The 110,328-nt window shown below is 71.6% G+C and carries 118 protein-coding genes, 2 pseudogenes and 2 riboswitches (2 of these 122 only partly in view); of the genes and pseudogenes, 51 read left to right on the top strand and 69 right to left on the bottom strand.

The window, feature by feature from the left end:
• Positions 1–480: the 3' portion of a hypothetical protein gene (locus OHA21_RS14340; RefSeq protein ID WP_328474128.1), read on the top strand. The gene continues 411 nt to the left of window position 1, outside the view; only the last 480 of its 891 coding nucleotides appear in the window; its start codon lies beyond the left edge, outside the window; its stop codon occupies positions 478–480.
• Position 481: 1 nt separating this feature from the next.
• On the opposite strand, the gene OHA21_RS14335 is transcribed toward OHA21_RS14340, so the two are convergent.
• Positions 482–1,168, bottom strand: a complete 687-nt coding sequence (locus OHA21_RS14335; protein ID WP_328474126.1) for an SDR family NAD(P)-dependent oxidoreductase — start codon at positions 1,166–1,168, stop codon at positions 482–484.
• 106 nt (positions 1,169–1,274) lie between these two features.
• Here OHA21_RS14335 and OHA21_RS14330 point away from each other — a divergent pair, with 106 nt between their 5' ends.
• Complete coding sequence (locus tag OHA21_RS14330) at positions 1,275–1,901, top strand: TetR/AcrR family transcriptional regulator (protein ID WP_328474124.1); 627 nt, start codon at positions 1,275–1,277, stop codon at positions 1,899–1,901.
• A 23-nt stretch (positions 1,902–1,924) separates the two neighbouring features.
• Here the strand turns inward: OHA21_RS14330 and OHA21_RS14325 are convergent, their stop codons facing one another.
• The 5 genes from OHA21_RS14325 to OHA21_RS14305 are packed head-to-tail and all read right to left on the bottom strand — an operon-like array spanning position 1,925 to position 7,505.
• Positions 1,925–2,302, bottom strand: a complete 378-nt coding sequence (locus OHA21_RS14325) for a hypothetical protein (RefSeq protein ID WP_328474122.1) — start codon at positions 2,300–2,302, stop codon at positions 1,925–1,927.
• 32 nt (positions 2,303–2,334) lie between these two features.
• Positions 2,335–2,997: a nucleotidyltransferase domain-containing protein gene (locus OHA21_RS14320; RefSeq protein ID WP_328474120.1), complete on the bottom strand. Its 663-nt coding sequence runs from the start codon at positions 2,995–2,997 to the stop codon at positions 2,335–2,337.
• On the bottom strand, positions 2,997–3,986 hold the full coding sequence (gene mgrA, locus OHA21_RS14315) for an L-glyceraldehyde 3-phosphate reductase (protein ID WP_328474118.1): 990 nt from the start codon (positions 3,984–3,986) through the stop codon (positions 2,997–2,999). Before mgrA ends, OHA21_RS14320 begins: the two co-directional genes overlap by 1 nt.
• A 25-nt stretch (positions 3,987–4,011) precedes the next feature.
• Positions 4,012–4,776: a polyphosphate kinase 2 gene (gene ppk2, locus OHA21_RS14310; RefSeq protein WP_328474116.1), complete on the bottom strand. Its 765-nt coding sequence runs from the start codon at positions 4,774–4,776 to the stop codon at positions 4,012–4,014.
• Entirely contained in the window at positions 4,773–7,505 is a 2,733-nt protein-coding gene (locus OHA21_RS14305) for a cation-translocating P-type ATPase (protein WP_328474114.1), read from the bottom strand. Before OHA21_RS14305 ends, ppk2 (OHA21_RS14310) begins: the two co-directional genes overlap by 4 nt.
• A 165-nt stretch (positions 7,506–7,670) precedes the next feature.
• A riboswitch (glycine riboswitch) is annotated at positions 7,671–7,761 on the top strand.
• A gap of 75 nt (positions 7,762–7,836) precedes the next feature.
• Between OHA21_RS14305 and gcvP the strand changes: the two genes are divergently transcribed.
• Positions 7,837–10,644, top strand: a complete 2,808-nt coding sequence (gene gcvP, locus OHA21_RS14300; protein ID WP_328474112.1) for an aminomethyl-transferring glycine dehydrogenase — start codon at positions 7,837–7,839, stop codon at positions 10,642–10,644.
• A gap of 112 nt (positions 10,645–10,756) precedes the next feature.
• Here gcvP and OHA21_RS14295 read toward each other — a convergent pair whose 3' ends face one another.
• Entirely contained in the window at positions 10,757–10,957 is a 201-nt protein-coding gene (locus tag OHA21_RS14295; RefSeq protein ID WP_328474110.1) for a DUF5999 family protein, read from the bottom strand.
• Between the two features lie 121 nt (positions 10,958–11,078).
• Between OHA21_RS14295 and OHA21_RS14290 the strand changes: the two genes are divergently transcribed.
• The 8 genes from OHA21_RS14290 to OHA21_RS14255 all read left to right on the top strand — a co-directional run bounded on the left by OHA21_RS14290 (position 11,079) and on the right by OHA21_RS14255 (position 16,953).
• Positions 11,079–12,284 carry a chorismate-binding protein gene (locus tag OHA21_RS14290; protein WP_442875097.1) on the top strand — a complete coding sequence of 402 codons (1,206 nt, stop codon included), beginning with the start codon at positions 11,079–11,081 and terminating at the stop codon, positions 12,282–12,284.
• A gap of 123 nt (positions 12,285–12,407) precedes the next feature.
• The gene (locus OHA21_RS14285; RefSeq protein ID WP_328474108.1) at positions 12,408–12,899 is read left to right on the top strand and encodes a sigma-70 family RNA polymerase sigma factor; all 492 of its coding nucleotides are present in this window, start codon (positions 12,408–12,410) and stop codon (positions 12,897–12,899) included.
• A gap of 31 nt (positions 12,900–12,930) precedes the next feature.
• The gene (def, locus tag OHA21_RS14280) at positions 12,931–13,419 is read left to right on the top strand and encodes a peptide deformylase (protein ID WP_328474106.1); all 489 of its coding nucleotides are present in this window, start codon (positions 12,931–12,933) and stop codon (positions 13,417–13,419) included.
• Positions 13,416–14,042, top strand: coding sequence for a class I SAM-dependent methyltransferase (locus OHA21_RS14275; RefSeq protein WP_328474104.1), 627 nt, complete (start codon positions 13,416–13,418; stop codon positions 14,040–14,042). The genes def and OHA21_RS14275 overlap by 4 nt, the downstream gene beginning before the upstream one ends.
• A gap of 117 nt (positions 14,043–14,159) precedes the next feature.
• A complete protein-coding gene (locus OHA21_RS14270) occupies positions 14,160–14,810 on the top strand; it encodes a DUF2306 domain-containing protein (RefSeq protein WP_328474102.1) in 651 nt (216 codons plus the stop codon).
• Positions 14,811–14,836: 26 nt separating this feature from the next.
• Positions 14,837–15,832: a hypothetical protein gene (locus tag OHA21_RS14265; protein WP_328474100.1), complete on the top strand. Its 996-nt coding sequence runs from the start codon at positions 14,837–14,839 to the stop codon at positions 15,830–15,832.
• A gap of 3 nt (positions 15,833–15,835) precedes the next feature.
• Positions 15,836–16,297: a GNAT family N-acetyltransferase gene (locus tag OHA21_RS14260; RefSeq protein ID WP_328474098.1), complete on the top strand. Its 462-nt coding sequence runs from the start codon at positions 15,836–15,838 to the stop codon at positions 16,295–16,297.
• Between the two features lie 14 nt (positions 16,298–16,311).
• A complete protein-coding gene (locus OHA21_RS14255; RefSeq protein WP_328474096.1) occupies positions 16,312–16,953 on the top strand; it encodes a hypothetical protein in 642 nt (213 codons plus the stop codon).
• Here the strand turns inward: OHA21_RS14255 and OHA21_RS14250 are convergent.
• Together OHA21_RS14250 and OHA21_RS14245 are read right to left on the bottom strand one after the other, a co-directional pair.
• On the bottom strand, positions 16,874–17,503 hold the full coding sequence (locus tag OHA21_RS14250) for a DUF6518 family protein (RefSeq protein WP_328474094.1): 630 nt from the start codon (positions 17,501–17,503) through the stop codon (positions 16,874–16,876). The two genes, OHA21_RS14255 and OHA21_RS14250, sit on opposite strands and share 80 nt — an antisense overlap.
• Positions 17,500–18,120 (bottom strand): LysE family translocator, encoded by a 621-nt coding sequence (locus tag OHA21_RS14245; protein WP_328474092.1) that lies wholly within the window; start codon positions 18,118–18,120, stop codon positions 17,500–17,502. The genes OHA21_RS14250 and OHA21_RS14245 overlap by 4 nt, the downstream gene beginning before the upstream one ends.
• 359 nt (positions 18,121–18,479) lie before the next feature.
• Here OHA21_RS14245 and OHA21_RS14240 point away from each other — a divergent pair, with 359 nt between their 5' ends.
• Entirely contained in the window at positions 18,480–19,526 is a 1,047-nt protein-coding gene (locus OHA21_RS14240) for a hypothetical protein (protein ID WP_328474090.1), read from the top strand.
• Positions 19,527–19,939: 413 nt separating this feature from the next.
• The gene (locus tag OHA21_RS14235; protein WP_328474088.1) at positions 19,940–20,347 is read left to right on the top strand and encodes a hypothetical protein; all 408 of its coding nucleotides are present in this window, start codon (positions 19,940–19,942) and stop codon (positions 20,345–20,347) included.
• A gap of 7 nt (positions 20,348–20,354) precedes the next feature.
• Here OHA21_RS14235 and OHA21_RS14230 read toward each other — a convergent pair whose 3' ends face one another.
• From OHA21_RS14230 to OHA21_RS14215, 4 genes are all read right to left on the bottom strand, one after another.
• The gene (locus OHA21_RS14230) at positions 20,355–21,491 is read right to left on the bottom strand and encodes an alanine racemase (RefSeq protein WP_328474086.1); all 1,137 of its coding nucleotides are present in this window, start codon (positions 21,489–21,491) and stop codon (positions 20,355–20,357) included.
• Entirely contained in the window at positions 21,484–23,037 is a 1,554-nt protein-coding gene (locus OHA21_RS14225) for an IucA/IucC family protein (RefSeq protein WP_328474085.1), read from the bottom strand. The genes OHA21_RS14230 and OHA21_RS14225 overlap by 8 nt, the downstream gene beginning before the upstream one ends.
• Before the next feature lie 22 nt (positions 23,038–23,059).
• Positions 23,060–24,517, bottom strand: a complete 1,458-nt coding sequence (locus tag OHA21_RS14220) for an IucA/IucC family siderophore biosynthesis protein (RefSeq protein ID WP_328474084.1) — start codon at positions 24,515–24,517, stop codon at positions 23,060–23,062.
• A 72-nt stretch (positions 24,518–24,589) separates the two neighbouring features.
• A complete protein-coding gene (locus OHA21_RS14215) occupies positions 24,590–25,177 on the bottom strand; it encodes a DNA alkylation repair protein (protein WP_328474083.1) in 588 nt (195 codons plus the stop codon).
• A gap of 84 nt (positions 25,178–25,261) precedes the next feature.
• Between OHA21_RS14215 and OHA21_RS14210 the strand changes: the two genes are divergently transcribed.
• Positions 25,262–26,932, top strand: a complete 1,671-nt coding sequence (locus OHA21_RS14210; protein ID WP_328474081.1) for an FAD-binding dehydrogenase — start codon at positions 25,262–25,264, stop codon at positions 26,930–26,932.
• A gap of 83 nt (positions 26,933–27,015) precedes the next feature.
• Positions 27,016–27,504 (top strand): hypothetical protein, encoded by a 489-nt coding sequence (locus OHA21_RS14205; protein WP_328474079.1) that lies wholly within the window; start codon positions 27,016–27,018, stop codon positions 27,502–27,504.
• Between the two features lie 652 nt (positions 27,505–28,156).
• On the opposite strand, the gene OHA21_RS14200 is transcribed toward OHA21_RS14205, so the two are convergent.
• Together OHA21_RS14200 and OHA21_RS14195 are read right to left on the bottom strand one after the other, a co-directional pair.
• Entirely contained in the window at positions 28,157–29,185 is a 1,029-nt protein-coding gene (locus OHA21_RS14200; protein WP_328474078.1) for a hypothetical protein, read from the bottom strand.
• A 247-nt stretch (positions 29,186–29,432) separates the two neighbouring features.
• Entirely contained in the window at positions 29,433–30,029 is a 597-nt protein-coding gene (locus tag OHA21_RS14195; protein WP_328474077.1) for a CGNR zinc finger domain-containing protein, read from the bottom strand.
• Positions 30,030–30,119: 90 nt separating this feature from the next.
• Between OHA21_RS14195 and OHA21_RS14190 the strand changes: the two genes are divergently transcribed.
• Entirely contained in the window at positions 30,120–30,314 is a 195-nt protein-coding gene (locus OHA21_RS14190) for a hypothetical protein (protein ID WP_328474076.1), read from the top strand.
• A 48-nt stretch (positions 30,315–30,362) separates the two neighbouring features.
• Here OHA21_RS14190 and OHA21_RS14185 read toward each other — a convergent pair whose 3' ends face one another.
• The 3 genes from OHA21_RS14185 to OHA21_RS14175 form a co-directional block, all read right to left on the bottom strand.
• Complete coding sequence (locus OHA21_RS14185; RefSeq protein ID WP_328474075.1) at positions 30,363–31,613, bottom strand: polyamine ABC transporter substrate-binding protein; 1,251 nt, start codon at positions 31,611–31,613, stop codon at positions 30,363–30,365.
• Positions 31,614–32,284: 671 nt separating this feature from the next.
• Positions 32,285–33,253 carry an NAD-dependent epimerase/dehydratase family protein gene (locus OHA21_RS14180; protein WP_328474073.1) on the bottom strand — a complete coding sequence of 323 codons (969 nt, stop codon included), beginning with the start codon at positions 33,251–33,253 and terminating at the stop codon, positions 32,285–32,287.
• Between the two features lie 49 nt (positions 33,254–33,302).
• Positions 33,303–33,956: an aminoglycoside phosphotransferase family protein gene (locus OHA21_RS14175; protein WP_328474071.1), complete on the bottom strand. Its 654-nt coding sequence runs from the start codon at positions 33,954–33,956 to the stop codon at positions 33,303–33,305.
• Between the two features lie 30 nt (positions 33,957–33,986).
• Between OHA21_RS14175 and OHA21_RS14170 the strand changes: the two genes are divergently transcribed.
• Entirely contained in the window at positions 33,987–34,871 is an 885-nt protein-coding gene (locus tag OHA21_RS14170) for a MarR family winged helix-turn-helix transcriptional regulator (RefSeq protein ID WP_328474069.1), read from the top strand.
• Positions 34,872–35,090: 219 nt separating this feature from the next.
• On the opposite strand, the gene OHA21_RS14165 is transcribed toward OHA21_RS14170, so the two are convergent.
• Positions 35,091–35,855: a lysophospholipid acyltransferase family protein gene (locus tag OHA21_RS14165; RefSeq protein ID WP_328474067.1), complete on the bottom strand. Its 765-nt coding sequence runs from the start codon at positions 35,853–35,855 to the stop codon at positions 35,091–35,093.
• Between the two features lie 130 nt (positions 35,856–35,985).
• The gene (locus OHA21_RS14160) at positions 35,986–36,387 is read right to left on the bottom strand and encodes a DUF6069 family protein (protein WP_328474065.1); all 402 of its coding nucleotides are present in this window, start codon (positions 36,385–36,387) and stop codon (positions 35,986–35,988) included.
• A 108-nt stretch (positions 36,388–36,495) separates the two neighbouring features.
• Here OHA21_RS14160 and OHA21_RS14155 point away from each other — a divergent pair, with 108 nt between their 5' ends.
• The 5 genes from OHA21_RS14155 to OHA21_RS14135 all read left to right on the top strand — a co-directional run bounded on the left by OHA21_RS14155 (position 36,496) and on the right by OHA21_RS14135 (position 39,981).
• Positions 36,496–37,644, top strand: a complete 1,149-nt coding sequence (locus OHA21_RS14155) for a sensor histidine kinase (RefSeq protein ID WP_328474063.1) — start codon at positions 36,496–36,498, stop codon at positions 37,642–37,644.
• Complete coding sequence (locus OHA21_RS14150; RefSeq protein WP_442875164.1) at positions 37,641–38,291, top strand: response regulator; 651 nt, start codon at positions 37,641–37,643, stop codon at positions 38,289–38,291. The genes OHA21_RS14155 and OHA21_RS14150 overlap by 4 nt, the downstream gene beginning before the upstream one ends.
• An 8-nt stretch (positions 38,292–38,299) precedes the next feature.
• Positions 38,300–38,599, top strand: a complete 300-nt coding sequence (locus OHA21_RS14145) for an NIPSNAP family protein (RefSeq protein WP_328474059.1) — start codon at positions 38,300–38,302, stop codon at positions 38,597–38,599.
• A 192-nt stretch (positions 38,600–38,791) separates the two neighbouring features.
• Positions 38,792–38,862, top strand: a riboswitch (guanidine-III (ykkC-III) riboswitch).
• A gap of 13 nt (positions 38,863–38,875) precedes the next feature.
• Positions 38,876–39,190 (top strand): DMT family transporter, encoded by a 315-nt coding sequence (locus OHA21_RS14140; RefSeq protein ID WP_328474057.1) that lies wholly within the window; start codon positions 38,876–38,878, stop codon positions 39,188–39,190.
• 116 nt (positions 39,191–39,306) lie between these two features.
• Complete coding sequence (locus tag OHA21_RS14135; protein WP_328474055.1) at positions 39,307–39,981, top strand: hypothetical protein; 675 nt, start codon at positions 39,307–39,309, stop codon at positions 39,979–39,981.
• On the opposite strand, the gene OHA21_RS14130 is transcribed toward OHA21_RS14135, so the two are convergent.
• The 5 genes from OHA21_RS14130 to OHA21_RS14110 all read right to left on the bottom strand — a co-directional run bounded on the left by OHA21_RS14130 (position 39,906) and on the right by OHA21_RS14110 (position 43,300).
• Positions 39,906–40,388, bottom strand: coding sequence for a hypothetical protein (locus OHA21_RS14130; RefSeq protein WP_328474053.1), 483 nt, complete (start codon positions 40,386–40,388; stop codon positions 39,906–39,908). The two genes, OHA21_RS14135 and OHA21_RS14130, sit on opposite strands and share 76 nt — an antisense overlap.
• A gap of 56 nt (positions 40,389–40,444) precedes the next feature.
• Entirely contained in the window at positions 40,445–41,209 is a 765-nt protein-coding gene (locus OHA21_RS14125; protein WP_328474051.1) for a hypothetical protein, read from the bottom strand.
• Between the two features lie 85 nt (positions 41,210–41,294).
• Positions 41,295–42,008, bottom strand: a complete 714-nt coding sequence (locus OHA21_RS14120; RefSeq protein WP_328474049.1) for a VOC family protein — start codon at positions 42,006–42,008, stop codon at positions 41,295–41,297.
• Positions 42,005–42,748 carry a metallophosphoesterase family protein gene (locus tag OHA21_RS14115; RefSeq protein ID WP_328474047.1) on the bottom strand — a complete coding sequence of 248 codons (744 nt, stop codon included), beginning with the start codon at positions 42,746–42,748 and terminating at the stop codon, positions 42,005–42,007. Before OHA21_RS14115 ends, OHA21_RS14120 begins: the two co-directional genes overlap by 4 nt.
• A 12-nt stretch (positions 42,749–42,760) precedes the next feature.
• The gene (locus OHA21_RS14110) at positions 42,761–43,300 is read right to left on the bottom strand and encodes an HD domain-containing protein (RefSeq protein WP_328474045.1); all 540 of its coding nucleotides are present in this window, start codon (positions 43,298–43,300) and stop codon (positions 42,761–42,763) included.
• Between the two features lie 55 nt (positions 43,301–43,355).
• Between OHA21_RS14110 and OHA21_RS14105 the strand changes: the two genes are divergently transcribed.
• Complete coding sequence (locus tag OHA21_RS14105; protein ID WP_328474043.1) at positions 43,356–43,811, top strand: GNAT family N-acetyltransferase; 456 nt, start codon at positions 43,356–43,358, stop codon at positions 43,809–43,811.
• Here OHA21_RS14105 and OHA21_RS14100 read toward each other — a convergent pair.
• Together OHA21_RS14100 and OHA21_RS14095 are read right to left on the bottom strand one after the other, a co-directional pair.
• Positions 43,808–44,629, bottom strand: coding sequence for an alpha/beta fold hydrolase (locus OHA21_RS14100; RefSeq protein ID WP_328474041.1), 822 nt, complete (start codon positions 44,627–44,629; stop codon positions 43,808–43,810). The two genes, OHA21_RS14105 and OHA21_RS14100, sit on opposite strands and share 4 nt — an antisense overlap.
• The gene (locus OHA21_RS14095; protein WP_328474039.1) at positions 44,622–45,071 is read right to left on the bottom strand and encodes a MarR family transcriptional regulator; all 450 of its coding nucleotides are present in this window, start codon (positions 45,069–45,071) and stop codon (positions 44,622–44,624) included. Before OHA21_RS14095 ends, OHA21_RS14100 begins: the two co-directional genes overlap by 8 nt.
• Before the next feature lie 59 nt (positions 45,072–45,130).
• Here OHA21_RS14095 and OHA21_RS14090 point away from each other — a divergent pair, with 59 nt between their 5' ends.
• Positions 45,131–45,508, top strand: a complete 378-nt coding sequence (locus OHA21_RS14090) for a hypothetical protein (protein ID WP_328474037.1) — start codon at positions 45,131–45,133, stop codon at positions 45,506–45,508.
• Here the strand turns inward: OHA21_RS14090 and OHA21_RS14085 are convergent.
• Positions 45,495–46,313: a metallophosphoesterase gene (locus tag OHA21_RS14085; RefSeq protein WP_328474035.1), complete on the bottom strand. Its 819-nt coding sequence runs from the start codon at positions 46,311–46,313 to the stop codon at positions 45,495–45,497. The two genes, OHA21_RS14090 and OHA21_RS14085, sit on opposite strands and share 14 nt — an antisense overlap.
• A gap of 30 nt (positions 46,314–46,343) precedes the next feature.
• Between OHA21_RS14085 and OHA21_RS14080 the strand changes: the two genes are divergently transcribed.
• Together OHA21_RS14080 and OHA21_RS14075 are read left to right on the top strand one after the other, a co-directional pair.
• Positions 46,344–47,312 (top strand): hypothetical protein, encoded by a 969-nt coding sequence (locus tag OHA21_RS14080; RefSeq protein WP_328474033.1) that lies wholly within the window; start codon positions 46,344–46,346, stop codon positions 47,310–47,312.
• Between the two features lie 748 nt (positions 47,313–48,060).
• Positions 48,061–49,008: a tyrosine-type recombinase/integrase gene (locus tag OHA21_RS14075; RefSeq protein WP_328474031.1), complete on the top strand. Its 948-nt coding sequence runs from the start codon at positions 48,061–48,063 to the stop codon at positions 49,006–49,008.
• 5 nt (positions 49,009–49,013) lie between these two features.
• Here OHA21_RS14075 and OHA21_RS14070 read toward each other — a convergent pair whose 3' ends face one another.
• From OHA21_RS14070 to OHA21_RS14050, 5 genes are all read right to left on the bottom strand, one after another.
• Entirely contained in the window at positions 49,014–50,327 is a 1,314-nt protein-coding gene (locus OHA21_RS14070) for a hypothetical protein (protein WP_328474029.1), read from the bottom strand.
• Between the two features lie 163 nt (positions 50,328–50,490).
• A complete protein-coding gene (locus OHA21_RS14065) occupies positions 50,491–50,820 on the bottom strand; it encodes an STAS domain-containing protein (RefSeq protein ID WP_328474027.1) in 330 nt (109 codons plus the stop codon).
• A gap of 58 nt (positions 50,821–50,878) precedes the next feature.
• Positions 50,879–53,098 carry an ATP-binding protein gene (locus OHA21_RS14060; RefSeq protein ID WP_328474025.1) on the bottom strand — a complete coding sequence of 740 codons (2,220 nt, stop codon included), beginning with the start codon at positions 53,096–53,098 and terminating at the stop codon, positions 50,879–50,881.
• 59 nt (positions 53,099–53,157) lie between these two features.
• Positions 53,158–53,577 (bottom strand): organic hydroperoxide resistance protein, encoded by a 420-nt coding sequence (locus OHA21_RS14055; RefSeq protein ID WP_328474023.1) that lies wholly within the window; start codon positions 53,575–53,577, stop codon positions 53,158–53,160.
• Positions 53,574–54,008 (bottom strand): MarR family winged helix-turn-helix transcriptional regulator, encoded by a 435-nt coding sequence (locus tag OHA21_RS14050; RefSeq protein WP_328474021.1) that lies wholly within the window; start codon positions 54,006–54,008, stop codon positions 53,574–53,576. The genes OHA21_RS14055 and OHA21_RS14050 overlap by 4 nt, the downstream gene beginning before the upstream one ends.
• Before the next feature lie 77 nt (positions 54,009–54,085).
• Here OHA21_RS14050 and OHA21_RS14045 point away from each other — a divergent pair, with 77 nt between their 5' ends.
• Complete coding sequence (locus OHA21_RS14045; protein ID WP_328474019.1) at positions 54,086–54,604, top strand: GNAT family N-acetyltransferase; 519 nt, start codon at positions 54,086–54,088, stop codon at positions 54,602–54,604.
• On the opposite strand, the gene OHA21_RS14040 is transcribed toward OHA21_RS14045, so the two are convergent.
• Complete coding sequence (locus OHA21_RS14040; protein WP_328474017.1) at positions 54,568–55,344, bottom strand: endonuclease/exonuclease/phosphatase family protein; 777 nt, start codon at positions 55,342–55,344, stop codon at positions 54,568–54,570. The genes OHA21_RS14045 and OHA21_RS14040 overlap by 37 nt on opposite strands.
• Positions 55,345–55,463: 119 nt before the next feature.
• On the opposite strand from OHA21_RS14040, the gene OHA21_RS14035 reads away from it, so the two are divergent.
• Both OHA21_RS14035 and OHA21_RS14030 read left to right on the top strand, forming a co-directional pair.
• On the top strand, positions 55,464–56,225 hold the full coding sequence (locus OHA21_RS14035) for a sulfite exporter TauE/SafE family protein (RefSeq protein ID WP_328474015.1): 762 nt from the start codon (positions 55,464–55,466) through the stop codon (positions 56,223–56,225).
• 17 nt (positions 56,226–56,242) lie between these two features.
• Positions 56,243–56,716: a heme-degrading domain-containing protein gene (locus tag OHA21_RS14030; protein WP_328474013.1), complete on the top strand. Its 474-nt coding sequence runs from the start codon at positions 56,243–56,245 to the stop codon at positions 56,714–56,716.
• On the opposite strand, the gene OHA21_RS14025 is transcribed toward OHA21_RS14030, so the two are convergent.
• Positions 56,640–57,368, bottom strand: coding sequence for a hypothetical protein (locus tag OHA21_RS14025; RefSeq protein WP_328474011.1), 729 nt, complete (start codon positions 57,366–57,368; stop codon positions 56,640–56,642). The two genes, OHA21_RS14030 and OHA21_RS14025, sit on opposite strands and share 77 nt — an antisense overlap.
• 86 nt (positions 57,369–57,454) lie before the next feature.
• Between OHA21_RS14025 and OHA21_RS14020 the strand changes: the two genes are divergently transcribed.
• Positions 57,455–57,904: a hypothetical protein gene (locus tag OHA21_RS14020; protein ID WP_328474009.1), complete on the top strand. Its 450-nt coding sequence runs from the start codon at positions 57,455–57,457 to the stop codon at positions 57,902–57,904.
• Between the two features lie 80 nt (positions 57,905–57,984).
• On the opposite strand, the gene OHA21_RS14015 is transcribed toward OHA21_RS14020, so the two are convergent.
• From OHA21_RS14015 to OHA21_RS14005, 3 genes are read right to left on the bottom strand one after another with little or no spacing between them, the layout of a single operon-like run.
• Positions 57,985–58,788 carry an aldo/keto reductase gene (locus tag OHA21_RS14015; protein ID WP_328474007.1) on the bottom strand — a complete coding sequence of 268 codons (804 nt, stop codon included), beginning with the start codon at positions 58,786–58,788 and terminating at the stop codon, positions 57,985–57,987.
• Positions 58,785–59,318, bottom strand: a complete 534-nt coding sequence (locus OHA21_RS14010; protein WP_328474005.1) for a LuxR family transcriptional regulator — start codon at positions 59,316–59,318, stop codon at positions 58,785–58,787. Before OHA21_RS14010 ends, OHA21_RS14015 begins: the two co-directional genes overlap by 4 nt.
• Complete coding sequence (locus OHA21_RS14005; RefSeq protein WP_328474003.1) at positions 59,315–62,113, bottom strand: LuxR C-terminal-related transcriptional regulator; 2,799 nt, start codon at positions 62,111–62,113, stop codon at positions 59,315–59,317. The genes OHA21_RS14010 and OHA21_RS14005 overlap by 4 nt, the downstream gene beginning before the upstream one ends.
• Before the next feature lie 222 nt (positions 62,114–62,335).
• Between OHA21_RS14005 and OHA21_RS14000 the strand changes: the two genes are divergently transcribed.
• From OHA21_RS14000 to ppk2 (OHA21_RS13970), 7 genes are all read left to right on the top strand, one after another.
• Positions 62,336–63,805 (top strand): dynamin family protein, encoded by a 1,470-nt coding sequence (locus OHA21_RS14000; RefSeq protein WP_328474001.1) that lies wholly within the window; start codon positions 62,336–62,338, stop codon positions 63,803–63,805.
• On the top strand, positions 63,802–65,595 hold the full coding sequence (locus OHA21_RS13995; RefSeq protein ID WP_328473999.1) for a dynamin family protein: 1,794 nt from the start codon (positions 63,802–63,804) through the stop codon (positions 65,593–65,595). Before OHA21_RS14000 ends, OHA21_RS13995 begins: the two co-directional genes overlap by 4 nt.
• Positions 65,592–66,041, top strand: a complete 450-nt coding sequence (locus tag OHA21_RS13990; protein WP_328473997.1) for a hypothetical protein — start codon at positions 65,592–65,594, stop codon at positions 66,039–66,041. Before OHA21_RS13995 ends, OHA21_RS13990 begins: the two co-directional genes overlap by 4 nt.
• Positions 66,042–66,112: 71 nt before the next feature.
• Positions 66,113–67,489: an MFS transporter gene (locus OHA21_RS13985; RefSeq protein ID WP_328473994.1), complete on the top strand. Its 1,377-nt coding sequence runs from the start codon at positions 66,113–66,115 to the stop codon at positions 67,487–67,489.
• On the top strand, positions 67,489–67,851 hold the full coding sequence (locus tag OHA21_RS13980; protein ID WP_328473992.1) for a GntR family transcriptional regulator: 363 nt from the start codon (positions 67,489–67,491) through the stop codon (positions 67,849–67,851). The genes OHA21_RS13985 and OHA21_RS13980 overlap by 1 nt, the downstream gene beginning before the upstream one ends.
• Complete coding sequence (locus tag OHA21_RS13975; protein WP_328473990.1) at positions 67,848–68,291, top strand: hypothetical protein; 444 nt, start codon at positions 67,848–67,850, stop codon at positions 68,289–68,291. The genes OHA21_RS13980 and OHA21_RS13975 overlap by 4 nt, the downstream gene beginning before the upstream one ends.
• A 553-nt stretch (positions 68,292–68,844) precedes the next feature.
• The gene (gene ppk2 / locus OHA21_RS13970; RefSeq protein WP_328473988.1) at positions 68,845–69,633 is read left to right on the top strand and encodes a polyphosphate kinase 2; all 789 of its coding nucleotides are present in this window, start codon (positions 68,845–68,847) and stop codon (positions 69,631–69,633) included.
• Here the strand turns inward: ppk2 (OHA21_RS13970) and OHA21_RS13965 are convergent, their stop codons facing one another.
• Positions 69,634–69,858, bottom strand: a complete 225-nt coding sequence (locus OHA21_RS13965; RefSeq protein ID WP_328473986.1) for a hypothetical protein — start codon at positions 69,856–69,858, stop codon at positions 69,634–69,636.
• A gap of 63 nt (positions 69,859–69,921) precedes the next feature.
• Here OHA21_RS13965 and OHA21_RS13960 point away from each other — a divergent pair, with 63 nt between their 5' ends.
• Positions 69,922–70,449: an RBBP9/YdeN family alpha/beta hydrolase gene (locus tag OHA21_RS13960; protein WP_328473984.1), complete on the top strand. Its 528-nt coding sequence runs from the start codon at positions 69,922–69,924 to the stop codon at positions 70,447–70,449.
• Here OHA21_RS13960 and sigJ read toward each other — a convergent pair.
• From sigJ to OHA21_RS13920, 8 genes are all read right to left on the bottom strand, one after another.
• Positions 70,424–71,329: an RNA polymerase sigma factor SigJ gene (gene sigJ / locus OHA21_RS13955; RefSeq protein ID WP_328473983.1), complete on the bottom strand. Its 906-nt coding sequence runs from the start codon at positions 71,327–71,329 to the stop codon at positions 70,424–70,426. The two genes, OHA21_RS13960 and sigJ, sit on opposite strands and share 26 nt — an antisense overlap.
• A gap of 64 nt (positions 71,330–71,393) precedes the next feature.
• Positions 71,394–71,867, bottom strand: a complete 474-nt coding sequence (locus OHA21_RS13950; protein ID WP_328473981.1) for a carboxymuconolactone decarboxylase family protein — start codon at positions 71,865–71,867, stop codon at positions 71,394–71,396.
• Between the two features lie 97 nt (positions 71,868–71,964).
• Positions 71,965–72,360: an NUDIX hydrolase gene (locus OHA21_RS13945; protein ID WP_328473979.1), complete on the bottom strand. Its 396-nt coding sequence runs from the start codon at positions 72,358–72,360 to the stop codon at positions 71,965–71,967.
• A complete protein-coding gene (locus OHA21_RS13940; RefSeq protein ID WP_328473977.1) occupies positions 72,350–72,928 on the bottom strand; it encodes a DUF3626 domain-containing protein in 579 nt (192 codons plus the stop codon). Before OHA21_RS13940 ends, OHA21_RS13945 begins: the two co-directional genes overlap by 11 nt.
• A gap of 77 nt (positions 72,929–73,005) precedes the next feature.
• A complete protein-coding gene (locus tag OHA21_RS13935) occupies positions 73,006–73,842 on the bottom strand; it encodes an undecaprenyl-diphosphate phosphatase (protein WP_328473975.1) in 837 nt (278 codons plus the stop codon).
• Between the two features lie 56 nt (positions 73,843–73,898).
• On the bottom strand, positions 73,899–74,840 hold the full coding sequence (locus OHA21_RS13930; protein WP_328473973.1) for a tyrosine-type recombinase/integrase: 942 nt from the start codon (positions 74,838–74,840) through the stop codon (positions 73,899–73,901).
• 12 nt (positions 74,841–74,852) lie between these two features.
• Positions 74,853–76,475: an ABC-F family ATP-binding cassette domain-containing protein gene (locus tag OHA21_RS13925; RefSeq protein WP_328473971.1), complete on the bottom strand. Its 1,623-nt coding sequence runs from the start codon at positions 76,473–76,475 to the stop codon at positions 74,853–74,855.
• A gap of 150 nt (positions 76,476–76,625) precedes the next feature.
• Positions 76,626–80,117, bottom strand: a complete 3,492-nt coding sequence (locus OHA21_RS13920; RefSeq protein ID WP_328473969.1) for a P-loop NTPase fold protein — start codon at positions 80,115–80,117, stop codon at positions 76,626–76,628.
• A gap of 250 nt (positions 80,118–80,367) precedes the next feature.
• Here OHA21_RS13920 and OHA21_RS13915 point away from each other — a divergent pair, with 250 nt between their 5' ends.
• From OHA21_RS13915 to OHA21_RS13900, 4 genes are read left to right on the top strand one after another with little or no spacing between them, the layout of a single operon-like run.
• On the top strand, positions 80,368–81,312 hold the full coding sequence (locus OHA21_RS13915; RefSeq protein WP_328473967.1) for a hypothetical protein: 945 nt from the start codon (positions 80,368–80,370) through the stop codon (positions 81,310–81,312).
• Entirely contained in the window at positions 81,312–81,662 is a 351-nt protein-coding gene (locus tag OHA21_RS13910) for a PadR family transcriptional regulator (RefSeq protein WP_328473965.1), read from the top strand. The genes OHA21_RS13915 and OHA21_RS13910 overlap by 1 nt, the downstream gene beginning before the upstream one ends.
• The gene (locus tag OHA21_RS13905; protein WP_328473963.1) at positions 81,662–82,729 is read left to right on the top strand and encodes a hypothetical protein; all 1,068 of its coding nucleotides are present in this window, start codon (positions 81,662–81,664) and stop codon (positions 82,727–82,729) included. The genes OHA21_RS13910 and OHA21_RS13905 overlap by 1 nt, the downstream gene beginning before the upstream one ends.
• Before the next feature lie 12 nt (positions 82,730–82,741).
• Entirely contained in the window at positions 82,742–83,065 is a 324-nt protein-coding gene (locus OHA21_RS13900) for a PadR family transcriptional regulator (protein ID WP_328473961.1), read from the top strand.
• 142 nt (positions 83,066–83,207) lie between these two features.
• Here the strand turns inward: OHA21_RS13900 and OHA21_RS13895 are convergent, their stop codons facing one another.
• From OHA21_RS13895 to OHA21_RS13875, 5 genes are all read right to left on the bottom strand, one after another.
• On the bottom strand, positions 83,208–84,068 hold the full coding sequence (locus tag OHA21_RS13895) for a sigma-70 family RNA polymerase sigma factor (RefSeq protein WP_328473959.1): 861 nt from the start codon (positions 84,066–84,068) through the stop codon (positions 83,208–83,210).
• Positions 84,069–84,182: 114 nt separating this feature from the next.
• A complete protein-coding gene (locus tag OHA21_RS13890) occupies positions 84,183–84,794 on the bottom strand; it encodes a response regulator transcription factor (RefSeq protein WP_328473957.1) in 612 nt (203 codons plus the stop codon).
• Entirely contained in the window at positions 84,791–85,891 is a 1,101-nt protein-coding gene (locus tag OHA21_RS13885) for a sensor histidine kinase (RefSeq protein ID WP_328473955.1), read from the bottom strand. The genes OHA21_RS13890 and OHA21_RS13885 overlap by 4 nt, the downstream gene beginning before the upstream one ends.
• A gap of 7 nt (positions 85,892–85,898) precedes the next feature.
• Entirely contained in the window at positions 85,899–86,648 is a 750-nt protein-coding gene (locus tag OHA21_RS13880; protein ID WP_328473953.1) for an ABC transporter permease, read from the bottom strand.
• A complete protein-coding gene (locus OHA21_RS13875; protein WP_328473951.1) occupies positions 86,645–87,562 on the bottom strand; it encodes an ABC transporter ATP-binding protein in 918 nt (305 codons plus the stop codon). Before OHA21_RS13875 ends, OHA21_RS13880 begins: the two co-directional genes overlap by 4 nt.
• An 87-nt stretch (positions 87,563–87,649) precedes the next feature.
• Between OHA21_RS13875 and OHA21_RS13870 the strand changes: the two genes are divergently transcribed.
• Positions 87,650–88,168 carry a 2'-5' RNA ligase family protein gene (locus OHA21_RS13870; protein ID WP_328473949.1) on the top strand — a complete coding sequence of 173 codons (519 nt, stop codon included), beginning with the start codon at positions 87,650–87,652 and terminating at the stop codon, positions 88,166–88,168.
• 138 nt (positions 88,169–88,306) lie between these two features.
• Here the strand turns inward: OHA21_RS13870 and OHA21_RS13865 are convergent, their stop codons facing one another.
• The 8 genes from OHA21_RS13865 to OHA21_RS13830 are packed head-to-tail and all read right to left on the bottom strand — an operon-like array spanning position 88,307 to position 93,715.
• Complete coding sequence (locus OHA21_RS13865) at positions 88,307–88,909, bottom strand: MerR family transcriptional regulator (RefSeq protein WP_328473947.1); 603 nt, start codon at positions 88,907–88,909, stop codon at positions 88,307–88,309.
• 34 nt (positions 88,910–88,943) lie between these two features.
• Complete coding sequence (locus OHA21_RS13860) at positions 88,944–89,633, bottom strand: Clp protease N-terminal domain-containing protein (RefSeq protein WP_328473945.1); 690 nt, start codon at positions 89,631–89,633, stop codon at positions 88,944–88,946.
• 54 nt (positions 89,634–89,687) lie between these two features.
• Complete coding sequence (locus OHA21_RS13855; protein ID WP_328473943.1) at positions 89,688–90,038, bottom strand: DUF6204 family protein; 351 nt, start codon at positions 90,036–90,038, stop codon at positions 89,688–89,690.
• Positions 90,031–90,888: a sugar nucleotide-binding protein gene (locus tag OHA21_RS13850; RefSeq protein WP_328473941.1), complete on the bottom strand. Its 858-nt coding sequence runs from the start codon at positions 90,886–90,888 to the stop codon at positions 90,031–90,033. The genes OHA21_RS13855 and OHA21_RS13850 overlap by 8 nt, the downstream gene beginning before the upstream one ends.
• Before the next feature lie 9 nt (positions 90,889–90,897).
• Entirely contained in the window at positions 90,898–91,590 is a 693-nt protein-coding gene (locus OHA21_RS13845; RefSeq protein WP_328473939.1) for a hypothetical protein, read from the bottom strand.
• Positions 91,587–92,462, bottom strand: coding sequence for an ABC transporter ATP-binding protein (locus OHA21_RS13840; RefSeq protein WP_328473937.1), 876 nt, complete (start codon positions 92,460–92,462; stop codon positions 91,587–91,589). The genes OHA21_RS13845 and OHA21_RS13840 overlap by 4 nt, the downstream gene beginning before the upstream one ends.
• Complete coding sequence (locus tag OHA21_RS13835; RefSeq protein ID WP_328473935.1) at positions 92,459–92,830, bottom strand: GntR family transcriptional regulator; 372 nt, start codon at positions 92,828–92,830, stop codon at positions 92,459–92,461. Before OHA21_RS13835 ends, OHA21_RS13840 begins: the two co-directional genes overlap by 4 nt.
• Before the next feature lie 24 nt (positions 92,831–92,854).
• Positions 92,855–93,715 (bottom strand): dihydrodipicolinate synthase family protein, encoded by an 861-nt coding sequence (locus tag OHA21_RS13830; protein WP_328473933.1) that lies wholly within the window; start codon positions 93,713–93,715, stop codon positions 92,855–92,857.
• Positions 93,716–93,876: 161 nt separating this feature from the next.
• On the opposite strand from OHA21_RS13830, the gene OHA21_RS13825 reads away from it, so the two are divergent.
• Together OHA21_RS13825 and OHA21_RS13820 are read left to right on the top strand one after the other, a co-directional pair.
• Positions 93,877–94,773, top strand: a complete 897-nt coding sequence (locus tag OHA21_RS13825) for a LysR family transcriptional regulator (protein WP_328473931.1) — start codon at positions 93,877–93,879, stop codon at positions 94,771–94,773.
• A 247-nt stretch (positions 94,774–95,020) separates the two neighbouring features.
• Positions 95,021–95,596 (top strand): DUF4839 domain-containing protein, encoded by a 576-nt coding sequence (locus OHA21_RS13820; protein WP_328473929.1) that lies wholly within the window; start codon positions 95,021–95,023, stop codon positions 95,594–95,596.
• A gap of 926 nt (positions 95,597–96,522) precedes the next feature.
• Here the strand turns inward: OHA21_RS13820 and OHA21_RS13815 are convergent.
• The 3 genes from OHA21_RS13815 to OHA21_RS13805 form a co-directional block, all read right to left on the bottom strand.
• On the bottom strand, positions 96,523–97,269 hold the full coding sequence (locus tag OHA21_RS13815; RefSeq protein ID WP_328473927.1) for a hypothetical protein: 747 nt from the start codon (positions 97,267–97,269) through the stop codon (positions 96,523–96,525).
• A gap of 36 nt (positions 97,270–97,305) precedes the next feature.
• Positions 97,306–98,358: a ComEC/Rec2 family competence protein gene (locus tag OHA21_RS13810; protein WP_328473925.1), complete on the bottom strand. Its 1,053-nt coding sequence runs from the start codon at positions 98,356–98,358 to the stop codon at positions 97,306–97,308.
• A gap of 269 nt (positions 98,359–98,627) precedes the next feature.
• Positions 98,628–98,990, bottom strand: a complete 363-nt coding sequence (locus OHA21_RS13805; protein WP_328473922.1) for a hypothetical protein — start codon at positions 98,988–98,990, stop codon at positions 98,628–98,630.
• Between OHA21_RS13805 and OHA21_RS52710 the strand changes: the two are divergent.
• The 4 genes and pseudogenes from OHA21_RS52710 to OHA21_RS13790 form a co-directional block, all read left to right on the top strand.
• Positions 98,980–99,315: pseudogene (locus OHA21_RS52710) on the top strand (helix-turn-helix domain-containing protein); the annotation flags it as partial. The gene OHA21_RS13805 and the pseudogene OHA21_RS52710 sit on opposite strands and share 11 nt — an antisense overlap.
• Positions 99,316–99,328: 13 nt before the next feature.
• Positions 99,329–99,916, top strand: a pseudogene (locus OHA21_RS13800) (LysR substrate-binding domain-containing protein); the annotation flags it as partial.
• Positions 99,913–101,505: a methyl-accepting chemotaxis protein gene (locus OHA21_RS13795; RefSeq protein ID WP_328473920.1), complete on the top strand. Its 1,593-nt coding sequence runs from the start codon at positions 99,913–99,915 to the stop codon at positions 101,503–101,505. The pseudogene OHA21_RS13800 and the gene OHA21_RS13795, both read left to right, overlap by 4 nt.
• Before the next feature lie 82 nt (positions 101,506–101,587).
• A complete protein-coding gene (locus tag OHA21_RS13790; protein ID WP_328473918.1) occupies positions 101,588–102,526 on the top strand; it encodes a hypothetical protein in 939 nt (312 codons plus the stop codon).
• Here OHA21_RS13790 and OHA21_RS13785 read toward each other — a convergent pair.
• From OHA21_RS13785 to OHA21_RS13775, 3 genes are read right to left on the bottom strand one after another with little or no spacing between them, the layout of a single operon-like run.
• Entirely contained in the window at positions 102,510–103,388 is an 879-nt protein-coding gene (locus OHA21_RS13785; protein ID WP_328473916.1) for a hypothetical protein, read from the bottom strand. The genes OHA21_RS13790 and OHA21_RS13785 overlap by 17 nt on opposite strands.
• Before the next feature lie 36 nt (positions 103,389–103,424).
• Positions 103,425–104,060 (bottom strand): dihydrofolate reductase family protein, encoded by a 636-nt coding sequence (locus OHA21_RS13780; protein ID WP_328473914.1) that lies wholly within the window; start codon positions 104,058–104,060, stop codon positions 103,425–103,427.
• 7 nt (positions 104,061–104,067) lie between these two features.
• Entirely contained in the window at positions 104,068–104,787 is a 720-nt protein-coding gene (locus OHA21_RS13775; protein WP_328473912.1) for an AAA family ATPase, read from the bottom strand.
• 14 nt (positions 104,788–104,801) lie between these two features.
• Between OHA21_RS13775 and pip the strand changes: the two genes are divergently transcribed.
• On the top strand, positions 104,802–105,674 hold the full coding sequence (gene pip, locus OHA21_RS13770; RefSeq protein ID WP_328473910.1) for a prolyl aminopeptidase: 873 nt from the start codon (positions 104,802–104,804) through the stop codon (positions 105,672–105,674).
• Here the strand turns inward: pip and OHA21_RS13765 are convergent.
• A complete protein-coding gene (locus tag OHA21_RS13765; RefSeq protein ID WP_328473908.1) occupies positions 105,671–106,606 on the bottom strand; it encodes a formylglycine-generating enzyme family protein in 936 nt (311 codons plus the stop codon). The genes pip and OHA21_RS13765 overlap by 4 nt on opposite strands.
• A 98-nt stretch (positions 106,607–106,704) precedes the next feature.
• Between OHA21_RS13765 and OHA21_RS13760 the strand changes: the two genes are divergently transcribed.
• A complete protein-coding gene (locus OHA21_RS13760; RefSeq protein WP_328473906.1) occupies positions 106,705–109,065 on the top strand; it encodes an arylsulfatase in 2,361 nt (786 codons plus the stop codon).
• A gap of 1 nt (position 109,066) precedes the next feature.
• On the opposite strand, the gene OHA21_RS13755 is transcribed toward OHA21_RS13760, so the two are convergent.
• Together OHA21_RS13755 and OHA21_RS13750 are read right to left on the bottom strand one after the other, a co-directional pair.
• Positions 109,067–109,657 carry a dihydrofolate reductase family protein gene (locus tag OHA21_RS13755; protein ID WP_328473904.1) on the bottom strand — a complete coding sequence of 197 codons (591 nt, stop codon included), beginning with the start codon at positions 109,655–109,657 and terminating at the stop codon, positions 109,067–109,069.
• A gap of 150 nt (positions 109,658–109,807) precedes the next feature.
• Positions 109,808–110,328: the 3' portion of a DUF808 domain-containing protein gene (locus OHA21_RS13750; protein WP_328473902.1), read on the bottom strand. It continues 766 nt past the right edge of the window; 521 of the gene's 1,287 nt are visible here — the last part of the coding sequence; the start codon falls outside the window, past its right edge; it ends in the stop codon at positions 109,808–109,810.

The raw sequence follows: 110,328 nt of genomic DNA, 5'->3' as shown, positions 1-110,328 counted from the left end.
GTACCCCTGAGGGTTGTTGCTGCCCGGCTGACCACCGCGGCGGTGCTGACGACGCGTGGCGAAGCCACGGTGCCGGCGTGGGAGTTCACGCTGAAGGGCACGGCTGTGCGGATCACCCACCCGGCCGTTGCCGCCGGGTTGAAGGTGACGCCGCCGTCGTGGGATCCGTACGACGCGCCCGGCGGCCTCGCGATCGACGGGGCCAGGACGACGGTCGGCAGCCGCGAGCTCACCGTCTCGTTCACCGGCTCGGTGGGCCCGGCGTCGGAGCCGTGCGGGGCCGACTACACCGGGCGGGCCGTCGAGTCCGAGTTCGCCGTGGTCGTCATCGTCGTGGCCCGCCCGCACGCCGCCGGCGAGGCCTGCCGGGCGATCGGCGCACCCCGCACCGCCACGGTCACCTTGGACCAGCCGCTCGGCGAGCGCGCCGTCCTCGAAGTGATGCAGGGCCTGCCGGTCCCGGTGCGGATCACCGCTTGACCTACCAGTTCAGCGCCCCGAGGTCGTCCTGCAGCGTCCCGGTCGGGCCGTCCGGGCCGAGCGTGGCCAGGCGCACGACGGTCCGGGCGCTCTCCGATACCGGCCGTCCGATGCCGAAGGCCGCGGTCATGTCGGTGGCGGTGGTGCCTGGCTCGACCGCGTTGAACTTGATGCCCGGGTGGGCCTTGGCGTACTGAACGGTGAGCATGGTGGCCGCCGCTTTGGACGCGGCATAGAGCGCCAGCGGCATGGCGTACTCCGGCCGCTCGGGATTGGTCACCGCCCAGAACGATCCCATGCTGCTCGAAACGGTCACCACCGTCGGGTTCGACGACCTGCGCAGCAGCGGCAGCGCCGCCTCGGTGACCCGGACGATGCCCACCGCGTTGGTGTCGAACGCCCGCAGCGCCGCCGGCCCGTCGACGGCCCCGTCCGCGAGGATGCCCGCGTTGTGCACCAGCACGTCGAGTCGCCCCTCGGCCGCCTCGACGGTCGCCAGCGCGTGGCTCACCGAATCGTCGTCGGTGACGTCGAGCTGCACGGATCGCGCGCCGAGTTCGGCCGCGGCCTTCTCGCCGCGCTCGACGTCGCGGGCGCCGATCCAGACGTCGTGCCCCAGGCCGATGAGCTGCCTGGCGGTCTCGAACCCGATGCCCTTGTTCGCCCCGGTGATCAGTGTGACGGTCATGTGCTTCCCCTTTTTGTACCGCTCGGTTGGTGCAACCCTAGCAAGTTTTGTACCGATCGGTTGGTGGGCCGGGTCACGATTTGTACCGAGCGGTAGGCTGGGGCTCATGAGCGTTATCGGGCGACCGCGGGCCTTCGACGAGGGAACCGTCCTCGAGCGCGCCGCCGAGGTCTTCTGGCGGCACGGCTACGAGGGCACGTCACTGTCCGCCCTGACCGGGGCGATGGGCATCAACCGGCCGAGCCTGTACGCGACGTTCGGCAGCAAGCAGGAGCTGTTCCAGCGCGCTTTCGCCCGCTATCACGAGGCCCAGGTGGCTGCCGCGCGGGCCGCGTTGGAACAGCCCACCGCGTACGCCGCTGTCGAAGCGTTCCTGCGCGCCAGCGCCGACGGCCTCACCGCCGACAGCCACCCGCCCGGCTGCCTGTCCGTGCAGGGCGGCCTGGCCTGCTCACCCGAGAACGCCGCCATCGCCGAGATCCTGGCCGCCGGCCGCGCCGCCACCGAGTCCGCCCTGCTGGAACGCCTGACCCGCGCCGTAGCGGAAGGCGAGCTCCCGCCCGGCATGGATGCGCGGGCGACAGCCCGTTTCGTGATGGCCCTGAGCGAGGGCCACGCCGTCCACGCCGCAGCCGGCGCCAGCCGCGAAGACCTCCAGGCCTCCGTCGACATCGCCCTTCGAGCCTTCCTCCCGCCTGCTGCTCGGCCCAGCCCAGGAACGGACCGCTCGTAGACTCTCGCGGGGATTGCGCGTCCTCAGCGAGCCGGCTCGCGGAACAGGATCGCCGCCTGGCTCACCGCGAACCCACCCACCTCGACAGCGACGGCCACCAGCAGCAGGCTGACCAGTGCGTCCCAGGGCCGCACCGCGGCGACCACACCGATCGCGCCGGCCGCGACCACGTTGGCGGAGAACACCCCGACGAGCCAACGCCGCAGCCCGTGCCGCCCGGCCGCGAGATGCAGCGCGAGCGCCCAGAGCCCGATCGCCGCCGCAACCCCGTAGATCACCGCGGCCGGCAGTCCGAGCCGTTCCGCCGCCGGCCCGGCGAACACCGCCAGCAGCACCGCGCCGGCCGCGCAGTAGGCAGCGTCAAGACGAAGATTGCGTACGGCAGCACGTCGTTCCCGCATCCCCCGACCCTAGACAGCCGGCCCGCTTGCCGTCAGGGGTGCAGGTTGCGTTCGCGGATGTCGTGCAGCAGGGCGTTGATGCGGGCCCGGTCCGGCAGCTCGGGCAGGTCGGTCGTGGCGGCGGCCGATGCGAGGTCGGCCTGCAGGCCGGCGGCCCAGGCGACGACCTGCTCCCACGGCAGTTCGCCACGCCGGACCGCGAGCAGCCGGTCCCGCAGATGGCCGACGCCGACCAGCACCTCGCCCGTACGCAGCACGTGTGCCCCGGCCAGCAGCAACCGGACCATGTGCATGGCCTGCTTGTGGTTGGTCTCGCCGGTGGTTTGCCGGCGGGCCGCGACCCGGTTGAGCTGGTCGCGGGCATACCCGCCGTAGCTCTCCGCGATCCGCTGCGACAGGAACGCCGGCCGGGCGGCGAGCAGGGCCTTGCCGTCCGCGGTGATCGTCTCGACCAGCGGCGACCACAGCACTTCCAGAACGGTCGGGTTGGCCTGCAGAGCGAGCGTGCAGAACCGTTCGACCTCCCAGGAGAACTGCTCGTCGAGCGGCCCGTCCCGGTGGGTGGGCGGCTTGTCGAGGCTCCAGAAGGCACGGGTGGGCGGCACGAAGACGCCGCGCCGGTCGTGGTCGGAGCCCGGACCTTCCAGTCCGTAGGCGCGGGAGCCGACCACGACCCCGAGGATCAGGTCGTCCACTACAGCACGGTGGCGTCGATGTCGTCGAGCTCGCCGTCGCTGAGCGACGGGGCGTTGACCGCGGCGATGTTGTTCTCCAGCTGTTCGACGCTGCTGGCGCCGATGATCAGGCTGGTCATCCGCGGGTCGCGCAGCGCCCAGGACAGGGCCAGCTGGGCCAGGGACTGGCCGCGCCGCTTGGCGATGTCGTTGAGGGCGTGCAGCCGCTGCATGGTCTGCGAGTCCAGGGCGCTCTCGTTGAGGAAGACGCTGGTGCGGATCCGCGAGTCGTCCGGGATGCCGGTCAGGTACCGGTCGGTGAGCAGGCCCTGCTGCAGCGGGCTGAATGCGATGCAGCCGGCGCCGGCCTCCTCCAGGGTGTCCAGCAGGCGGTCCTGTTCGATCCAGCGGTTCAGGATCGAGTACGACGGCTGGTGGATGAGCAGCGGCGTGCCGAGTTCGCGCAGGATGCGGGCGGCCTCGGCGGCCTGGGCGCTCTTGTAGTTGCTGATGCCGACGTACAGCGCCTTGCCGGAGCGGACCACGGCGTCCAGCGCGGTCATCGTCTCCTCGAGCGGGGTGTCGGGGTCCGGCCGGTGGTGGTAGAAGATGTCGACGTAGTCGAGGCCGAGCCGCTGCAGGGACTGGTCGAGCGAGGAGACCAGGTACTTGCGGGAGCCCCAGTCGCCGTACGGGCCGTCCCACATGGTGTAGCCGGCCTTGGTGGAGACGATGATCTCGTCGCGGTGGGCCTTGAGGTCGGTGGCGAGCAGCCGGCCGAAGTTCGACTCGGCGCTGCCGGGCGGCGGGCCGTAGTTGTTGGCCAGGTCGAAGTGGGTGACGCCGAGGTCGAAGGCGCGGCGCACGATGGCGCGTTGCCGGTCCAGCGGCCGGGTGTCGCCGAAGTTGTGCCACAGCCCGAGCGACAGGGCGGGCAGTCGCAGCCCGCTCCGTCCGGCGCGGCGGTAGGTCATGCTGTCGTAGCGGTCGCCCGCGGGGGTGTACGTCACCTCCCTATCTTGCCCGCTGCCAAGATCAGTACGGCTCCGGGATGTGCTGGACCTTCACGGCCGTCTGCTCGTCGTCGCTGATCCTGCGTTTCGGCAGCTTGACCTCACGGTGCGGAACCGGGGTGTACGGGACGTTGTCGAGCAGGTGGGTGACGATGTTGAGCCGGCCGCTCTTCTTGTCGTCGGTGTTCGCCACATACCAGGGCGCCCACTCGGTGTCGGTGGTCGCGAACATGTCGTCGCGGGCCTGGGAGTAGGCGTGCCACCGCCGGTAGGACTTGAGGTCCATGTCCGACAGCTTCCAGATCTTGCGGGGGTCGTTGATCCGGCTCTGCAGGCGCCGGGTCTGCTCCTGCGGGCTGACCTCGAGCCAGTACTTGAGCAGGATCACCCCGGAGTCGACGATGGCCCGCTCGACCTCCGGCACGTTCTGCAGGAAGGTGCGGGTCTGCTCCTCGGTGCAGAAGCCCATGACCCGTTCCACGCCGGCCCGGTTGTACCAGCTGCGGTCGAAGATGACGACCTCGCCGGCGGCGGGCAGGTGCGGGATGTAGCGCTGCAGGTACATCTGCGACTTCTCGCGGTCGGTGGGCGCCGGCAGGGCGATCACCCGGAACACCCGGGGGCTGACCCGTTCGGTGATCGCCTTGATGGTGCCGCCCTTGCCGGCGGTGTCGCGTCCCTCGAAGACGACGCACACCTTGGCGCCGGTGGCCTTGACCCACTCCTGCATGGCGACCAGCTCGCCGTGCAGGGGGCGCAGCTTGCGCTGATATTCCTTGTTCTTCATGAGCGCTCTCCCAGGTAGGCGCGGGCGGGGGCGACGGCGGTGCGTGCTTCGATGACCGGGCGCGGCGAACGGGCCCGGCGGATCGCCTTGACCACTTCGACGACCAGGGGGAGCGCGCAGGCCAGGGCGATGCAGGCCAGCCATTGCGGGCCGGTCAGCGGCTGGGTGAGAAGGCTGCTCTGCAGGAAGTCGACGCGGGTGGCGAGCAGCACCAGGGCGGCCGGGATCAGCCCGATGGCCAGGGCCTTGAGCACCGGCGCCCGCAGGCCGCTCGCCGGGTCCCGCCGGTTGGTCAGCGCGTTGCCGACGGTGCCCAGGCCCATCACGACGAACGCCATGGTCATCGAGGCGCTCGGCGCGTCCGGGCGGGGTTCGTCCGGACCGGCCACCAGGGGCACGAGCGCCGCGCCGAACAGCACTGCGGCGTACAGCAGCCAGAACAGCACGGCGGTGCGGTTGGTGATCGGCACCTTCGGGTCGCGCGGTGGCCGGTCCATCACGTGCGGGTCGCCCGGGTCGACGGCGATGATGATCACGCCGAGGGCGGTGGCGAACAGGAACAGGTAGAGCACCATCGTCGGGGTCAGCGCCACCCCCTGGTTGATGTTGAAGGCGGTGGCCGCCACGAACAGCATCACCAGCGACAGCAACTGGGTCATCTGGTAGCGGACGTACGCGACGATCTTCTCGTACACCCGGCGGCCGATCTCGATGGCCCGGACCAGGGTGCCGAAGTTGTCGTCGGTCAGGATCATCCGGGCGGCCTGCTTGGTGACCTCGCTGCCGCTGCCCATCGCGACCCCGATGTCGGCCTGCTTGAGCGCCGCGGCGTCGTTGACGGCGTCGCCGGTCATCGCGACGATCAGCCCCTGCTGCTGCATCTGCCGGGCCAGGCGCAGCTTGTCCTCCGGCGTGACCCGCCCGAAGACGTGCAGCTCGGGCAGCTTGCGATTGAGTTCGTCGTCGCTGAGCGCCTGCAGTTCCCGGCCGCTGATCGCGCCCGGTCCGAGCCCGAGGGTCTCGCCGATGGCCTGCGCGGTGACCGCGTGGTCGCCGGTGATCATCCGGACGTCGATGCCGGCCCGCAGGGCGGTCTGCACGGCGTCGCGGGCCGTCGGGCGCAGCGGGTCGATGATGCCGGCCAGGCCGACGAAGCCGAGCTCGTGAGTCAGCGACATCGGGTCGGCGGTCATCGCCGCCTCGTCGCCGGGCTCGATCAGCCGGGCCGCGAACGCGAGGACCCGCAGGCCCTTCTCGCCCATCCGCCGGTTGGCCTGCTCGATGCCGGCCCGGGCCTGGTCGATCGGAGTCCGGGTGGTCATCGGGCCACCCGCGTACGAGCAGCGGTCCAGCACCACGTCCGGCGCCCCCTTGACCAGCTCGATGACGCGTTCCACCCCGTCGACGGTGAAGTGGTGGTAGGTGGCCATGAACTTGTAGTCCGAGTCGAACGGCACCTCGGCCAGCCGTGGATAGGCGCGCCGGGTCTCCTCGGCGTCGACGCCCAGTTTGGCGGCGAGCACCACCAGGGCGGCCTCGGTCGGGTCGCCGACCACGGCGCCGTCGTCGGCGACCGTGGCGTCGCTGGCCAGCACGAGGCCGAGCGCGAGGCGGGTGAAGTCGGGCACCGGGGCGCCGGCGACCGAGCGGATCGCCCCGGACTTGCGGTAGCCCTCGCCCTCGACGGTGAACCAGGTGCCGCCGGCGTACAGGGCCGAGACCATCATCTGGTTCAGCGTCAGGGTGCCGGTCTTGTCGGTGTTGACGGCGCTGGTCGCACCCAGGGTCTCGACGTCGGTCAGGTTCTTCACGATGGCCTTGGCCTGGGCCAGGTTGCGGGCGCCGACCGAGAGCAGCCCGGCGACGAAGGCGGGCAGGCCGGTCGGGATCGCCGAGATCGCCATCGCGGTGCCGAGCATCAGCAGTGCGTCGAGTTCCATGCCGCGCAGCCAGCCGACGACGATGATGAACACCACCGCGGTCCAGGCGATCACGCCGAGCACCTTGGTGAGGGTGTCGAGTTCGCGCTGCAGCGGGGAGCGGGTCCGTTCGACCTTGGTCAGCATGGTCGCGATCCGGCCCATCTCGGTGTCCATGCCGGTCGCGACGACCAGCATGGTGGCCGTGCCGCGGGTCACCGAGGTGTTCTGGAACAGCATGTTGGTGCGCTCCGCGAGCGGCACCTCGCCGGGCGGCAGCTCCTTGCTGTCCTTGGCGACCGGGGCGCTCTCGCCGGTCAGCGCCGCCTCCTGGGCCTCGCAGGTGGCCGAGCGCAGGATCCGCCCGTCAGCGGGCACCAGATCACCGGCCTCCAGGTGCACGATGTCGCCGGGCACCAGGTCGACGGCCGGCACCTGGACCAGGTCGCCGCCGCGGATCACCCGGGCCTCCGGGACCTGCATCTTGGCCAGCGCGTCGACGCTGGCCCGTGCGGTCAGCTCCTGCCGGGCGCCGAGCACCACGTTGAGCAGCACGAGCAGCGCCACGATCAGGGCGGTGGACCATTCGGCGATCAGCAGGCTGACCACGACCACGGCGATCAGCATGATGTTCATCGGGTCGCGCAACTGTTTGGCGGCGACGGTCAGCGCGGAGGGCGGTTTCTCGGCGGCGATGGCGTTCGGCCCGTACCGGGACAGCCTGGCCGCCGCCTCGGTGAGCGACAGGCCCTGGGTGGCGTCGGTGTCCAGGGCCGCGGTCTGCGGCCGTTCGACGGTGGGGTTGGTCATGGCGTACCCCCGGGGGTCAGGTGCCGGCCGGTACACCGTCGCGCCGCAACCCCGCGGATCCATCACCCGGTGGGGATGAATTCACCGGCGGGACGGGCGTTGGTCACAACTGCGGTGCGCCCGGCGACCGGCGCCGGATCCGCTGGTAGGTTGAGTGCTGCCGGCTACACCCGCGCGGGAGAGACCACCGAAAAGGTGGCGCCGAAGGGGCAAATCCTCCCCGGAACCTCTCAGGCAAAAGGACCGCGAGGGCAGGCAACTCTGGAGTGCCTGCTGGGTATGACAGAGGGGGAGGGTTGCGTGTCGACCTTCTCGAGCCCTGGAGTCGCCCATGACCTCGCCGTTCGTTCCCCGTCACATCGGTCCGGACCCGGACGAGCAGACCCACATGCTCAAGGCGATCGGGTACAACTCGGTCGGCGAGCTGATGGACGCCGCGATCCCCGAGGTGATCCGCTGGCACGGTGACCTGGACCTGCCGGCCGGGATCTCCGAGGAGGAGGCGATCGCCGAGCTGCGCGCGATCGCCGGGCGCAACACCGTCGCCACCTCGATGATCGGGCTGGGCTACTACGGCACCCACACGCCCGCGGTGATCAAGCGGAACGTGCTGGAGAACCCGGCGTGGTACACGGCGTACACCCCGTACCAGCCGGAGATCAGCCAGGGCCGGCTCGAGGCGCTGCTGAACTTCCAGACCGTGGTCACCGACCTGACCGGGCTGACCACGGCGAACGCCTCGATGCTGGACGAGGCCACCGCGGTGGCCGAGGCCATGACCCTCGCGCGGCGGGCCTCCAAGGTCAAGAGCAATGTGTACGCGGTGGACGCCGACACGTTCCCGCAGACCCTGGCCGTCCTGCGGACCCGCGCCGAACCGCTCGGCATCGAGGTGCGCCTGGTCGACGTCGAGACCGGCGAGCTGCCGGCCGAGTTCTTCGGCCTGCACCTGCAGTACCCGGGCGCGTCCGGCGCGGTCCGCGACCACGCCGCGCTCGTCGAGGCCGCCCACGCCAAGGGCGCCCTGGTCACGGTCGCCGCCGACCTGCTTGCGCTGACCCTGCTGCGGGCGCCGGGCGAGATCGGCGTGGACATCGCCGCGGGAACGACGCAGCGGTTCGGCGTACCCCTCGGTTTCGGTGGCCCGCACGCCGGCTACCTGGCCGTGCGTGCCGGCCTGGAGCGGTCGCTGCCCGGGCGCCTGGTCGGTGTCTCGAAGGACGCCGACGGCGCCCCGGCCTACCGGCTCGCGCTGCAGACCCGCGAGCAGCACATCCGCCGGGAGAAGGCGACCAGCAACATCTGTACCGCCCAGGTGCTCCTGGCCGTGATGGCCAGCATGTATGCGGTCTACCACGGCCCGGCCGGGCTGAGGGCGATCGCGCAGCGCACCCACGAGCACGCCCTCGCGCTCGCCGGTGGCCTGAGCGCGGCCGGCGTCGAGGTGGCGCACACCGCGTTCTTCGACACGGTGACCGCGGTCGTGCCGGGCCGGGCCGCCGACGTCGTGGCCGCCGCCGCCAGTGCCGGCATCGACCTGCGGCTCGTCGACGCCGACCGGGTGTCGGTGTCCTGCGACGAGACCACCACCGCCGCGCACGTGGCGAGCGTGCTGCAGGCGTTCGGCGCGGCCCCGGCCACGCCCGCCGCGTCCGCCGTCAAGGCCCTGGCACGCACCTCGGAGTACCTGGCCCACCCGGTGTTCAACACCCACCACTCCGAGACGAACATGCTGCGCTACCTGCGCAAACTGTCCGACCGCGACTACGCGCTGGACCGCGGCATGATCCCGCTGGGCTCGTGCACGATGAAGCTGAACGCCACCACCGAGATGGAGGCGGTCACCTGGCCGGAGTTCGCGAACATCCACCCGTTCGCGCCGGCCGACCAGACCGAGGGCTACGAGGCCCTGGTGGCCCAGCTGGAGGGCTGGCTCGCCGAGATCACCGGGTACGACGCGGTCAGCGTGCAGCCCAACGCCGGCTCGCAGGGTGAGCTCGCCGGCCTGCTCGCGATCCGCGGCTACCACCGCGCGCGCGGCGAGGAGCACCGCGACGTCTGCCTGATCCCGTCCTCGGCGCACGGCACCAACGCGGCCAGCGCGGTGATGGCCGGCATGCGGGTCGTCGTGGTGGCCTGCGACGCCGACGGCAACATCGACCTGGCCGACCTGGACGCCAAGATCGAGAAGCACCGGGACGCCCTGTCGGCGATCATGGTGACCTACCCGTCGACCCACGGCGTCTACGAGACGTCGATCGCCGAGCTGTGCGCCAAGGTGCACGAGGCCGGCGGGCAGGTGTACGTCGACGGTGCCAACCTCAACGCGCTGGTCGGGTTCGCCAAGCCGGGCAAGTTCGGCGCCGACGTGTCGCACCTGAACCTGCACAAGACGTTCTGCATCCCGCACGGCGGCGGCGGCCCCGGTGTCGGCCCGGTCGCGGTCCGGCAGCACCTGGCCGAGTTCCTGCCCGGCAACCCCCTCGAAGAGGGCGATCACCACGCCGTCTCGGCGGCCGCGCACGGGTCGGCCGGCATCCTGCCGATCTCCTGGGCGTACGTGCGGATGATGGGCCCGGACGGCCTGGCCGCGGCGACCGCCACGGCGGTGCTGGCCGCCAACTACGTGGCGGCGCGGCTGCGCGAGCACTACCCGGTGCTGTACGCGGGCAACAACGGCCTGGTCGCCCACGAGTGCATCCTCGACCTGCGGCCGATCACGAAGGCCACCGGCGTCTCGGTGGACGACGTGGCGAAGCGGCTGATCGACTACGGCTTCCACGCGCCGACGATGTCGTTCCCGGTGGCCGGCACGCTGATGGTGGAGCCGACCGAGAGCGAGGACCTGGCCGAGCTGGACCGGTTCGTGGCCGCGATGATCGCCATCAAGGGCGAGATCGACCACGTGGCGGCGGGCGTGTGGCCCAAGGACGACAGCCCGCTGTCCAACGCCCCGCACACCGCTTCAGCAGTGTCGGCCGACGAGTGGGACCACGCGTACCCGCGGTCCGTGGCGGGTTTCCCGGAGGGCGTGGACCGGACGGCGAAGTACTGGCCGCCGGTGCGCCGCATCGACGGGGCGTACGGCGACCGGAACCTGGTCTGCTCGTGCCCGTCGCCGGAGGCGTTCGAGGACTGAGCGGGTAGCAACGGGGTCGCGCAGGTCGTGGTCTTCACTGATCGCGGCCTGCGCCGTCGTTGGTGCCCTGGGCGGCTCCCGCTGCCGCCGTTTCGTTACGCTGCGTAGTGTGTCAGGCAGCGAGGCAGTGCACGGCCGGGCCGCGGTGCGGCTCGATCATCGTGCCGTCCGGCAGCAGTTCGCCGGTGTCCTCGAAGACGATGACGCCGTTGCAGAGAAGGCTCCAGCCCTGCTCCCGGAAGGTCGCGATGATCCGGGCGGCCTCACGGTCGATGGCCTCGGCTGGTGGGCATGGAATCAGGTGCTGACACATCTTGTGTTTCTCCGTTTGGGGGCTGTGTGAAGGTTCACAAGAACGGTGACGGACGTTACCTCAGATCGAACGACAACGGTTCATCACGGTGACGGGATCCCCGCGGCGAACCGCCTCTGCCATGGTCCACGGGACGGAGATCAACGACCACTCTCCGCGACCTCCTCTCGGTGTCCCGCCGGGTGCGCCGGCGGCCTGCCAAGCCCGTCACCACGCGTTAGATGTCTTCCGATGGCACCAGGGTGATCCCGGTGACCCTGGTGAGCTTCTGTCCGACTTCCTCTCCGCCAACGGACTACCGGTGCGAAATCTCGGCCGAACGGATGACAAAAAGAGGACGTTCGGCGATAGCACTATTTGCGGAGCAGCACTGTACGTGTCCGCGGATGCCGGATCTGTAATGGCTGGTGGGACCGTCGGCGCACCCACCCCGGTGCCGGTGATCCCGGACGTCTACGCCGTCGTCTACGGCCACACCCGCCGGCCCGGACCCCGCCCGGCCGGCGGCGGCTGGACCCTCGGACCGTGGCAGGAGAGCTGGACCCGCGCCGAGCACGCGGACGCCGTGCAGCAGGTCCGGGCCGCCATCGGCCGCGGCGACGTCTACCAGGTCAACGTCGTCGGGCACGGGTCGGCCGCGTACACCGGCGACCCCGGTCCGGCGCTGCGCCGCGTCGCCGGGCTGCCCGGCGCCCGCTACGGCGGTGTGCTGGCCGGCGACGGCTGGGCGCTGGCGACCGCCTCCCCGGAGACCCTGGTCGAGGTCCGCGACGGGCGGGTCATCACCCGGCCGATCAAGGGCACCCGGCCGGCCACCGAGCAGGGCCGGCGCGAACTGCTCGCCTCGGCCAAGGAACGCGCCGAACACGTCATGATCGTCGACCTGGAACGCAACGACCTGGCCCGGCTGCCGGGAACCGGACCGGTCACGGTTGATGAGCTGTTCGCCGTACGCCGCTGGTGTGGTCTCTGGCAGGCCGAGTCCGTGGTGTCGGCGACCCTCGATGCCGAGGTCGGCCTCGCCGAGCTGCTCCGGGCGGTCTGCCCGGGCGGCAGCGTGACCGGCGCGCCCAAGCTGGCCGCCCTGGAACGCATCGCCGCCCTCGAACCGGTCGGCCGCGGTGTCAGCATGGGCGCGCTCGGCTGGCTCGGCCCCGGGCACCTGGATCTCGGGCTGAGCATCCGCACCGTCGCCGTCGACGGGCACCGCGTGCACACCTGGGCTGGCGGTGGGATCACCGCCGACAGCGACCCGGTCGCCGAGGTCGACGAGGCCGCCGCCAAAGTCGGCCCGATCCGCGCCGCACTGGCCACAGGCAGCGCATAGCGCGCTCCGAGCTGTCTCTACCGAATGCGTGCCACTGTCTTGCCCGACCGTCCCCGAGGGCGGCGTGGGAGCGCGTACGTTGACGCACGCCCACGGTGGCCGGCAGAAAAAGGCGACATCGCTGTGCTTGAACTACTGGAAAGACGGGACTTCACGCGCTTCGCGCATTCGTCCACGGCGCGGCTGCACAGCAGCGCGTTCCAGCTGTGCCACGACTGGCATCTGGCCCAGGACCTCACCCAGGCCACGCTGACCAAGCTCTATCTGAGCTGGCACCGGGCCGCAGACCCGTCGGCGTACGCCCACAAGATCCTGCTTCGTGTCTTCCTGGACCACCAGCGCCGCCGCAGCAGCGGTGAAGCGCTGACCGGGATGCTGCGCGAACCCGCGTACACGGTGAGCCCGGAACTGCGGCTCGCCATGATCGACGCGCTGAACCGGCTGCCGGCCCGGGACCGGGCGATCGTGCTGCTGCGCTACTTCGCCGACCACAGCGTGGAGCAGGTCGCCGAGGAGCTGGACGTGCCGGTGACCGTGGTGAAGAGCCAGACCCGGCGCTCGCTGATCAAGCTGCGGCAGATGCTGCGCGCCGACCGTGCGGCCCTGTTCTCCTGATCCTGCGTAATGACCGGATAGCCTGCTCGGCATGACAGTGCGGCCCATCAGAATCTACGGCGATCCGGTGCTGCGCACCCCCGCCGACCCGGTCACCGACTTCGACGCGGCACTGCGGTCGCTGGTCCGCGATCTCGAGGACACCGTGCGCGAACCCGGCCGCGCCGGGGTGGCCGGACCGCAGATCGGGGTCAGCCTGCGAGTGTTCTCGTACAACGTGGCCGGCCAGGTCGGGCACATGGTCAACCCGGTGCTGTCCGGCTTCGAGGGCGAGCAGGTCGACGACGAGGGCTGCCTGTCGGTGCCCGGCCTCGCCTACGCCACCACCCGGGCCGCGAAGGTCACCGCCACCGGCTTCGACCAGCACGGCGAGCCCCTCGTCATCCACGGCACCGGCTTCCTGGCGCGGGCCCTGCAGCACGAGACCGACCACCTCGACGGGCGGCTCTACATCGACACGCTCACCGGAGACGTACGCCGGCAGGCGCTGCGCGAGCTGCGCCGGGTGATGCCGCGGTGACCGCGGACTACCGGCAGATCGCCGCCGAAGGCACGCCGACCGGCTGGTTCGAGACCCTGTACGCCGAAGCCGGCGCCGGCCGCGCCGAAGTGCCATGGGACATCCCCGAGGCCACCGCCCACCTGCGCGAGTTCCCGCTGCCACCGGGCGAGGGCCGGCGCGCGCTGGTCGTCGGCTGCGGCAACGGCCGCGACGCCGAACATCTGGCGGCAGCCGGCTATGCGACTACCGCATTCGACATCGCGCCGACCGCGATCGAACTGGCCCGCAGCCGCCACCCCGGCTCGCCGGTCGACTATGTGGTCGCCGACCTGCTGGACCCGCCGGCGGCGTGGCGGCAGGCCTTCGACCTGGTGCTGGAGAGCAACAACGTGCAGGCCCTGCCGACGGCTCTGCGCGCCCGGGCGATCCCCACGGTCGGCACGTTCGTCGCCCCGGGCGGCACCCTGCTCGTGCTGGCCGCCGCCGCGGTGGCCCGGCCGGGTGACGGGCCACCATGGCCGCTGACCCGCGCCGAGATGGACGCCTTCGCGTCGGACGGGCTGCGGCCGCTCGCGGTCGAGCACGTCGAGGCCCCGGACACCACGTTCCCGGGCCGCTGGCGGGCCGTCTTCACCCGCTGATGGGGCCATCGGGGCGCTGTCGGCGAGGGTTGAGCTTTAGGCGTACGCAGATTTGCGTAGTTGCACGGCCGCCTGGTGGGGGATGGCCGGGCCCGGGGGATTGCGCACGCTGGGCGCATGCCCAAGCGTGCTGTTCCGCTGATGCTTGCCGTCGCTGTTGTGGTGAGCCTTGTCCTGGTTGCGCCGTATCTGAGCCTTGATGTCGCGGACAGCCGGCTCGAGGTGGGCGGCGGGCTGCACTACGGCGTGCTGGTGGGGCACATCTTCACCGCGGCGGTCGCGCTGGTGCTCGGGCCGCTCCAGTTCCTGGCGCGGGTGCGGGCTCGCCGGCGGCTGCACCGTGTGATCGGCCGGGTCTACCTGCTCGGCGGGGTGGTGCCGTCGGCGGTCACGGCGATCCCGGTGGCGTTGTGGTCGGGGCGGCCGCTGACCCAGGTCGGGCTCACCGTGGCGGCGGTGTTGTGGCTGGTCAGTGCGGGGCTGGCGTACCGGGCTGTCCGGCGGCGGGACTTCGCCGCCCACCGCGAGTGGATGATGCGCAACTACGCGCTGACGTTCCTGGCCGTCACGGCCCGGATCGTGGTGCCGGTGATGCTGCTCGCGCTCGTGCTGGTCCGAGGGATCGACGCGGACCGGATCGAGGAGACCGTGGCCGGCCTGATCCCGCTCGGGCAGAGCCTCGGCTGGATGATCAACCTGGCCGTCGCGGAGGTGCTCATCCGCCGCAAACCCGCTCGCGCCGTCTTGATCAAGGGATCTACTGTGTGATCCGCCCACAACCTGGACGGAGATTCATGCGCGCGAAGCGTTACCTGGCCGGCGTCGCCGCCCTGGCCCTTGCCGGTGGCTGCGCCGCGCAGCAGGTCGGGGCCCTGGAGCCGAAGCTGGAACTGCGCGATGCGGCACTGCAGCTCGCCGAGGCCCAGCAGGCCGGCTTCACCCTCAAGGTCACCGGCAGCCCGGACGATCTGGTCGCCGCGGCCAAGCTGGAGCCGGACTTCCAGCAGCCCTCCGCGGACGATCTGGCGATGCTGCGGCAGCTGTTCAACTCGTCGGTCACGGTTGCCTATGACAAGGCCGGCGAGGGTACGGCGGACGACCGCTCGAGCCTGTCCGCGTCCGTCGACGGGCTGACCGGCACGGAGATCCGCTTCGTCGACGGCGTCGTGTACGCGAAAGCGCCGGTGACCGAGCTGGCCGCCAAGTTCGGGGCCGGCAAGCGGGAGGTCGAGCAGCTCGCGGCCGGGGCGGTGCCCGGTCTGGACGCGTTCTTCGACGGCAAGTGGGTGTCGGTCGACGCCGCGGACGCCGTCGCCGGGACGCTCGGCCTGGAGACCGGGCCGCATCAGCAGGAGAAGGCCCTGGCTGAGCTGGCGACCAGCGCCACCAACCTGCTGGACGGCGCCGAGGTGGTCCGCGACGGGGCCGACAGCTCGCACCTGATCGTCACCTCGTCGACGACGAAGGCGTATACCGAGGCGAAGCGCTTCGTCACCGCGGTGGAGGAGACCCTCGGCAACGATCTCGGCGCGGCGCCGAAGGACCGGCCGATCGTGCTCGACCTGTGGGTCGACGATGGCAAGCTGACCGCTGCTGAGATCAACCTGCTGCAGTTCATCGACGGCGCTGCCGGACGGGTCGCGGCGCGCATCGAACTGACCACCGGGGCGCCGATCACCGCGCCGGACGGCGCCACCAAGATCGACGTGGCGGAGGGAATGCCGTATCTGATGGCCCCGGAGACGTCGGGCCTGCTCGGCCCCGACGACATCGGCGTTCCGGGAAGCTGAGCGATGCGCACGATCGTGATCGACGACCTGAGTGGGCCGCGGATCGCCGCCCTGCTGCAGGAGCACGTGGACGAGATGCGTGCGATCACGCCGCCGGAGAGCAAGCACGCCCTCGACCTGGACGGGCTGCGGCAGCCCGACGTGACGTTCTGGTCGGTCTACGACGGGGACGAGCTCGTCGGCTGCGGCGCCCTGAAGGAACTGGACGCCGCCACCGCCGAGGTCAAGTCGATGCGTACCGCCGCGGCCGCCCAGCGCCGCGGCGTCGCCTCCGCGGTGCTCGCCCACCTGGTCGCCGCAGGCCGGGACCGCGGCTACACCCGGCTCTACCTGGAGACCGGTTCGGCGGCGTTCTTCGCACCGGCCCGCGCCCTGTACGAGAAGTTCGGCTTCACCTACTGCGAGCCGTTCGCCGGCTACCGGCCGGACCCGAACAGCGTACACATGATCTTGCACTTGACCTGATAGCGTCGCCCGCCGTGACGAACCGCTGGATCCTGCCGTTCGGGTTGCTGTCGGCCGCAGTGGCCGGGGGCGCCGCGTTCGGCTGGCGGTGGCCGACATTGATCGCCGCCGTTCTGGCGCTGGGCGTGGTCGCGCTGCTGCCGGTCGGTTCGGTGACCGCGCGGGCCGCGCTGGTCGTGGTGGCCGCCGCGATCGTCGTCGAGGTCTCCGGCTGGCGGGACCTGACCGCCGAGACCGACCTGCTGGCGCTGATCACGGACACCGGCCTGCGGCGGCAACAGACCATCCGGGAGTCGACCGTCGCGGCCCTGCTGGTCGTCGCGTGTGTGCTGTTCGCAGCGGCTCTGGCACGCTCGGCCGCCGCCGGGATGCCGCAGGCGGTGGTGGCGCCGCTCGTGATCGGCGGTGTGCTGCTCGGGACCCGAACCTGGCTGGCGGTGGACTCCGTCGCCGGAATCGTCGCGGAGCCGCCACCGCTTCCGGCCCCCGAGGAGACGATCACCGTCTCCTCGGAGGCCTACTCGTCCTCGCTCGCGGTGTCGGTCGCCGAGGGCCCGGACCTGCTCTACGCGCTGATCATGCTGGCGTCTCTGGGCGGGGCGGCGCTGCTGGGCTACGCGTGCGCCCGCCTGAACCGGCGAGAACCGGCCGCCTGACCAGCACCAGCACGGCGGCCACCGCGGCGCCCGCCCAGACCAGCCACATCACCGGCTGTGCGACCAGGCTCTCCGCGGGCGGCGGGAGCACCACCATGTTGAGCGCCGCGCCGGCCGGCACGACCAGGGCGGCCACGGTGCCAACCGGTCCCGGCCGGCGGATCGCGGCGCCCACCAGACCCAGCACCGGGCCCAGCACGAGGCCGCCGACCAGCCAGAACGTCTGCAGATAGCCGCCGCCGGACAGCAGGTCCTCCCAGCCGCTGTACACCAGCGTCGCGGTGAGCAGCGTGACGACACCGGACACGGCCGCCACCAGCCACGGCCGGGCGCGGTCGCTGACCAGCCAGCCCGCCGCCACCGCGGCCGCCGCCCACGCCCAGCCGGAGTCGAGGATCAGGCTGGCGAACTCGGCGATCTGCGACCAGAGACCACGCTCGGACCGGGCCTCACCGCCCTCGCCCAGCGCTATCGGCACGTGGTTGACCAGGGCGGCAGCGGTGGCCAGCGCCGCACCGACGGCCGGCGCGGCCAGCCACCAGCGCCTCACCGCTCCACCGCGATCCGGGCGCCGAACGCGACCATCGCCGTACCGGTCAGCCCGTCCAGCGTGCGGCGCACCCGCCGCCGGGTCAGCACCCGCCGGGCCCGGTGCAGGAACGCGGAGAGCACGAGCAGGTAGCTCAGGGAGAGCAGGGCGTGGCTCAGCGCGTACCCCATCATCTCCGGCGCCTTGGCGCCCGGCGTGAGGAACTGGGGGAGCACCGCCAGATAGAAGACCAGCACCTTCGGGTTGGTGATGTTGGACAGGAAGCCCTGCCGCCAGCCGCGGACCGCCGCGCCCCGGCCGCCCTCGGCGGCCGCCATCGGATACTGTCCGCGCCACGCCGACCGCAGCGCCCGCACCCCGAGATAGATCAGGTAGGCGGCGCCGGCCCACTTGATCGCCTGGAACACCGGCTGTGCGCTCACGATCAGTGCACCCAGGCCGACGACCGCCGCGGTGCCCTGCACCGCGTTCGAGGTGGCGACGCCGGCGGCGCACCACATGCCGCGGGCCCGGCCGCCGGAGATCGTGTTGCCGGTGACGACCGCGAAGTCCGGTCCGGGAATGAGCACGACGACAATCGCCAGCCCGAGGAACGCTGCGTAGGAAGCCCAATCCATGCCTTCATCCTAGGATGCCGTAGGGGAGGTGCGGCGAGGCACACCCCGAAGATCAAACGACGGTGGTACGCCTACGTGCTCGCGGGTTTTGCGGACCGCGAGCAGCTGCCTGGTCGCGGCCTCAGCGCGGCCGCCGGGAAGAGTCCTCACGCCGGGTACCTGTCCGGCAGGGCGGTTGCTGTTTCCGCCGTGTCCGCTTTTTCCGGCCGGCGGCCGCTGGTTGCGCGTACGCGAAACGGGAGGTGCGGGTCGCAACCGTGAGGATCCCGGCTGCCGGGCTCGCGCACGGCCGGGGTTGGGGATCAGAATGGCTGGCCCGGCCCCCTGCCGGGCCGGATGAGCCACCTGGAGCGGGAGCCTTGACCGACGATCGTGAGCCGCTCCTGCCGGTGCAGCGGGCGCGGGAGGCGCCGGCCGGTGCGGACCCGGCGGAGGCGATGGCGCAGTGGGCGCTCGGGCACTGGTCGCTGCCGGACTTCCTGTTCCGCGGCCGGCTGCTCATCGTCGGCGGCCGGGGAGTGATGATCGCGGCCGGCGGGTCGGTCCGCGAACTCGAGCGCCGTTTCGAGGCGCTGCTGCTGTCGTCGCACCGGTTCGTCAACGAGCGCGGCCGGGCCTTGGAGATCGATCCGGGCGCCCTGGTGTGGTCCGGCCTGCTGATCGCCGACGACCTGCCGGCCGGCTTCGACCAGGCGCCCGCGACCGGGAACCTGCCGCTGCTCTACCTGCTGCGCAGCGACTGGGAGTTCCTGCTGCACGAGCTGCGCTCGGCCTCGGCAGTGGTGCGCTACCTGGACTGGTGCCGGGAGCCCGGGCCGGCGACCGACGTCTCCGCCCACCACGCGTGGCTGATGCTCGCCTCGTCACGGCATCCCCGGCAGCCGGCGGCCCCGGACGTCCCGCTGCCCCCGAAGCCGCTGCTGCGTGACGACCTGCCCGGTCATGCGGTGATCGGGCAGCTCCTGGAGTACGTGGCGACCGCGCCGCTGCCGGAGTCCCTCGGTGAGACGGTCCGGCACCGGCTGTTGTCGTTGGTGGACGAGTTCCCGGTGGAGGCGCGTGCCGAGCTGGGGCGCTGGGTGGCCGAGGCGGTGCGGTCGCCGGGGTCGCGGATGCGGACGTTCCGGTTCTCCGGCGGGACCCCGCAGTACGTCCTCGCGATGCTGCCTCAGCCAGGGGAGAGCCCGGCCTTCGACGATGCCGTGCAGGTGCGGCATCACCGGGGCCGGGAGGTGGCGGTGGAGCCGAGTTCGCTGGTGACGTTCGGGTTCGTGCTGGCGCTGGATGAGACCCGGTCCCTGGTGGTTGCTCAGTTCACGTGCGTGCAGGGGCCGGTCTCGTTGAATGCTGCGTCGCTGGCCGCGGCTGAAGAAGTCTGGCCCACTATTCATCCTAGGATGCCTTAGAGGTAGTGCGGCAAGCCGCACCCAGTCAAAACCCAAAGGACGGCTTCGCCGACACCCACGAATTCGATTTGTCCGGCATTCCCCGCGGGTCGCGGATCTTCTGCGCCGTGCTTGGCGGGGGTCTTCTGGCGTGCTGCGGCTCGGTGGTCGACCGGTCGGCAGCACTGCGACTCGAGCCGTGCACACGGGGTACCGCTGCCAGCCGACAGGGTCGCCTTGGAAAGCGGTCGGCTGTGCATTCCCGGCTGACGCCGAGCGTCGTTTCCCGCTCGCTGAAGCAGCGCTACAGGTCAGCCGAGGGGTTTCGGCTGACGCCCAGAGCTGCATCGACGGGGCGAAGCGGCTGGCTGACCCCCGTTTGCGCCTGGTGGAGGAGCGGTGGGTGACGCCGAGTTGGCAGTGTTCGAGGTGGGGTGCGGCGGCCGCATGCGGGCGGTGAGTTCGGCTGCGGCGCGTTTTTCGGCGTCGGCTCAGAGTTCGCGTTCGGCGCGCATCGCCTTCGCCAGCTCGTCGTGGGCGGATCTGGCGCGGGCTTCGGCGGCGAGACGGGCCTGTTCGCTGTGGTGGCGTTCGATGGCGAGGGCTGCGGTGCCGGCGAAGAGGCGGGCCAGGGCGAGGTCGGCGTCCTGGGGATGCGGGGCGAAGTCCGTGGCCGAGGTGGTGAAGAACGCGGGGTTCGCCGCTTCTACCCGGTGCTGCTCGCGGAGCTGGAGCGGCTCCCGGCCGGCGTGATCCCGGAGGCCGCCCGCGCCGAGGTCCGCCGGCTCGCGGCGATGGTGCAGGACGGCCAGCACCTGTGTCTGTGGTTCTGCGGTGACTGACCTGCGGCTACAGGATGAGGAAGTCGGGTGGGTCGTGGCGCAGGAAGTCGTGGTGGGAGATGTCCCAGCCGTAGGCGCCGGCGCGGGCGAAGACCAGCAGGTCGCCGACGCGTAGGTGGGTTACCGGGTGGCCGCGGGTGAGGACGTCGCGGGGGGTGCAGAGTTCGCCGACGGCGTCTACTTCGGCGTCGGTTACTGCGGGGCGGGGGTACGGGCGGTCCCAGGTGTCGACGGGCAGGACGGTGAAGGGGTGGCTGTAGCCCCAGGCGGCGGGGAGCCGGAAGTGGTGGGTGCCGCCGCGCAGGACGGCGAAGACGCGGCCGTGGGTGGTTTTCAGGTCGAGGACTTCGGCGGCGTACCAGCCGGCGTCGGCGGCCAGGTAGCGGCCGGGTTCGAGCAAAAGTTCGAGGCCGTCGGGGACGGTGACGGCGGCCAGCGGGGTGAGGTCGATGGAGTCGCCGGATTCGTAGTCGATGCCGAAGCCGCCGCCGGCGTTGATCACGCGCAGGCCGATGCCGTGTTTCTGGGCGGTGCCGATGGACCAGGTGATGGCGTCGGTGAGGAAGGCGGCGTGGGCGGCGCCGTCGAGGTTGTTGGAGACGGCGTGCAGGTGGAAGCCGATGACGTTCAGGCCGGGTGGGATGTCGGCGAGCAGGGCGGGTAGCTGGGTTTCGTCGACGCCGAACGGGGTGGCGATGCCGGTCATGGTGTGGCTGCCGGTCAGGCCGGTGCCGGTGCGGTTGACCCGGATGCAGATGTCGGTTTGCAGGCCGAGGCCGGCGAGGCGGTGCAGTTCGTGGGTGCTTTCGACGTTGAGCAGGGCGCCGGCGGTGACGGCGGCGGCGAGTTCGGCGTCGGTTTTGCCGGGGCCGGCGAAGGCGATGCGGCGGGCGCCGGCGTCGGTGGCGAGCCGGAGTTCGCCGAGGGAGGCGACTTCGAGTCCGTCGCATACCTGGGCGAGGGTGCGGACGACGTCGGGGTGACCGTTGGCTTTCACCGCGTACAGGAATCGGGTGTTGTCAGGAAGCGCGGCCCGCAGCGTGGCTGCACGGTCGCGCAGGGCCTGGGTGTCGTAGAGGTAGGCGCAGGCCGGTGCCGGCAGGCGCCGCAGCGCAGCGGTGACGTGGTTGGGGAGTTCAGCCATGGAGTGGGTTCTTGACCGGGATGTAGATGTCGCCCTGGCCGGCGAGGCGCATCCGGACGAGGGCTTTGTGGCCGATGGTCGGTGCGGTGAAGTAGGCGTGGTCTTCGGTGGAGAAGGTCTCGTCGTAGGTTTCGTCGACGATGTCGCGCACGATGCGCCAGGCGTGGTCCTCGGGCAGGCCGTGGGTTTCCGCCAGGCGGATGACGAGTTCGCCGAGGTGGGCCTGCAGGGCGGTGTAGCCGAGTTTGGCGCGCATCAGGTCGAGGTCGTCGGTGCCGACGACGCTGCCGGGCCACAGGTCGAGGGTGTGCCCGGCGGCGGCGAGGCGGCCGGGGTGCAGGCGCAGGCCGGCGAAGTCGCGCAGGGCGAGGCGGTGGGGCCGGCCGTCGCGGAAGGTGGGCAGGCAGTTCTGCAGGTGGGCTTCGAGGGCGACGCCGCGGGTGGCCAGGCGCAGCAGGGGTGGCAGCAGCAGGCGGGTGTACGCGGTGAGCCAGCCGGCGGCGCCGAGGCCGGAGGTGTCGACGAGCCCGGCGAGGACGGTGGTGCCGGTGGCCGGGTCGTGGGCGGGTAGGGCGCTGCCGGGTACGGCGTGTTCGCCGTCTTCGAGCAGTCCGGTGAGGCCGGTGCGGGTGATGGCGGACAGGTCGCGGCCGGTGCCGGCGGCGGGTACGGCGGCGCCGCCGGTTTCGGCCATCAGCAGCAGGCGGGGTTCGTCTTCGGCGAGGCGGTGCAGCAGGGCGGACAGGGCGGGTCCGTTGCGGGTGCTGGCGACGCTGATGCTGCGGCGGGTGGAGGTGACCTGGATGTCGAGGGACACCTTGAGGTAGGTGCCGGTGGCGGGCAGGTAGAGGGTGCGGATGGCGGCGGTGGGGATGGCGTCGAGGTGGCCGTCGAGGTGTTGCAGGGTGCCGTCGGCGAACAGTTCGGGGTAGCGGCTGGTGACGAGGTCGCGTTGCCAGGGGTGGACGGGCTGGGCGCGGTAGCCGGCCGGGGCGCCCGGGAAGCCGAGGTCGTCGCCGAGGTGGTGGTCGTCGCGGACGGCGAGGAAGCCGAGGCGGGTGTGGCCGGCTTCCAGGTCGTGGGCGAGCACGTCGAAGGTGTCCCAGCCGAGGCGGGTGCGGCCGCAGGGGTGCAGGTTGTGCCCGGCGACGGCGAGCCGTTCCAGCCGGATCGCATTCTCATCCGCGTTCTGGGACGTTTTGCCGGGTTTGAAGCGGGCCATGGCGATCGCCAGGTTCAGCACGGCGTTGCGGATCTCCCCGGCGAAGGTGCCGTTGTCGATGCCGGCGAGCAGGTCCACCGGGTCGTTGACCCCGGCCGTCGGATATTCCACCCGGTTGAACGCGTGCACCCGGCCCCGGGCGAACGCCGGGGTGAGCTCCTCACGGACCAGGGCGGCACGTAGCCGCCGGCCGACGGTGTCGGCAGCGTGCGGCAGGTTGGCGACGAAGCCGTGGACCAGGTCGGGGGCGTGGACGGCGAGAGCGGCTTCGACGTGGGCGGCGGCCGCGGCGAGCCGCCCGGTGCTGACACTGCGGATGATCATGTGGGGTCCTTCCGCGGGTGGCTCATGCCGCCATCGGGTTGGGCAGGTGGGTCCACTGGTCGGCGAGCGGGTCGGTGGCGAGCCGCATGGCGGTGGTGGCTTTGATCGGCAGGGGGTCGGTGAGCAGGGGCCCGGTGTCGTGCAGGGCTTCGGCGAGGATGCGCCACAGCTTGCCGGGTTCGGCGCCGCGGTGCCGGGCGAGCGCGGTGATCAGTTGCAGGGCGGTGGCGCCGAGGGCGGCGGCGGCGAGTTTGGTGCGCAGCTCGGCGGGGTCGTCGGTGGGCAGGTCGCCGATCAGGCCGAGGTCGCGGTGGCGGGTGGCGTCGACGCGTACGCCGCCGAGGTCGCGGTAGAGGGACCGGACCGGCCGGCCTTCGGCCAGCACGATCAGGGTGTTCTGGCCGTGCGCCTCCAGCGCGACGCCGCGGTCGAGCACGCGCGCCAGCGGCGCGAACAGCACAGAGCCGAGCAGACCCATGAAGGTGTACGGGTCATCGACCGTTTTCTGCAGCACCGGGGCGGTGGCGAGCACGCCGAGGGGGATGGCGGTCTCGCCGGGGCCGAGGCGGGGTGCCTGCCGGGTGAGGAACGCCAGGCGCCGGTCGGGTCCGTGCTCGGTGATCACCGCCCCGGCCGCGGTTTCGGTGAGCACATCCAGCGGCAGGTCGGCGGTCAGCCGGGTGAGCAGGGCGGAGAGGCGGGGGCCGTTGTGGACGGCGGCGGGGGAGACGGTGCGCACGGCGGAGGTCATCTGGATGTCGACGGCGGTTTTGATGTGCGGGCCGCCGCTGACGGGGGCGACGGTGCGCAGTGACATCAGGGGGCGTACCGGGCGGGTGACGCCGGCGCTGGTGAGCCACGGGTAGCGGGCTTGCAGGCGGGGCGCCTGCCACGGGTGGGCGTACAGGACGGGCTGGGCGGTGCCGTGCCACTTCTCGGCGGGGACCCGTAGCCGGCGCAGCCGGATGACCGGGCGGTGTTCGGGGGCGTAGGCGAGCACGTCGGCGACGCTCATGCCGGTGCGGGTGCGGCAGCAGGGGTGCAGCGGGTGCCCGTCGACGAGCATCTGTTCGATCTTGCCGAGGCTGTCGGGGTCGCCGGGCGCCGGCAGGTCCGGTGGGGTGGCGGCGGCGCGGGCCAGGGCCAGGTTGGCGACGCTCTCGGCGATCTCGTCGACGAGCTTGCTTGCCGGCCACAGCCGCGCAGTCAACGCGATCGGGTCCCCGGTTTCGGTTTCGTGCGCGAAGGGCTCCCCGGCGGTCGTGGGGAAGTCGACCGTTTCTCCGTTGCCGAACGCCACCGACGTCCGTCCAGCTTTTCGGGATTTGTCCGCTATTCCGGGCAGGGGTTCGCGTTCGAGTGCTCCGTAGAGCCGGGTCAGGACCGCTGACTGGGCGCCGGGCAGGGCGGCGTCGTAACGGGAGACCAGGTCGGGGCGCAGCACGACCAGCTCGGCGCGGGTCGCAGCGGGATCGGGCACGCCTTCATTGTCAGGGTGGGGGTGCGCAGTGTCTGTGCGGGGCGTTACGGGGCGAGCGAGACCACAGCGGCGTTACGGCGTGTCGTACTTGGCGAGTTCCCGGCGGGCGATGCCCACCGATTTGCGGACCAGCGGGGCCGGGTCCTTGGCCAGCAGGTCGGCGAGTTTGCGGGCATCGTCGTACTGGTGGTTCCAGATCAGGAAGAACGTGGCGGTGATGGCGGTGCGCCGGCGCCACTGATCCGCCGACGCGGCCAGCTCGTAGAGCGGCTCGCGGGACTTGTCGAGCAGGTACCAGCCGACGACGCGGGGTGCGGCCCGGTCGACCAGGTCCCAGTTGTCGATGCGGTCGTGGTTGTCCATGTACACCCGGTACAGCGCGTGGCGTTGCTCGTCGCTGGTGTTCACCGGGCGGGCCTTGAAGTCCAGGATGCTGACCGCGCCCATCCGGGCCTCGTAGTACGGGTTCTGCAGGAGCTGTTCGACCTGGTCCAGGGGCATGCGCTGGGAGGCCTTCGCGGTGGCGAACAGGGTCTTCATGCGCACCCCGATGACCAGGGTCTCGGGGCCGGTGTGCAGGTAGCGCTGCTTCTTGGCGCGTTCGGTTTCGTCGGCTTCGGCGTGCAGGGCGTCGAGGAAGGCGGCCGCGGTCAGCTCCATCGCCAGCATGTTAGCCGTTTCCCCCGGGCGGCTAATCCGATAAATTCTCGTATCTCATTGAGCTGCAAGAGGGGTGTGTGAGCCGTGGACGCGGACGTCATCGTCGTGGGTGCCGGGCTGGCCGGACTGGCCGCCGCGCACGAGCTCACCGCCGCCGGCAAGAAGGTGGCGCTGCTCGACCAGGAGAACGCCAACAACCTGGGCGGGCAGGCGTGGTGGTCGTTCGGCGGGCTGTTCTTCGTCAACAGCCCGGAGCAGCGGCGCGCCCGCATCACCGACAGCGTCGAACTGGCCTGGTCGGACTGGCAGAACAGCGCCGGCTTCGACCGGGTCGCCGACGAGGACTCGCACGCGGTCAAGTGGGCGCGGGCGTACGTGGAGTTCGCCGCCGGGGAGAAGCGGGCCTGGCTGTCGTCGCTGGGGATGAGCTGGGTGACGTTCGCCGGCTGGGCCGAACGCGGTGACCTGCGCGCCGGCGGGCACGGCAACTCGGTGCCGCGCTTCCACATCACCTGGGGGACCGGCACCGGGGTGGTCGAGCCGTTCGCGAACTCGGCCCTGGCCGCCCGCGCTGCGAAGCTGCTGACCTTCCACCACCGGCACCGGGTCGACGAGCTGATCGTCGAAGCGGGTGCGGTGGTCGGCGTACGCGGAACCCTGCTCGCCCCCGACGACGCGGCCCGCGGCGTGCCGTCGAACCGGACCCCGTCCGGCGAGTTCGAGCTGCGCGCCCAGGCCGTCGTCGTCACGACCGGCGGGATCGGCGCCAACCACGACCTGGTCCGCGAGTTCTGGCCGCAGCGGCTCGGCACCGCCCCGCAGAACATGGTGACCGGGGTGCCCGCGTACGTGGACGGCCGGATGCTCGGCATCGCCGAGAACGCCGGGGTGCGGCTGGTCAACCGGGACCGGATGTGGCACTACGTGGAAGGCGTGCACAACTGGAACCCGGTGTGGCCCGGCCACGGCATCCGGATCCTGTCCGCGCCGTCGCCGATGTGGTTCGACGCGCTGGGCCGCCGGCTGCCGGCGCCGTACTTCCCCAGCTACGACACCCTCGGCACGCTGCAGTACCTGCGCACCACCCCGGAGATCGCCGGCTACGACCACTCCTGGTTCCTGCTCACCCAGCGCATGATCGAGAAGGAGTTCGCGCTGTCCGGCTCCGAGCAGAACCCGGACCTGACCGCCAAGGACAAGCGGGCGTTCATCAAGGAGCGGCTGTTCGGCAAGGGCGCGCCGGCCCCGGTCGAGGCGTTCAAGCAGCACGGCGCGGACTTCGTCGTCGCCGACACCCTGGAAGACCTGGTCGTGGCGATGAACAAGCTGACCGACACGCCGCTGCTGGACGCGGCCACCGTCCGGGCCCAGGTCGAGGCGCGCGACCGGCAGATCGCCAACAAGGTCACCAAGGACGCGCAGATCCAGGGCATCCACAACTCGCGGCGCTACATCGGGGACAAGATCGGGCGTACGTCGGTGCCGCACCGCATCCTCGACAAGGCGGCCGGCCCGCTGATCGGGGTGAAGCTGCACGTGCTCACCCGCAAAACCCTCGGCGGCATCCAGACCGACCTCGACTCGCGGGCGCTGAACCTGGCCGGCGAGCCGATCCCCGGCCTGTACGCGGCCGGCGAGGTAGCCGGCTTCGGCGGCGGTGGCGTGCACGGCTACAACGCCCTGGAGGGCACCTTCCTCGGCGGCTGCCTGTTCTCCGGCCGCGCCGCCGGCCGGCACGCCGCCCGCACCCTGTGACACGCACCGATCAGTGATGAGGTGAGGCCGGGCGGCGGCGTAGCACAATCGGCCGCGCCCGTGGTTCGGACGGGGAAGGTGCCATGCCGCGCAAGAAGATGTGGGTCACGTACGAGGACGACGCGGAACTGTCGAAATCGCACAAGCGGCCGGGCAGTTTCAGCCCGCTGACCCGTGAGGACGGCACCAACAAGCTGGGGCATGTCACCCTCGACCCGATCGACGAGGACGAGGAGGACGACGAGCCGTCGGTCTCATACGTCTTTCACACCCACACCTATGAGCACGCGGACACGTCGTCCCCGCAGAAACGCGCCGAACGCGACGACGACACGGATCTCGTGGAACTGGTGGTACTGGGAGTCGCCGCGCTGGCAGTGAACGCTGCTCCCGCGGTACGAAAGACGGTGCAGTGGTGGAGGAATCGGCGTCAGCCGCGGGTTGCATTGACGCCGGGGGACATGGCACGGGAGGTTTCCGAGGCGCTGAGCTTCTTCCAGATCGGCGGAAGCCGCATCGAGGCCCGCGACCGGGATCGTCGAGGCCCTGACCGCGCATTTGCGAGGTTCTGAGCCGCTCACACAGCAGCAGCTCGGGGAGGGTGTCCGGCTGGCGCTGGAGGCGAGCCCGTCATTGCGGGACGAGGCCGCGCTGACCGATCTGCGGAAGATCCTGGAGAACTGATCATTCGGTCGCCGCGGCATAGCGGTTCCACTCGAGCCTGCTGGCCCGCAGGGTCCATCTCTGCTGCCGCACGCTGCGGGGATGTCGTAGTTGCCGCGAAGGGTGGGAGCGGGTCAGCCTGCGCGCTGACACGGGGTGAGGGCGAGCAGCCAGCCGGCCGCGACGGCGTCGATCTCGTAGGGGATGCCGTCGACTTTCATGGCGGCCTCGGCCGCGGTGCCGGCCCGAACAGCTGCGTCTGGCGGCGCGGGTCGGCGATTTCGCCGGCCGCCGTTCGGACACGGCGTTCCACCAGGACATCACCCGCGAACTCGCCGGCTTCCTGACGCCGCTCACCCCGGCAGCACGCACGGGATTCCGTGAATCCGCCATCGCGATCACGCAGGCCGCCGGCCACACCGGACCATGGGGATCCTGCCGAACCTGCTAACCGCAGATAACGGCTCAAAATCACCGCCGCGCCGGGCGACGTCGGCGATGCCGTCAGTATCTGCGCCGCCCGGGCCGGGTATCGACCCGGGCAGTCCCATGACCGGCGATTCAGAGGTCGCAGTGGCGTCGCGGGTCCTCGGCCTCGGCGCACAGGATCCGGTGGGCGCCGTCGCTGAGCCAGAAGGTTGCTCCGCCATGGTCGACGATCCGCATCTTGGCTGCACCGCGGGGCAGGACGGGTTCGATGACGTCACCTGTCTCAAGATCGAAGAGGCGTTGTTTGCCCTTCCACTCGCCGGCCGTGAACACGGGTGTGAGCAGCACGTAGCGACCCGAGGAGGTGACCTTGCCGGTGATGCCGTGCTTGCCCGGCTGACGTCTCCATCCCGACTGCTGGTAGAGCGGTGCGGTCACCGTTCCGTCCGTCGTGACCCGGGTGATGGTGAAGAAGTCGGCCCCGTACCTACGCACGCTCGAAGCGTCCGAGCCTTCCACGCAGACCAGCAGGCTGTCGCCGTCGCCGACCGCATCACCGACGATGCAGCCGTCGATCGACGGCGTGTCGGGGCTCTCGTTCAGCTCGTCGTCGCCGAATCGGTCGACCGGGAACTCGTCCGGGCCGAGAGTCCTGATCCGTGTCCAGGACGCAGCCGTCTCGCCGATGCGCAGGAATGCGAGATATCGCGGGTTGCCGACGGTGATCGGTTCATCGAGCACGACCACGTGTTGCGCCGCAAACGTGCCTCGGCTCGCGTGGGCGGTCACCCGTGGTCGCTGCCCGTGTTTGGCGAAACGATCCAAAACCTCGCCGCCGACGATCGCGATCTCACGCCGCACCCGAAGATCGGTTCCGTACACCCACAGTGTGCTGGCGTCGGCTATCACGCCCAGAGCGCCGTTTTCGAGCAGCACCGGCGCCGGCGCGTCATAGGCCGCGTCGAACGGTTCACCCAACTCGTCGAGCAGCACCGTCTGAACCACCTGAGCGGCGATGGACACCAGCGCGTACCGAGCGCCGCCGTCCCACCACACGACCGCGTAGAACACCCCGGCACCGGATACCAGACACGACCCCGCGTGTACCGGACCGTCCGCCTGGTCCGGCAGCCGGAACTCGGCCCTAGTCGCCAGCCTCACGGAGCATCCTTCCCTCACCGCACCGATCGCGCTGACCGGCCAGCGGGCCGGGCAGGCCAGACGATAACAAGATCGGCGTGACTCATCCGATGGCGGGTTCTTCCCCCTCGGCGAACCGCGCCCGGATCTGCCAGCTGGCCCGTCGCGCAGGCGGCCGGCGTCAGCGAGTGCTGGGTGAACCTGAACCTGGTGCAGACGCGGACCTTCTCCGGCGGCGCGGTCGTGACCCGGCACGAGGCTGCCGGCTTCAGCTGCGGGCGGCGCGGCGCCGGGCGGTCTGCCGGCCGATCTTGGCTTCGGTGCCGCAGTCCTGCATGCGGCACCAGCGGCGGCTGCCGTTCTTGCTGGTGTCCACGAACAGTCCGTCACAGCCGCCGGTGGAGGCGCACACTTTGACCCGGGGGAGTGGGCCGGTGGTGAGCAGGTCGACCGCGGAGACGGCGGCGGGCCACCAGGCGCGGTCCAGGTGGTCGGTGTCGAGCGCCCAGGAGAAGCCGGGGCCGTCGGGGGTCAGGGTGGCGTGGGACATCGCCGCGGCGTACGCCTGCTGGATGAGCGCGAGGTCCCCGGGCTGCGGCGGCGCGTCGCCGGAGCAGGCGCGGAAGATCGCCTCGCGCAGCCGCAGCGCGGCGGTGTAGGAGGCGGCGGCGTCGGCGGGGCGGGCCTCGGCGAGGCCGGTGAGCCAGTGGGCGGCGGCGGTGTCGAGCAGGCCGGCGTACGCGGCCCAGCGCACCAGGTCGCGGTAGTCGTGCAGGTGATCCTCGGGCTGTGGCGTCGGCCGCCCGTCGACGGTGTTCGCGAAGTCCAGGCAGGTCAGACCGCCGTAGAGCGGAGGAAAACCCATTTGCTTCCACCAAACTGCGTTTAGGGGGTTGCGGCAGCGGGGAGCTACCGGTGTAATGACTTTAACCGGAAGCATAGGGAGTGATCAATCATGATCGAGCTCATCCTGCCGCTGGTCCGCCCGGCCGCCACCCGGATCAGCCACTCCGCCCTGCCGGACGCGCCGGTGGTGCCCGAGGCGCCGCCCGGACGGCTGCGCCTCGGTGCGGCCGGGCTGTTGCGGCGCACCGCCACCCGGCTCGACCACGACCAGCAGCAGCGGCCCGCGCGGCCGGCACCGGTATGAGAACGCCACCGGCGCCGCCCAGGCATGGACGGCGCCGGTGGACAGAGCTCAGCCCAGCACGATCGGGTCGAAGATCTTCGAGAAGTCCTGCTGCTCCTCGGCGGTGTCGAACCCGACGTAGTAGTGCAGCTTGGCGTAATCCGCCTCGCTCGGGAAGATCAGCGAGCTGGCCGCGATCTGCTCGAGCTCAGCTCGGTCGTCACCGGACAGCGCGGCCGCGTCCTTGCGGATCTGGGCCTGCGCGGCCGGCACCGGGCACACGTAGTTGATGTACTCGGCCAGCGACGCCGCGTTCTCCACCTCGTAGAAGAAGTCGATCAGCGCGATCGCGTCGACCGGGTTCGCCGCGGTCACCGGGATGGCGAAGTTGTCGGTCCAGATCGTGCCGCCCTCCTCGGGGATCACGAACTTGAGGTTCGTGCCGTCGGACAGGTTCTTCTGGAAGATGTCACCCGACCAGGCCTGGGTGATCCACACTTCGCCCTTGCCGAGCGCGTCGACGTAGTCCTGCTCGTAGTAGTTGCGCACGATGCCGGCGTCCTTCTGCTGCTGCAGCTTGGCGGCGGCCTTCTTCCACTCGACCTCGGTGGAGTCACCCGGCGTGAGCCCGGCGGCCAGCAGACCGAAGTTGGCGAGCTCGGTGACGTCGGACATCATGCCGACGCGGCCCTGGAACGCCGGGTCCCACAGGTCGGCCAGCTTGGTGATCGGCCGGCCGGTCTTGGACTCGTCGTAGGCGATGCCGGTGATCCCGGACGCCCACGGCACGCTGAACACGTTGCCCCGGTCGAAGCTCTCCTGCGCGTACTTGGGCGCCGCGTTCTTGGCGTAGTTCGGCAGCCGGGTGTGGTCCAGCGGGGCGAGGAACCCGGCCGCCCGGAACTGGCCGAACTGGATCCCGTTGGTGATCACCATGAGGTCGAAGCCGATCGACTGCTTCGCCGACAGCTGCGGCTGCACCTTGGCGAACCAGGGGCCCATCTCCTGGATGACCTCCTGGTAGTTCACCTTGATGCCGGTCTTCTCGGTGAACTTCTTCAGTTCCGGCATCGCGGGATCCATGTACAGCGGCCAGTTCGCGAAGTCGACCTTGCCGGTGCTGGCCTTGCCCTCCCAGAACGTGGCGATCGTGCTGGTGTCCACGCTCGCCGCCGGGGTGCCCTTGCCCTGCACGCCGCACGCGGCCAGGGCGGGGCCCAGCGCGGCCAGTCCACCGAGGCGCAGCATGTCGCGGCGGCCGAGCCGCCGCTGCGTCAGGCCGCGCCGGAGGGTGGGGTCGGTGGCGTTGCGGTGGAACATCGGACTCCGATCAGGTACGGGTTGGCGCCGGGCTGAAGGCACATCCCACCCCCAGCATGATCAACCGTAGGGCGGGCGCCACGCTGGTGAATCCCCGATCGGGCCGCAGCTCCGGGCGAACCTCCAAGATCATCTGGCCGGGCCGCGTGCCCGGCTGGAACCTTCGGCGATCCGCCACAGCCAACAAGTCGATCTTGGGTGGCGCTCGTCATAGCGGCAGGGTCCGCTCGGTGAGCAGCTTCCCCGCCGGCGCGGCCCGGGTCCGGGACACGGGCGCCCGCTGCGGCAGTCGGCTGATGACCCCCACCCGCAGGCCGGCCGGTCCAGCTCGCCGGGGTTGCACCGGCTGATCCTCGGCGACAGCTTGGATCACCTGAACCCGACTGACGAGGACGCCGGGCTGCACCCGGTCTCGCCTCGACCGTGCTGCCCACCACGGGCCCGCCCGCCCGGCCGCCTGCTGGTGTGCCGCGCGCAGGTAGCCGTGGCCCACCCCGAGGGCCGCGCTGCGCCGGGGCCCACTCCAGGATCGGCCCGGCGGCCGCATTCGGGGTTGGGACCGACCCGTGGATAAGCCCGGCGGCCGCGCCAACGGCCGCAACCCCGTGGATGGCCGCGCGGCGCGCCGGGGACGGCGGCAGATTCGGCGGGACGGGCGACGCCCGTACCCCTCACAGCAGTGTGCTCTCCAAAGCCGGATCCAAGCCGGCGGCTGCACGGTCAGCGCGCCGCGGTGCCTCGCCGGGCAAGGCCGTCAGCCAGGCCCAGGTGTCGGCGATGGTGTCGCGGACCGGGCGGCAGTGCAGGCCCGCGGCCAGAGCCTTGCTGACGTCGCCGCGGTGCATGAATTCGTGGTCGACGCTGCCCGGCGGCAGCCAGATCGGCAGCTGGGTCCACGGTTCGATGCCGGCGTCCAGGATCGGCTGCGGGTCGGTCCAGCGCAGCTCGGCGTGGCCGCCGGTGATCTCGTTGGCGGTGTCGAGCAGTTCGCCCATGGTGGTGTGGCCGGGTTCGCTGACCACGTTGAACGCGCCGGAGTGCCCGGCGGCGGCGGCGTCCAGGACGAAGGTGGCCAGGTCGCGGGCGTCGATGTACTGCAGGGGCAGCTCGCGCGGGCCCGGAGCGAGTGTCGGGCCGCCGCGGTGCAGGCGGTTGAGCCACCAGGGCAGGCGGCCGACGTCCTCGTGCGGGCCGAGGATCAGGCCGGCGCGGGCCAGCAGCAGCGGGCCGGTGAAAGCGGCGGCGGCGTGTTCACCGCGCAGTTTGTCGCCCGCGTAGCCGGGATCGTCGAGGTCAGCGAGCGGCGAGTCCTCGGCGAGCGGGGCGGCGCCGCCGTAGCGGTACACCGAGCGGCTGGAGAGGTAGGTGAAATGCCCGGCCCGGCCGGACAGCAGCTGCGCGGCGTCGGCGACCGGTACGGCGTCCGCCGACCAGGTGTCGACGACGGCGTCCCAGGTCTCGGCGGTGTCGAGAGCGGCCAGCCCGCCCGGGGTGAGCCGGTCGCCGAGCAGGACGCGGGCGCCGGGCACCGGGTCGCGGCGGCCGCGGTTGAACACGGTGACGGTGTGGCCGCGGGTGATGGCCTCGGCTGCCACGGCCCGGCCGACGAAGCCGCTGCCGCCGAGAATCAGAGTGCGCATGCCGCCCAGCCTGCCCGCGCCGCTGCCGGCTACCAAGGATGCTCTGCCGTCAGCAGAGCCACGCCGCGGTGACCGCGATGCGGCGCTGCCAATGCTCTACGGTGGCCGCGTCGGCGGCGAACACGCCGGCGATGGCGTGGCATGTGCGCAGCATGGCGGCGTGCCGGGCGGTCCAGGCCGGCCGGTCGCCGTAGCCGTCGAACAGCGCGTCCAACGCTTGCGCCGCGTCCGGGTGGTGGTAGCGGACGATCCACTCGCACCAGGCGAGGTCCTCGACCGGCTCGCCGGGGTGCGCCCACTCCCAGTCCAGAATCGCGGCCGGGTCGAACAGCATGTTGTTCGGCCCGTAGTCGCCGTGCACCAGCACCGTGCCCGCCGCGGCCTGCGGGAACACGGCGCGCACGTCGACGGCCTGCAACTCGCGCAGCAGCTCGCCGCAGCGGCGCAGCACGGTCTCCGCGTGGCCGGCGGCGATCAGGTCCTGGCCGTGCGTGCCCGGCAGGTGCGCCATGATCAGGGCGCCGTCGGGTGCGGCCAGCAGCGCCGGCACCGGCAGCAGCCCGGCGAGCGCGGTCAGGGCGGCGCGTTCGGTGGCCCGGCGCCCGTCGGCGTCCGGGCCCTGGAAGCGTTTGACGACGGTGGCGCCGTCGCCGCGGGTGTCATGGCTGTACCCGTGCGCGAGCCGCTCCGAATTCTCTGACACAGGTCAGAGAATAGGCCTAGCATCGTCGTCATGGCCGTCGACGAGATCGAACGGGTTCGCGACTTCAACCGCTACTACACCCAGCGCCTCGGCATCCTCACCGACCGGTACCTGGGGCAGGACCGGCCGCTCGGGCAGGCCCGGCTGCTGTTCGAGATCGGCGCCGGCTGCGACGTGCGGGAGCTGCGGGAGCGCCTCGGGCTGGACTCGGGCTATCTGAGCCGGCTGCTGCGCGCCCTCGCCGATCAGCGGCTGGTCACGGTCCGTGCGCATCCCGGTGACGGGCGGGTGCGCATCGCCGAGCTCACCGATGCCGGCCAAGCGGAGCGTGCCGAGCTGGAGCGCCGCTCGCGTGCCGGGATCGCTGAGCTGCTGGGGGCGCTCACCGACGGCCAGCGTGCGCAGCTGCTCGACGCGCAGGGCCGGATCCGGCGGCTGCTGCGCAGCGCCGCCGTCACGATCGAGCAGGCCGCCGCCGGCGATGCGACGGTCCAGGACTGCCTGCAGCGGTACGCGGCGGAGCTCGCGAACCGCTTCCCGGAGGGCTACGACCCGGCCACCCTGACCCCGCCCGACCGGGTCGACGGGACGGTGCTGCTGGCCCGCGAGGACGGCCGGGCCGCCGGCTGCGGCCTGTGGGTGCACCTCGCCGCCGGCGCCGCCGAGATCCGCCACCTGTGGATCGCCGAGCCGGCGCGGGGTCTCGGGCTGGGCCGGCGGCTGCTGTCCGCCCTGGAGGCCGACGCCGCCGCGCACGGGATCGGCACGGTCCGGCTGGGCACCCACTCGGCGCTGACCGAGGCGATCGGGCTGTACCGGGCGGCCGGCTACACGCCGATCGACGACTACAGCGGGTCGGTCTACAACCAGCTGGCCTTCGAGAAACGCCTGAATCGGCCGCCGCGGTCGCGCTGAGGGGCACACCCGAGTCAGATGCCGCCGCGGTGCGCGCGCATCTCGCCGAACCGCTCACCCCCGACGAGTTGCAGACCCTGCACAAGCTGGCCGCCCGGATCAGCCCGTGACATGAACCAGCCCGGTGCCGCTCAGACTTGCCGGTCCAGGCTTGCCGGGACGGTTAGTGCCTGTCGGCGCCGTTCCGGCTATCGGCGCCGTTCCGGCCTGCGGGGTCGTTCAGGCTTGCCGGGGCCGGACGCGGGACATGTCCGCCGGGCGGCTGCGGTCCACGAAGCGCGGCGTCTGCATCTCGCCGGCGCGCAGCGGAGTCAGCGCCGCGTCGATGCCCTCCATGATCAGACGGGTGGCCTGCATGGCCCGCGCCCCTGCCGACCCGGACACCCCGGACAGGTCCACCTCGACGCCGAAGTTGACCTGCACCACCGGGCGGCGCAGCAACGCGCGCAGCAGGGGTCGGGCCATCCGTTTCGGCGCCTCGTACGGCAGCACGGCGTGCGCGCCCCACTGCGCGACCGGCACCACCGGGGCGCCGGAGATGTCGGCCATCCGGGCCACCCCGGTCTTGCCGCGTTCCGGCCACATCCACGGGTCCAGGCCGATGCGGCCTTCCGGGTAGACCAGCACCATCGCGTTCTCGGTCAGCGCCTTACCCGCGGTCTCCAGCGCGTTCGCCGCGTGCACGGTGTTGCGGTCCACCCGGAGGTGCCCGCACCGGCGCATGATCCAGCCCAGCACGGGCGCGTCGAACACCCCGCCGGTCGCCATGATCCGCGGGGTGAGCCCGGCCTTGTGGCTGGCGGCGACCATGACCAGCGGGTCGAACGGGCTGACGTGGTTGGCGGCCAGGATCACCGGCCCGCCGGCCAGGTCGGCGGGCACGGTGCCGGTCACCCGCAGCCGGCACAGCGGGAACACGACAACCCGGGACGCGGCGAGCAGGATCCGCCACAGCAGCGGGGCCCGCCAGGAAGAGTTCTCCATGAGGCGCACATGATGCCACGCGCCCGCCCGCCGCCGACGCCGACCGCCGATCCCGGCACAGGGCTACGGCCCGCCCGGCGGCGATCAGCGTCCCCCGGGCGGCCGGCCCGGATCAGCGATCACGGGGCGGTCAGCGGCAGCGGCACGGCAGGCCGGTGATCAGCGCGCCGGCGACGACCGCGTGCAGCAGGGACAGGCCGAACACCGCCCCGGCGTCCACGCCGCCCAGTGTGCCGAGCAGGGACACCAGGAACACGGCTACTGCCACGATCCGCCAGATCCGGACGGCCCGGCTGGTGAAGCGTTCCAGGACCGCCAGCAATGCCCAGCCGGCCAGGGCGGCCACCGCGGCGGTCACCGCGACCGCGGCCGGGCCGACGGTGACGTCCCCGGCGGTCAGGTCGATGCCGGCGCCGTAGCGCAGCACCAGGTAGGCCGCCTCGGTGGCGGCGACGGTCAGCGCGACGGTCCGCAGCCGGTACCGGTTGATCCGCGGCGCGCTCTGCTTGTCGAGAGTCAGGTTCTCAGTCATGCCACCAGCGTCGGGGCCAGGCCCGGTCACGCACATCGATCCACCGGCAGCCGCGGCTACGACTTTGGTCGGTGGCCCGGCCGCCGGGGCGCAACTAGCCTGATCAGCATGGGGACAGCGACGTGCGACCGGCGGCCGGCCGCCACCCGTACGGTGATCATCTGGTCGACCCTGGCGGTCGGCGTGCTGATCGCCTCGGCCGTGTACAGCGCGGTGCGCTGGGAGCCGTCCGCGCTGCTCGGGCTGGACATCGCCGTGGCCGTGCTGGCCTGCGCGCTGGTGCCGGTGGCGATCCTGCGCCCGGTCACCGGCGGTCTGCTGCTCAGCGCCCTGGCCGCGCTGTCGCACGTGGTCACCCCGGCGGCCACGTTCGCCGCGCTCAACACCGCCCGGCAACGGCCGCTGCGGCAGGCCGCGCTGGTCAGCGCCGCCGGGATCGCCGGGCACGCGGTTCTCGGCTGGTGGCGGCCACCGGGCGGGCTGTCGTACCAATGGTGGCTGCTGCTGGTCGTCGTCGCGTACGCGGCGCTGCTCGGCTGGGGCACCTGGGCGCGGGCCCGCGAAGCCCTGCTCACCTCGCTGCGGGAGCGGGCCGAACGCGCCGAGGCCGAACAGCATCGCCGCGTCGCCGAGGCCCGCCTGGCCGAACGCACCCGGATGGCCCGCGAGATGCACGACGTGCTCGCGCACCGGCTGTCGCTGCTGGCCGTCTACGCGGGCGCGCTGGAGTACCGGCCGGACGCGCCGCCGCAGAAACTCACCGAGGCGGCCGGGGTGATCCGCGCCGGCGTGCACCAGGCCCTCGACGAACTCCGCGAGGTGATCACCGTGCTGCGCCAGGACCCGGACGACGAGAGCGACGGCCCGCCCGCACCCGGGCTCGACGACGTGCCCCGGCTGGTCGGGGAGACCCGCGACGCCGGGCTCAGCGTCGGCTTCGACGACCGGATCGGGTTGCCCGCGCCGGTGCCGGCGGTGACCGGGCGTACCGCGTACCGCATCGTGCAGGAGGCCCTCACCAACGCGCGCAAGCATGCCGCCGGGCGCCCGGTGCGCATCGTCGTCGACGGCAACGCCGGCGGCACCCTGCGCGTCGACGTGCGCAACCCCCTCGCGGTGGCCGCGCCGGGCCTGCCGGGCGCCGGCCTGGGACTGCTCGGCCTGGCCGAGCGGGTCACGCTCGCCGGCGGCGAGCTGCGGCACAGTGCCGAAGGCGGAGAGTTCCATCTGTACGCGGAACTGCCGTGGCGCAGCTGAGCGAGGTGCGGGTCGTCATCGTCGACGACGACCCGCTGGTCCGCGCCGGGCTGACCATGATGCTCGACGGCGCCGACGGCATCGTCGTGGTCGCCGCGGTCGCCGACGGTGACGAGGTCCCGGCCGCACTCGACGAGCATCACGTCGACGTGGTGCTGATGGACATCCGGATGCCGCGCGTCAACGGGATCACCGCCACCCGGCGGACCCGGGCCCGGCCCCGACCACCCGAGGTGATCATGCTGACCACGTTCGACACCGACGAGCACGTGGTGCGGGCTCTGCGGGCCGGCGCCGGCGGGTTCCTGCTCAAGGACACCCCACCGGACCGGATCGCCGCCGCCATCCGCTCGGTCGCCGCCGGTGAGCCGATCCTGTCACCAGCGGTCACCCGGCGGCTGATGCTCAAGGTCGCGTCCGGCGCCGACACCTCCGAGCAGGCCCGCTCCGCTCTGGCCGCGCTCAGCCCCCGCGAACGCGAGGTGGCGCTCGCGCTGGCCCGCGGCAACACCAACGCGCAGATCGCCGACGCGCTGGCGATGAGCGTGGCCACGGTGAAGGCGCACATCACCCACATCTTCACCAAACTCGACCTGAACAACCGGACCCAGGTGGCGATGCTCGCCCACGATGCGGGGCTGCTGTGATCACGTGCGTGGTGCACTACACGATCGACCCGGCCCGCATCGAAGCGTTCGAGCGCTTCGCCCGCGAATGGATGCGCCTGGTCGCGGCGCACGGCGGCCTCCACCACGGCTACTTCCTGCCCGCCGAAGGGGCCAGCGACAAGGCGGAGGCGCTGTTCAGCTTCGACAGCCTTGCCGCGTACGAGCAGTACCGCACCCGGTTCGGCGTGGACCCTGAGTTCATCGCCGCCGACCGGATCCGCGACGAGTCCGGGTGCGTGCTGCGGTACGAGCGCACCTTCATGCGGCCGCTGCTGCCCGACGCCTGACGGCCCTGCCCGCCGGTTCTTGCCAGCCCCCGCCGGCTCTTGCTGGCTCGCTCGGCCGCTGCTGCCTGGCTCCTCACGGCCCTGCCCGCCGGCTCGCTGCTGGCTTCTGCCGGCCGCGCTCGCTGCGCCGCCGGCGCGGGTGAGTTCAGCCACCAGCCGGGCCGGGTGCCCAGTAAGTGGCTAGGCTGGGAAGCGGCGCCCCGAACCGGTGGCGGCCCCGGACGAGTTGCGCGTCGTACCCGGCCTGACAAGACGACCGCCGCGAGGTGAGTTGTCATGGCCTGGCTTGCTCTGATCATTTCCGGCCTGCTCGAGACCGTGTGGGCGATCGCCCTGGACCGCAGCGCCGGCTTCAGCCGCCCCCTGCCGACCGCCGTGTTCGGTGTCGCCCTGGTGCTCAGCATGGCCGGGCTCGGCTACGCGCTGCGCACCGTCCCGGTCGGCACCGGCTACGCCGTGTGGGTGGGCATCGGCGCTGTCGGCACCGCCGTCGTCGGGATGGTCGCCCTCGGCGAACCGGCCAGCCTGCCCCGCATCCTCTGCCTACTGCTGGTGATCTGCGGAATCGTCGGCCTCAAGTATTTCCACTGAGATCCGCCGGCCATCGCTTCCGGACGCGTCCGAGCCGGCAGCGACGGACTGTGGAAGGGCGGCGCCTGCTTCCCGGCCGGCTACTTCGACCACCCTGACCAGCCGCCGGGTCAGCCGTGGACCGCCACCAGGCACAGCCCGCAGACGCTGCTGATCCTCGGCCTGGACCCGGCCCCCGCGCAGGCCTGCCGGATCATCGCCCTGGTCGCCGAGAACGGCCGCTGGGAACACACGAGGGCCAGCGCTACGTCGACGGCGAGGTCGAGCCGTGCATCAACGGGCGCACCATCGAGACCGGCGCCTACTTCGGTGTCGACGTAGCGCCGCTGCACGAGCGCGTCGTGTCCGAACAGGCCGCCGACAGCTCACCCGCGCTCACCGAGGCCCGCCACAGCGGCGAGCCGTACCTGCTGTCACGCGCCCTGATGCGCCGGCTCAGCACCGGCGAGCTGGTCGATCCCGCCTACCTGGACCGCGCCTTCCCCTACTACTGGCACTACGACGTGCTGCGCGCCCTGGACTACTTCCGGCGAACCGGCGCCGCCCCGGACCCGCAGCTGGCCGCCGACCTGGTCCGCAGAAGCAGCAGCCCGACGGGCGGTGGCTGCTCGACCTCACTCACCCCGGCCGCGTCCATCTCACCATCGAACACGTCGGCGAGCCGAGCCGATGGAACACCCTGCGCGTCCTCACCTGGTGGGACAGCCGCCCGCCGTCATGAGGGCTGCAGCAACGCCAGCGACCCCGCGTCCAGCGCGTCACTGACCCGGCCGACAGCCGCCCGCAGCTGAGCCCCGTACTCGTCGTCGGGCAAGGCATCCAGATGCTGCACGGCCTGCGCCACATGCTCGCGGGCCGGGCCGGGCTCGCCGTTACGCCGATACGCATCCGCCAGGTTCAGGTGCAGCGACGGCAGGAACCCGCGCACCTGCAGCGAGTCGTGGAACCGCTGGGCCCGCTCGTCGCTGAGGTCGCTCACCGCCGCCAGGGCCCGCTGATCCCACGCCAGCTCGTCGGCCACCGCATCCTGCAGGTCGGCACAGAAATGCGCGATGCTGCACCGGTGAAGAGCGTCCCCGTCGTCGCCGACGCGCGCCCACAGCGCCTCCAGAGCAACCCGGGCACCCACCCGGTCACCGGCACGGCCCTGCTCCACGGCCTGCCCCATCTCCGCCAACACGTTGTCGATCTCCGTCATGCCGCCAGCCTGGACCCTCGACCAGGCTGAGGGTCAAGCCGGCAGCATCCGGGGCCTCACTGCGCTGCCGGCCCGGCCTCACCCAACTCGGCCAGCCGCGCCTCGATCTCGGCCAGCTCGGCGCGCAACCGCTGCGCCTGCTGCTGCGCCTCGGCCCGCTCCGCCGCCAGGATCTGCTCGACCGCCTCCTGCACGCCGGGCACGTCGACCAGCTGCACCATCCGCAGCGCCTCCGCGGGACGGATCACGTAGGGCCGGGCGAGAGCCTTGGCGCCCTGCTGCGCCGCGACCGTCCACTCACCCTCCCCATAGGCCAGGGTGACCGTGAGCGTCGGCCCCGGCTTGCTCTTCGCGGGTCGCGCCGCCTTACGCGCAGCCGTCACATCATTTCCTTCCTTGACCGCCACTGCCGGCTTGGCCGCAGCCGCCGGCTTGGCGCCACCATCCTCACCCGCGCGCTGGGCGGGCGCCGCAGCGGGCCGCGCCGGCAACGGCTTGTCGATCAGGAACTCGGGTCCGGACAGCACCGGCTCCGGCGCCGGAGCCGCAGGTGGCACCGCTTTGCGGGCCGCCGCTCCCTTGGGCGCGATCCGCAGATCGGTGGGGGAGAAGGGCAACTCGTCACGCCCGAACTTCACCACCACCCACTCGTCGGACTCGGCCGGGTCGGTCAACTGCACGACCTGCCCGATCTGCCCGGCGATCTGCCCCGCCGCCTCGGTGAACTGCACCCGCGGCTTACGCCCGGCCGCCACCTGATCCCGGATCTGCTCCAACTCCTGCGCGCTCAGCCCACGGGCATCCACGCCTGCCGCCGTCATCCCCACCACAACCTTCGAACGTTTGTATGAGAGCCCTTTTCTACCAGCCCCCACCGACAAGAACCGGCAAGCCGCGCCGAAACGATCACCGCCCGAACGGCGAACGCCCCGTCACGCAGTACTCGCGCCCGGCCGGATCCCGCAGCGTCGTCCAGTCCCCGGGTACCCGGCGCACCACCTGCGCGCCCAGCGCCACATGCCGCGCCGCCTCGGCATCCACGTCACCGCACGCGAAATCCAGGTGCACCCCGGCAGCAGAGCCGCCGACCCGCTGCAGCAGCAGCCGCACCGGCATCGGCCCCGCCGGCTGCAGGAACGAGAACTCCGGCAGATCCGAGGCCCGCCGCTGCCAGCCGGTCACCGCCGCCCAGAACGCCACCTCCCGCTCGTACAGCGCTACCGGAATGTCCAGAGCCAGTTGGTCGACGACGCTGCCGAAGGCGCCGACCGCCGGAACCGACTGCTCACCCTCCCCGTCGACCAGGCAGAACGCGATTCCCGCCGGGGAGCGCAGCACCACCAGACCGGGCTCGGAGAAGGTCACCTGCGCGCCCAGGCCGGTCACCTCGGCAGCCGCTGACGCCGCATCGTCCACGTGCAGGTCCAGATGTGCGCGCGCGGGGGGATCACCGACCACCTGGACCCGCAGATAGGCGTCCCCGTCAGCCGGCAGCAGCGTGGCGAACGCGCCGCCCGGACCGCGCCGCGGCGACAAGGAGGACCCGGTCACGGCCAGCCAGAACGGCTCGGCGTCACGTGACGGCGTGTCCAGGAACCCGGTCACCCAGCGCACGATCATGCCGGCACCCGCCCGGTCCGCAACGCATACGCCACATCAGGCCGCCCGCAACCCTCGGCCAGCACCGCCGCGTCCTCCCACGGGTACTCCACCGACCGCAACGACACCTCCCAGCGCCCCGACGCGTCGTCCACCAGCGCATACCGGGCGTGCGGCGAACCCGCCTCCATCCGATGCGGATGCGGCTCGTCATCGACGTACGCCGGCCAGCCGACACTGCCCGGATTCACCACCAGCACCCCACCGGGCAGCCGCATGGTCCCTGGCAGATGGGTGTGCCCGCACAGCAGCAGCCGGTACCCGGGCACATCCCCGAGACGCCGCACCACTTCGTCCTCGGTGGCCTCCCGGGCACCCGACGCGTCGACCGTGTGCAGCAGATACTGCAGATCGTCGGTCGGCGTGCCGTGAAACGCCAGCACCCCGGGCGCCGGCGACAGCGTCACGGGCAGCGACGCCAGCCAGTCCCGGTGCCCGGCGGTGAGCACCTCGCTGGTGAGCCGGTCCGCCCTGCCCATCTTCTCCGGCGCGAACTTCAGCAGCTGCCGTTCGTGATTGCCGCGCACCGTGGCCAGCCCCGCCGCGATCAGCCGGTCCGCGGTTTGCGCCGGCTGCACGTACCCCGAAAGCAGATCACCCAGATTGACCGTCACATCGGCGCCCTCGGCGCTGATAGCCGCAAGCACTGCCTGCAAAGCAGGCAGATTGCCATGGATGTCGGAGATCACCGCGATGCGCATCCGGCCATCCTGTCAGAGGACCGGAAACCCGTTCTGGTACGCCAGACGCGCATCCGCCGCACCCGCCACCACCTGCAGCCGGTCGTCCAGCGACAGGAACGCCGCCCACGCCTCCAAGCCCGATGCCGCCGCCAGCCGATCCACCACCAGCTGCTCCAGCTCGGCGACCCGCTGCCCCTTCCACACCTTGTCAGCGAGGCTGACCAGCAGATCCTCCACCTCGACACCGTCAGCCGTCCACGACCCGTGCGTGCCGGCGAACCGGGCCAGCCGATCCGGCACCCCCAGCTCGAGCAGCAGCTCATACCCGGCCGGCTCATGCTGCCTGCCGGGCTGCGACAGCTCCCGCGGATGCCGCACCTTGCCGATGTCGTGCGTGGCCGCCCCGAACAGCACCGCCTCCCGGTCGAAACCCAGCCGCGGATGCTCGTCGGCCAGCCAGCCGGTCACCTGCCACGCCACGTCGTGCACCAGCCGCAGATGCGCCACCAGCCGCGGCGGCGCCGCCAGGGTCTCCAGCAGCTCGCGGGCGGCGTCCGGAAGAGGCTGCATGGCGGGCCACAATATCGCTCGCGGGCCGTAGCGCCCACCCGCTACCGTGCCCGGCATGCGGCTGGCCGAGATCACCCCGAAGAACTACGAGGCGGCCCTGGCCCTGAGCGTTCGCCCCGACCAGCAGGACCTGGTCGCCCCGGTCGTCAAGTCCCTCGCCGAGGCGTACGTGTATCCCGACCACGCCTGGCCGCGCCTCATCTACGACGGCGACCGGCCCGTCGGGTTCGTGATGGCCTTCCACGACATCGCGTGGGGGCCCGACGAGAACCCGGACGACCTGCGCTCCGGCCTGTGGCGGCTCAACATCGCCGCCGACGAACAGGGCAAGGGCTATGGCACGTACGCGGTGGAGGCCGTCTGCGCCGAGATCCGCTCCCGCGGCCACACCTTGGCGTACGTCACCTACGAGCCACGCCCCGGTGGCCCCGCCCCGTTCTACGCCCGGCTCGGCTTCCGCGAGACCGGCGAGACCGCCGACGGCGAATCCGTGGCCGTGCGCAACCTCTAGCCGACCTGCCCCGCAAGATCGCGGATCACGCCCGCGACGAAAGCGGGATGGGTCATGACCACGTTGTGGCCCGCCTCCACCTCGGCGAGGCGCGCCTTCGCCGGGATGTCACCGCGGCGCGCGGCATAGAACCCCTGGCTCGGCAGCACGACAGTGAGCGGACAGGTGATCCGCTCGTAGACGTCGACACTCGGGAACACGGCAGCGCCGGTATCGGTGGCGATCGTCGCCGTGATCTCCGCGGTGGTGGGCCGCCTCAGGAAGCCGTCACCGTCGGCGACGAAACTGCGCGCGGCCACCGCCCGGGCCAGCTCCGGATCGGCTCCGGCATTGAGCGGGTGCGCCGGCTGCCGCGCGATCCACGCCCGCATCCCCGCCGCGTCGAACCGCAGCCCGTACCCGAACATCCGCTCCAACTCGGCCGCGGACTCCTCGGTCAGGAACCCGGCCAATTGCTCCCGCGCGGTGGCCCGGTCGTCGAGCACCAGACCGTCGACCACACACAGCGCGGACGGCGTGACCAGGCCCGCGGCCGTGACCGCGGTGACCGCGTAACCGCCGGTCGAATGCCCGGCCAGCAGCGGCCGCCGCCACCCCAGCGCCGCGACCACGTCGGCCAGATCCCGCCAGTACTGCTCCGGCGTCTGCGAATCCGCCCGGTTCTGGCCGTGCCCGCGCAGGTCGACGGCGACCACCCGGTGACCGGGAACCAGGAACCCGGCAACCGCGGACCAGACCGCCGCGTTGTGGCCGCTGCCGTGTACGAGCAGCACCTGCGGGCCGTCCCCGCCGTAATCGATCAGCCCCGGCTCAGTCACGGGCAAAGAACTGCTCATAGCGCAGCAGCGTATCGACGAAGGTCCGCCGCTGCCCGGCGTCCAGGGGCGCCAGCGCGTGCTGCCAGGCCTTAGCGCCGGGGGAGAGCCACTGCTCGATCGCCGGCCGGCTGTCCGTGCTGATGTCGATGATGCGCCGCCGGCGGTCCGTGTCGTCCTCGCGCCGCTCCAGGACCCCCTTACGGCTCAGATCACCCACCAGCAGGCTGACCGTGGTAGGGGCGACCCCCAGCTTCCCCGCCAGGTCGTTGACGGTGAGCGGCCCGTCCAGCAGCAGCAACGACAGCAGCGACAGATGCCGTGGCGCCAGGTCGAGATCACGCAGCTGCTCCGGCGGGGGAATCCGCTTGATCCGGCCGATCAGCCGCGGCATCACCAGCAGCAGCTCCCGCACGGCCGCATCCGGCGATTCCGGCGTTGACATCCACCCACCCCCGAATTAGCTTTGCATGCAAAGGTTATTTGCTGTCAAAGGAGATCCTAGTGCCGCACCTGACCGTCCACGCCACCGAAACCGACCTGAAAGGACGCGAGGAACAGCTCATCACCGGCCTCACCGACGCCGTCATCGCCGTCTACGGCCCCTGGGCCCGCGACATCGCCGTCGTCAAACTCGTCGGCGTCCCCGCCGGCCGCTGGGGGATAGGCGGCAAACCCGCCACCAACCCCGCACCCACCATCACCTTCGGCATCAAAGAAGAGGCCTTCAGCCACCCCGGCGTCATCGACCGGCTCGCCGCCGGCGTCACCGACGCGATCACCAACATCCTGGGCGAGCAGACCCGAGAAGCAATCACCGTCGACTTCATCGGCACCCTGCCCGGGCGCACCGCGATCGGCGGCGTCATCACACCCCGATGAGCTGAGCACCCTCCAACACCAGCGGCGCCCACCGAGCAGCACCCGCCGTACCGTGCTTCGGATCCACCCCCACGAACCGTGCCCCGTTGATCCGCGCCACCGTGTGCCGCGCCACCCAGTCCACCGTGGCCCGCTGCCGCACCCGCTCCTCACACAACCAACTGCAATGCTGAAAACTCACCACCGTCGAATGCCCATGCACCTGCGAGAACGGCGCCGGCCGACGATCCAGCAACCACGACCCGTACACCTGACCGGCCTCCGCCCACAACGGCCCGCCGTAACTGAACAACAACTCCTCAGGCCGAGTGTTCAACAGATCCGCCGCCGTCCCCGCCGTCACCGGCCCACCCAGCTCCTCCCACGCCGCCACCGTCAACCCGGCATGCGTGACCAGCAACTCCTCACCCTCAGCGGTACGCACCGCCGCCGCCACCCGCAACCACTCCTTCAACCACCACGTCCGCAGCAACACCGCATCCGCCTGACCCAACGGCACCGGCCAGAACGGCTCCGCACCCAGATACGGCGCCTCATGGTTACCGATCAACTGCACCCACCGCCGCGGATCCGCCTCCAGCCGCTCCCGCACAAACGCCAACACCCCCGGCGAATCCGGCCCCCGATCCACCAGATCACCCACCTGGATCACCACCGTGTCCGGCTCATCCACCAGCGGCCCCACCACCCGCACCAACTGCTCGGCACAGCCACCCACGTCCCCGACAATCACAACCTTCGCCACGGCACGCCCTCCCTGTGCCCGCGACGATAGCCACCAGCAACCAGACACGACCCGCGCCACAGGGGGAGAGGCGGGCCCTATGCTGCCTCCGTGCGCCCGCGCCTGATCAACCACACCGCCGGCCGGCACGCCGCCATCACGCCGACCGCCACCGGCTGGGCAGCCATCCACCAAAACCCCGGCACGGTACGCGTATACGACCCCCACCTCGACACGATCACCACCATCCCCGCACCAGACCGACGCACCCAGATCACTGCCGACACCCAGCACATCGCGATCAGCAGCACGCACGGACTCACCGTCACCACCCACGACGGCACCACCCGCTGGCACCGAACCTGGACCGAAACAGGGGAGACCCACCCGAACACCTGGTCCACGCCCCACTGCCACCTCGCCGACGGCACCCTCTGGACACACCTGCAGAACGCCGCCCAGATCATCACCTACGACCCCGCCACCGGCCGCGAACTCGACCGCCACGCACTCCCGGACGCCGGCAACGGCTGGTTCGTCGAACACCCACACCAGGACGCGCTGGCCCTCAACATCGTCGTCTGCCCCATCGACCACCAACAGGCCTGGCAACTACGACTCGACAACGGACGCATCAGCGCCCACCGGCTACCCGACGCCGGATACCTCGCCGGCTTCCTGCCCGGCAACCGCTACTTCAGCACCGGCCCCGACGGACTCGCCGTCCAGCACGCCGACGGCCATGACCAGATCCGCCGCGACGTCGACGACCTACCCGACAGCGAACCCGGCCGGCACCTGAGCGAAGCCGCCGTCGTCATCCCCGACAGCCACATCCTGATCGCCGTCAGCACCGAAGAAGACCACGGGTACGAGCAACACCTGCTCCTGTCAGCCGACCTCCGCTACCACAGCACCGTCGAATACCCGCAGCCACGCAAGCGCAACTCCCTGCGCGCGGCCAGCGGCCACGGGCGCTGGCTCACCTACGACGACACCCGCGGGGTGCTCGAGTTGTGGGAGCTCGACGGCCACCTCGACGAACACGGCATCCCGGGACAGCTCAGCCTCTTCCCGTAGAGGCGCCGGCCTCCACTCGGGGGACGGGGTACGCCGCCTGGTGGCAATGCGCGGCTCGTCATCGCTTCGGCTGCGGCTATCCGACGGCTCAGACGCGGGGCCCAAGCAAACCCGCGAGGCCCAAAGCAAACTCTGTAGGCCGCGTGTTGCCGGTGCTTAAGGCACCAGCGGCGCCAGGCGACGGATAACGCTCGTCCGGGCCTAAATTTACCGGGTCGATAATGGGCATTATGTCAACCTGGCTCTGAGAGCGGCTCTCTGAGAGGGGTCAGATTCTCCCGGAAAGACGCTTCACCGGCGACATGCACCAACCATCTTCTTATCGGCAGGCCGAGCCGGCCGAAGTCCCGCACTCGTCGCAGCTTTGACCCTCCGTCGGTGGCTCGAACAGTTGATCCAAAGCCCGAAGCGGCCAAGCGGTTGGAGCTCAGGGACGCCGAAGCTGGGTGTGAACAAGTCGCAGCGGGCGCATGGCGGCACGGCGAGCAGTTGGCTCGTGCTTGGCGGGTCGCCGCGGCACTTTCCCAGCGGCGTGCCCCCGCAGGCTTGCCCGGGACACGCGCTTCCAGGGAGGGACTGCCCTGCCCCGCGGTCGGGCCTGGCCGGAATCGTGACGCCTACGGCGGGTCGCGGCGTATCAGTGGCTGGGCGGCGACACATACAACCAGCTGCGGGTGATCCATCTTGGCTGGTTATCAATCCGGCCGCTACCTGAACGAATACCAATAAATGCTGCATAATATGCCTTATGCAGCATGCAGCAATCACCGAGCTGGTTGACGAGTTCCTAGCCGCACGCGCCGTTCGCAAACCGTCGGCGCACACGCTTTCGGCGTACCGTCGCGATCTTGGCCTGGTGTTGCAGCTCGCGCAGCCCGCTCCGGTTACGGTGAGCGACCTCTCCCCTCGCGTGTTGCGGTCCGCGTTCGCGCGGTTCGCGGCGGAGCGGGCCCCGGCCTCGGTCTCCCGGGCCTGGTCTTCGTGGAATGCCTTCTTCACGTTCCTGGTGACGGAGGGTGTGGTGCCGGGGAATCCGATGCCGGCGGTGGACAAGCCGAAGCCGACGGCCCTCTCCCCCAAGCCGTTGCGGGGTGAGGACACTCCGGAGGTCTTGTTACGCACAGTGAGCGTGGCGGATGAGCGGCAGCGGGATCCGTGGCCGGAGCGCGATGTGCTGGTGCTGGCTCTGGCGTTGTGTGCGGGTTTGCGGCTGTCGGAGATGTTGGCGCTGCGGGTGGGTTCGGTGGCGGGGCGTGACGGTGAGCGGCGGGTGGAGGTGGCCGGCAAGGGTGGGCGGCCGCGGACGGTGCCGATCGAGGCGGGGCTGGATGCGGCGGTGGGGCGGTATCTGGATTCGCGGCGGGTGCGGTTCGGGCGGGTGCAGTCGACCGCTCCCCTGCTGGTGGATCGGCGGGGTGAGCCGTTGCTGCGCGGTGGGCTGCAGTATCTGGTGCGCTCGTGTTACCGGCGGGCGGGTATCGGGGATCGGGTGCCGCGGGGTGCGCAGTTGCATGCGTTGCGGCACACGTTCGCGACGCGGTTGGCGGAGGACGGTGCGAACGCGTCGGAGATCATGCGGTTGCTGGGGCATGCGTCGTTGGCGACGTCGCAGTCGTACATCGAGGTGACGGCGGAGCAGCAGCGCGCGGCGGTGCAGGCGAACCGGACGAATCGGGTGTTGCGCGAGCTGGGCTGAGGCGGCTACGGGGCGCGCGGCGCCATCTCGGCGGGGACCAGGATCTCCCCCATCGCTCCGGACAGCCCGGCCATGCTCTCCTCCTCCAGTTCGCCTTTGGGCGCGAACAGGTGCTCGCATGTCTCGCGTAACCGCTGCACCTGGTACTCCAGGTAGGGCACTCCCGACCACCAGGACCCGTCGGCGTCCGGATGCTTGATAACCATGCCGCGTATGATCTCGCGGCGTTCCTCGGTCAGTTGCTCCAGCAGGCTGCCGGTCTCGATCGGCCATTCGCGTACTACCACGCTTGCGGGACCGCAGGGCGTTACGGTGCCCACCGGGTCCGCTTCGCCGGGGACCGGTCGTCCGATCGGCAGCCGGTCGTCGCGGGCGATGGCGATGTCGACGCCGCCGCGGAGGACGTCGTAGGTGCGCAGCGGGAAGAACACCATGATGGTTGCTTCGGTGGTCTCGTCCGGCAGCAGGGTGCTCTGGTCCCACACGACCTGGCCGAATTGGATCAGTTCGGGTTCTTCCATGTGCGTGGTGTTGCTGTATCGGGCACCGGGGCCGTAGTTGTCGTCTGTCATGTCCTTCAACCTGTCAAGATCCAGTGGTTCGGGTCCGGTCGATGCCGGTGATGCGAGGACCTTGACGCCGGAGACCTCGTACAGCGATCCGATCATCCGGGCGTCCACCGTGCCGGTGTTCTCCACGGTGATCGTCAGCGGTACCGCCGCCTGGGTCTTGTGCGCGGTCATTTCGCCGAACTGCAGTTTGATGGAGACGGACGGTCCGGTGTGGGTGGGCAGGTAGTGCGCGGAGTACCACGCCAGGGGCAACGCGAAGACCGCCGCGGCCAGGGTGGCGAGGGCGCCAAGCAGTTCCCCTCGCCGGGTGGGCGGCTCGCCGGGATTTTTCTGACCCTCATCGGTTGCCGGCGGTGGCGCTGCGGCGAAGGTGCGGACCACCTGGCTCAGCAGTAGTGCGTAGCCGGCGGTCACGGCGATCAGCACGGACACGACGAGTGCCGCGGTGAGTTCGACCTGCCGCCAGGAGAGGATGGAAACGGCCACCCAGAGGCTGAGTAGCAGCATGACCGCGGCGGCGACTGCGCCGGGTAGCCACTGGCGGCGAGATCGTCCGGAGAAGGCGGTGACGATGGCGCCGAGGGCGAGTGCCGCGACGAGGACGAGGACGCCGCCGGTGATGCGAGCGGCGATGTCTGATGCCCGGAAGAGGTCGCGCAGGCCGATGAGCAGGGTGCCGGTGGCTCCTGCGGCGAGCCCGGCGAGCGCGACCCGCCAGCACCAGCACCACCATGGGGTCCCCGTCATGGGGTGATTGCATCATCTGCGTTTCAAGAGCAGCAGGGGCTTCCCCCTGTGGTGGGCGATGACCCAGGCGGCGTTTCGCGGCGGCGCTGGAGGTGCCCGGTCCGCCGGTGATCGGGCGGGCGGAGCGGGGGTGACGCGGCCGCCCGGCAAAGCGGCCGCGGGTTCACCGCTGGGCGAAGGAGGGTTGCAGGCCGAGCCGGGACAGGGTCCACCAGAACACCTGGTGGGCGGGGCCGATGGTGAGGGCGCATCCGCCGGCTGCGGTGAGGGCGTGCAGCCGGTAGAGGGTGCGGACGCCGGCGGCGTCGATGAACTGCAGGCGGCTCAGGTCGAGGGTGATGGCGTCGGGGCGGTGTTCGGTGACGGTGTCGACGATCCAGGTGTGCAGCCCGTCGGCGGTGGCCACGTCGAGTTCGCCGGTGACGGTGAGGTCGATGGTGGTGGGCCCGTGGTGGGTGACGGTGAGCTGCAGCGGCGCCGGGTCGACGGTCATGGTGTCATCGTGCGGGCTGGGCGGCGGAAGCGAATCGGTCAGGTGACCGATAGGGCGGTCAGGTTCGGGCGGCGATCCAGGCGGCGATCTGGGTACGCGCGGTGAAGTCGAGCTTGGTGAGGATGTGCTCGATGTGGGTGTTGGCCGTCCGTCTGCTGATCATGAGCCGGTCGGCGATCTGCTGGTTGGTGAGGCCGTCGGCGACGAGTTCGGCGACCTGGCGTTCGCGGGTGGTCAGGGGTGCCGGGTCGGGCGGGTGGTTGGTGGCCGGCCGGGGGCCGGGTTCGTCCAGGGCGTACGCGATGCCGGTGTCGAAGTCGTCGGTGAGGCCGGTGGTGAGGGCGTCGTCGAAGCGCTGGTCGCCGAGGATGTGGCGGGCCTGTTTCTCGGTCCACACCCGGCTGGCGCTCAGGTCCGGGGAGCCGAGCTGGGGCAGGCCGACGGTTTCCCAGAGGCGGTGGGCGAGGCCGATGAGGCGGGCGGCGCGGGCGGCGTCGCCCTGCATGCTGGCGCCGGTGGCGAGGACGTCGACGACCATGGCGCAGCCGCCGTGGTCGCCGAGTTGGCGTTTGAAGCGCAGGGCGGCGCGGGCGTGGTCGACGGCGGCGGTGGGGTTGCCGCGGCCGAGTTCGGCGACGCCGGCGGCCCAGTCGGCGTAGGTGCAGGCCCATTGTTCGTGGTGGTCGGCGCAGAGTTTGCGGTATTCGTCGGTGACGGCGATGGCCCGGTCGAGTTCGTTGAGGAAGGCGAGGGCGATGGCCTGGGCGGCGTAGGCGACGAGCAGGCCGGTGTTCGGGTCGCCGCCGTGGGTGTGCAGGTGGGCGGATTGTTCGGCGAGGGTCATGGCGCGCTGGGGGTCGCCGCTGAATACGGCGATGGCGCTGCCGATGTAGGCGATCCAGCCGGCGGCGGCGGTGTCGTTCTGCGTTTCGGCGTGGGGGCGGCATTGGGCGAGGCGGTTCTCGGCGGCGTCCATGTCGCCCTGCAGGGCGCTGATCCAGGCGCAGACCCAGAGGGCGCGGGTGAGGGCGGGGCCGGGTGGGCTGTCGAGGGTGAGGAGCCGGTCGAGGTAGTAGCGGCCTTCGCGGGGGTGTCCGCAGGCCATCCAGTAGTAGAGCAGGGCGCCGGCGAGTTCGAGGCCGGCCTGGTGTTCGGCCGGGTCGGTGAGGCTGAAGTCGAGGGCGGCGCGCAGGTTGGCGTGTTCGCGGGTGAGCCGGCGGTACCAGTCGGCCTGGCCGGGGCCGCACCACTCGGCGTCGAAGCGGCGGGCCAGGTGCAGGTGGTGGTCGCGGTGGCGGCGGCGCAGGTCGGTTTCGGCGCCGGTGTCGCGGAGTCGTTCGAGGCCGTATTCGCGCAGGGTGTCGAGCAGCCGGTAGCGGGGGTCGGGGTCGTCGTCGCGGTGCAGGATGCTTTTGTCGACGAGGCCGGTGATGACGTCGATGATGTCGTCGGCGGGCAGCTGGTCGTCGGTGCAGACCTGTTGGGCGGCGTCGAGGGTGAAGGTGCCGGGGAAGACGGCGGCGCGGGCCCAGAGCAGGCGTTCGGCGGGGGTGCACAGGTCGTGGCTGCCGTCGATGGCGGCGCGGACCGGGGTGAGCAGCCGGGTGCGGCCGGTTTCGACGAGGTCGGCGATCTGGCCGACGGGCAGGGCGCGGGTGCGTACGGCGGCGAGTTCGATGCCGAGCGGGATGCCGTCGAGGCGTTCGCAGAGCCGGGCGACGGCGCTCTGGTCGGCGTCGGTGAAGGCGGCGGACGCGGCGGTGGCGCGTTCGGTGAACAGGGTGCAGGCGTCGGCGGTGGGCAGTGGTGGCAGGGCGAGGACGTGTTCGCCGGTGGCGCCGAGGGGTTGCCGGCTGGTGGCCAGCACGCGCAGGCCGGGTGCGGCCTGCAGCAGTTTCTGGGCCAGGCCGGCGCAGTCGGCGGCGAGGTGTTCGCAGGTGTCGAGGATGAGCAGCAGCCGGCGGGGCGCGAGGTAGCCGGCGAGGCTTTCGGCGGGTGGCCGGGCGGTCTGGTCCTTGACGCCGACGGCCTGGGCGACGGTTTCGGTGAGCAGGCCGGGGTCGGTGAGGGTGGCCAGGTCGGCGAGCCAGGCGCCGTCGGGGAAGGCGCGGCGGACCTCGGCGGCGACGCGCAGGGCGGTGCGGGTCTTGCCGACGCCGCCGATGCCGGTGACGGTGACCAGGCGGGCGGCGGCGAGCAGGCGTTTGAGTTCCGCCCGCTCGCGGGTGCGGTCGACGAAACTCGACAGTTCGGCCGGGAGGTTGCCGTGAGGGCTCATCGCGGCACCCAGCCTATCCGTGATGGGCCGGGGCGGCCCATCACGGAATCGGTGGATCCTCAGGCGAGGTTGAGCTGGACCTCGACGTTGCCGCGGGTGGCGTTGGAGTAGGGGCAGATCTGGTGTGCCGCGTCGAGGACGGCTTTGGCGGTGGCTTCGTCGAGGCCGGGCAGTTCGGCTTCGATGGTCACCGACAGGCCGAAGCCGCCGCTGGGCAGGGCGCCGATGCCGACGTCGACGGTGATGGCGGTGTCGACGAGGGTGATCTTCTGGGTGCTGGCGACGCGCTTGAGGGCGCTGTGGAAGCAGGCGGCGTAGCCGGCGGCGAACAGCTGCTCGGGGTTGGTGAGGGCGCCGCCGGGGCCGCCCATCTCCTTGGGGATGGCGAGGTCGAAGTCGAGGACGCCGTCGCTGGAGCGGACGTGGCCGTTGCGGCCGTCGCCGGTGGCGGTGGCGGACGCGGTGTAGATGGCGGTCATGCGGTTCCTTTCGAGGAGTGTCGTGCCCGGTTGAGCAGCTGGTGCAGTTGGGTGAGCTCGTCGAGGGTGAGCCCGGTGGCGCAGACGAGTCGCTGGGTGAGGTCGCCGATCTCGTCGCGTAGGGCGTTGCCGGTGTCGGTGAGGTGGATGCGCACGACGCGTTCGTCGTCGGTGTCGCGTTCGCGGCGCAGCCGGCCCTGGGTTTCGAGGCGTTTGAGCAGGGGCGACAGGGTGCCGCTGTCCAGGCGCAGGGTGTGGCCGAGGTCGCGCACGGTGGTGGGTCCGTCGTGCCAGAGCACCCGCAGCACCAGGTATTGCGGGTAGGTCAGGTGGTGGGGTTCGAGCAGCGGCCGGTAGAGGGCGGTCATGCCGCGGCTGGCTGCGTAGAGCTGGAAGCAGATCATGTCGTCCAGGGCGGTGCTCTCACGCATGCCCTGAAAGGTAGTGCCCAATTCAGTTGTGCACAACCGTTCGGACGGGCGCAGCACCGGTATGTGACCATGCCGACATGCCGTCCATCCGCTTCGTGCAGCTCTCCCCCGCCACCCTGACCGCGCTGATCGCCGGCGACCTCGACGAGGCCGGCCGCTCGGCCGGGCACCCGCTGAGCCGGTACCTGGTCGACGAGAAATGGCTGTGGCAGATCCGCCTGGACGACATCCGGCGCAACCCGGCCGCCGCCGACTGGATCGCCCGGGCCGCGGTCGCCGTGCCCGAGGACGTCGTGGTCGGCCACGGCGGGTTCCACGGCCCGCCGGACACCGACGGCATCGTCGAGGTGGCCTACTCGGTGGATCCCGCATACCGGCGCCGCGGCTACGCCAAGGCGATGCTCGCCGCGCTGCTGGCCCGCGCCGACGCCGACCCGCAGGTCACCGCGGTGCGCGCCAGCATCCGCCCGGACAACGTCGCCTCACGGGCCACGATCGCCGGGTTCGGGTTCTTCAAGATCGGCGAGCAGTGGGACCCGGAGGACGGGCTGGAGGACGTCTACCTGCGGTCGAAGCCGACCACCAGCGGCCGGTGATCCGACACCAGCGGGTGCGGGGTGCGCACCTGCACCACCCGGCCCAGCGCGGCCGCCCCGCGCGGATCGGCGACCACATGGTCGAGCTGGGTCTTCGGTGACGGGCTGGGGAAGGTCGCGGCGCGCGCCAGCGGCTTCCAGCCGGTGAACGCGCGCACCGGCCCGGCCGGCATGTTGAGATCACCCAACAGCACGCGGGGCGCGGGCAGGGCACGCAACGCCCGCACGGCATGGCGCAGCTGACGCACATTCCAGCCGGGTACGAACGACAGGTGCGTCGTCGCCACAGTGAGCGGACCGCTGGGCGTCTCCAGCACCGCGGCCAGCAGAACCCGCGGCTCGTCGCGAAGCAGCAGCAGACCGCCGTCCGGCACGTACACCGGGGATCGGACCGGGGCGGCCGGTAACGGGGTGATCTGCCAGCGCACCACCGGGTAGCGGCTGACCAGCGCGATCCCGTACTGCGGGTGGGCGACGTCGACCCCGGAGTGCCACGGCTCCCACACCTCCCCCGGCGTGCCGGCCACCGCCGCGGCGAACCGGTGCGTGGTGGCGCCCAGCGCGTCGGCGGCCAGGGCGGTCAGATCCAGCAGGCCGCTGCGCGGCTGGGCCCGGTCCACCTCCTGCAGGCCCAGCACGTCGGCGTCGAGGTCGGCGACGGCGGCCGCGATCCGGTCGGCGTGTACGGTTCCGTCGGACAACGATCTGCCGTGCAACAGGTTGAAGGTGGCCAGGCGCACACGGCCGACCTTAGCCAACGTGGAGAAGGCATGCTTTTCAAGGCGCTGTGTTGCGTCCTGACCTTGGTGATGATCGGGGCGCTGATCGGCGCCTGGCTGCAGAAGGCCCGGGGCACGAGGTGATCGCCACGCTGCTGATCGCGGCAGCGGCGGCGGGGTGGGTCGATGCGGTGGTCGGCGGCGGCGGTCTGCTGCTGTTGCCCGCGCTGCTGCTGGCCGCCCCGCACCTGCCGCTGGCGACCGCGCTGGGCACCAACAAGCTCGCGGCGATCTGCGGGACCAGCACGGCAGCTGTCACGTACGCGCGGCGCACCAAAATCGACTGGGGGGTGGCCGGGCCGTCCGCGGTCCTGGCGCTGGTCTGCTCCGGCTGCGGGGCCGCCCTGGCCGGCGGGATCCCGGCGAGCGCGTACCGGCCGGTCATCATCGGCGTGCTGGTGGCGGTCGCGGTGTTCGTCACCGTACGCCCGCAGATGGGCCTGCGCGAGCACATGGAGAAGCGCACCCCGTGGCGGCGCGGCATCGCCGTGGCCGTGGCCGGCGGCGTGATCGCCGCCTACGACGGGCTGATCGGCCCCGGCACCGGCACCTTCCTGGTCCTCGCGTTCACCACGATCGTCGGCGCCGATTTCCTGCACGGCTCGGCGATGGCGAAGATCGTCAACACGGCCACCAACCTGGGCGCCCTGGTGGTGTTCGCCGCCACCGGCAACGTGGCCTGGCTGATCGGCGCCGCGATGGCGGTCGCCAACATCGCCGGCTCGGTCGTCGGCGCCCGGATGGCGTTGCGCCGCGGCGCCGGATTCGTGCGGATCGTGCTGCTGGTCGTCGTCCTCGCGCTGATCGTGCGCCTCGGGTACCTGCACTGGCAGGAATCGTGACAGGCGAGAATGGCGGCATGAGCGACGACCTGGACAAGCTGATCGCCACCATCGAGGAGCAGGAACGCCGCCTGGTGTTCCCGCGCTTCGACGAGACCGACGCGTGGGCGCTGGGCAGCCTGCTCGTCAAGCTGGCCACCGAACGGCGGCTGCCGGTCGCCGTCGACATCCGCCGCGGCGAACAGCAGCTGTTCCACGCCGGGCTGCCCGGCTCCAGCGCCGACAACGACGCCTGGATCGAGCGCAAGGTGCGCGTCGTCTACCGCTACGCCGGCTCCTCGTACCTGGTGGGCCGCCGGCTGGCCGCCAAGGGCCAGAGCCTGAACGCCGAGATGGGCGTCGACCCGGCCCGGTACGCGGCGCACGGCGGCGCCTTCCCGATCCGGGTCACCGGCGCCGGGATCATCGGCGTGGTCACCGTTTCCGGCCTGCCCCAGGCCGACGACCACGCGCTGGTGGTCGAGGCGATCGAATCGACACTCGCCGGGTGATCGTCGGCGCCCGCGTCCGGGCGGTCTCGTCCCGGCCCAGGTGCGGGCCGAGCAACCAGCCGCCCGCCACCAGGAAGACGGCCAGCCCCGGCGCCAGGTAGCGCCAGCCGCCCAGCCCGGCCACCTGCTGCGGCGTCTCCGGGCCGACCAGACCGGTCGGCTCGAGCAGCACCGTGATCCGCTCGTCCAGGGAGAACGCGCGCACGTCGCGGCACAGCTCGACGGGAACCTTCGACCCGTCGAGCCGGGCCAGCTGGTAACAGAACTGCTCGTCGAACCCGCCGCCGCGGCGCTCGGAGACATTCATGTCCTCGACCAGGACCCGGACCTGCGTGGGCGAGTCCCACACGTCCAGCGCGATCAGCCGGGCCGTGGAATACATCGAGACGGCGAGCGCGAACATCGCCACGAACATCGCGATGTCCAGCCACCCGGTCCACCACGGTTTCTCGTACCCGGTGTCGTCCTGGCCTTTGCGCCCGGCCCGGGCGCGGGCGCGCACCCACGCGTGCAGGCCGACGGCGAGCAGGACCGACGCCGGCCACCACTGCGGCAGCCAGCCGCGCACGTCGACGGCGGCGGCGACCGCCCCAGGCAGCAGGCAGCAGCCGACCAGGCCCAGGCGGATCCCGAGCGGGCGCACCAGATTCACAGCGCTGATTCTGGCGGCACCGCGCAACCGGCGACACGGCCGGCCCTGCGATGGTGCAACCGGTCGCCAGGCCACATAGTTGACGCATGCCAGCGCAGCGTGACGTCAGCCACCACGACCAGTTCCAGCGACTGGCCCGCATCGCCGAAGACCTGGCCGTCACCGCGGAACAGAGCGCGCGGGTCCACGAGCAACTGGCCGCGCGGCTGCCCGGCGCCGCGGATCACGCCGCCCGGGACCGGCTGTTCGCCGCCGCCGAACGGGCGGCGGCCGAGTCGTACCGGGCGGGCCGGCTGCCGCCGCACGCGGTGCGGACGGCCATCCGGGCCAGCAGCTCGGCCGACGTCGACCCGGCGAACCTTCAGCAACGGACCATCGAGCAGGAACAGCGCGACACCGAATACACCTGTCCGTCCTGGTCGACCGGGAACGGCGGGTGCAGGACCGCGAGGAGCTGCTGGACCGGCGCGAGCACTACCGCCGAGACCTGCAGGCCGAACGCGACCGGCAGGCCGACACGCGCGACGCCGCCCTGAACCTGCGCGCCGACCAGGCCGACCAGCGCGACCGCGACGCCGACCAGCGGGAGATCGACTTCGAGGTGCGGAGGCAGTGACTACCCCGCGTCCAGCAGCGCGAGCTGGTCGGCGGTGAGCCGCAGGCCGGCGGCGGCGACGTTCTCGGCCAGATGGTCCAGGGAGGCGGTGCCGGGAATCGGCAGCATCACCGGGGAACGGGCCAGCAACCAGGCCAGCGCCACCTGCGCGCCGGTCGCGCCGGTCGCGGCGGCCACTGCGGCGACCGGGCCGTCGGCGGTGACCGCGGGCAGCACCGGGCGCCACGGCAGGAACGCGATCCCGGCCTCGGCGCAGGCGGCCAGGACCGGCTCGTACTCGCGGAACTGCAGGTTGTAGCGGTTCTGCACACTCGCGATCTCGACGATGCCGCGGGCCTCGGTGAGCTGCGCGACGCTCACCTCGGACAACCCGATATGGGCGATCTTGCCGGCGTCGCGGAGCTCACGCAGGGCGCCGACCTGGTCGGCGAGCGGCACCTGCGGGTCGACGCGGTGCAGCTGCATCAGCTCGATGCGGTCGGTGCGCAGCCGGCGCAGCGCCTCGTCGACCTGGCCGCGCAGGAAATCCGGGCGCCCGCACAGCTCGCCGGGCGGGGCGACCCCGACCTTGGTGGCCAGCAGCAGCTGCGGCGGATACGGGTACAGGGCCTCGGCGAGCAGCTCCTCGTTGGCGCCCCACCCGTACAGGTGGGCGGTGTCGATCAGGGTGACACCCAGCTCGACCGCCCGGCGGGCCACCGCGATCGCGTTGTCCCGCTGCTCGCCGGGCGCGGTGGGCAGGTGCATCGCCCCGAACCCGAGCCGGCCCACCCGGCGCACCCCGCCGATCAGGAAGTCGTTCACTCCGGCTGCCGCTGACGTTGCCGCAGGTAGGCCAGGACCGCCTCGCGCGTCGTGCGGACCCCGAACATGGCCCGGGCCTCGGCGATGCGCCGGTTCGCCGTACGCAGGGAAAGGAACTCGGCGGCCGCGGCCGCCGCGATGGTGTCCCCGGCGGCGAGCCGGTCCAGCAGGGCCCGCTGCTCCGGGATCAGATTGGCGATGATGTCGGAACCGTCGATCCCGCGGTGCACCGGGCCGATCCGCCCCAGGTCGTCGACGAGTGCCCGCCCGGCCGCCGAATCGGTGTCACAGATCGCCACCACCCCGGCGCCGCGGGCCGCCGCGAGGACCGCCAGCTGCGCGGTCTCGGTGTCGTCGTCGGCGATGCGGCCGTGCAGCACCAGCCGGGCGGCGCCGACGTCCCAGGACGGGTCCGGCAGGGCGAACCCCGACCGTGCCGTCCAACCCTCGCGAGCAAGGCGGCGCAGAACCGTCTCGGCCTCCGCCGAGGTGGCCACTACGTGGCGTGGAGCGTCGGGCTGTCTTGTCACCGGCGACCTTCCTCGCTGCTGTCGTAGGGATCGGGGGCGAAGGCAAGGGCCGCGGCCTCGGTACGGGTACGCGCACCGAGCTTGCGCATGCTCGACCGGATGTGGGTGTCCACGGTCTCCGCGGAAATGCCCAGCTGCCCGGCGATCCGGCGGGTCGGCTCGCCGGCCGCGACCAGCCGCAACACGTCGGTCTCGCGCTGGGTGAGCCGGCCACCGGAACGCGGGCTGCGCCGGTCGCGCTGCACCTGATGCCGGCGCAACCCGCGGCGGGCCCGCCCGGCGAGCACAGCCAGCCCGGCCCGGTCGGCCAACTGCTCGGCCTGCAGCAGAGCGGCCACCGCACGCTCGCGGTCCGGTTCGGTCAGCCCCGCCGCGATCAGGCAGCGCACCTGCTCGCGCAACGCGACCGGCTGCCAGCCGCCGGCCGCCGCCCCGAACCCCGACCCGACCGCCCAGGCCGTCAGCGTGCGCCGGGCCGGACCCGGCAAACCCACCGGAATCACCGCCGAGCCGGGTACGCCCAGATCGAGCGCCGCCCACTGCGCGGTGATCGCGTGAAGCCCGGCCAGCAGCCCGGTACCGGTGTCCTGCGTGCTCCTCGCCGCCCGGTCCGGCTGCCCGTCCAGCCAGGCCGCCTCCCGCGCCACCCACGCCGGCGCCGGGTGCGCGGGCACCCCGTCCAGCCGGGTCCGCGCCGCGGCCAGCAACCCGGTGTCCGCCTCGATCAGCGCGGTGGCCGCAGTCGCATAGGCCCGCGCTTCGGCCGGCAGCGTCCGGTCGGTCAGGTTCGACACCCGGCGCAGCACCCCTTCGGCGCCCTCCCAGGCCAGATCGGCGGGCAGCGGCTCAGCAGCGGCCGGCTCCGGCACCTGCGGTGCAGGCCCGTCGGCTGGTGGCGTGCCCGGGGTGAGCGCCCCGAAATCCGGCTGACCGTGCACGCCGGCTGCGGGTTCCTGACCGGGTGGGGCGGTGGGTGGCAGGTCCAGGTGGTGGCCGTGCAGGGCGAGCGCCCAGTCCGCCGCCGCCAGGAAGCGGGTCTGCCAGCCGTAGGCGAGCGCGGCCCCGCTGGTCTCGGCCGCCCGCAGGGCCGCGCGTGCCGAGTCGAGCAGTCGGCCGTCGGCGGCCAGATGTTCCACGAGCAGCCAGGCACTCCACCGGATGATCAGCGGGTCGCCGCCGGGCTCGGCGGCCGCGGCCAGAGCGGTGTCCCAGCCGGGCAGCCGGTGGGCGGCCCGGACCGCGGCGAGCGCGGCCGCGATGCCGACCGGCGGATCCGGATGCCGCACAGCGATCTTGTCGGCCAGGTCGCGGGCCGCCATCGGCTCGGTGGCCAGCGCCGCCAGCAGCAGCACCCGGTCCCGGCCGGCCACCACCGTTGCGGCAGCAGCATCCGGCACCGGACGCACCGCCTCGCGGGCGGCAGCCGGGTCACCGGCCTGCAGCAACGCCTCGCCGCGCAGCACCGCGGCCTCCAGCACCAGCGGCGCCGCCGCAGCAGGCGCCTCGGACCCGACCGCCGACGCCGGCCCGGCATCGCGGCGGTTGGGCCGGGTCGGCAGAGCCGCACCCGCACGCGCCGAAGGATCAGCCGGGCCAGGTGGGGCCGCGCCGGCGAGCGGAGACCACACCGCGGGATCGGCCGAGCCGGAAGAAAAGCCGGAGGCCCCGGGGTGTGAGGCGGAGGCTGCGAGCGCGGCGGCCAGCGGGCGCAGCACGTCCGCGGCGTCCTGAGGGCGGCCGGCCCCGAGCGCGGCGTCGGCTGCGGCCAGCCGCACCCGCGGGTCGACCGGGACGTCCAGGCCGCTGGCGAACAGCAGCAGCGCGGCACGTTCGCCGCCGGTGGCGCGGTCGGCGGCGGCCAGCGCGGTGCGGTAGGCCGCCGCGGTGTCGCCGGCGGCGGCCAGGTGGCGGGCGGCTTCCGCGGGTGGGGTCAGCTGGGCCAGGCGGGTGTGCAGGTCGGTGCGGGCGGCCGCGTCCAGCAGGCCCGCGGCGGTCTCGGCGACGTAGGCCGACACCGGCAGCAGGTCGCCGCCCGGTTCGGCGGTGACCAGGCCGGTGGCCAGCAGTTCGGCGGCGCCGGTGCCCAGCAGGGCGGCCGGGGCGGGGCGGCCGAGCAGGCCGAGCGCGGCCAGGGCGGTGCGGGCCGGGCGGGGCAGGTCGGCCAGGGCGGTGGCTATCGCGTACGCCACCTGGTCTATGTCCTCGCCCACCGGAGCGCGACCGGTGGCTGCCTGCCGGGCCAGCGCGATGATCGCCAAGGGGTTGCCGCCGGCGCGGACGATCACCGCGTTGAGCTGGGCGTCGTCGAGGCGGGCGGCGCTCTGCCGGGCCAGCGCGCGGGCGGCCGCCGGGTCCAGCGGGGGCACCGCGAGCCAGGCGGTCGCGGCAGCGCGCAGGGCGGCCACCGCAGGGTCGGCAAGGCGATGCGGGGTACGCAAAGCGACCAGCACCCGGCACGTGCGGGCCAGATGGGGCAGCGCCGCGACCGTGGCCGGATCGGCGTGCTGCAGGTCGTCGATGACCAGCAGGCCGCCGCGGACCCGGGACCGGACCGCTTCGGCGAGCAGGTGCACGTCGTCGGCGGGCAGCCGGGCGCGCACGGCCCGGGACAGGGCCAGCGCGGGAACACTGGAGAGCATGGCCAGACCGCCACCGAGGTGGGTGGGGCCGGGCACCGAGGCGGCGACCCGGCGCAGCAGGGTGCTGCGGCCGCTGCCGGGTGGGCCGGTCAGGACGATGAGCGCGGGCCCTTGGCGCAGCGCCGCGTGGGCGGCTGACTCGGGCTCGTCCGGCACCGGCGCTCCTCCCTCACCCTGTTGGACCCCAGCCCCTCACCTGCCGGGGCCGAACCTCACTGGCACGAACACGGGATCCGGCCGCGACCCCGGCGTCCGTAGGCTGTGCTGCGGGCAGGCGGTTCCGGCCTGCCACTGCTGCGACGGAAAGGCCCTCCTCGTGACGACGTCAGCCGCGGTACGCACATTGTCGCCGACTTTGTGCGCACCTGACGAGTCGTGGTGAGCGGCCCCCTCACCACCGGCGTCGCGACGCTCTGTCACGAGATCGTCACGAAGATCTCCTCCGATGCTGGTGGCCAGGTACGACAGATCGGTGACCGTCTACACGATCCGTTACGGGTCGCGATCGCAGGTCGCCTGAAAGCCGGAAAGTCGACACTAGTCAACGCCCTGATCGGCCGTCGCGTCGCCCCTACCGCGGCCGGCGAGTGCACCCGCGTGGTCACCCGGTTCCGTTACGGGCCCGCCGACCGCATCGACGTGATCACCCGCGAGGGCGAACGGCGCAGCCTCCCGCTGGACGACGACGGCATGGTCCCGGCCCGGCTCGGGGTGCCCGCCGCCCGGGTCGCCTACGTCGACGTCACCCTGACCAGCGACCGGCTGCGGGACCTGACCGTCGTCGACACGCCCGGGCTGGCCTCCACCGACATCGCCGGCAGCGCCCGCGCCGAGGAGGCCGTCGGGATCGACGCCGACTCGGCCGGGGAGATCACCGCCGCCGAAGCGGTCATGTACGTGTTCACCCAGGCGGTACGGGCCGACGACCTGCGCGCCCTGGAAGCCTTCCACGCCGCGTCGGCCCGGTTGGCGACCAGCCCGATCAACGCGATCGGCGTGCTCGGCAAGGTGGACACGCTGACCGGCGGGGCCGGCGACCCGTGGCCGGTGGCCGGGCCCCTCGCTCAGCAGCAGGCGCGGCTGCTCACGCGTACCGTCGGCGATGTGGTGCCGGTGGCCGCACTGCTGGCCGAGACCGCCGAGGCCGGCCGGTTGACCGCTGCCGACCGTGACGCGCTCGCCAAGCTGGCCACGCTGCCCGCCGCGGAATTGACCCTGCTGCTGGCCTCCGCCGACCTGTTCCGCAACCGGCCCGCCCCGGTCAGCGCCGAACAGCGCGACCGGCTGCTGACCCGCCTCGATCTGTACGGCATCGGCTTCGCCTGCGCCCAGCTGGCCGCCGAACCGCGGCTCGGCACCGGCGAGCTGGTGCGGCGGCTGCTCGCCGCGTCCGGGTTCGAGCGGCTGCGCGACACCGTGGACCGCACCTTCCGCTGGCGCTGCGACGCGATCAAGGCCGGGTGGGCGCTGACCCGGCTGGAACGGCTCGCCGGCTACAGCAACGACCCGCAGGCCCGGCAGACCATCCGCGACGCCTTGGAGAACACCCTGCGCGACCCCGCCTACCACCGGCTGCGGTTGCTCGACGCCGCCCAGCGCGCGGCCAGCGGCAGCGTGCCGCTGCCGGCCGACTGGGAACGCGAACTGATCCGGCTGGCCACCTCCGACGACCCGCGCTGGATCCTGGAGCTGCCCGAGGCCGACGCGGGCGAACTGGCGGCGGCCGCGATCAGCGCGGCCGGGCGGTGGCGGGCGTACGCGGTGGACGGCGCCGGCCCCGCCCAGGCCCGCATCGCCCACGTCGCGCACCGCGGCTTCCACCTCCTAGCGCAGGAGGTGCGCCGGTGACCGACCTGACCGTCCAGCTGGACACCGCCGTCCGCGACACCCTGTCCTACCTGCGCACCGCCGACCCCGACGCCGCCGCCGACCTGGCCGAACTGCGCCGCGACCACGTCGTGCGGCCCGGCATCGTGATCGTCGGGGAGACCAAACGCGGCAAGAGCTCCCTGATCAACGCCCTGCTCGGCGTCCCCGGGCTGTCCCCGGTCGACGTCACCGTGGCCACCACCGCGTACCTGCAGTTCCAGCCCGGCGACGAGTTCACCGCGACGGCCTGGCTGCCCGGCGGCGACACCGTGCAGATCGACGACCTGCGGCACCCGCGGGCCCGGCGCATCGAGGTCACCCACCCCGCGCCGCTGCTGCGCTACCTGAGCCTGCTCGACACCCCCGGCGCCGGCGGCCTGGACCCGGCGCACGCCGCCATCGCGCTGGACGCGGTCCGGCGGGCCACCGCCCTGCTGTTCGTCGCCGACGCCTCCGCCCCGCTGTCCCAGCCCGAACTGGACTTTTTGGCCGCCGCCACCGAACGCGTCGACGCCGTCGTCTTCGCCCTCACCAAGATCGACGCGTTTCCGCAGTGGCGGACCATCGCCGAGGACAACCGGGCCCTGCTGCAGGCGCACGCGCCCCGCTTCGCCGCCGCACCCTGGTTCCCGGTCTCCGCCCGCCTCGCCGAACTCGCCCTGTCCGGCCCCGACGGCGCCCGCGACGCGCTGGCCGAGGAGTCGCGGATCGCCGGGCTGCAGCACGCCCTGGTCGAACTCGCCGGCCGCGGCCACCAGCTGCGCCTGGCCAACGTGCTGCGCGCCGCCCGCGGTGACCTGGCCCGGCTGCGCGACGCCGCCGAAGCCCGCGTGCAGGCCTCGGCCGCCGACCCGCAGAAGCAGGCGGAGGCGCGGGCCGAACGTGCCGCCCTGGCCGGGCGTAAGCGCACCGAGTCGCGGCAGTGGACGCTGCGGCTAGGCACCGAGATCCAGCGGGCCCGGGTGGAGACCGTCGGCTACCTGCGCACCCGCATCGGCGACGTGCAGCACCAGCTCGCCGCCCGCATCGACAAGGCCAGCACCGATGAACTCGCCGCGCTGCCCGACGACGTCGACACCCACCTGCAGGCCGTGGCCGCCGACCTGTCGCAGCGGCTCGAGACGGCGTACCACGACATCGCCCAGCGGGTGCTGGCCGAGGCGTTCGACCCGGAAAGGCTCGCCGCCACCCTGACCCGGCTCAGCGCCACCATCCGGCACGCCCTGGCCGCCGGCCCGCCCCGCGGCACCAGCGACAACATGCTGATCGCGCTGTCCGCCGGCGGCATCGCCCTGGTCGCCGGCCGCGGCGCCACGCTGGGCATGTCCGCGCTCGGCATCGCCGGCGCCGGACTGCTGATCCCGGTCGCCGGGGTCGCGCTCGGCCTGGCCGCCGGCGGCTACGTGCTGTACCGCCGGCGCGTGCACAACGACCGCCGGCAGGCGCAGAGCTGGCTGCGTGACGTGCTCGCCGAAGCCCGCGCCGCCCTGACCGACGAGATCAGCACCCGGTTCACCGACCTGCAGTACGCGCTGTCGGTCGCCCTCGACGACGCCATCGAACGGCGGCTGCGCGAACTCGACGCCCACATCGCCGAGATCGACGCGGCAGCCGCCGAGGACGCCGCCGGGCGGGCGAAACGCCGGGCCGCAGCCCAGCAGGAGTACGACGCCGCGGTCACCCGGCTGCGGCAGGCCGACGAGGCGCTGCTGCGGGCGCGCGCCCTGACCCCCACACCGATCGAGGACGACCGGGAGAGGTACGCATGACCGACCACTGGGACGACGACTTCGACTTCGACGACGACCTGCCGGAAGTCGAGCAGCCGGAGTTCGACCAACCCGACATTCCGGACACCTCGGTTGAAGCGGACCTGCAGGACGACACACCGTGGGACGAGCCGGACTTCCCCGAGATCGCCGACGTCGCCGACCCGGAGCCGGTCGCCGTCGACGACACCGTGTTCCCGCCGTCACTGGACGTCGGTGAGCTGCCCGAACCCGTCGACGGCTTCCCGTGGATCGACCCCGGCACCCTCGGCGCCGCCGACCCGTCCGGGTTCAGCGCCCCGGTCGAAGCGGTACGTGCCGACGAGCTCGCCGCGTACGCCGGAGTGGATCTTCCCGAGGGCGCCGACCCGTGGACCGTGCTCGCCGCCGACGAGGATCCCGCCACCAGCGCCCTGGCCCGGTGGTGGACACCCGGTGAACAGTGATCCGTGTCTCCCGTAAGCGGTCGGCGGGTGGCATCATGTGCGCGCACCTTTAACAAACTGGAGCGCGATCGATGGCCGTGACCGGCACCCCCACCCCCGTTCCCGCCGGCCGGCGCGAACGCACCGGCTGGTACTTCTACGACTGGGCGATGTCGGCCTTCTCCACCACGGTGATCACCGTGTTCCTGGGGCCGTTCCTGACCACCGTGACCGAGCTGGCCGCCGGCTGCGCGATCGACGCCGACGACTGCGACGGGGTGGTCCGGCCGTTCGGCATCACCGTCGCCGCCGGCTCCTACTTCGCCTACCTGGTGTCGCTGTCGGTGCTGCTCACCGTCTTCGTGCTGCCGGTCATGGGCGCCGTCGCCGACCGCGCGCCGCGCAAGAAGCCGCTGCTGGCCGGGGCCGCGTTCATCGGCGCCGCCGCCACCGTCAGCATGGTCTTCGTCACCGGCGACCGCTACCTGCTCGGCGGCTTCCTGTTCCTGATCGCCAACATCGCGTTCGGCGCGGCGGTGGTCGTCTACAACTCGTTCCTGCCGCAGCTGGCCGGGCCCGACGAACGCGACAAGATCTCCAGCCGCGGGTGGGCCGCCGGCTACCTCGGCGGCGGTGTGCTGCTGCTGCTCAACCTGATCGCCGTGATGTCGCTGTCGGAGGAAGGCAACCCGCAGCGCACCCTGGACATCGCCCGCTGGTCGATCGTGTCGGCCGGCCTGTGGTGGGCGGCGTTCACCACCGTGCCGCTGCTGTGGCTGCGCGAGCACCCCAGCGTCGAGTCCGGCAAGGCGCGCGGCAACGTGCTCACCGACGGGTTCAAGCAGCTCGGGCACACCATCAAGGGGATGCGGGCGTACCCGTTGACGCTGTTCTTCCTCGGCGCGTACCTGATCTACAACGACGGCATCCAGACCGTCATCGCGCTGGCCAGCCAGTTCGGCACCGAGGAACTCAAGCTCGAACAGTCCACGCTGATCCTGACCATCCTGATCGTGCAGTTCCTCGCCTTCGGCGGCGCGCTGCTGCTCGGCGCGCTGGCCAACAAGATCGGCGCCCGCAAGACGATCCTGCTGTCGCTGGCCCTGTGGCTGGGCGTGGTCACCGCCGCCTACTGGCTGCCGGAAGGCGAACCGCTGCCGTTCATGCTGCTCGGCGCCGGCATCGGCCTGGTCATGGGCGGCAGCCAGGCCCTGTCGCGCAGCCTGTTCTCGCAGCTCATCCCGGCCGGCAAAGAGGGCGAGTACTACGGCTTCTACGAGATCAGCGACAAGGGCACCAGCTGGCTCGGCCCGCTGTTCTTCGGCCTGATCTTCCAGGTCACCAACAGCTACCGGACCGGCATCATCTCCCTGATGGTCTTCTTCCTCGTCGGCGGCGTGCTGCTCGCCTTCGTGCCGCTGCGGCGCGCCATCCAGGCGGTCGGCAACACACCGCCGAAGCTCATCTAGTGGACATCACGATCGACGCGGACTCGGCGACGCCACCCTACGAGCAGGTCCGGCTGCGCATCGCCGAGCTCGCCGCCGCCGGCTCGCTCGCCGCGGGCACCAAACTGCCCCCGGTACGCCAGCTCGCCGGCGACCTCGGCCTGGCGGTCAACACGGTCGCCCGCGCATACCGCGAGCTGGAACAGGCCGGCCTGGTGGAAACCCGCGGCCGCGCGGGCACGGTGATCACCTCCCGCGCGGCCGGCACGTCCCGGCAGGCCCAACAGGCAGCCATGACGTACGCCGAACGCACCCGCGCCCTCGGCATCCCGGCCGACACCGCCCTCGCCCTGGTCAAAGCCGCCCTGGAAGACCGCCTGTGAACTTCGACGTTCTGGCCATGCTGATCCGCGAGGATCTCGGCGCCGCCGGCCTGCCCGTGCTGCCGGTCGAGTACAGCAGCATGACCTCGGCCGGCGCGACCGTGCAGCCCGACGACAGCGGTGTCGTCGTCGGCTGGCGGGTCCACTACGCGCTGATGACCGTGGGCATGCACGAATACTCCCGGTTGCAGAGGGGCGGCCCGGGCGCGCGGTTTCACGGCGCGGTCAGCGATGCCATGCGGGACGCGATGGCCGAGATCCTCACCGCTGCCGGGTACACGCTGGAGAAGGACTACAACGACTATGCGCCGTACGACCTGCTGGTGACCGCCGGCCCCGCCGACCGCCCGTCCTGGCGGGACTGGCACGACGCCCAGGACGCGCGACGCCACGCGATCCAGCACCGGCTGCTCACCAAGGCCCACAACGACGACGGCTGAACGCCGGCAGCCATGACGTACGCACCCGCGCCCTCGGCATCCCGGCCGCCACCGCCCTCGCCCTGGTCAAAGCCGCCCTGGAAGACCGCCTGTAAACCAGCACCCCGGCTGACCCCCAGCGTCGGTTCCGGGCCGTCGAGGCAGCGCTGGCCGTCAGCCACGCACGCCCGGCTGACCACCAGCGTTGCTTCCGGGCCGTCGAGGCAGCGCTGGCGGTCAGCCAAGCACGTCGGCTGACCGCCACGGTTGTATCCCGGGCTGGGAGGCAGCGGTGGGAGTCAGCCGGGAAGGGTTGGCTGACGGCCAGTGCTGTCTCGACCGCCGGGAAGCGACGCTGGGTGTCAGCCGGGGGTGGGCGGGGGACGGCCGTCGCTGGACCACCGCACATTTCCCGGCGGGCGCGCTGAGGGCTGGAGTGGCTGGTGGCCGCGTCGTGCGGCGGGACGGGCAGGGTTCGGCGGGACGGGCATCGCCCGTACCCCGAATCTTGAAGTCGGCGGTGAAAAGTGTCGGTGGCGGCAGCTAGGGTGGTTTTCCTAGCCGGGAGGTCGCCGTGGCCAAGCTTGATCGCGAGCTGTATGAGACGGAGCTGGTGCGGCTCCAGCTGGAGCTGGTCAAGGTTCAGGAGTGGGTGAGGGCTTCCGGGGAGCGCGTCGTCGTGCTCTTCGAGGGGCGCGACGCGGCCGGCAAGGGCGGCGCGATCAAACGGGTGACCGAGTTTCTGAATCCGCGGGTCGCGCGGATCGTCGCGTTGCCGGCGCCGACCGACCGGCAGCGCACGCGGTGGTATTTCCAGCGCTATGTGGAGCATCTGCCATCGGCCGGGGAGATCGTGCTGTTCGACCGCAGCTGGTACAACCGGGCCGGCGTCGAGCGGGTCATGAAGTTCTGCACCGAGCAGGAGTATCAGCGGTTCCTGCACCAGTGCCCGATCTTCGAGCGGCTGCTCGTGGAGGACGGGATTCTGCTGCGTAAGTATTGGTTCTCGGTGAGCGACAAGGAGCAGGAGCGGCGGTTCCGCGACCGGCTCAAGGATCCGATGCGGCGCTGGAAGCTGTCGCCGATGGACGTCGAGTCGATCAGCCGCTGGGAGCAGTATTCGCAGGCCAAGGACGAGATGTTCGGCCACACCGACATCACCGAGGCGCCGTGGTATGTGGTGGATGCCGAGGACAAACGCCGCGCCCGGATCAACATGATCGCGCACCTGCTGTCCACGCTGCCGTACACCGAGGTGAAACAGCCGGAGATCAAACTGCCGAAACGCCCGAAGAGTACGGGGTATCAGCGCATGCCACGCGAGAAGCAGACCGAGGTGCCGGACCACGCGGCCGCGCTCTGATCATTCCCGGTCGAAGTAGGCGTCGACCACGGCACAGACCGCGTCCGGGTCGGCGGCCTCCACCGTGGTGTGCCCGGAGGCATGGTCGCGTTCGGCGCGGAACCGGCCGGTGCTGCCGGTGTAGGTGACCAGCCAGGCCGGGCCCAGTTGGTCGCGCAGGATGTCACGGACCTCGTCGGGGTCGGCCGGCCAGGTCCGGCGGCCGGTCACGGCGACAGGCAACATCGGGGTCGCATCATCGGGCGCGCCTTCCCGCGCCGCCGCGACGCCAAACATACGTTGACGGGCATGACTTCGACGGCGGCGAGAGTGTTGCTGGTGCCGGGGCGGGGCAAGCCGTTGCCCGGGCACTGGTCGGTGCAGTGGCAAGCGCAGCGCCCGGATGTCCATTGGGCGCCGGAGCCGCCCGGGCCGCCCTACGAGCCGGACGAGCGGGTCGCCGCCCTGGACCAAGCGCTGCGGGCCAGTGACGAGCCGGCGGTGCTGGTCGCGCACAGCGCCGGCTGCCTGACCGTCGCGTTCTGGGCGGCGCAGCACACCGGGCCGGTGCGGGCCGCGCTGATGGTCACCCCGCCGTTCCTGGACCGGCCGGAGGTCACCTGGACCCGGCTGCCGTTCCGGACTGTCGTGGTGGCCAGCCGCAACGACCCGAACGCCACGTTCGAGCAGGCTGCGGCGATCGGCCGGGACTGGGGCGCCGAACTGTACGACGCGGGCCCGGTCGGCCACCTCGACTCGAAGACCGGGTTCGGGCCGTGGCCGGCCGGGGAACGCCTGGTCGACGCCCTGATCAAGGACGAGGCAATCCCCGGCTGAGATCCGCGAGCGGTCCGAGGTGACCGAGCTTGTCCGGGTTGATCACGCCGTGGATGGTCCGGACCGCGCCGTCGGCGATGTCGAGCTCCAGCACGCTGATCACCCGGCCGGCGGCGTCGTGCAGCACCGCGCCCGGCCGGTTGTTCACCAGCGACGGGTGCAGAGTGCCGCCGGCCTGCGCGATCCGGCGGAACAGCTGGTGCAGGAACAGCCCGACCTGCTCGCGCCCGGCCAGCGGGGTGGCCAGCGCGGGGGCCTTGCCGCCGCCGTCACCGTAGGACACCACGTCGGGTGCCAGGGTGCCGAGCAGCGCGTCCAGGTCGCCGCCGGTGACCGCGTCGAAGAACCGGCGGGCCAGCTCGTCGCTCTCGGCCCGCCGGGCCGGACCGGGCGCCGGCCGGCCCGCCGCGAGCCGTTGCCGGGCCCGGGCGAAGATCTGCCGGCAGTTCACCTCCGACTTGCCGACCACCGCTGCGGTCTCGGCGTGGCTGTAGCCGAACACCTCGTGCAGCATGAACACCGCCCGCTCGACCGGAGACAACGCTTCGAGCAGCACCAGGAACGCCATCGACAGCGAGTCGGACAGCTCGGCGTGTTCGGCCGGGCCGGGGCCGTCGGCGGGCACCACGACCGGTTCGGGCAGCCAGTTGCCCACGTACGTCTCCCGCTTCACCCGGGCCGAGCGCAGATAGTTGATGCCGAGCCGGGTCACCGAGGTGGTCAGGTACGCCTTGCGGTCGGTGATCGTCGTGCCCGCCTGCCGGGCCTTCGTCTCGCCGAGGAACGCGTCCTGCACGATGTCCTCGGCGTCACCGACCGACCCCGTCATGCCGTAGGCGATCGAGAACAGCAGCGGCCGGTAGCCGGTGGAATCGGACATGCGCCCGTCCTCTCGTTCGTCCGCCTGCCGTGCCGGGGCGGCCCGGCACGGCAGGGCTCGGGCGTCAGGCGAACTGGCCGACCCGGTAGTCGCCGCCCGGCTGCTGGACCATCACGTTGAGCCGGTTGAACGCGTTGATCAGCGCGATCCCGGTGACCAGCGCGGCGAGTTGCTCGTCGTCGTAGTATTTCGCCGCGTTCGCCCAGGCGTCGTCGCTGACGCCGGGGGCCGCGTCGGCGACCCGGGTGCCCTGCTCGGCCAGCGCCAGGGCGGCCCGCTCGGCGTCGGTGAACACGGTGGCCTCCCGCCAGGTGGCGACCATGTTCAGCCGCAGCTGGGTCTCGCCGGCAGCCACAGCCTCCTTGGTGTGCATGTCGGTGCAGAAGGCGCAGCCGTTGATCTGGCTGGCCCGCAGCCGCACCAGCTCCTGGGTGGCCAGCGGCAGCGTGGACTCGGCGAGCACCCGGCCGGCGGCGGTCAGGTGTTTGATCGCCTTGAGAGCGGTCGGGTCAGCGAAGAAGTTCAGCCGTGCTTGCATGGTGGCGCTCCTTACCGGTGGTTGTCGGTGGGTACGCCCTTCTAAGACACCCGGTCCCGCCGCAACGTGACACCGCCCGGATGTGAGCCACATCTCGTCAGCGAAGCAGGCCGGCCCGGCTCAGGAAGTCGAAGATCACCCGGTCCACCGGGGAGACGTGGTCCCGGTCGGCGAAGGTCAGCCGGACGATCTCCTCGATCTCGTGGTCGGCGCGCAGGTCACCCCGGTAGTCGGCGGTGTAGCAGGTCATCTGCACGGTGACACCGTCCGGGTGCCCGTGGGCCGGGGCATGGAAGGTGCCGAGATGCCGGGCGGTGGCCGCGACGATGTCGACGCTGAGCTCCTCGCGGATCTCCCGGACCAGGGTGTCCAGGTCGGTCTCGCCGGGTTCGCGTTTGCCGCCCGGCAGGTAGTAGACGTCCTTGCCGCGTGACCGGGTACTCAGCACGGTGCCGTCGTCGAGCCGGACCCAGGCGACCTTGTCAATGATCATGGGCGGGCTCCCGGGGTTCGCCGCGCAGGACGAGGATGTGCCACAGGTACTTGATCAGCTGGAGCGGGTCGTCGAACCGGGACCACTCGTGCGGGGCGCGCACCACGTCGCGAGCGGCCCGGCCGATCACCGCAGCGTCCAGGATCGGTGTCCGGTAGCGGTCGGCGACGACGGCCGCGACGTGCCTGCTCACCGTGAGCCCGCCATGGATCTGGGCCTCGACGTAGTCGTCGAGGGCACGGCCGATGCGGCCGGCGGCGCGGCGGGTGGCCAGCGCCTCGATCCAGGCCTGCGGCGAGGCGGCGCTGACGCCGAGGGCCGTCCCGGTACGCGCGACCTGCTCCGACAACGCCTGCCAGAGCGCCCCGAACGTGGCCGCCGTGCCGGTGTAGGCGCCGCCGAACATCCGGTGCTCCCACCGGTCGCGGTCCCCGACCGGATAGGCGGTCAGCCCGCCGTTGGAGATCCGGGTCTCGAACTGGCTGCGGTACACGCCGTCGTCAGCCAGGCATTGTGCGACCGTGCGGCCGTCGGCGACCAGCCGGTCCGGATGGAAGTTGACCGTCACCGCGACTCCCGGCGGAAACCCGCCCGGAGACGGAAAAAGCGCCCGCACAAAGGCGAGCGCTCGTTCCGCGGGATCGGTCACTTGGCCTCGATCGTGTTGGTCGCCAGCAGGACCAGCAGCAGCGTGCCCAGCGCCAGCCGGTAATAGATGAAGATGCTGTACGAGTGCTTCGCCACGAACTTGAGCAGCCAGTTCACCGACGCGTAGGCGACCACGAAACTGACCACCGTGGCCACGGCGGTGTTGACCCAGCCGACCCCGTTGGCGATCCGGTCGGCCTCGCCGATGCCCTGCAGCAGCGAGGCGCCGGTCAGTGCCGGGATGGACAGGAAGAACGACAGCTTGGTGACGGTCACCCGGTCGAAGTCGCGCAGCAGACCGGCCGACATGGTGGCGCCCGAGCGGGAGATGCCCGGGATCAGCGCCATGCACTGCACGACGCCGATGACGATGGTGTCCTTCCAGGTCACGTCCTTCTCGTGACGGACCTGGGTGGCGGCGTGGTCGGCGAACGCCATCACACCACTCCAGAGGATCAGCGCGCCGGCCACGAACCACAGGCTGCGCAGCGTCGTCTCGATCTGATCCTTGAACAGCAGCGCGGCGAACACGATCGGCATCGAGCCGAGCAGCACCGCCCAGCCGAACTTGAAGTCGGGGTGATCACGCAGGCCCTTGTCGAACAGGCCGCGGAAGAACGCCGGCACCACCCGGGCGATGTCGTGGCGCAGGAACAGGATGGTGGCCAGAACCGCACCCGACTGGATGATCACCGTGAACGCGGTGATGTCCGGGTCGTCGATGGTGTGCCCGAACAGCTTCTCCAGGATCGTCAGGTGACCGGTGCTGGACACCGGGAGGAACTCGGTGATGCCCTCGACCGCCCCGAGGATCACCGCTTCGACGATGGTCATTTCCGTAGCCACTGTGCCCGCTTTCCCTAGCCAGCCTGTGAGCATAGGGGGACGGATCAGGCGCTGTTACGCCGGGCACGGGCCGCCGCGATCGTGTACGCCGGGTCACGGTCCAGGTTGTGACGGTCACGGTCGTAACGGCGTGTGGTGCGCGGATCGGCGTGCCCCATGGCGTCCTGCACGTCTTCCAGCGGCACACCCTCGGCGCGGGCGGTGGTGGCGAACGAGTGCCGCAGCGAGTGCGGCGACAACCGGTCGGCGGCGTCGATGCCGGCCTCGCGCGCCAGCCGCCGGACCAGCCGGAAGATCGCATGCCGGTCGGTGCGTCCACCGGTCGCGGTCAGGAACAGCGGCCCCTCGTTCACGCCGCGCACCCGCAGATATTCGTCCAGGGCCGCGGCTGCGCCAGGGGTCAGGGCCCGGCGCCGCGGACGGCCGCCCTTGCCGACGAACCGCACGGTACGGTGCCCGCGCTCCCACCCCACGTCGGCCATGTCCAGGCTGACCAGCTCACCGACGCGCAGACCCAGGTCGGCCAGCAGGATCAGCATGGCGTTGTTGCGGACCGCGGCCGGACCGGTGGCCCGTTGCGCGGCGGCCAGCAGGTCGTCGACCTCGGCCGGGGTCAGCCCGACCGTCGAGGAATGGTCGCGGGACACGTACGGCCGGTCGGCGGCGACCACCGGGTTCGCGGTGACGGCCTGCAGTTTGACCAGGAAGTCGTACCAACTGGAGACGCCGGACAGCTTGCGGGCCACCGACGCCGGGGCCAGCGGCCGGGCCTCCAAACCGCGGGCGTACGCGTTCACGTCCAGAAACGACGCCCGCAGCGGATCGACCTGCCGCTGCGCGCACCAGGCCAGCCACGACTGCACATCACGCCGGTACGCCGCCCGGGTGTGCTCGGAAAGCCGCCGGTTCGCCAGCCACGCCTCGGTGAACTGTTCCGCCGAACCGCCGGCGGCCAGCTCGCGGGCGACGTGTGGAAGCAGGGACATGTCGCCAGTTTCTCAGTTTTCGATCACTTGTCCGTCTGCGACATGCCAGTGCCGGGTGTGGCCCACCGCATCGGCGAAATACCGGTCGTGGCTGACGAACAGCAGCGTCCCCCTGTAGCGCCGGAGCGCCTCCTCGACCACGTCCAGCGCCTCGAAGTCCAGGTAGTTGGTCGGCTCGTCGAGCAGCAGCACCCGCGACGGGCTGTTGACGACCACGGCCAGCAGCAGCCGCCGCAGCTCCCCGGCGGACAGGTCGCGCACCGGGGCGCTCCACTGCTTCGGCTCGAACTGGTGCCCGGCCAGCAACCGCTCGGCGTCGTCGACGTAGACCGGCACCCGGGCCCGGAAGAAGTCCAGCATGCTGGTGGCATCCCGTAACCCGGCGTCGGACTGCGGCAGCACCGCCGCCTCGGGATGACGCTCCGCGAGCGCCCGCAACAGCGTGGTCTTGCCAGAACCGTTACGCCCCGTGATGACGATCCGGTCGCCACGCGTGACGTCCAGGTCGAGGTGATCGAGCAGGGTGCGGGTGTCGAAGGCGACCGTCAGATCCCGGACCTTCAGCACGATCTCGCGGTCCTCGGCGTCGTCGCCCGGGAACGCCAGGGTCAGCGGCGGGCGGGTCCGCGGCTGCGCGATCCACTTCACCGACGCCATCTGCCGGCGCAGCCGCCGCTCACGGACCTTCGCCTTGCGCGCCACCAGACGGGCCACCCGGCGCAGGTGCGGGGCCTCGGCGCCGGATCGCACGGTGTTCTCGACGCCGGCCGCGTACCCCTTGGTCTTCTCGATGTCGGCTTCCCACCGCAACCGGTCCTTCTCCTGCGCCTCGTAATCGAGTAGCAGCCGCTCCCAGCGGCGCTGTTTCTCGGCGCGGTAGGCGGTGTAACCGCCGCCCGGATAGTCCTGGGGCTGCTCGTCGATGCCGTCCAGCTCGATGATCCGGGTCGCGAACTCGTCCAGGAACGCCCGGTCGTGGCTGACCGCGAGCACCCCGCCCGGGAAGTCGTGCAGCCATTGCCGCAGCCAGGCCGCGCCCTCGGCGTCCAGGTGGTTGGTCGGCTCGTCGAGCAGCAGCAGATCCGGCCCGCTGTTGTCGGCGGCGCCGAGCAGCGCCCGGGCCAGCAGCAGCCGGGCCTGCTCGCCACCGCTGACCGCGGCCACCGGCAGCTCGCCGGGCAGGTGCCCGATGTCCAGGCGCTGGCGGATCTCGGTGATCCGGGCCTCGGCGGTCCAGCCCTGCAGCGCGGTCCAGCGTTCCTGCACCACACCGAACTCGGCCAGCACGTCCTCACCGGCCGCGAGCCGCCCCTCCAGATCGCGCATCCGCGCGATGACCTGCGCGAGCTCACCGAGCCCACCGGCCAGGAACGCGCCGACGCTGCCGTCGAGGTCGGGCATCTGCTGGGGTACGTGTTCCACGTGCGCTCCCGGCGACACGGTCACACTGCCGGCGGTGGGTTTGAGCTCGCCGGCCAGAACCCTCAGCAGGGTGGTCTTGCCGGCGCCGTTGGGACCGACCACCCCGATCCGGTCGCCGGCGCCCAGCACCAGGTCGAACCCGGAGAACAGCAGGTCACCGTCGTGGGCGCGGCCGAGACCGACGGCCTTGAGGTGAGAGTGACGAGGTTGCAACGAGGCCTCCGAAGCGGGACACCGACAGGGAAGCGCCGGTCGAACGGCGCTGGGCAGGGTCGGGTCGCTCTCACATCGGGGCATGCACTCCTCGGGCCGGCAGCAGATCCTCGACAACCCTGCCTCGCCGGTTGCGCCGCGGCAACCGATTTACAGCATCCGGTCGGCCAGGTCGGCGATGCGCGGCTCGGTGCTCAGGAAACGCCGCAGCTCCTCGGCCCACGCCGGGTTGGTCTGGACCTGCTGGTCCTGGACCAGCAGACCGACGCGGCGCAGCCCGTTGCGCCAGGCGTTGGCGTCCCCGTCCCGGACGGAACTCTCCAGGTGGCCGAGGTTGGTGGGCTCGGCGTGGTCGCCGGGCCGGCCGAACAGGGCGAGCAGGTTCGGCCAGCGGATCGCCAGCACACACAGCTTGGCGATCTCGGCCCCGCCGGCCGGGGACAGCCCCTGCAGCCGGTGCTGCTGGGCGATGAAGCTGTAGAACCGGAACAGATTGACGAACCGCTTGATCTCCCGCGGGTTGTCCGAGGCCAGGCCGGGCACGCCGGCCAGAATCGCGGTACGGGCCTCGCTGTCGCTGTACAACTCGACCAGCACCCGGTTGGCGGCCTCCGACGTCTCCGGCAGAACCGTCTCCGGCGAGCCGGGCAACACTTCCCGCTGCGCCTGCAGAGCCACCTCCGCCAGCGACCCGGTCGTCGGGTTGCGCCGCCGGATCGCCGCTTCCAAGGTCCGGACCAGCGCGGCCCGGTCCGGTGTGGCCGGCGCGGTCACGGGTGCCGGTGTGGCTGCGGCTGTTCTCGTCACCGCCGGATCTGATGTCGCCGCCGGCGCCGGTGCCGTCGTGGTGGTGGCCGACGGCGGAGCCGGGTCGGCCGGCGTGGTCACCGCAGATGTGGGCCGCTCGAGCAGCGAATCGAGGTAGCCGCGGGTCTGCCGGGCCGGGTCCGGCGGCGGCAGGTTGAGCGGCAGCTGCACGATCTTCTCCAGGAACCGCCAGCCGAGCGTGGCGCCCTCGGCCGTGGAACGGCTGACCTCCGGATGCTTGGCCAGGTCCTTGTAGACGGACTCGACGTGGGCGGCCACGACCGCCGGTTCCATCGCGACGACGAACACGCAGTTCGGGAACTCCCCCGCCAGGAACAGGTTGATCGCCTCGATGACCTGCACGACGGCACCCGGTGAGCAGCGGTCCAGGTCGTCGACGAACACGACCAGCGGGCGTTCCTGGGTGGCGATCAGGTCCAGGACGCGGCGCATGTCGGTCTGCACGAGGTGCAGGAAGCCGAGGCGCCGGTCGTAGGCCGGGTCCGGGAACAGGTCGGTGTAGGCGCCCTTGAGTTCGGTGCCGGACTGGTCGACGGCGGTCTTGACCGGGTCCGGGACGCGCAGCAGCGGGCCGAAGGAGCCGGCCGCCTTGGCGCCCAGGAACTTGAGGGTGGCGACGAGCGCGCCGATGCTGAACGTGACACCGGCCAGCGACATCAGCCCGGCAGCGCCGATGCGCAGGTAGCCGGCGATCGTCGGCAGCACGACCGCGAGGAACAGGCCGGCGGTGGCCAGGACGACGGCCAGGGCGAGCCACAGCAGCCACGGCAGGAAACGGTCGACCAGCTGACGGTAGATCCGGCGCCGCAGGACCTGGCGGTCGATGCGGCGCAGGTTCAGGGCAAGCCAGAACCGCTCCCGGTCAGCGGTCGTGAGCCGGCCGGTGACCTGGGTGATGATCTCGTAGGCGAGGCCGGCCCAGATCTGCTCGCCGTTCTGGTACATCCACGGGTTGAACCAGACCGTCGGCCGCCAACTGTCGGCGGTCTGCGGCGGCTCCACATCGAGATCGCGGGCGTCGGCCTCGATCGGCGGCTCGGCGGTGCGGTGCAGCAGCTCGCTGTTGGTCAGCCGGTCGGTGCGGGCCCGCAGCAGCTTGCGGGCCTCGGCGGTCAGCCGCAGTTGGGCGGGCGTCCAGCGCTCCCGATCAGCACGCGGATCGAGGCGTTCCTGCACCATGCGCATCAGCGAGGTCTTACCGGCACCCCAGGGCGCGGTCACCCCGATCGTCAGCGGCGGCCGCGTGCCGCGATGCCGCACAAAGGCGGCAATAGCATCCGCGTACGGCGAATAGCCGAGCGTGTCGTCAGCGGTCCAATAGTCCCGGGTGATCGGCATCTCCGGGCTGAAGGCCGTTCGGACCGACATCCAGCGGATCGCCCGGTCGAAGGCGGCGCTGCGGTCCTGGGTGGTCTCGTCGGCGTCCAGTTGCGCGGCTGCGAAGCGATAGGTCAGGTCGCTGAGTTCGTAGGAGCCCGGCGTGGTGGTGTCGATCAGGGATGCGGCGGCGAGCGGCTGCAGGTGCTCGGCGACGCCGGCGGGGTCGGTGTCCAGAAGCGCAGCGGCGAGCCCGGCCTCGAAGTGTGGTGTCGGCAGCACGGCGAGCCGTCGGAAGAGCCTGCGCTGCTCCGGGGAGAGCGCTTCGTAGGCGCGGTCGAGCAGCAGTCGTGCGGCTGCTTCACCGCGCTCGGCCCCTTCCAGGGTGGTCGCCAGCGGGCCCAGGGACGTCAGCCCGCGGGTGCGGGCCTGAGACGCCACGAGCCGGAGAGCCAGCGGTGATCCGTCCACTGCCTGAACGAGCCGGTCAGCACTCGCAAGGTCGGCGTCGACGACGTCCGGTCCGGCGGAATGGCGCAGGACTTTCAGGCCGTCCCTGATGGGCAGGCCGCTGAGCTCGAACGTGGTGACTTCGCCGGCCGGAAAGCCTCCCTCCGACCAGGACTGCGTCGTGATCAACACGGCGGACCGGGATCGGGGAGGCAGCAACGACCGCAGGTCCGCCGAGGACTCGACATCGTCCAGCAGGACCAGCAGCCGCTTGCCGGACAGCAATGACCGGTACAGATGTTGGCGACCCGGAAGGCTGTCCGGCATCTCCTTCGGGTCGACGCCCATGTGTCGAAGGAGTGTCTCGAGCACCGTCTCGGTGCTGGTGAAGTTACGGAGGCTGACGAAGATCGAACCGTCCGGGAAAGCGGTGGCAACCCGCTCGGCCGCGACCCTTGCCACCGAGGTCTTGCCGATGCCGGGTGGTCCGGTGATCACCACGATCGGGGTGCGTTCGCCGCTCGTTCCCGTCAGCGCGGCCACGACCTGGGCCAGGATCTCCTGGCGCCCGACGAAGAACATGTCCGGTGCCGGCATGTCGGGCCGGATGGGCGGTGCCGACGTGGCCCGTGCGTTGATCTCCGAGGCGATCGTCCGGGCGTCGTCGTCCCAGAAGGCATCGCGAAGAATCTGCGTCGGGTAGCTCGTGACATCCTGCGCCATCGGTGCTGGTCCGGGCGGGGGCTCAACCAGGATGAGAAGCACGTCGCGACCCAGATCGTGCGCTGCAGCCAACTCGGTTCGCTGACTGTCTGACAAGGAGTAGTCGCGATCGTCACGACTCAGCAGAACGACGAGCACATCGGCAGCCCGCAGCGCCTCCACTGTCGCCGGCTCCCACCGATCCGCTGAGCCGACCATGGTGTCGATCCACACCGAATCGGGTCCCAGAAGCCGGCCCAGGCTGTCGAACAACCTGGTCGCGTATTGCTGGTTGGCTGCGGCGTAGCTCAGGAAGACCTGCGGGCGCTCAACCGTGTCGACCATGGAGCCATCTTGGCCTCATCGATGTCCCGAAAGCAGTACCCGACCGGATAGGTCGGTTGACGATATATAGCGTCGGGCGTACTGTCTCGGCCATGCATCGAGAGCTTTCACCGCGGGGGCGGGCATGACGGCGGCTGAGTGGCCGCGGGTTGATCCTCGGCTGGAGCGGGCCTACCGCCGCCTACTCAGGGTCTATCCGGGATCGTTTCGGCGGGAGCACGGGGCCGCGTTCGTCACCACGCTCCTGGAAATGGCCGAGCCGGGGCAGCGGCGGCCCGGAATGGGTGAGGTCTGGCATCTGGCGGCGTCCGGGGTGCGACATCGGTTTCGGCTGCCGGCCGGGCGGCCGCTCGCCTGGGTGGCCGTCGTGCTGGCACTGCTGATCGGCGGCGGGCTCGGGGCCGCCGCGGGTTCGTGGGTGGCTGAGCAGACGTTCGCCGACGCGCCGGATGCGGACGCGGGCTGGGTGCTGCACGAGCAGGTGGCCGGCGGGTTGGGCGCGGATCCCGCGCTGGCCGACGGCAATCCGACTCCCTGGTTCACGAACCCGGTCAGTTGGAGCACCCTCGTCGAACAGCGGCGACAGTGGGATGCCGAGGCGGCCCGGCAGCGTCTGGCCGCCGGCGGCTGGCAGGTCGGTGCGGTCGACAGCAGGCCGCAGACCGGTACATCGGTCGACGAGACCGGTGCCGCGACGACCGTCACGTTCGCGATCAGCTCGTTCACCGCGGAACGCGACGGCGTGATCCTGCAGGTCCACAGCCAGGGCAGCGACCAGTTCACGCTGGTCGACACCGCGACGCGGACGGCCGGTAACGCCAGTCTGCTGCCGCTGATCGTGCTGGGCGGCCTGGCCGGGATGGCCGGTGGCTGGCTGGTCGCGGCCGCGCTGCTGCGCCGGATGCGGCGCACCAGCCCGGGCCGTGCCCGCAGTGCTGCTGCGGTGACGGTCCTGGCCGGGCTCGCACTGGCTGTTCCGGCGACCGCGTTCTACGGCAATGTGCTGCGCGCCTTCCGCGAGGCCGGCAGCGAGACCGCGGTGTTCACCGTGCACAGTGCGCTCACGCCGGGACCGTACTGGCCGTTCGGGCCGGCCTGGCTCAACCTGGCCCTGCTCGGAACGGGCCTCGTCCTGATGGTCGCCGCACCCGGCTGGACGGCGCCGGCGGCCGAGACCGAGGCGGTGACCGGCTGATGCAGGAGCCGACGTTTCTGATCCTGGCGGCGCTGGCCGCGCAGCCGTTGCACGGGTACGGCATCGTCCAGTCCGTGCTGGACCTGTCCGCCGGGGACGTGCGGTTGAAGCCCGGGACCCTGTACGGCGCGCTGGATCGTCTCGCCGAGGAGAAGCTGATCCTGGTGGACCGGGAGGAGGCCGTCGAGGGCCGGCTGCGCCGCTACTACCGGCTCAGCGACAGCGGCGCGGGGGCGCTGAACGTGGAGATCGACCGGCTGCGCAAACGGGCGGCAGCCGCCGAGGAACAACTGCGGCAGCGGCCGGGCATCGTGCCGGGGCTGTCCTTCGCCTATCCGGGAGAGTGTTGATGACCACCAGTGACTGGCCGCAGACCGACCCCGCGCTCGAGCGGACCTACAAGCGGCTGCTGCGGGCCTATCCGCCCGGCTACCGGCGCCGGCACGGGCGCGAGATCGTCACCACGCTGCTGGAGATGGCCGAGCCGGGCCAGCAGCGGCCGGCCCGGGCCGAGATGTGGCATCTGCTCGGCAGCGGGATCCGGCAGCGTTTCCGGCTACCGGCCGGGCGGCCGCTGGCCTGGGCACTCGCCGTGCTGGCGCTGCTGATCGGCGGCGCGATCGGGTCGGCGGCCGGGTCGTGGGCTGCCGAGCGTACGTTCGCCGCGCTCCCGTCCGACTCGGCGACCACCGAGCTGCAGCAGTTGGTGGCCGGCGGCCCGGGGTCGACCCACATCACCGACAGTTCGCCGTGGTGGGGTCCGACCACGCTGGGCCACACCGAGCTGACCGGCGGCTGGGACGCCGAGCAGGCCCGGCAGCGGCTGGCCGCCGACGGCTGGCAGGTCAGCGAGGTGCAGCGCCCGGCCCGTGACGCGGTGGTCATCGACGCGAACGGGCAGCCCACCGGAGTGTCGGTGACCGACTACACGTTCACCGCGGAACGCGACGGCGTCGTGCTGGACGTCGACGGCTGGTCGTTGCCGCAGGTCGGCACGGTCAGCATCCAGCTGTGGCCGGCGGGGAACGCGAGCCTGCTGCCGCTGATCGTGATCGGTGGGCTGGCCGGGATGCTGGCCGGCTGGCTGATCGCGGCCGCGCTGATCCAGCGGCTGCGGCACAGCGACCCGGGGCGGGTACGCGCCGCCGCAGCCCTGAGCACCCTGGCGGCGCTGGTCCTCGCGGTGCCGGCGGCGGCGTTCTACGGCAACGTCGTCCGCGCCTTCGAGAACCGGGACCTGGACGGGCCGCCGTTCACCGTGCACAGCGCGCTGACCCCGGGACCGTACTGGCCGTTCGGGCCGGAATGGCTGACCGCGGCGATGTTCGGCGCCGGTGTGCTGCTGGCCGTGGCGGTGCTGGTGGTGTCCTGGGGGCGGCCGGTGGCATCCCCCGCGACCCGGCCCGTGACGAGCTGAAAGGCTGTCGACATGCAGGAGCCCACGTTTCTCATCCTCACCGCGCTGGCCGCTCAGCCGCTGCACGGGTACGGCATCGTCCAGTCCGTGCTGGAGCTGTCGTCCGGCGAGGTCAAGCTGAAGCCGGGCACCCTGTACGGTGCGCTGGACCGCCTCGCCGAGCAGGAACTGATCGAGGTGGAGCGGGAGGAGGCGGTCGAGGGCCGGTTGCGGCGCTACTACCGGCTCAGCGACTCGGGTGCGGCAGCGCTGGCGGTCGAGGCTGAGCGGCTGCGCAGGCGGGCCGCGACCGCGGAGAGCCAGCTGCGCCTACGGCCGGGCCTGTCGGGCGCCTGAACAGGGGCGTAACGGCAGAAGCTTGACCCGGCACCCTTTCCCGGCGGCGGCCCTATGACCTTGAGTCGCAGGCGGCCGCCGGGGAGCAAGCGGGGACGGCCCTGATTCGCCGGAGCGGCCATCCCCGTACCCCGACGGCTCATCAGGCGGCTGCGGCCAGGCGCTGGCCGTGCACGTCGGTGACGCCCAGCCGCGAGGCCATCGTGCTGCGGGCCGCGATCTGCGCGGCATAGGCCGCGCGGCGCCGGGCCACGCAGCCGTCCTTGGCGGCCGGCGCGCCCTTCTGCTCCATGTGCGTGGTCAGCCCGTCGCGCAGCAACGCGAGCGCCTCGGTGCGCAGCTGCGACACCCGCGACTCGGTCACGCCCAGCGACGTGGCCACCTCCGACAGCGGGCGTTCCTGCAGGAAGGAGGCCTCGACGACGTAGCGCAGCCGCTCCGGCAGCACGTTGACCGCGTCGTGCAGGTAGCCGAGGCGCTCGCGGTGCAGCAGCATCTCCTCGGGGTTCATCGAGTTCTCGGTGACCAGGTCCTCGGCGGCGCCGGCGGTGAAACCCTGCAGCGAGAGCACGGCGGCGCGCTGCACGTCGTCGTCGACGCTGCTCAGCTCGCTGACCGCGACACCGAGCAGTTCGGCGAGCTCCTCAGCGGTCGGGGTACGGCCGAGCTGGCGGGTCAGCTCCTCACGGGCGACGTCGGCGCGCCGGGCCCGGGCCCGCACCGAACGGCTGGCCCAGTCCATGCTGCGCAGCTCGTCGAGCAGCGCCCCGCGGACCCGCACCGCCGCGAACCGGCCGAACGGGATGCCCCGCTGGTCGTCGTAGGCCTGGGCGGCGGTGACCAGCGCCGCGTACCCGGCCGAGGCGAGATCGTCGCGGTGCACGTGCGGCGGCACCTTGAACAGCATCTCGCGGACCATGTGGCCGACCAGAGCCATGTTGTCGCGGATGAGCTCCTCCTGCTCACGGGTGACGGCGGCGCTCGGCTGGACGGTCGTGGTCATCTTCAGATCCCCCCTGTGTCGTCTGACAGGGGGAACTTTTCGCCGCAACGGGTGCAGGAAGCGGCCACTCTCGGTTGCCGCTCGGTTGCACTGAGAATTTTTCCTCAAGTGCCCCTACGTCAGTAACCACCCGTTGTCGACGGCCAGCCGGACCGCCTCGGCACGGGTACGTGCCCCGGTCTTGCCGATCGCCGCGGACAGATGGTTACGGATGGTTCCTTCGGAAAGTGCCAGCTCACGGGCTATGTCGGCGACCGTTCCGCCGTCCTGGGCGGCGCGCAGCACGTCGGTCTCGCGGTCGGTCAGCGGGGAGTCGCCGAAGGCCAGGCTCTGCGCGGCCAGCGCCGGATCCACGACCCGCAGCCCCTGATGCACCCGGCGGACCGCGTCGGCGAGTTGCCGGGCGGGAGTGTCCTTCACGACGAAGCCGTCGGCGCCCGCCGCCATCGCCTGCCGCAGATAACCGGCCCGGCCGAACGTGGTCACCATCAAGACCCGGCACTGGGGCCGGGCCGCACGCAGCAGCCGGGCCGCAGCGATCCCGTCCAGACCCGGCATCTGTACGTCGAGCAGCGCCACATCCACCTCATGCTGCTGAGCGGCCGGGACCACCTCGTCGCCGCGCCCGACCTCGGCGACCACCCGCAGGTCGGCCTCCAGGTCCAGCAGGGCGGCCATCGCCCCGCGCACCAGCGCCTGGTCGTCGGCGAGCAGCAACCTGATCACGAGGGCGCCTCCATGCGTACGCGGAATCCCGGGGTGCCGTCGCGGCGCCCGGCGGTCAGGGTGGCGCCGACCTCGTCGGCGCGGCGGCGCAGCCCGGCCAGGCCCTGCCCGTTCCCGGTGGCCGCTCCCCCGCGCCCGTCGTCGACGATCTCGACGCTGTCCGGTTGCAGCAGCACCGCGGCGTGCTCGGCGCCGGCGTGCCGCACGATGTTGGTGACCGCCTCGCGGATCGTCCAGGCGAACAGCTCCCGGTTGCGGGTGGGCACCTCGTCGGCCGCGCCCGGCAGGTCCGCCTCGACGTTCGCCGCCGCGAGGGCCTCGCGGGCGGCGGCGATCTCGCCGGGCAGGGAGATGCCGCGCATGCCCAGCGCGGTGGCCCGCACGTCGGCGAGCGCGTCGCGGGCCAGGCCCTCCAGGTCGCGCAGTTCGGTGCGGGCCCGGTCCAGGTCGACGTCGAGCAGCCGCTGGGCGAGTTCGGCCTTGACGGTGACGACGGTCAGCGAGTGGCCGAGGATGTCGTGCAGGTCGGCGGCGATGCGGGCCCGCTCGTCGGCGACGGCGAGCTCGGCCAGTTCGTGCTGGGCCTGCACGAGGCGGCGCTGCCGGTCCAGGGCCAGCCGGATCCCGGCGGTGGCCACCGCGGCCAGCACGATCGCCAGGCTGTAGCCGTGCCCGGCGGCCCGCCAGCCCGGCATGGTCCGCAGCAACACCTCGGCCGTGACCAGCAGCAGCCCGGCCACCACGACGCCCTGCCGGCGCGGCAGGCCCATCATCGCGGTGGCCGCCACGTAGACCAGGCAGGTCAGCGCGTGCGCGCCGGCGCCCGGGATCTGCAGCGCGCCCAGCACCAGCATGGCGGCGACCCCGGCCCAGATGAGCGGCGAGGACCGCTCGGCCGGTGGACCGAACCGGACGTGGCGCAGGTGGCCGAGCACCAGCACGTAGATCACGACGAAACCGGCGAGCGCGGCCAGCCCGGCGCTGCGCTGCCAGCCGGACGGGTGACGCAGCAGGGCGGTCAGGCTCTCGCTGAGGTAGAAGAGCCAGACCGCGCCGAACACCCAGCCCCAGCGGGGCGGGTTCCTTGTTGCTGCCATGTGCCTATTAGACGCGGGCCGTGTCGCGGCGGAAGCGCCACATCGCGCCCGCGGCGAACAGGGCGGTCCACGCGACGACGTTGATCACCCCGACCCACAGGGTGCCGTCGTGCACCAGGGGGTAGCGGGCGATCACGCCGACCCCGTACACCGGGGTGAACTTGGCGATCGTGGCGAACGTGTCGCCGAGCTGGTCGACCGGGACGAACAGGCCACCGGCGAACGCCAGCAGCGCCAGGACCGGCCCGAGGATCTGCATGACGTTCTCGCTGGGCAGCAGATAGCCCATGAACAGGCCGAACGCGGCGAACACCAGCGAGCAGGCCCAGGCCAGCAGGCCGCAGCCGAGCCAGGCGGTGGCGGGCAGTTCGGCGCCGCTGACCGCGCCGACGGCGAACGCGACGGCCACCGACACCGCTCCGGTGATCATCGCGAGGATGATTTTGACGGCGACGTACGCGGCCGGTTTCAGCGGGGTCAGCCGCAACTGGCGGCTCCAGCCGGCGGCCCGCTCGACGGAGACCATCGCGCCGCCGCCGGTGGTGGCCAGCATCGCGCCGTAGACGGCCATGCTGATCAGCACGTACCCGGTGACGTTGCCGTCGCCGACCCGCTCGGTGCGGTAGCCGGAGCTGGTGCCGAACAGCAGGAAGAACGCGGCCGGCATGATCAGCGTGAAGATCACGGTGCGTTTGTTGCGCACCAGGCGGCGCAGCTCCAGTCCGAGCATGCCCACCGGAAGGGTTGCGGTCGTCATTCGTCGTCCCCTGTCAGGGTCAGGAACGCGTCTTCGAGGTTGCGGGAGGTGATCTCCAGGTCCCGGGCGGAGGTCCGGGTGAGCAGGTGCCGGGCGATCGCGTCGGTGTCGCGTCCGTGCAGATAGACGGTGTCGCCGCGGACCTCGACGTTCTCCACGCCGGCGATGCCGGCCAGGTCGTGCTCGTCGCTGCCGGGCAGGGTGGCGCGTATAGTGCGGCCGGAGGCGAGGGCCTTCACCTCGGCGGCGGTGCCGTCGGCCACGATCCGGCCGCGGCGCATGAACACCACCCGGTCCGCGTACGCGTCGGCCTCCTCCAGGTAGTGGGTGGCGAACACGACGGTACGGCCGCCGCGCGCGTCCTCGCGGATCGCCGACCAGAAGTCGTGGCGGCCGCCGACGTCCATGCCGGTCGTCGGCTCGTCCAGGATCAGCAGCTCCGGGTCGGGCAGCAGGGCCATCGCGAACCGCAGCCGCTGCTGCTGGCCGCCGGAACACTTGCCGACCAGCCGGTTGCCGATGTCGGCGATCCCGGCCCGCCGCAGCATCTCGTCCACGGTGGTGCGCGGGCGGCCGAACAGGACGGCGGTCAGGCGTACGGTCTCGGCGACCGTGTAGTCCTTGAGCAGGCCGCCGGTCTGCATCACGGCCGAGACCAGGCCCCGCGCGACCGCCTCCTGCGGCGCGCGGCCGTACACCCGGACCGTGCCCTGATCAGGCCGGGACAGGCCCAGCAGCATGTCGATCGTGGTGGTCTTGCCGGCGCCGTTGGGGCCGAGCAGGGCCACCACCTCCCCGGGACGGATGCGCAGGTTCAGCCCGTCGACCGCGGCGACCGTGCCGAAACTCCTGCGCACCCCGTCCAGGTCGACCGCGAGCGTCGTCGCGGTCGTCGGTGCAGCGGTGAGTGTCATGTCCTGATCGTGTCGCGGTGCACGGTTGCCGGCCTGCGCCGGGCGTCATGGCGGCACCGTGACATTCGTCAGGGTTAGTCTGCGGCAGTGGAGCCGACGCAGAGCGCCCTCGCCGTGCTGGTCCCGGAAGCCGAACCGGCCGTCGCCGAGCTGCGGCAGCGGCTGGACCGCAGCGCCCCGCGCGGTGTCCCGGCGCACGTCACCGTCCTGTTCCCGTTCCTGCCACCGAACGAGCTGACCGCCCAGGTGCAGGCCGGCATCCGGCACGTGGTCGCCGGGGTACCGCGCTTCTTCCTCACCCTGGACCGGGTCTGCTGGTTCGGTGAGCGGGTGGTGTGGCTGTCGCCGTCCCCAGACGAGCCGTTCCGGGAACTGACCCACCGCCTCGCCGGCCGTTTCCCGCGGGCCCAGCCGTACGGCGGCCAGTTCACCGACGTCGTCCCGCACCTGACGATCGGGCACGACCACCCGCTTCCGGTGCTGACCGCGGCGGCCGCCGAGGTGGAGAAGCGCCTGCCGATCCACGCCTGGGTCAGCACCGTGCACCTGCTGGTCAGCCGCCCCGACTCGTCGTGGACCACGCTGACCGACTTCCCGCTCGGCTGACCCGGCCGCCACTCAGGCCGGTATCCCGGGCCGGGAGAGGTGCGTGGCCGGCGGCCGGGGTCGGCGGGCCGCCGCTCAGGCCGGTATCCCGGGCCGGGAAGGGTGCCTGGCCGGCGGCCGGCGTGGGCGGGCCGCCGCTCAGGCGGGTTTGCGGGAGGGGTCGGGTCGCCAGCGGGCGCGTTCGGCCTGCATGCCGGCGAGCTGTTCCGGGGTCAGGGCGGCCATCGCCTCCTGGCGGTGGCGGGCCATCTCGGCGCGTTCCTCGTCGCTGAGGGCGGCGGCGGCCTCGGTACGCCGCCTGGCCAGCTCGGCGAACTGTTCTTCGGTCAGCGGTGCCTGCACGGCGATCATCTCCTCGATCAGTGTGATGAACTCGGCCACCGACGGCTCGGCCATCCGGTCGAGCGCGCCGAGGACACCGAGCAGCCGGGAGCGCAGCCGCGTCGTGCGGCGGATCTGCTCGTCGGCGGCGTCCAGCTGGCGGCGCATCACCGCGCGCGGGTCGCCGGCGTCCTCGTCGAGGGTGCGACGGATCTCGGCGAGGCCCAGCCCGAAGCCGCGCAGCGCCAGCACGACGTGCAGCCGGCGCACGTCGGTGGCGGTGTAGCAGCGGTGCCCGCCGGCCGTCCGCGACGACGGGGTGAGCAGGCCCAGCCGGTCGTAGTGGTGCAGGGCGCGGGTGGTCACCCCGGTCGCCCGGGCCAGCTCGCCGACCCGCCACACCTTCGCATCGGTGTCCATGCGACCGACGGTAGGGCGTGACGCGACGTCAGGTTCAAGACAGGTTCTCCTGCGGGCCGGCGATCACGGTCTGCTCGACGGTCTCCTTGGTGAGGCCGAGGCTGCTGAGCACGCCGTCCGGGTCCTCCTCCAGCAGGGCGAGCAGCAGGTGGCCGGTGCCGACGGCGTCGTGCGACAGGCGCAGCGCCTCGCGGAAGGTGAGTTCGAGGGCTTTGCGGCTGCGCGCGTCGTACGGCACCAGGGTCGGCACGTCGGTGCCGGCCGGCGGCGGCAGCGCGGCGGTGACCGCGGCCCGGACCGCGTCGGCCTCCAGGCCGTGGGCGGTGATCGCCCGCGCGGCGAGGCTGTCGGGGCGGTCCAGCAGCCCGAGGATCAGGTGTCCGGGCAGGATCTCGGTGTGGCCGAGCGTCTTGGCGTGGTTCATCGAGAAGACCACGGTGGCGCGGGCGTCGTCGGAGAACCGCTCGAAGCCCTGGTCCTTCGGCACGAACCGTTTCTGGGCGGCCTGCTTGGTGACCCCCATGCTCCGGCCGATGTCGGTCCACGACGCGCCGGAGCGGCGGGCCTGGTCGACGAAGTGGCCGATCAGGTGGTCGGCGAGCTCACCCAGGTGGTCGCCGAGGATGACGGCCTGGGTGAGCCGCTCCAGCGGGTCGTCGGGCCGCTGGCTGGTGATCGCCGCGATGAGGTCGTCGAGGCGCACGGGAGGCACGATGTCGGTCATGCCGTCAACCCTAGGTTGACGGCATGACACCGTCAACTACGGGTTGACGGCGGCTTACTGCTGGCGGCGTCCGCGCGGGCCCAGCGGCACCTCCGACATGTCCACCGTCTGCGAGGTGATGCGCTTGAAGCCGTACCCCCGCTCGGTCATCCAGGCCGCGGCCTTCGCCTCGGCGCGGGCGGTGACCTGCGGGATGTCCTTCTCCTCGGCGACCTGCTCGGCGAAGCGGAACGTGAAGAACGGCCGCGCCTTCAGGTCGTAGGTCAGGTGCCCTTCCTCGGTGTAGGCGACCGCGAGGATGTCGGCGTGCTGGTCACCGGCGGCGATCAGCTCGGCCTTCTGGGCGTCGGTGAGGTTGTCGAAGGATCCGCGTACGGTCACGCGGATCGTGCGTAGCTCAGTCACGCGGCCCAGTATCGACAGCGCCCGCCGAAGACAAAACCGGTTTTAGGAACGTACGGGCGCCGCGCAGCCGCACGGTCAGCACCTGCTCGGCCCGCTCGGTGCTCAGCCGCAGGTCGGCGGGCCGGCTCAGGCCGAGCGCCGCCAGGCTGGCCGCGGGGATCGCGGCCGGGTCCAGGCCGTCGCGGCGGGCGACGAGAACGCCCAGGTCGTAGCGGCTGATCGCATCCGTTCCGGCGACGTTGAGCACCCCGCGGTAGTCACCGGCCGCGAGCTCGAGCAGCGCGTCGGCCAGGTCGTCGACGTGCACCGGTTTGCGGATCTCGTCGGTGAACAGGGCGCCCCGGACCCTGCCGGCGATCAGGTCGTGGGTGAGGATCTCGTGGGCGCCGTTGCCGTCGCCGAGGATCAGCGAGGTACGCACGACAGCCGCCGACGGCAGCACAGCGCGCACCGCGGTCTCGGCGGCCGCTTTCGCCGCGCCGTACGCGTACACCGGGTCGGGCAGGGCCTGCTCGTCGTAGTCCACGGCGCGGCCGGAGAAGATCGCGTCGCTGGAGACGTGCACCAGGCGTACCCCGAGATCTGCGGCCGCGACCGCGACGTGGGCCGCGCCGTCCGCAGTGGCCGGCCAATCGCCCCGGTCGCGGCCCGCCGCGGTGTGAATGATCACCTCGGGCCGCACCTCGCCCAGCACCCGCCGCACCTCGCCCGGATCGCGGATGTCCATCCGCACGTCCGCCGGCCCGGACCGGAACGAGGCGCCGACCGGCTGCAGGCCGGCGGCCGCCGCGCGGGCCAGGACGCGGCGGCCCAGGGAACCGGTGGCGCCGGTGATCAGTACGCGTGTCACGGCAGCACTCTATGCGGCGCGGGTCTTCAGTGGGATGTCGCGCACGGTGGCCCACAGCATCGCCGCGGTGACGGCGACCAGCACCGCGGTGATCCCGACGACCGGCAGCACGCCGTCGACCTCGATCCGGTTGAACGGCAGGCTGAAGAAGCCGGTGACACCCCCGTTGATCAGCACGACGGCGGCCGCGGGCAGCAGTGCCAGCGCGCCGGAGGCCTCCCAACGGTAGAACGCGGCGCCGACGAACACCCCGACGAGCATCCAGGTCAGCAGCATGCACCAGTACACCGCGAAGATCACCGGATAGTCGCTGGTGGACTCGTAGATCCGGTGCTCCTGCACCTTCTGCCCCCAGTCGAAGGCCCGGTACACGGCGTTCTCAGCCGCGTAGGCGCCGGTGATCAGGGCGGCCGCCGTGCCGGTGGTGACCAGCTGGAAGAACGGGTGCTGCACGAGGAACTCCCGGCGGGTCCGGCCGTGCACCATCATCGTGGACAGCACCCCCGTCGCGCTGGCCCCGTAGCCCAGCGCCATCCAGATCAACACCTGCGCCGCGGCGTCGACGGTGCTGATCGTGATGTCGGTCAGGACGACGGCGACGCCGAGAATCACCGCGCACGCCGCATAGAAGCAGAGCAGGATGAACATCAGGAACACGAAGTGGGTGCTGAGCAGGTATCGGGCGATCGGCCAGCGGGTCATCGGGCGCCTCCCGTCAGGTGGATGAACAGGTCCTGCACGGCGACCGGCCCGAGTTCCAGGCCGTGGGCGCGGGCGGCGCGCAGGCTGTCCTCGCCGAGCGCGCCGTAGATCATGGCGCGTTTGGTCGGGCCGAGCCGTTCCTCGCCGAGCACGGTGAGGCCGAAGACGAAGTCGTCGACGATGCCGGCCGGCCCGGTCACCGACACCCCGCGGGCGCGCAGCTCGTCGAGGTCCTCGTGCAGTAGCAGGGTGCCCTCGTGCAGGATCAGCACCCGCTCGAAGATCGGGCTCTGCTCCTCGATCAGGTGGGTGGAGATCACGAAGGTGCGGTGCCGGGCCACGTACTCGCGCAGCACCTCGTCGAGGAACAGCTGCCGGGTCGGGGCGTCCATGCCCAGGTGCGCCTCGTCGAACATGGTCAGCTCGGCGCGCGACGCCAGGCCGACGACGACGCCGAACGCGGACCGCTGCCCCCGTGACAGCGCGCTGATCGTCTTCTTGCGGGGCAGGGCGAAGCGGTCCATCAGCTCGTCGGCGTACTTGTCGTCCCAGCTGGGCCGCAGCATCCGGGCCATGCTCAGCACGTCGGCCAGGTTGTCGGTGGGGTCGCCGACGCCGCCGTCCTCGCGGATCAGGCAGATCCGGGTGGTGTTGCGCAGGTTCTCGAAGACCGGCTCACCGCCGACGTGGACGGTGCCGGCGAACGGCTTGCGGAACCCGGCGAGGGCGGCGAGCAGGCTGGTCTTGCCGGCGCCGTTGCGCCCGAGCAGCCCGTAGATCTTGCCGCCGGGCAGGTCGAGGCTGACGTCGTCGACCGCGTGCGTGTCGCCGTAGCGCAGCTGGAGGTTGGCTGTCTGGATCGAGAGCGTCATCGGGCGTCCCCCGGTTCGTCGAGCTGCTGGATGCGGGTCACGATGTCGGCGAGCGCGATGTCCAGCGCCCGGGCCTCGGCGATCATCGGCTCGAGCACGTCGGCGAAGAACCGCTCACGGCGCTGGGCGCGCAGCTGCTGCTGCGCGCCCTCGGCGACGAACATGCCGACGCCGCGCCGCTTGTAGATCACGCCGTCGTCGACGAGCTGCTGGAACGCCTTGGCGGCGGTGGCCGGGTTGATCCGGTAGTACGCCGCGTACTGCGTCGTGGACATCACCTGCTCGTCGGCCTTGAGCACGCCGCGGAGCACGTCGCCCTTGATCTGCTCGGCGATCTGCCGGTAGATCGGGCTGCGGTCGTCGAACATCCGTGACCCGCCTTCATTGGTTCATTACTCTAGTAATGAACCGTAGAGGTACGGCGCAACCTCGTCAACGGCGGCTGTCGATGCGGGGAGCAGCGGTAGGCGTACATCGGGGGTCGGTATGCGGCCCGCCGCGTGCAGCGCCGCCTTGACCACCGTGGGGTTGGGCTCGGCGAACACCGCAGCGGACAGCCGCGCCAGCCGCCGCCCCAACGGCCGCGCCCGGGCGACATCACCGGCCCGCCAGGCCGCCACCAGCTGCACGAACGCCGCAGTCTGCAGGTGCGCGGAGGCGAGGATGCCACCGCTCGCGCCGAGCGCCAGCATCGGCGACAGCATCGTGTCGTCGCCGCACAGCACAGCGAAACCAGGCGGCGGATCGGCCAGCAGCGCCACCGCCTCAGCGTCGACCGCGCCGGTCGCGTACTTGACACCGATCACCTGCTCGATCGCGGCGAGCCGGCGCAGCGTGGCCGCGGTCAGCGGCTGCCCGGTGCGGTACGGCACGTGATACACCACCAGCGGCACCGGGCTCACCGCGGCGAGGGCCTCGAAGTACGCCACCACGCCGTCCTCGCCGGGCCGCAGGAACGGCGGCACCAGCGTCAGCGCCGCCGCCGCGCCGGTCGGCACGGCAGCCAACCGGCCGGGCGTGTTCGCGCCGACCAGCAACGGCGCGCCGGTATCGCGGCACACCCCCGCCACCACGTCCAGGACAGCTTCACGCTCGGCGTCGCTGAGCGACGCCGGCTCGCCGGTGGTGCCCAGCGCCACCAGCCCGGTCGCGCCGGCGTGCAGACATTCGACGGCCAACTTCTCGAGTACGCCCAGAGCCGGCGCCCCATCCTCGGAAAAGGGAGTGATCAGCGGTACGTAGACACCTTCCATGCCGTCTACGCTGCCCTCCGACGACCATAAGCACCAGTTCCGATTCCTGACGCCACCCGTAAGCTGAGCTGATGCTCGGCCACCGTCATCGGCCACAGCCCTACGCGGATCCCGCAATCCCGCGTCTGCGTCGATTCAACCTCGAATGAGAGCCTGCACTGATGCTCGACGTCCGCCGGCTACGGCTTCTGCATGATCTGAACCGTCTTGGCACCATCGCCGCGGTAGCCGAGGCCCGGGCGTATACGCCATCAGCCGTCTCACAACAGCTTGCCGTCCTGGAACGCGAAGCCGGTGTGGCGCTGCTGGAACGCACCGGCAGGAGCGTTGCGCTCACGCCCGCCGGGCGGGTTCTCGTTCGGCACGCCGAGACAGTCCTCGGGGCGTTGGAGGAGGCGACCGCAGCGGTCGCCGCCGTGCGCACCGGCCCTGCCGGTCCAGTCCGCATCGGTGCGTTCCCGAGCGCGATGCGGGCGCTGCTTCCGCGGGCGCTGGTCATGCTGGGTCGGCAGCATCCCGCGCTGGAGTTGACGCTCATCGAGCTCGACCCTGCTGCCGTGCCGGCGGCCTTGCATGACCGCAGCCTCGATGTCGGACTGCTACACGACTACGACGTCGTGCCGGCCGAGGTGGACCCGGCATTGGACTGGGTTCCGGCGCTGCAGGAGAAGGTCTTTCTCGCCGAGCCCTCGACCACCGCAACCGGCGATGTGGCGGCGACCGCCACCACGGACTGGATTCTGGCCACGCCAGGAACCCTCTGCCACGAGGTCATGATCCGGGTCTGCCGCGCGGCGGGGTTCGCGCCGCGAGGCCGTCACCATGCCGATGATTTCGCCGCCATCCTCGCGTTGGTCGCGGCGGGCCAGGGTGTCGCCTTGGTGCCCGAGCTCGCTGCCGCCAGCGCGCCGACAGGTGTGCATCTGACTGCCCTCGACAGCCGTCGTCGCACCAGGATCGCCTTCCGTCGGGGCGCGGCGAGCCATCCCGCCGTCGCCGCGGTGGTCACCGCCCTCACCGTGATCGCGCGCGAACATGCGATGTCCGGCGAGGGCTGACGGCAGCGCCAGCGTCTCTGCTCCCGCCGACTCCTCAGTGTCGACTTCGTTGGGCTGGGCTGTCATCGCAACCTGTGCTCGTGACGTCAGGTGCTCGCGTAGGCGTGCAGCAGGGGCCGGGCCTGGTCGGTGAAATGGCGTACGGCGGGGTCAACGCCGGGTGATTCAGGGTGCATCTCTGGCCACGGCACAAGCCGGCACCCGTCGTGGGAGGGCGGATACCCAACGCCTGGCATACTCCGGTCGCATGAAGAAGAGGGCCGCGCTGGTGGTAACCGTGCTCGCACTGCTCGTCGGCTGCGAGGCACCGAACGCCGACCCTACGGCTACGGAATCTGGGTCGGTCACGGCTGAACCGGTGGCTGCGGGAACCGGGACAACCAAGGCCGAACCGACAGCCACGAAGACGGAGAAGACGCCGGCGCCAGCACCGACGACCATCACGGTCGAGAACAGCCCCGACTTCGCAGCTCTGCTGGCAGGACCGCCGCACGGGAAAACCGTCGAGGCAGCCGTTGAAAAGTTCCTGATGAAGACCGTCGAGTTCGACGGGTTCGTTTCAGACATCTACATCAACCCCCGCGAGGCCCACGGCGAATCGACCATCGACGTGCGGGCGGGCAACGCGTCCGACAAGAAGCACACAGGCCCGGTGTTCCAGCTCAAGTGGTTCGGCCACGACACCCCGATGGAGAAGCTGAAGAAAGGCACGAACGTGCACGTGAAAGCCACGGCCGGAGTCATGTACGAGTTCGAGCCGTTCCAGTACTACCTGGTCGACGAAGACTCGGACGATACGTCATCCCCGCTGACCAAGCGATGACATCCGGTAGCGCGTAGAAGTCGAGAGGCCCGGCTCCTTCTTGGGGCCGGGCCTCGATGCTCCTGGTCTGCGACTCCCCGCGGCGGGTCGGAAGGTCCGCGGGTATACCTTCTGGCGAGTGGCTCTCGTTGACGTCTGCTGGAGACTGCCTCAGTCACGGGTGAGCTTGCGGTAGGTCACCCGGCGCGGCCGGGCCGCTTCGGCGCCGAAACGGTCGATCTTGTTCTTCTCGTTCGCCTCGAAGTTGCCCTCGAACTAGAACCCAGGCGCCCGTGACCAGCCGCCGCCTGCGGGCAACTCACAGAGTGAGCCCCCTGTCGGCAGATGCTCCCAAGGCTTGCCGGACAACATCGTCGCCGCCGGCAGGCCAGGGGTGTGCCAGCCGTCGGGATTCCTGCCCGACGCCGGCTGAAAGACCTGCCGACGATGCTGGGGTGAGGCCGGCGAGTGGGTCCGAAACCCCTGACTCCTAGGGCCGTCCAGCCCGGGTAAATCGCTCGGTCACGCCGACACCGATAGAACGCCGAGGAGGCTATGCTATTCGGCCGTGTCACGGTCACAGGCCACCAGCAGGTGGCGTCACAGCAAAGTCACCGCTGCCCCGGGGAGGCCGATCCCATACGCCCTCGGCCTTCCCGGGGTCCTCGACGACGCCCGGGGAACAGGTCACGGTGCGCTCCGAAAAAGACATCTTAGGCCCGCGATCACCGAGGATCTCGGTGATCGCGGTGCCGCAGCGAGTGCGGGGACAATGCACTCGCCGGCACCAGCTGGCAGATCCGCCGCGGTTCGCCGAGCACGACACCGGACACACCCGTCGGGGCGCTTTCAGCAGCGGTGAGAGGTCCCGACCCGATAACGCCCCGGGACCCGACCCGCTGCCGTATTCCCGCTCACCACCGTCCGAGACAAGGCTGCCGCAGCGGTCAAGGCTCCTCGGGCGTCGACACCGTGGCCGCGGTCCCCAGCGTCTCCAGCGACACGAATAGCTGCTCGGCGTACTTCTCGGCGGCGCGGCGCACCGAGCCCATCGTGAACCACCGCAGCCAGACCGCCGCCCACACCAGATCGAAGCCGACCAGCGCGGCCTGCTGCTTCCAGCCCAGCGGAACGATCGCCCAGTAGGCCAGAACGAGGGTGCACACGATCGCAAGCCCGCAGACGGCGATTCCCGGAGCCCGGCAGGCGAACCCGTTGCGCCGCAGCCCGTAGCTGATGACCTCCTCGTAGACCAGCGGGAACCGGGCCCTCTCGCGGGTGCGTTCTCGCAGCGCCGCGGTGGCGACCGCGTAGAGCGCGTCGGCCTCCACCGGATCGGCCTGTTCCGCTGCGGCATTGGGCAACTCGACACCGAGGTGAGTGGCCACCAGCCGATGACGGCGGGCTACCACCGCCGGTGCCGGAGCATCCCGCCAGCGCAGCAGCAGCTCGGAGGGACGCCCGCCCCACGTTTCGAACAGGCCCGGCTCGGCGCGCAGGCCACGGTCGCGGACCGCCTGCGACACCAGGACCGGCAGGCAGAATGTCGCGGCCGCGGCCACCTTGCCGGCGATCCCGACCGCGACCGGGATCGCGGTGACCGCCAGGACGATCAGCGGGACCACGACCAGCACGGCGGGCAGGAACCGGGCCGTGCGGTTGTACCGGTCGGTGACCAGTTGCAGCAGGGTCACGCCCGCCCCCGGTCCCGGCCGGGCATTGCATGCCGGTCAGTCATCATCGCCGGTCTCCACCAGAGCCGGCAGCGGCGTGACCGGGTACCAGCCCGCCCGTGCCGGGGCGTCCGGGCTGTGATGGCAGATGGTGCCACCTTCGGTGGCCACGACCGTGCAGCCTCGACGGATCAGCGCGTTGACGACCTTCGGCGACGGGTGCTTCGGCGCCGCCTTCGCTGAACTGATCATCGCTGTGCGGTTACCGAAGTGCGGTGCCGACGGTGACCCGATCAGCCGGTCGAGGATGGTCGGGCCGAGGTTGCGGCGGCTGCCGTGGTGGGGGGCCTGGAGGAACCGCAGCGGCTGGGCTTGAAACGACCCGTACAGCGCCTCGTATCGGGCGGCGGCCGCCTCCAGGGCGGGGATGCCGGCGTCGCCAGTGAATAGCATCCGTTCACCGTCGACGGTCAGCAGCGTGATCACCGATGAGTTGTTGCGCGGGCTGGTTTCGCCATCGTCGCTGAGCGTCTCGGCCGGCAGATACAGGCTCGAGTGCTCGAGCAGGTTGACACCCTTCTGCCGCACGAGCTCGCGGGCGGCCACCGACAGCGCCGCCGACCGGGCCTCCCGCAGTTGCTGGTCCAGCAGCGTCTCGTAGTACGACTCGGTCGGCCCTAGGATGATCAGCTGACCGCCGAACCGGGACGTGCCGGTGAACGGCTCGACCAGTGATACCCCGTTCGCGCGGGCCGTCGCGAGCAGTTTCTCCAGCGACTCCAGGTTGGAGAAGTCGGCGATGTCCCGGCGATGCTCACCGGGCTGGTGGATCATCAGCTGCCGCACGTAGAGCAGGTCGATCGCCCCGGCCAAGCCGTCCAGGTGATCGGCGTCGGGATGCGTGGAGATCATCAGGTCGACATGGCGGGTCTGGTAGTACTTCTCCACATGGGCGGCGAGGGCTTCACTGGTGTAGCCGCGGCCCCCGTCGATGACCACAACGGCGTGGCGCCCCGTGGACTCGACGGTGAACCGGATCGTGATGGCGTCCCCGCTCTTGCCGCCATCCTGGTTCTCGTTCTCCACCGGGAGGAAATCAACTTCGTACACGGCCGTCCTCATCTGGCGTGTGACACTCGAACAGGTGATCTAACTGGAGGCAGCGTACGCCGATCATGAAGTCACCGCTAGTAACTTTCATCTCCCACTCTGTGCCGTAACCTGCCAGGTGTCCGGATCGTTAGCGGCGCCTGCGATTACGCAGTGTCATCCACAACGCCAGCCGAGGTACCCGGCCTGAGCAGGGTGCGGCAGCACGGCGGCCGCGAGTACGACCCCCGCCGGGAAGAGGACCACTACGAAGGCGGCTTCTAAGTGCTTCAGTTCTGAAGTCCTTCGGGGGTTAACGGTTTGGGGCCTGGATACGGGCCATCGGTGATCGGGCTGATGAGGACGTCGCAGACGAAGTCGAGGGCTTCTTCGGTGGTGCCGCTGAACCAGTACTGGTCTTCGTAGCTGTTGTTGCTGGCCCGGTAGGTGGCCAGGTGCCAGCGGTGGGCGGATCCGCTGTACCGCAGCCGCATCAGCGGCAGCTGTTGGCCGCCGGTCAGCTCAACGGTGACGTAGGCGAACTGGCCGCGGTAACGGACGTCCACTGCAATCAGCTGCGGCCAGTTCGCCTTGGCTCGCGCCCGTAGCCGTTGCGGCAGCGACGTCTTGGTGGAAGCGGGAATGACCGGCATGGAAGCACATCCTGCCGCCTCCGGCGTGTCCTGCTGTCCTGCGGCGCGCCAGCCCGGCATCCTCGACCGGCCCTCAAGCGAGATCATCTTCGATGGAAGCTGGCCGGTGCCCGTCCCTCACGCACGCCCGATCATCCTGACCGTTGCCGAACGACGCAGGCTCACCGCCCTGGCCCACTCCCACACCGCCGCATACCAGCAGGTTATCCGGGCCCGGATCGTCTGTGATGCCGCCCGCGGGCACTCCAACGCCGCGATCGCCCGCCGGCACGAGGTCACTGTCGACACGGTGCGCCGCTGGCGGGGCAGGTTCGCCGACGAAGGCCTGCCCTGGCTGGCTGCTGGTCAGCGAGTTGGACCCGGCCGCCGTGCCGGCCGCGCTACGCGAGCGGCGCCTGGACGCCGGGCTGGTGCACGACTACGACGTGGCCCCGGCCGCGGCCGACACCGACCTGGACTCGGTGCCGCTGCTCGACGAGACGGTTCACCTGGCCGTGCCGTCCGATCTTGAGGCGGCCGGCATCGGCGACCTGCGCGAACAGCCGTGGATCCTGGCCAGCCCGGGGACGCTGTGCCACGAGGTGACCCTGCGGGTCTGCCGGGCGGACGGGTTCAGCCCGCGGGCACGCCATCACGCCGACGACTTCACCGCGGTCCTCGCCCTGGTCGCGGCGGGCCAGGGCGTGTCGCTCGTACCCCAACTGGCGGCCGACCGGCCACCCGCCGGACTGCGGCTGCTCACCGCGCCCACCCGCCGCCGCACCCGCATCGCTTTTCGCCGCGGCGCCGCCGAGCATCCCGCTGTGGCCGCCCTCATCGCAGCGCTGCGTAGATCAGTCTCACCTTTGCCGGAAAGTTGCCGATGGACAAGTAACCCGAGACCGGACGGACTCGGCGTGAAGAAGCCAGAGGTGTCTCCCACATGAAGAACCTGACCATCGGACGCCGTCTGGGGACGGGATTCCTCGTGGTCGTCCTTGCCATGGTCGCGCTGGTCGTCGCCGGCGTCTCCCAGGTCAACAAGATCAACGATGAGCTCACCGTCATCAACGACGTCAACGCCGTCAAACAGCGGTACGCGATCAACTTCCGGGGCAGTGTGCACGACCGGGCCATCGCGATCCGTGACCTGGTGTACGCCGGCAACCCGAGCGGCATCGACGCCGAGAAGGCGCTGATCGACGAGCTCGCCGCCAAGTACGCCGACTCGGAGACGAAGATGAACGCCATATTCGCCGACCCCTCCAAGGTCAACGACGCGGAGAAGGCCGCCCTCGCCGGCATCGCCGAGGTGCAGGCCGCCACCAACCCGCTGGTCGCGCAGATCATCGAACTGCGTGAGGCCGGGCAGCGCAGCAAGGCGATCGCCCTGCTCAACGACGAGGCCAAGCCCGCGTTCATCGAGTGGCTGCGCGTCATCAACGTGTTCATCGACATGGAGGAGGCGATGAACAAGGCGGAGACCGCGACCGCGCGCGACATCGCCGACAACTTCCTGACCTGGATGGGCCTGCTGCTGCTCGCCGCGATCGGCATCGCCGTGGCCGTGGCCTGGCAGGTCACCCGCAGCATCACCCGCCCGCTTGGCGAGGCGGTCACGGTGATGTCCGCGGTCGCCGACGGTGACTTGACCCGCCGCCTGGACGCCGCGTCCGCCGACGAGGTCGGGCAGATGAGCCGCTCGGTCAACACCGCCCTGGAGTCGATCGGCTCGGCGATGAGCCGCCTCGCCGCCGGCGCCGAAACCCTCGGCGACGCCAGCGAGCGGATGAGCCGGCTCACCGCGCAGCTCGCCGACGGCGCCCAGCAGTCGTCCGAGCAGGCCGACCTGGTCGCCGCGTCGGCCGACGAGGTGTCGCGCAACGTGCACACCGTCGCCACCGGCTCGCAGGAGATGGGCGCGTCCATCCGGCAGATCTCCACCAGCGCCAACGAGGCCGCCAGCGTGGCCGGCCGGGCGGTCACCGCGGTGCAGACCACCACCGCCTCGGTGTCGCGGCTCGGCGCGTCCAGCCGCGAGATCGGCGACGTGGTCAAGACGATCACCAGCATCGCCGAGCAGACCAACCTGCTCGCGCTCAACGCCACCATCGAGGCGGCCCGCGCCGGGGAGTCCGGCAAGGGCTTCGCGGTGGTCGCCGGCGAGGTCAAGGACCTGGCGCAGGAGACCGCCCGGGCCACCGAGGACATCGCCCGCCGGGTGCAGGCCATCCAGGCCGACACCGACGGCGCGGTCTCGGCGATCCAGGAGGTGTCCGAGGTGATCGAGCAGATCAACACGTACCAGACGAAGATCGCGTCGGCGGTGGAGGAGCAGACCGCCACCACCAACGAGATCAACCGCAGTGTCTCGGAGGCGGCCGGCGGCTCCGGCCAGATCGCCGCGAACATCGGCAGCGTCGCGTCCGTCGCGCGGACCACCACCGACCTGGTCAACCAGTCGGAGCGGGCGGTCGGCGAACTTGCCGAGGTCACCGGTGAGCTGCGCACCCTGGTGTCGCGGTTCCGCTACTGAGTTCCCGGTTCACCCGCGGGGGTGGCACGGCGATCGTCGCCGTGCCACCCCCGCTTCGTCGTTGATCGATAGACTCCGGCCGGTGAAGAAGTCCTCCGCCGCGTGCACGCTGCTGTTTCTGCTGGCCGGCTGCACCGGCGGCGACAGTGCGGCCACCTGGAACCAGCCGCCCACGACACCGGGCCCCGCGCTGCCGTCCGGGCTGATCGCCGTCGACGGCGACACGCTGCGCGTGCACGACGCGAAGACCGGCACGGTGCTGCGAACGCTGGAGCGTCCGGCCGGCCGCCAGGTCACCTACAGCCCGGATTTCCGGTACGCCGCGACAGTCGACCGGGACGCCGGGCTGCTCACCGTGTATACCCTGGACGGCGACGGCTATCGGCCGTCCGGCACGCTCAACCCGGCCGCCCTCGGCGGGGACGGGCTGGCCCTGGTCAACGCCGCGTTCGTGCCCGGCAGCGGCCGGCTCGGCGTCGAACTCGACGGCGGCGACGGGGCGATGCGCAAGACGGTCGGCGTCGACCCGGCCGACCCCGGCCGGGTCACCGGCGACCTGCCCGGCTTTCCGTCGCAGTTCACCGACTCGACCGGGGATCCGGCGAGCGCCGAACACGTCGCGATCCCCTCGGTGCCCGCGGCCCGCGACGTGACCGTGCACCGCAGCGCCCGGGAACTCGTCGACGCCGACGTGATCGCTCCCGACGACGACGGCGACGGGGTCAGCGCCCTGCTCTACTCCTGCCACGGCCCACAGATCGCCGCCTTCACCCTCGCCTGCCGCGGCCAGGGCGAACGGGCCGAACTGGTGGCGCTGACCGCCGACCCGCAGCGCACCGACGCGACCATCCGCAGGATCGGCGCCGTCAAGGGCAAGCCGTTCACCGACGTGCTGGTCTCCCCCGACGGCCGGCAACTGATCGCCCGCCGCGGCGACGGCTTCTACGCGGTGCCGGTGGCCGGCGGCACCCCGCGCCGCCTGTTCGGCCCGCTCGCCGGCGAGGTCATCCGCTGGAACTGACCGCCGGATGCAGGTTGGCCCACGCGCGCCCGCCGGGCTGTTGCTCGGCCCACGCGTCGAGCAGGTCCCGGGCCTGCTGCATCCCGGCGCCCAGCAGCAGCCGCTGCTCGCCGGCGAACCCGCCCGCCTGCTGCAGCACTCTCCCGCCGCTGCAGCAGGCGCACAGGTCGAGCCGGGCGGCGAGCACCTCCACACCCAGCCCGCGCCGGGCGAACCCGGTCTGCAACTGCGCCAGATCGTCCGGCGTCGCCGCGGTGACCAGCACCGACAGCGTCACCGTCGACGACGCCTCGAAGATCGCGATCTCGTCGAAGACCGGCACGGTACGGCCCTCCAGCTCCCGTTCGCCGGTGGGCGCGCCGTCGTGCACGAGCACCTCACCGAAGCGGCGGGACGTGTCGAACGGCACGCTGATCACCCGGGCCCGGGCCGGGCACAGCCGCCGCGCCCACACCACCTCGCCGACGTCGCCCAGCCGGATGCAGACCGGCCCGAGATCCTCGTGGATCGGACCGTCCCCGGGCGGCAGGTCCAGGCCGAACCCGGCCCAGCAGTCCCGGGCCACCGCCCACTCACGCAGCATGGTCGCTGCGATGCCCAGGTTCCAGAAGGCCGGCTCGCCCCGGCCGCGGGGCACGAACCCGATCGCGGTCCGGCCGGTCGCGTAGGCGCGCGGCCAGTTCCCGGCGAACTTGTACGCCAGCGCCGCGTCGAACCACAACTCCCCGGCGCCCTCGGCAACCCGCCCGGCGGCGTCCGACAGCAGCTCACCGGCCAGCTGCCAGTGCCCGGCCTCGAACGCCTCGTAGCCCTCGGCGACCGTCCCGACAGTGTCGCGCTCGGCGTCACCCAGGGGATTCATGCGCGGCACGCTAACACCTCCCCGGCGCCCGCAAGGTCACCCGTCAGGGATGATCGCGTACCGCAGCCAGAGATGATCGTCGCGCAGCGGCTCGGACCCGATCAGCCGCAACCTTCGGCCCGCGGCGGCCGTGAACAATGGCACCGTGTCACCGGCCGCGACGTGCGGGGAGACGATCACGCTCAGCTCGTCGACCAGGCCCGCGTCCAGCAGGCGGGCGTTCAGCGTGCCACCGGCGTCGACTTTGACCGTGCTCACCGCGTACGCCGCCCGCAGTTGCGCCAACCCGTCAGCAAGATCGACCCGGTCGCCCGCCGTGACCACCCGCCGCGCCCGGTGCCGGTGCGGCGTAGCCGCGCAGCACATGATCACCACGTCGCGCCAGTGCGGCACCGCGCGCAGCCAGTCCAGGCGGGTCAGCCGGCCGCGGCCGTCGACGACCACCAGCAACGGCTTCGCGAGGTCGGCGTCGGGTTCCTGCGGCGCCTGATCCGAACCGGACAGATCGACGTTCTGCTCCTCGGCGGCCGCCAGCATCGTGCCGCTGCCGCTGAGAATCGCGTCCGCCGGGATCCGCGCGGCGATCTCGTAGTGCAGACCCAGATCGACCGGGAAGCCGGTGAGCCGCCCGTCCACGCTGACACTGTTGTGAATCACCACCCGCGGCCGCATGAGGCTCTCAGTCCCCGAAAAGCCGGCCCAGGAAACGCCCCGGATCCGCCAGGAACGCCCTGGTCAGCACCACCGCGTCGGCCTGGTCGAAGTCGATCTCGGCGAGCCCGCCGCCCGGGCGGATCTCGAAGATCGACGCCTGCGGGCAGGCCAGCAGGATCGGCGAATGCGTCGCGATGATGAACTGGCTGCCCAGCTTGACGAGCTCGGCGATGCGCAGCAGCAGCGCCAGACAGCCCTGCACCGACAGCGCCGCCTCCGGCTCGTCCAGCAGGTACAACCCGGCCGGGCCGAACCGGTGCACCGCCAGATCCAGGAACGACTCGCCGTGCGAGCGCTCGTGCGGCGACACCCCGCCGTACCCGGCCACCACCCCGATCTTCTCGATCTCGGTGGCCACGTTGTAAAACGACTCGGCCCGCAGGAAATAACCGGTCCGCGGCCGCCGGCCCGGCACCCGCGACAGCACCAGGTGCTCCCCCAGCACCGACTCGCTCGAGCGGGTCGCGAAGTTGAACGACGTGCTGCCACCCTCGGGATTGAACCCGGCCGCCACCGCCACGGCCTCCACCAGCGTCGACTTACCGGTACCGTTGTCGCCCGCGAGCAGCGTCACCGGATTCGCCAGTTCCAGCCCGCCGCTCTCGCGCAGCGCCCGCACCACCGGCAGGTCGAAGGGATAACCGTCGGCCGGGCCACGCTCGAGCATGATCGCCTTGATGAACACCCTGGGAGCCTCGCATGCCAGACCTGGACGTGGGTGACGGCAACATCATCCACTGGGAGCAGCACGGCAACCCACAGGGCAAACCCGCGCTGGTCGTGCACGGCGGCCCCGGCTCCGGCGCCGGCGAGTTCTGGCTGCGCCGCTTCGACCTGGACCGCTACCGGGTGATCCTTTTCGACCAGCGCGGCTGCGGCCGCAGCCGGCCGCACGCCGCCGACCCGGCCACCGGCATGCGGCACAACACCACCTGGCATCTGGTCGCCGACATGGAGAAACTGCGCGAGCACCTGCGCATCCCGGCGTGGCTGCTGCATGGCGGGTCCTGGGGGTCGACCTTGATTCTGGCGTACGCCCAACAGCACCCGAGCCGCGTCACCGAAATCGTCCTCGCAGCCGTGACGATGACCCGCCGCGCCGACATCGACTGGCTGTACCGCGGCGTCGGCCGGTTCTTCCCCGCCGAATGGGACCGCTTCCGCAGCCTGGTCGACGGCGACGACGTGGTCGGCGGCTACGCCCGGCTGATGGAGTCCCCCGACCCGGCGGTCCGCGACAAGGCCGAGCTGGAATGGTGCACCTGGGAGGACACGGTGATGTCCGGAACCCACTACCGCGACCGGCCACCGCGGGCCCGGACCGGCTTCGTGCGGATCTGCACCCACTACTTCTCGCACGCCGCCTGGCTGGAGGAGGGCGTCCTGCTGCGCCACGCCCACCGGCTCGCCGGCATCCCCGGCGTGCTCATCCACGGCCGGCTCGACCTCGGCTCACCGCTGCAGGCGGCGTGGGAGCTGCACCAGGCCTGGCCCGGCTCCGAACTGATCGTCACCGACGCCGGCCACGTGATCGCCGAGGACGTCGTCCGGGCGGCGCTCGACCGGTTCTAGGCCGGGTCCAGGGCCACCGTCCGGAAGCCGATGTTCGCGGCCGAGGAATCCGGGGTGTTCGACGAGCGGGCCGCGTTGCGGTAGCGGTTGCAGTACGAGTCGTGGCACAGGTACGAGCCGCCGCGCATCACCCGGCCGGCGCCGGACAGCGGGCCCGCCGGGTCGTAGCGCTGCGACACCGCGTAATAGCGGCGGTCCCACCAGTCGGCGCACCACTCCCAGACGTTGCCGACCGGCTGCCACAGCCCGTACCCGTTACGCCGGTACGAGCGCACCGGCGCCGTCGTCAACCAGCCGTCCGTACCCTGATTGTGCTGCGGAAACGTGCCCTGCCAGATGTTGCACGGCCAGTCGCCGGGCATCTCGTCGCCCCACGGATAACGCTGCCCGGGCACGCCGCCGCGGGCCGCGCACTCCCACTCCGCCTCGGTCGGCAGCCGCCGGCCCGCCCACGCGCAGTAGGCGACCGCGTCGTTCCAGCTCACGTGCACGACCGGGTGGTCGTCCAGGCCGTCCAGGTTCGAGGCGGGCCCGCCGGGATGCGCCCAGTCCGCGCCGCGGACCCCGAACCACCACGGCGCGCCGCTGGCCGCCCCCATCACGTCACCCGGCTCGGCCCGCACCGCCAGATGGAAGACGGCGGAGAACCCGTACCGTTCCGCCTCGGTCAGATAGCCGGACCCGGCGACGAACGCCGCGAAGTCGCGGTTGGTGACCGTGGTCGCGTCGATGTGGAACTCCGGAAGGGTGACGTCGTGCACCGGCGTCTCCCCGTCGCCGTGCCGGTCGTCGCCGTGCTGATCGCCCATCAGGAACGTCTGCGCCGGAACCGACCGCTGCTCGATGTCGTGCCGCCCGGTCGCCGCCGGGCGGGACACCGACATCAACGGCCCGGCAGCCCGGCTCGGCGCGCAACAGTCCCTGTCATGCATGCCCCGATCGTCGCCATCGCCGGTGGCCCGGCACCTCACCCGGGACGGATGAGGTGCACTCACCGCCCCGCGATGACACTCGGGCTCGGAGGTTGACGATGACCAGAGCAGACGACGCGCGTACCGCGCTGCCCATCCCGGACCGGCCGGCGCCCGGCCTGACCACCTATGACGCGAAGGACCCGGACACCGCCTACCCGCCGATCGAGCCGCTGCGCCCGCCCGCCGGCGCCCCGAACGTGCTGATCGTGCTGCTCGACGACGTGGGGTTCGGCGCGGCCAGCGCCTTCGGTGGGCCGTGCCGGACACCGACCGCCGAGCGTCTCGCCGCGGCCGGGCTCAAGTACAACCGCTTCCACACCACCGCCCTGTGCGCGCCGACCCGGGCCGCGCTGCTGTCCGGGCGCAACCACCACTCGGTCGGCATGGGCAGCATCACCGAGACCGCGACCGCCGCGCCCGGCAACAACTCGCTGCGGCCGAACACCAAAGCACCGCTGGCCATGACCCTGAAACTCAACGGCTACTCGACCGCCCAGTTCGGCAAATGCCACGAGGTGCCGGTCTGGCAGTCCTCCCCGATGGGCCCGTTCGACGCGTGGCCGTCGGCCGGCGGCGGCTTCGAGAAGTTCTACGGCTTCATCGGCGGCGAGAACAACCAGTGGGACCCGGCCCTGTACGACGGCACCACCCCGGTCGAGCCGCCGGCCACCCCTGAGCAGGGCTACCACCTGACCGAGGACCTGGCCGACCACGCCTGCACCTGGATGCGCCAGCAGAAGGCGCTGATGCCGGACAAGCCGTTCTTCGTGTACTTCGCGCCCGGCGCCACCCACGCCCCGCACCACGTGCCCGCCGAATGGCCGGAACGCTACCGCGGGCAGTTCGACGACGGCTGGGACGCCCTGCGCGAACGCACCTTCGCCCGGCAGAAGGAACTCGGCGTCATCCCGCCCGACGCGCAGCTCACCGAACGGCACACCGAGATCACCGCCTGGGACGACATGCCCGACGAGCTCAAACCGGTGCTGGCCCGCCAGATGGAGGTGTACGCCGGTTTCCTGGAACACACCGACCACCAGGTCGGGCGGCTCATCGACACCGTCGAGGAACTCGGTGTGCTCGACAACACGCTGATCTACTACATCGTCGGCGACAACGGCGCGTCCGCCGAAGGCACCATGAACGGCGCCTTCAACGAGATGGCCAACTTCAACGGCATGGCCGCCCTGGAGACCCCCGAGTTCCTGCGCAGCAAGATGGCCGAGTTCGGTTCGCCGACCTCCTACAACCACTACTCGGTCGGCTGGGCGTGGGCGATGTGCACCCCGTTCCAATGGACCAAGCAGGTGGCCTCGCACTGGGGCGGCACCCGCAACGGCACCATCGTGCACTGGCCGGCCGGCATCACCGAACGCGGCGGGCTGCGCTCGCAGTTCACCCACGTCATCGACGTGGCGCCGACCATCCTGGAAGCCGCCGGGCTGCCCGAGCCGGTCTCGGTCAACGGCGTGCAGCAGTCCCCGATCGAGGGCACCAGCATGCTGTACACCTTCGACCAGGCGGACGCCGGCGAACGCCACGACGCGCAGTACTTCGAGATGGCCGGCAACCGGGGCATCTACTACAAGGGCTGGAGCGCGGTCACCAAACACCGCACCCCGTGGAACCTGATGGGGCCGCCCCCGCCGCCGTTCGACGAGGACGTATGGGAGCTGTACGACGGCGCCGGCGACTACAGCCAGGCCGACGACCTGGCCGACAAGATGCCCGAGAAGCTGGCCCACCTGCAACGGCTGTGGCTGCTCGAAGCCGCCAAGTACAACGTTCTGCCGCTCGACGACCGTACCGCCGAGCGCATCAACCCGGACCTGGCCGGGCGGCCCACCCTGATCCGCGGCACCACGCAGATGCTCTACCCCGGCATGGGCCGGCTCTCCGAGAACAGCGTGGTCAGCATCAAGAACCGATCGTTCTCGGTCACCGCCGACATCGACATCCCGGAAACCGGCGCCACCGGTGTGATCATCGCGCAGGGCGGCCGGTTCGGCGGGTGGACCGTCTACGTCCACGACGACCGGCTGCGTTTCGTCTACAACGTGCTCGGCATCCGGCACTTCGCCACCACCGCCGAGCAGCCGCTGCCCGCCGGCCGCCACCAGATCCTGATGGACTTCGCCTACGACGGTGGTGGCCTGGGCAAAGGCGGCACGGTCACCCTCTCGGTCGACGGCAGCCCGGCCGGCACCGGGCGCGTCGACGCCACCCAGCCGATGGTCTTCTCCGCCGACGAGACCACCGACGTCGGCTACGAATCCGGCACCACCGTCTCCGCGGACTACACCACCGCCACCAGCCGCTTCACCGGCAAGATCCACTGGGTGCGGATCGACCTCGGCGGCGACGGCCACGAACCCGACCCGCAGGAGAAACTGCGCATCGCCCTGGCCCGCCAATAACCTAGCGGCGCACCCGGAACCGCAGGTGAATCACCCGGTCGCCCTGGACGATCTCCGGATCGTCCAGGAGCGCCGGCGGCCCACCGAACTCCCCGAAGAACCGCACACCCTTGCCGAACACCACCGGCACCAGATCCACCTGCACCTCGTCGACCAGCCCGGCGGCCAGGGCCTGACCCAGCAGGTCACCGCCGGTCAGCGACACGTCCCGGCCGCCGGCGGCAGCCTTGGCCTGCCCGATCGCGCTGGCCAGCCCATCGGTCACGAACGTGAAAGGCGCATCCGGGTACGCCCAGCCGGCCGGAGCCTCGTGCGTCACCACGAACACGTGATCCCCGGCGGCGGGCCGCCCACCCCAGCCGTCCGTCAGATCGAACAGCCGCCGGCCGATCACCCCGACCCCGATCCGCGACCAGGTCCGCTTCATGTAGTCGGCGCTGGCCGGCGACAGGTGGAACACCCGCTCCGGGTCGCCGCCGGCATAGGCGACCTCGCCGTTGCCGTACCAATCGAACAACGGACCCACCTGGTCCTGCTCGTCCGCGATGAAGCCGTCCAGGGAGACCGTCGCCTTGGCGATCACTTCGCTCATGCCCACATTCTGGCCGCCGTGCCGGGGCTCCTGCATCTGGTGATGTGCGCGGCCCCGCCTCTGCTCCACATCGGCGAACTCCTGCCCTGGAAAGCAGCGAGGGCGGGAACTGAGCCCAGTCCCCGCCCTCTTTACGCTGCCGTCCCGATGTCAGCGCTCCGGCGCTGCCGGGCCCTTCATGCCGTCGCCCTCGGCAGCGGCGGCCGCTCCGGGCCCGTCCCCAGCTGCGGTCGTGCCGTCAACATGAGCAGCGGAAGCGGTCCCAGGGACGTCGCGGCTCGCGGTTGTGCCGTCAAGCTCACCCTTGGCGTCGGCAGCCGTATCGTCCCGGCTAGCCAGGATCTCCGCCTCCGGCGTCGGCGCCGCGCCCGTGTCCACCGACGCCGTACCGGGCGTGGCCTCGTCCTTTGCCTGGTCCTTCGTGGCGGTGGGAGCGCCCTGACCGGCCACTACCGGCTGAGGCGTCTTCGCCTCCGCGGCCTTGTCCGCGCCGTGCTCACCCTTGTCCGCGCCGTGCGACTTGTTGCGGTGCAGCGTCACGGCCAGCACCGCCACGATCACCGCACCCACGATCAGACCGAGGATCGCACTGGCAATCGTGTTGACCAGCCAACCGACCACCCCGCCGACCGCACCAGTCGCGTGATGCGCGTCCTCCTCGATGTGGTGCA

Origin of the sequence: Actinoplanes sp. NBC_00393 (assembly GCF_036053395.1) — a bacterium.
GTDB lineage: Bacteria > Actinomycetota > Actinomycetes > Mycobacteriales > Micromonosporaceae > Actinoplanes.
The sequence above is the reverse complement of the archived record's forward strand: the minus strand, read 5'-3'. Positions and strand labels throughout refer to the sequence as shown.

Coding starts and splice junctions, on each gene's coding strand:
- OHA21_RS14290 (WP_442875097.1), top strand. CDS start 11,079: ATGGTCCACGGGACGGAGATCAACGACCACTCTCCGCGACCTCCTCTC.
- OHA21_RS14140 (WP_328474057.1), top strand. CDS start 38,876: ATGGCCTGGCTTGCTCTGATCATTTCCGGCCTGCTCGAGACCGTGTGG.
- OHA21_RS14260 (WP_328474098.1), top strand. CDS start 15,836: ATGCGCACGATCGTGATCGACGACCTGAGTGGGCCGCGGATCGCCGCC.
- sigJ (WP_328473983.1), bottom strand. CDS start 71,329: ATGTCCGATTCCACCGGCTACCGGCCGCTGCTGTTCTCGATCGCCTAC.
- OHA21_RS14020 (WP_328474009.1), top strand. CDS start 57,455: ATGCCAGCGCAGCGTGACGTCAGCCACCACGACCAGTTCCAGCGACTG.
- OHA21_RS13930 (WP_328473973.1), bottom strand. CDS start 74,840: ATGTCCCTGCTTCCACACGTCGCCCGCGAGCTGGCCGCCGGCGGTTCG.
- OHA21_RS13920 (WP_328473969.1), bottom strand. CDS start 80,117: ATGGTCGACACGGTTGAGCGCCCGCAGGTCTTCCTGAGCTACGCCGCA.
- OHA21_RS13840 (WP_328473937.1), bottom strand. CDS start 92,462: ATGACGCTCTCGATCCAGACAGCCAACCTCCAGCTGCGCTACGGCGAC.
- ppk2 (WP_328474116.1), bottom strand. CDS start 4,776: ATGAAGAACAAGGAATATCAGCGCAAGCTGCGCCCCCTGCACGGCGAG.
- OHA21_RS14195 (WP_328474077.1), bottom strand. CDS start 30,029: ATGGGTTTTCCTCCGCTCTACGGCGGTCTGACCTGCCTGGACTTCGCG.
- OHA21_RS14160 (WP_328474065.1), bottom strand. CDS start 36,387: ATGACTGAGAACCTGACTCTCGACAAGCAGAGCGCGCCGCGGATCAAC.
- OHA21_RS14165 (WP_328474067.1), bottom strand. CDS start 35,855: ATGGAGAACTCTTCCTGGCGGGCCCCGCTGCTGTGGCGGATCCTGCTC.
- OHA21_RS13845 (WP_328473939.1), bottom strand. CDS start 91,590: ATGACCCGCTGGCCGATCGCCCGATACCTGCTCAGCACCCACTTCGTG.
- OHA21_RS14230 (WP_328474086.1), bottom strand. CDS start 21,491: ATGGCTGAACTCCCCAACCACGTCACCGCTGCGCTGCGGCGCCTGCCG.
- OHA21_RS14325 (WP_328474122.1), bottom strand. CDS start 2,302: ATGCGGGAACGACGTGCTGCCGTACGCAATCTTCGTCTTGACGCTGCC.
- OHA21_RS13765 (WP_328473908.1), bottom strand. CDS start 106,606: ATGCATGACAGGGACTGTTGCGCGCCGAGCCGGGCTGCCGGGCCGTTG.
- OHA21_RS13830 (WP_328473933.1), bottom strand. CDS start 93,715: ATGGAAGGTGTCTACGTACCGCTGATCACTCCCTTTTCCGAGGATGGG.
- OHA21_RS14185 (WP_328474075.1), bottom strand. CDS start 31,613: ATGTTCCACCGCAACGCCACCGACCCCACCCTCCGGCGCGGCCTGACG.
- OHA21_RS13965 (WP_328473986.1), bottom strand. CDS start 69,858: ATGTTGCCTGTCGCCGTGACCGGCCGCCGGACCTGGCCGGCCGACCCC.
- OHA21_RS14295 (WP_328474110.1), bottom strand. CDS start 10,957: ATGTGTCAGCACCTGATTCCATGCCCACCAGCCGAGGCCATCGACCGT.
- OHA21_RS13990 (WP_328473997.1), top strand. CDS start 65,592: ATGACCGACCACTGGGACGACGACTTCGACTTCGACGACGACCTGCCG.
- OHA21_RS14055 (WP_328474023.1), bottom strand. CDS start 53,577: ATGACCGCCATCTACACCGCGTCCGCCACCGCCACCGGCGACGGCCGC.
- OHA21_RS14075 (WP_328474031.1), top strand. CDS start 48,061: ATGCAGCATGCAGCAATCACCGAGCTGGTTGACGAGTTCCTAGCCGCA.
- OHA21_RS13755 (WP_328473904.1), bottom strand. CDS start 109,657: ATGAGCGAAGTGATCGCCAAGGCGACGGTCTCCCTGGACGGCTTCATC.
- OHA21_RS13910 (WP_328473965.1), top strand. CDS start 81,312: ATGCAGGAGCCGACGTTTCTGATCCTGGCGGCGCTGGCCGCGCAGCCG.
- OHA21_RS13795 (WP_328473920.1), top strand. CDS start 99,913: ATGAAGAACCTGACCATCGGACGCCGTCTGGGGACGGGATTCCTCGTG.
- OHA21_RS13860 (WP_328473945.1), bottom strand. CDS start 89,633: ATGACCGACATCGTGCCTCCCGTGCGCCTCGACGACCTCATCGCGGCG.
- OHA21_RS13895 (WP_328473959.1), bottom strand. CDS start 84,068: ATGACCACGACCGTCCAGCCGAGCGCCGCCGTCACCCGTGAGCAGGAG.
- OHA21_RS13865 (WP_328473947.1), bottom strand. CDS start 88,909: ATGGACACCGATGCGAAGGTGTGGCGGGTCGGCGAGCTGGCCCGGGCG.
- OHA21_RS13875 (WP_328473951.1), bottom strand. CDS start 87,562: ATGACACTCACCGCTGCACCGACGACCGCGACGACGCTCGCGGTCGAC.
- OHA21_RS14105 (WP_328474043.1), top strand. CDS start 43,356: ATGCGGCTGGCCGAGATCACCCCGAAGAACTACGAGGCGGCCCTGGCC.
- gcvP (WP_328474112.1), top strand. CDS start 7,837: ATGACCTCGCCGTTCGTTCCCCGTCACATCGGTCCGGACCCGGACGAG.
- OHA21_RS13880 (WP_328473953.1), bottom strand. CDS start 86,648: ATGACGACCGCAACCCTTCCGGTGGGCATGCTCGGACTGGAGCTGCGC.
- OHA21_RS14050 (WP_328474021.1), bottom strand. CDS start 54,008: ATGCGTGAGAGCACCGCCCTGGACGACATGATCTGCTTCCAGCTCTAC.
- OHA21_RS14305 (WP_328474114.1), bottom strand. CDS start 7,505: ATGACCAACCCCACCGTCGAACGGCCGCAGACCGCGGCCCTGGACACC.
- OHA21_RS14030 (WP_328474013.1), top strand. CDS start 56,243: ATGAGCGACGACCTGGACAAGCTGATCGCCACCATCGAGGAGCAGGAA.
- OHA21_RS14190 (WP_328474076.1), top strand. CDS start 30,120: ATGATCGAGCTCATCCTGCCGCTGGTCCGCCCGGCCGCCACCCGGATC.
- OHA21_RS14120 (WP_328474049.1), bottom strand. CDS start 42,008: ATGATCGTGCGCTGGGTGACCGGGTTCCTGGACACGCCGTCACGTGAC.
- OHA21_RS13900 (WP_328473961.1), top strand. CDS start 82,742: ATGCAGGAGCCCACGTTTCTCATCCTCACCGCGCTGGCCGCTCAGCCG.
- OHA21_RS13785 (WP_328473916.1), bottom strand. CDS start 103,388: ATGAATCCCCTGGGTGACGCCGAGCGCGACACTGTCGGGACGGTCGCC.
- OHA21_RS13935 (WP_328473975.1), bottom strand. CDS start 73,842: ATGACCATCGTCGAAGCGGTGATCCTCGGGGCGGTCGAGGGCATCACC.
- OHA21_RS14065 (WP_328474027.1), bottom strand. CDS start 50,820: ATGACCGTCGACCCGGCGCCGCTGCAGCTCACCGTCACCCACCACGGG.
- OHA21_RS14205 (WP_328474079.1), top strand. CDS start 27,016: ATGCCGCGCAAGAAGATGTGGGTCACGTACGAGGACGACGCGGAACTG.
- OHA21_RS14155 (WP_328474063.1), top strand. CDS start 36,496: ATGGGGACAGCGACGTGCGACCGGCGGCCGGCCGCCACCCGTACGGTG.
- OHA21_RS13885 (WP_328473955.1), bottom strand. CDS start 85,891: ATGGCAGCAACAAGGAACCCGCCCCGCTGGGGCTGGGTGTTCGGCGCG.
- OHA21_RS14110 (WP_328474045.1), bottom strand. CDS start 43,300: ATGCAGCCTCTTCCGGACGCCGCCCGCGAGCTGCTGGAGACCCTGGCG.
- OHA21_RS14225 (WP_328474085.1), bottom strand. CDS start 23,037: ATGATCATCCGCAGTGTCAGCACCGGGCGGCTCGCCGCGGCCGCCGCC.
- OHA21_RS13780 (WP_328473914.1), bottom strand. CDS start 104,060: ATGCGGCCGCGGGTGGTGATTCACAACAGTGTCAGCGTGGACGGGCGG.
- OHA21_RS13960 (WP_328473984.1), top strand. CDS start 69,922: ATGACTTCGACGGCGGCGAGAGTGTTGCTGGTGCCGGGGCGGGGCAAG.
- OHA21_RS14330 (WP_328474124.1), top strand. CDS start 1,275: ATGAGCGTTATCGGGCGACCGCGGGCCTTCGACGAGGGAACCGTCCTC.
- def (WP_328474106.1), top strand. CDS start 12,931: ATGACAGTGCGGCCCATCAGAATCTACGGCGATCCGGTGCTGCGCACC.
- OHA21_RS13805 (WP_328473922.1), bottom strand. CDS start 98,990: ATGCCGGTCATTCCCGCTTCCACCAAGACGTCGCTGCCGCAACGGCTA.
- OHA21_RS14125 (WP_328474051.1), bottom strand. CDS start 41,209: ATGACGGCGGCAGGCGTGGATGCCCGTGGGCTGAGCGCGCAGGAGTTG.
- OHA21_RS14270 (WP_328474102.1), top strand. CDS start 14,160: ATGCCCAAGCGTGCTGTTCCGCTGATGCTTGCCGTCGCTGTTGTGGTG.
- OHA21_RS13985 (WP_328473994.1), top strand. CDS start 66,113: ATGGCCGTGACCGGCACCCCCACCCCCGTTCCCGCCGGCCGGCGCGAA.
- OHA21_RS14070 (WP_328474029.1), bottom strand. CDS start 50,327: ATGACGGGGACCCCATGGTGGTGCTGGTGCTGGCGGGTCGCGCTCGCC.
- OHA21_RS13915 (WP_328473967.1), top strand. CDS start 80,368: ATGGCCGAGCCGGGGCAGCGGCGGCCCGGAATGGGTGAGGTCTGGCAT.
- OHA21_RS14180 (WP_328474073.1), bottom strand. CDS start 33,253: ATGCGCACTCTGATTCTCGGCGGCAGCGGCTTCGTCGGCCGGGCCGTG.
- OHA21_RS13945 (WP_328473979.1), bottom strand. CDS start 72,360: ATGATCATTGACAAGGTCGCCTGGGTCCGGCTCGACGACGGCACCGTG.
- OHA21_RS14045 (WP_328474019.1), top strand. CDS start 54,086: ATGCCGTCCATCCGCTTCGTGCAGCTCTCCCCCGCCACCCTGACCGCG.
- OHA21_RS14115 (WP_328474047.1), bottom strand. CDS start 42,748: ATGCGCATCGCGGTGATCTCCGACATCCATGGCAATCTGCCTGCTTTG.
- OHA21_RS14170 (WP_328474069.1), top strand. CDS start 33,987: ATGGCCGTCGACGAGATCGAACGGGTTCGCGACTTCAACCGCTACTAC.
- OHA21_RS14335 (WP_328474126.1), bottom strand. CDS start 1,168: ATGACCGTCACACTGATCACCGGGGCGAACAAGGGCATCGGGTTCGAG.
- OHA21_RS14130 (WP_328474053.1), bottom strand. CDS start 40,388: ATGACGGAGATCGACAACGTGTTGGCGGAGATGGGGCAGGCCGTGGAG.
- OHA21_RS14060 (WP_328474025.1), bottom strand. CDS start 53,098: ATGAGCCCTCACGGCAACCTCCCGGCCGAACTGTCGAGTTTCGTCGAC.
- OHA21_RS14095 (WP_328474039.1), bottom strand. CDS start 45,071: ATGTCAACGCCGGAATCGCCGGATGCGGCCGTGCGGGAGCTGCTGCTG.
- OHA21_RS13820 (WP_328473929.1), top strand. CDS start 95,021: ATGAAGAAGAGGGCCGCGCTGGTGGTAACCGTGCTCGCACTGCTCGTC.
- OHA21_RS13905 (WP_328473963.1), top strand. CDS start 81,662: ATGACCACCAGTGACTGGCCGCAGACCGACCCCGCGCTCGAGCGGACC.
- OHA21_RS14265 (WP_328474100.1), top strand. CDS start 14,837: ATGCGCGCGAAGCGTTACCTGGCCGGCGTCGCCGCCCTGGCCCTTGCC.
- pip (WP_328473910.1), top strand. CDS start 104,802: ATGCCAGACCTGGACGTGGGTGACGGCAACATCATCCACTGGGAGCAG.
- OHA21_RS14215 (WP_328474083.1), bottom strand. CDS start 25,177: ATGGAGCTGACCGCGGCCGCCTTCCTCGACGCCCTGCACGCCGAAGCC.
- OHA21_RS13825 (WP_328473931.1), top strand. CDS start 93,877: ATGCTCGACGTCCGCCGGCTACGGCTTCTGCATGATCTGAACCGTCTT.
- OHA21_RS13835 (WP_328473935.1), bottom strand. CDS start 92,830: ATGTTCGACGACCGCAGCCCGATCTACCGGCAGATCGCCGAGCAGATC.
- OHA21_RS13950 (WP_328473981.1), bottom strand. CDS start 71,867: ATGCAAGCACGGCTGAACTTCTTCGCTGACCCGACCGCTCTCAAGGCG.
- OHA21_RS13760 (WP_328473906.1), top strand. CDS start 106,705: ATGACCAGAGCAGACGACGCGCGTACCGCGCTGCCCATCCCGGACCGG.
- OHA21_RS14245 (WP_328474092.1), bottom strand. CDS start 18,120: ATGGATTGGGCTTCCTACGCAGCGTTCCTCGGGCTGGCGATTGTCGTC.